This window comes from Streptomyces sp. NPDC040432, from assembly GCF_055595445.1.
Genome location: NZ_JBVIVP010000002.1, coordinates 678599 through 761952 on the forward strand (window position 1 = coordinate 678599; position 83354 = coordinate 761952).

General features: G+C 69.4%; 88 protein-coding genes, 4 tRNA genes and 1 pseudogene (1 of these 93 cut by a window edge). 13 read left to right on the top strand and 80 right to left on the bottom strand.

What is annotated here, in order from left to right:
* From alr to ACZ58N_RS06830, 5 genes are all read right to left on the bottom strand, one after another.
* On the bottom strand, window positions 1–455 hold the beginning of the coding sequence (alr, locus tag ACZ58N_RS06810) for an alanine racemase (RefSeq protein WP_471156407.1). It extends 694 nt beyond the left edge of the window; only the first 455 of its 1149 coding nucleotides appear in the window; the start codon lies at window positions 453–455; the stop codon falls past the left edge of the window.
* 103 nt (window positions 456–558) lie between these two features.
* Window positions 559–1971: an NAD(P)H-hydrate dehydratase gene (locus ACZ58N_RS06815; RefSeq protein WP_471156408.1), complete on the bottom strand. Its 1413-nt coding sequence runs from the start codon at window positions 1969–1971 to the stop codon at window positions 559–561.
* A 66-nt stretch (window positions 1972–2037) separates the two neighbouring features.
* On the bottom strand, window positions 2038–2406 hold the full coding sequence (locus ACZ58N_RS06820; RefSeq protein WP_471156409.1) for a holo-ACP synthase: 369 nt from the start codon (window positions 2404–2406) through the stop codon (window positions 2038–2040).
* A gap of 26 nt (window positions 2407–2432) precedes the next feature.
* Window positions 2433–4280 carry a glutamine--fructose-6-phosphate transaminase (isomerizing) gene (gene glmS, locus ACZ58N_RS06825; protein WP_471156411.1) on the bottom strand — a complete coding sequence of 616 codons (1848 nt, stop codon included), beginning with the start codon at window positions 4278–4280 and terminating at the stop codon, window positions 2433–2435.
* Window positions 4281–4411: 131 nt separating this feature from the next.
* Entirely contained in the window at window positions 4412–5185 is a 774-nt protein-coding gene (locus ACZ58N_RS06830) for a hypothetical protein (protein WP_471156414.1), read from the bottom strand.
* Between the two features lie 311 nt (window positions 5186–5496).
* Between ACZ58N_RS06830 and coaA the strand changes: the two genes are divergently transcribed.
* Both coaA and ACZ58N_RS06840 read left to right on the top strand, forming a co-directional pair.
* On the top strand, window positions 5497–6516 hold the full coding sequence (coaA, locus tag ACZ58N_RS06835) for a type I pantothenate kinase (RefSeq protein WP_471156416.1): 1020 nt from the start codon (window positions 5497–5499) through the stop codon (window positions 6514–6516).
* Between the two features lie 44 nt (window positions 6517–6560).
* Window positions 6561–7529 (top strand): DUF389 domain-containing protein, encoded by a 969-nt coding sequence (locus ACZ58N_RS06840; protein WP_471156418.1) that lies wholly within the window; start codon window positions 6561–6563, stop codon window positions 7527–7529.
* Between the two features lie 55 nt (window positions 7530–7584).
* On the opposite strand, the gene glmM is transcribed toward ACZ58N_RS06840, so the two are convergent.
* The 41 genes from glmM to rpsL all read right to left on the bottom strand — a co-directional run bounded on the left by glmM (window position 7585) and on the right by rpsL (window position 36699).
* A complete protein-coding gene (gene glmM / locus ACZ58N_RS06845; protein WP_471156419.1) occupies window positions 7585–8943 on the bottom strand; it encodes a phosphoglucosamine mutase in 1359 nt (452 codons plus the stop codon).
* A gap of 135 nt (window positions 8944–9078) precedes the next feature.
* On the bottom strand, window positions 9079–9594 hold the full coding sequence (rpsI, locus tag ACZ58N_RS06850; RefSeq protein WP_281204242.1) for a 30S ribosomal protein S9: 516 nt from the start codon (window positions 9592–9594) through the stop codon (window positions 9079–9081).
* 42 nt (window positions 9595–9636) lie between these two features.
* Window positions 9637–10080, bottom strand: a complete 444-nt coding sequence (gene rplM / locus ACZ58N_RS06855; RefSeq protein ID WP_471156423.1) for a 50S ribosomal protein L13 — start codon at window positions 10078–10080, stop codon at window positions 9637–9639.
* Window positions 10081–10312: 232 nt separating this feature from the next.
* The gene (locus ACZ58N_RS06860) at window positions 10313–11590 is read right to left on the bottom strand and encodes a glycosyltransferase family 87 protein (RefSeq protein WP_471156424.1); all 1278 of its coding nucleotides are present in this window, start codon (window positions 11588–11590) and stop codon (window positions 10313–10315) included.
* A 108-nt stretch (window positions 11591–11698) separates the two neighbouring features.
* Window positions 11699–13327 carry an ABC-F family ATP-binding cassette domain-containing protein gene (locus ACZ58N_RS06865; RefSeq protein ID WP_471156427.1) on the bottom strand — a complete coding sequence of 543 codons (1629 nt, stop codon included), beginning with the start codon at window positions 13325–13327 and terminating at the stop codon, window positions 11699–11701.
* A gap of 43 nt (window positions 13328–13370) precedes the next feature.
* Entirely contained in the window at window positions 13371–14222 is an 852-nt protein-coding gene (truA, locus tag ACZ58N_RS06870; protein ID WP_471156430.1) for a tRNA pseudouridine(38-40) synthase TruA, read from the bottom strand.
* A gap of 129 nt (window positions 14223–14351) precedes the next feature.
* On the bottom strand, window positions 14352–14816 hold the full coding sequence (gene rplQ, locus ACZ58N_RS06875; protein ID WP_281204238.1) for a 50S ribosomal protein L17: 465 nt from the start codon (window positions 14814–14816) through the stop codon (window positions 14352–14354).
* 97 nt (window positions 14817–14913) lie between these two features.
* Complete coding sequence (locus ACZ58N_RS06880; protein ID WP_008739666.1) at window positions 14914–15936, bottom strand: DNA-directed RNA polymerase subunit alpha; 1023 nt, start codon at window positions 15934–15936, stop codon at window positions 14914–14916.
* Between the two features lie 150 nt (window positions 15937–16086).
* Window positions 16087–16491, bottom strand: coding sequence for a 30S ribosomal protein S11 (gene rpsK, locus ACZ58N_RS06885; protein ID WP_003956432.1), 405 nt, complete (start codon window positions 16489–16491; stop codon window positions 16087–16089).
* A 54-nt stretch (window positions 16492–16545) separates the two neighbouring features.
* Entirely contained in the window at window positions 16546–16926 is a 381-nt protein-coding gene (rpsM, locus tag ACZ58N_RS06890; protein ID WP_150518306.1) for a 30S ribosomal protein S13, read from the bottom strand.
* Window positions 16927–17125: 199 nt separating this feature from the next.
* A complete protein-coding gene (gene rpmJ, locus ACZ58N_RS06895; RefSeq protein WP_003956441.1) occupies window positions 17126–17239 on the bottom strand; it encodes a 50S ribosomal protein L36 in 114 nt (37 codons plus the stop codon).
* A gap of 74 nt (window positions 17240–17313) precedes the next feature.
* On the bottom strand, window positions 17314–17535 hold the full coding sequence (infA, locus tag ACZ58N_RS06900; protein ID WP_003956442.1) for a translation initiation factor IF-1: 222 nt from the start codon (window positions 17533–17535) through the stop codon (window positions 17314–17316).
* Window positions 17536–17693: 158 nt separating this feature from the next.
* Window positions 17694–18545: a type I methionyl aminopeptidase gene (map, locus tag ACZ58N_RS06905; protein WP_471156433.1), complete on the bottom strand. Its 852-nt coding sequence runs from the start codon at window positions 18543–18545 to the stop codon at window positions 17694–17696.
* Window positions 18546–18641: 96 nt separating this feature from the next.
* Window positions 18642–19289: an adenylate kinase gene (locus ACZ58N_RS06910; protein ID WP_389704582.1), complete on the bottom strand. Its 648-nt coding sequence runs from the start codon at window positions 19287–19289 to the stop codon at window positions 18642–18644.
* Window positions 19289–20605, bottom strand: a complete 1317-nt coding sequence (gene secY / locus ACZ58N_RS06915) for a preprotein translocase subunit SecY (protein WP_281204235.1) — start codon at window positions 20603–20605, stop codon at window positions 19289–19291. Before secY ends, ACZ58N_RS06910 begins: the two co-directional genes overlap by 1 nt.
* Window positions 20606–20792: 187 nt before the next feature.
* Complete coding sequence (rplO, locus tag ACZ58N_RS06920; protein WP_008739693.1) at window positions 20793–21248, bottom strand: 50S ribosomal protein L15; 456 nt, start codon at window positions 21246–21248, stop codon at window positions 20793–20795.
* A gap of 1 nt (window position 21249) precedes the next feature.
* Window positions 21250–21432 (bottom strand): 50S ribosomal protein L30, encoded by a 183-nt coding sequence (rpmD, locus tag ACZ58N_RS06925; protein ID WP_053682614.1) that lies wholly within the window; start codon window positions 21430–21432, stop codon window positions 21250–21252.
* Entirely contained in the window at window positions 21432–22034 is a 603-nt protein-coding gene (gene rpsE, locus ACZ58N_RS06930; protein WP_073912880.1) for a 30S ribosomal protein S5, read from the bottom strand. The genes rpmD and rpsE overlap by 1 nt, the downstream gene beginning before the upstream one ends.
* 45 nt (window positions 22035–22079) lie before the next feature.
* Complete coding sequence (gene rplR / locus ACZ58N_RS06935) at window positions 22080–22463, bottom strand: 50S ribosomal protein L18 (protein WP_008739696.1); 384 nt, start codon at window positions 22461–22463, stop codon at window positions 22080–22082.
* A 2-nt stretch (window positions 22464–22465) separates the two neighbouring features.
* On the bottom strand, window positions 22466–23005 hold the full coding sequence (gene rplF / locus ACZ58N_RS06940) for a 50S ribosomal protein L6 (protein ID WP_281204234.1): 540 nt from the start codon (window positions 23003–23005) through the stop codon (window positions 22466–22468).
* Window positions 23006–23025: 20 nt separating this feature from the next.
* A complete protein-coding gene (gene rpsH, locus ACZ58N_RS06945) occupies window positions 23026–23424 on the bottom strand; it encodes a 30S ribosomal protein S8 (RefSeq protein WP_007265911.1) in 399 nt (132 codons plus the stop codon).
* Window positions 23425–23647: 223 nt separating this feature from the next.
* Window positions 23648–23833 carry a type Z 30S ribosomal protein S14 gene (locus ACZ58N_RS06950; protein ID WP_003956452.1) on the bottom strand — a complete coding sequence of 62 codons (186 nt, stop codon included), beginning with the start codon at window positions 23831–23833 and terminating at the stop codon, window positions 23648–23650.
* A gap of 5 nt (window positions 23834–23838) precedes the next feature.
* Complete coding sequence (gene rplE / locus ACZ58N_RS06955; RefSeq protein ID WP_030008469.1) at window positions 23839–24390, bottom strand: 50S ribosomal protein L5; 552 nt, start codon at window positions 24388–24390, stop codon at window positions 23839–23841.
* A complete protein-coding gene (rplX, locus tag ACZ58N_RS06960) occupies window positions 24390–24701 on the bottom strand; it encodes a 50S ribosomal protein L24 (RefSeq protein WP_030008468.1) in 312 nt (103 codons plus the stop codon). The genes rplE and rplX overlap by 1 nt, the downstream gene beginning before the upstream one ends.
* Before the next feature lie 2 nt (window positions 24702–24703).
* On the bottom strand, window positions 24704–25072 hold the full coding sequence (gene rplN, locus ACZ58N_RS06965) for a 50S ribosomal protein L14 (protein ID WP_053682618.1): 369 nt from the start codon (window positions 25070–25072) through the stop codon (window positions 24704–24706).
* Between the two features lie 109 nt (window positions 25073–25181).
* Entirely contained in the window at window positions 25182–25466 is a 285-nt protein-coding gene (rpsQ, locus tag ACZ58N_RS06970; protein ID WP_008739702.1) for a 30S ribosomal protein S17, read from the bottom strand.
* The gene (rpmC, locus tag ACZ58N_RS06975; RefSeq protein WP_008739703.1) at window positions 25466–25690 is read right to left on the bottom strand and encodes a 50S ribosomal protein L29; all 225 of its coding nucleotides are present in this window, start codon (window positions 25688–25690) and stop codon (window positions 25466–25468) included. The genes rpsQ and rpmC overlap by 1 nt, the downstream gene beginning before the upstream one ends.
* The gene (gene rplP / locus ACZ58N_RS06980) at window positions 25690–26109 is read right to left on the bottom strand and encodes a 50S ribosomal protein L16 (protein WP_030026326.1); all 420 of its coding nucleotides are present in this window, start codon (window positions 26107–26109) and stop codon (window positions 25690–25692) included. The genes rpmC and rplP overlap by 1 nt, the downstream gene beginning before the upstream one ends.
* Window positions 26110–26114: 5 nt before the next feature.
* A complete protein-coding gene (gene rpsC / locus ACZ58N_RS06985) occupies window positions 26115–26957 on the bottom strand; it encodes a 30S ribosomal protein S3 (protein WP_008739710.1) in 843 nt (280 codons plus the stop codon).
* Window positions 26957–27304 carry a 50S ribosomal protein L22 gene (gene rplV / locus ACZ58N_RS06990; RefSeq protein WP_007265904.1) on the bottom strand — a complete coding sequence of 116 codons (348 nt, stop codon included), beginning with the start codon at window positions 27302–27304 and terminating at the stop codon, window positions 26957–26959. Before rplV ends, rpsC begins: the two co-directional genes overlap by 1 nt.
* 43 nt (window positions 27305–27347) lie before the next feature.
* Window positions 27348–27629, bottom strand: coding sequence for a 30S ribosomal protein S19 (gene rpsS, locus ACZ58N_RS06995; protein ID WP_008739713.1), 282 nt, complete (start codon window positions 27627–27629; stop codon window positions 27348–27350).
* A gap of 12 nt (window positions 27630–27641) precedes the next feature.
* A complete protein-coding gene (rplB, locus tag ACZ58N_RS07000) occupies window positions 27642–28478 on the bottom strand; it encodes a 50S ribosomal protein L2 (protein WP_030388860.1) in 837 nt (278 codons plus the stop codon).
* A 39-nt stretch (window positions 28479–28517) separates the two neighbouring features.
* Window positions 28518–28841 (bottom strand): 50S ribosomal protein L23, encoded by a 324-nt coding sequence (rplW, locus tag ACZ58N_RS07005; RefSeq protein WP_030154694.1) that lies wholly within the window; start codon window positions 28839–28841, stop codon window positions 28518–28520.
* The gene (gene rplD, locus ACZ58N_RS07010; RefSeq protein ID WP_471156440.1) at window positions 28841–29491 is read right to left on the bottom strand and encodes a 50S ribosomal protein L4; all 651 of its coding nucleotides are present in this window, start codon (window positions 29489–29491) and stop codon (window positions 28841–28843) included. Before rplD ends, rplW begins: the two co-directional genes overlap by 1 nt.
* Window positions 29492–29495: 4 nt before the next feature.
* Window positions 29496–30140: a 50S ribosomal protein L3 gene (gene rplC, locus ACZ58N_RS07015; protein ID WP_281204232.1), complete on the bottom strand. Its 645-nt coding sequence runs from the start codon at window positions 30138–30140 to the stop codon at window positions 29496–29498.
* Between the two features lie 14 nt (window positions 30141–30154).
* On the bottom strand, window positions 30155–30463 hold the full coding sequence (gene rpsJ / locus ACZ58N_RS07020) for a 30S ribosomal protein S10 (RefSeq protein ID WP_003948644.1): 309 nt from the start codon (window positions 30461–30463) through the stop codon (window positions 30155–30157).
* A gap of 465 nt (window positions 30464–30928) precedes the next feature.
* The gene (locus tag ACZ58N_RS07025; protein WP_471156442.1) at window positions 30929–32116 is read right to left on the bottom strand and encodes a hypothetical protein; all 1188 of its coding nucleotides are present in this window, start codon (window positions 32114–32116) and stop codon (window positions 30929–30931) included.
* 222 nt (window positions 32117–32338) lie between these two features.
* The gene (gene tuf, locus ACZ58N_RS07030; RefSeq protein ID WP_281204230.1) at window positions 32339–33532 is read right to left on the bottom strand and encodes an elongation factor Tu; all 1194 of its coding nucleotides are present in this window, start codon (window positions 33530–33532) and stop codon (window positions 32339–32341) included.
* Window positions 33533–33682: 150 nt separating this feature from the next.
* Window positions 33683–35815 carry an elongation factor G gene (gene fusA, locus ACZ58N_RS07035; protein ID WP_471156445.1) on the bottom strand — a complete coding sequence of 711 codons (2133 nt, stop codon included), beginning with the start codon at window positions 35813–35815 and terminating at the stop codon, window positions 33683–33685.
* Between the two features lie 39 nt (window positions 35816–35854).
* Window positions 35855–36325: a 30S ribosomal protein S7 gene (gene rpsG / locus ACZ58N_RS07040; protein WP_266626462.1), complete on the bottom strand. Its 471-nt coding sequence runs from the start codon at window positions 36323–36325 to the stop codon at window positions 35855–35857.
* A 2-nt stretch (window positions 36326–36327) separates the two neighbouring features.
* On the bottom strand, window positions 36328–36699 hold the full coding sequence (gene rpsL / locus ACZ58N_RS07045) for a 30S ribosomal protein S12 (protein ID WP_007265893.1): 372 nt from the start codon (window positions 36697–36699) through the stop codon (window positions 36328–36330).
* A gap of 400 nt (window positions 36700–37099) precedes the next feature.
* On the opposite strand from rpsL, the gene ACZ58N_RS07050 reads away from it, so the two are divergent.
* Window positions 37100–39586 carry a YfhO family protein gene (locus ACZ58N_RS07050; RefSeq protein WP_471156448.1) on the top strand — a complete coding sequence of 829 codons (2487 nt, stop codon included), beginning with the start codon at window positions 37100–37102 and terminating at the stop codon, window positions 39584–39586.
* Window positions 39587–39835: 249 nt separating this feature from the next.
* Here ACZ58N_RS07050 and ACZ58N_RS07055 read toward each other — a convergent pair whose 3' ends face one another.
* From ACZ58N_RS07055 to ACZ58N_RS07100, 10 genes are all read right to left on the bottom strand, one after another.
* The gene (locus ACZ58N_RS07055) at window positions 39836–43750 is read right to left on the bottom strand and encodes a DNA-directed RNA polymerase subunit beta' (RefSeq protein ID WP_471156451.1); all 3915 of its coding nucleotides are present in this window, start codon (window positions 43748–43750) and stop codon (window positions 39836–39838) included.
* A 97-nt stretch (window positions 43751–43847) separates the two neighbouring features.
* Window positions 43848–47330 carry a DNA-directed RNA polymerase subunit beta gene (rpoB, locus tag ACZ58N_RS07060; protein ID WP_281204226.1) on the bottom strand — a complete coding sequence of 1161 codons (3483 nt, stop codon included), beginning with the start codon at window positions 47328–47330 and terminating at the stop codon, window positions 43848–43850.
* 567 nt (window positions 47331–47897) lie between these two features.
* Entirely contained in the window at window positions 47898–48284 is a 387-nt protein-coding gene (gene rplL, locus ACZ58N_RS07065; protein WP_471156455.1) for a 50S ribosomal protein L7/L12, read from the bottom strand.
* A gap of 110 nt (window positions 48285–48394) precedes the next feature.
* Complete coding sequence (rplJ, locus tag ACZ58N_RS07070) at window positions 48395–48925, bottom strand: 50S ribosomal protein L10 (protein WP_215144029.1); 531 nt, start codon at window positions 48923–48925, stop codon at window positions 48395–48397.
* Window positions 48926–49276: 351 nt separating this feature from the next.
* Entirely contained in the window at window positions 49277–50143 is an 867-nt protein-coding gene (locus ACZ58N_RS07075) for an SCO4651 family lipoprotein (protein WP_471156606.1), read from the bottom strand.
* 190 nt (window positions 50144–50333) lie between these two features.
* Window positions 50334–51062 carry a 50S ribosomal protein L1 gene (gene rplA / locus ACZ58N_RS07080; protein ID WP_471156458.1) on the bottom strand — a complete coding sequence of 243 codons (729 nt, stop codon included), beginning with the start codon at window positions 51060–51062 and terminating at the stop codon, window positions 50334–50336.
* Window positions 51063–51147: 85 nt separating this feature from the next.
* Window positions 51148–51582, bottom strand: coding sequence for a 50S ribosomal protein L11 (gene rplK / locus ACZ58N_RS07085; protein WP_351821568.1), 435 nt, complete (start codon window positions 51580–51582; stop codon window positions 51148–51150).
* A 184-nt stretch (window positions 51583–51766) separates the two neighbouring features.
* Window positions 51767–52702 (bottom strand): transcription termination/antitermination protein NusG, encoded by a 936-nt coding sequence (nusG, locus tag ACZ58N_RS07090; protein WP_471156460.1) that lies wholly within the window; start codon window positions 52700–52702, stop codon window positions 51767–51769.
* A gap of 84 nt (window positions 52703–52786) precedes the next feature.
* Window positions 52787–53068 carry a preprotein translocase subunit SecE gene (gene secE / locus ACZ58N_RS07095; RefSeq protein WP_281204219.1) on the bottom strand — a complete coding sequence of 94 codons (282 nt, stop codon included), beginning with the start codon at window positions 53066–53068 and terminating at the stop codon, window positions 52787–52789.
* Window positions 53069–53173: 105 nt separating this feature from the next.
* Window positions 53174–53246: transfer RNA gene (locus ACZ58N_RS07100), tRNA-Trp, on the bottom strand.
* Between the two features lie 191 nt (window positions 53247–53437).
* Between ACZ58N_RS07100 and ACZ58N_RS07105 the strand changes: the two genes are divergently transcribed.
* Together ACZ58N_RS07105 and ACZ58N_RS07110 are read left to right on the top strand one after the other, a co-directional pair.
* Window positions 53438–54664 carry a pyridoxal phosphate-dependent aminotransferase gene (locus ACZ58N_RS07105; RefSeq protein WP_471156463.1) on the top strand — a complete coding sequence of 409 codons (1227 nt, stop codon included), beginning with the start codon at window positions 53438–53440 and terminating at the stop codon, window positions 54662–54664.
* 179 nt (window positions 54665–54843) lie between these two features.
* Window positions 54844–55863: an adenosine deaminase gene (locus tag ACZ58N_RS07110; protein WP_471156465.1), complete on the top strand. Its 1020-nt coding sequence runs from the start codon at window positions 54844–54846 to the stop codon at window positions 55861–55863.
* On the opposite strand, the gene ACZ58N_RS07115 is transcribed toward ACZ58N_RS07110, so the two are convergent.
* The 10 genes from ACZ58N_RS07115 to ACZ58N_RS07160 form a co-directional block, all read right to left on the bottom strand.
* On the bottom strand, window positions 55853–56269 hold the full coding sequence (locus ACZ58N_RS07115) for a hypothetical protein (RefSeq protein ID WP_281204216.1): 417 nt from the start codon (window positions 56267–56269) through the stop codon (window positions 55853–55855). The two genes, ACZ58N_RS07110 and ACZ58N_RS07115, sit on opposite strands and share 11 nt — an antisense overlap.
* Before the next feature lies 1 nt (window position 56270).
* The gene (locus ACZ58N_RS07120; RefSeq protein ID WP_471156466.1) at window positions 56271–57326 is read right to left on the bottom strand and encodes a UDP-N-acetylmuramate dehydrogenase; all 1056 of its coding nucleotides are present in this window, start codon (window positions 57324–57326) and stop codon (window positions 56271–56273) included.
* Between the two features lie 45 nt (window positions 57327–57371).
* Window positions 57372–57770: a DUF3291 domain-containing protein gene (locus tag ACZ58N_RS07125; protein ID WP_471156467.1), complete on the bottom strand. Its 399-nt coding sequence runs from the start codon at window positions 57768–57770 to the stop codon at window positions 57372–57374.
* Window positions 57771–57922: 152 nt separating this feature from the next.
* Window positions 57923–59419 carry a DHA2 family efflux MFS transporter permease subunit gene (locus tag ACZ58N_RS07130; RefSeq protein WP_471156470.1) on the bottom strand — a complete coding sequence of 499 codons (1497 nt, stop codon included), beginning with the start codon at window positions 59417–59419 and terminating at the stop codon, window positions 57923–57925.
* Between the two features lie 152 nt (window positions 59420–59571).
* Window positions 59572–60228 carry a TetR/AcrR family transcriptional regulator gene (locus tag ACZ58N_RS07135; protein WP_471156473.1) on the bottom strand — a complete coding sequence of 219 codons (657 nt, stop codon included), beginning with the start codon at window positions 60226–60228 and terminating at the stop codon, window positions 59572–59574.
* Window positions 60229–60345: 117 nt separating this feature from the next.
* Window positions 60346–60774 (bottom strand): MaoC family dehydratase, encoded by a 429-nt coding sequence (locus ACZ58N_RS07140; RefSeq protein ID WP_471156476.1) that lies wholly within the window; start codon window positions 60772–60774, stop codon window positions 60346–60348.
* A 1-nt stretch (window position 60775) separates the two neighbouring features.
* Complete coding sequence (locus ACZ58N_RS07145) at window positions 60776–61228, bottom strand: FAS1-like dehydratase domain-containing protein (RefSeq protein ID WP_471156479.1); 453 nt, start codon at window positions 61226–61228, stop codon at window positions 60776–60778.
* Window positions 61229–61346: 118 nt separating this feature from the next.
* Window positions 61347–61511 (bottom strand): 50S ribosomal protein L33, encoded by a 165-nt coding sequence (rpmG, locus tag ACZ58N_RS07150; RefSeq protein ID WP_007265873.1) that lies wholly within the window; start codon window positions 61509–61511, stop codon window positions 61347–61349.
* Window positions 61512–61599: 88 nt separating this feature from the next.
* Window positions 61600–61672 (bottom strand) — tRNA-Met (locus ACZ58N_RS07155).
* A 48-nt stretch (window positions 61673–61720) separates the two neighbouring features.
* Window positions 61721–61793, bottom strand: a tRNA-Thr gene (locus ACZ58N_RS07160).
* A 421-nt stretch (window positions 61794–62214) separates the two neighbouring features.
* Here ACZ58N_RS07160 and ACZ58N_RS07165 point away from each other — a divergent pair.
* A complete protein-coding gene (locus ACZ58N_RS07165; protein WP_471156482.1) occupies window positions 62215–63504 on the top strand; it encodes an amidohydrolase family protein in 1290 nt (429 codons plus the stop codon).
* 55 nt (window positions 63505–63559) lie between these two features.
* Window positions 63560–64216, top strand: a complete 657-nt coding sequence (locus tag ACZ58N_RS07170) for an SDR family oxidoreductase (protein ID WP_471156484.1) — start codon at window positions 63560–63562, stop codon at window positions 64214–64216.
* A 34-nt stretch (window positions 64217–64250) separates the two neighbouring features.
* Here ACZ58N_RS07170 and ACZ58N_RS07175 read toward each other — a convergent pair whose 3' ends face one another.
* A complete protein-coding gene (locus tag ACZ58N_RS07175) occupies window positions 64251–64691 on the bottom strand; it encodes a DUF3574 domain-containing protein (RefSeq protein WP_389704540.1) in 441 nt (146 codons plus the stop codon).
* Window positions 64692–64796: 105 nt separating this feature from the next.
* Between ACZ58N_RS07175 and ACZ58N_RS07180 the strand changes: the two genes are divergently transcribed.
* Complete coding sequence (locus tag ACZ58N_RS07180) at window positions 64797–65303, top strand: hypothetical protein (RefSeq protein WP_471156486.1); 507 nt, start codon at window positions 64797–64799, stop codon at window positions 65301–65303.
* A 123-nt stretch (window positions 65304–65426) separates the two neighbouring features.
* Here ACZ58N_RS07180 and ACZ58N_RS07185 read toward each other — a convergent pair.
* Window positions 65427–65508: transfer RNA gene (locus tag ACZ58N_RS07185), tRNA-Tyr, on the bottom strand.
* A gap of 198 nt (window positions 65509–65706) precedes the next feature.
* On the opposite strand from ACZ58N_RS07185, the gene ACZ58N_RS07190 reads away from it, so the two are divergent.
* A complete protein-coding gene (locus ACZ58N_RS07190; protein ID WP_471156488.1) occupies window positions 65707–66195 on the top strand; it encodes a YajQ family cyclic di-GMP-binding protein in 489 nt (162 codons plus the stop codon).
* 951 nt (window positions 66196–67146) lie between these two features.
* Here the strand turns inward: ACZ58N_RS07190 and ACZ58N_RS07195 are convergent.
* From ACZ58N_RS07195 to ACZ58N_RS07250, 12 genes are all read right to left on the bottom strand, one after another.
* The gene (locus ACZ58N_RS07195; RefSeq protein WP_471156490.1) at window positions 67147–67539 is read right to left on the bottom strand and encodes a YccF domain-containing protein; all 393 of its coding nucleotides are present in this window, start codon (window positions 67537–67539) and stop codon (window positions 67147–67149) included.
* Window positions 67536–68399, bottom strand: coding sequence for a zinc metalloprotease HtpX (gene htpX, locus ACZ58N_RS07200; RefSeq protein ID WP_389704536.1), 864 nt, complete (start codon window positions 68397–68399; stop codon window positions 67536–67538). Before htpX ends, ACZ58N_RS07195 begins: the two co-directional genes overlap by 4 nt.
* 227 nt (window positions 68400–68626) lie before the next feature.
* Entirely contained in the window at window positions 68627–70165 is a 1539-nt protein-coding gene (locus tag ACZ58N_RS07205; RefSeq protein WP_471156492.1) for an NADH-quinone oxidoreductase subunit N, read from the bottom strand.
* A complete protein-coding gene (locus ACZ58N_RS07210) occupies window positions 70162–71715 on the bottom strand; it encodes a complex I subunit 4 family protein (RefSeq protein ID WP_471156609.1) in 1554 nt (517 codons plus the stop codon). Before ACZ58N_RS07210 ends, ACZ58N_RS07205 begins: the two co-directional genes overlap by 4 nt.
* A 38-nt stretch (window positions 71716–71753) precedes the next feature.
* Window positions 71754–73802, bottom strand: coding sequence for an NADH-quinone oxidoreductase subunit 5 family protein (locus ACZ58N_RS07215; protein WP_471156495.1), 2049 nt, complete (start codon window positions 73800–73802; stop codon window positions 71754–71756).
* Window positions 73799–74158 (bottom strand): NADH-quinone oxidoreductase subunit NuoK, encoded by a 360-nt coding sequence (gene nuoK / locus ACZ58N_RS07220; RefSeq protein WP_471156498.1) that lies wholly within the window; start codon window positions 74156–74158, stop codon window positions 73799–73801. The genes ACZ58N_RS07215 and nuoK overlap by 4 nt, the downstream gene beginning before the upstream one ends.
* Complete coding sequence (locus ACZ58N_RS07225; RefSeq protein WP_471156500.1) at window positions 74158–74814, bottom strand: NADH-quinone oxidoreductase subunit J family protein; 657 nt, start codon at window positions 74812–74814, stop codon at window positions 74158–74160. The genes nuoK and ACZ58N_RS07225 overlap by 1 nt, the downstream gene beginning before the upstream one ends.
* Complete coding sequence (locus tag ACZ58N_RS07230) at window positions 74811–75392, bottom strand: NuoI/complex I 23 kDa subunit family protein (RefSeq protein WP_471156502.1); 582 nt, start codon at window positions 75390–75392, stop codon at window positions 74811–74813. The genes ACZ58N_RS07225 and ACZ58N_RS07230 overlap by 4 nt, the downstream gene beginning before the upstream one ends.
* Entirely contained in the window at window positions 75392–76360 is a 969-nt protein-coding gene (locus tag ACZ58N_RS07235) for a complex I subunit 1/NuoH family protein (protein WP_471156505.1), read from the bottom strand. The genes ACZ58N_RS07230 and ACZ58N_RS07235 overlap by 1 nt, the downstream gene beginning before the upstream one ends.
* Complete coding sequence (locus ACZ58N_RS07240) at window positions 76357–77796, bottom strand: NADH-quinone oxidoreductase subunit C (RefSeq protein ID WP_471156507.1); 1440 nt, start codon at window positions 77794–77796, stop codon at window positions 76357–76359. Before ACZ58N_RS07240 ends, ACZ58N_RS07235 begins: the two co-directional genes overlap by 4 nt.
* Window positions 77793–78410, bottom strand: coding sequence for an NADH-quinone oxidoreductase subunit B (locus ACZ58N_RS07245; RefSeq protein WP_471156510.1), 618 nt, complete (start codon window positions 78408–78410; stop codon window positions 77793–77795). Before ACZ58N_RS07245 ends, ACZ58N_RS07240 begins: the two co-directional genes overlap by 4 nt.
* The gene (locus ACZ58N_RS07250; protein WP_030298105.1) at window positions 78401–78808 is read right to left on the bottom strand and encodes an NADH-quinone oxidoreductase subunit A; all 408 of its coding nucleotides are present in this window, start codon (window positions 78806–78808) and stop codon (window positions 78401–78403) included. Before ACZ58N_RS07250 ends, ACZ58N_RS07245 begins: the two co-directional genes overlap by 10 nt.
* 156 nt (window positions 78809–78964) lie before the next feature.
* Here ACZ58N_RS07250 and ACZ58N_RS07255 point away from each other — a divergent pair, with 156 nt between their 5' ends.
* From ACZ58N_RS07255 to ACZ58N_RS07270, 4 genes and pseudogenes are all read left to right on the top strand, one after another.
* Window positions 78965–80122 (top strand): sensor histidine kinase, encoded by a 1158-nt coding sequence (locus tag ACZ58N_RS07255; RefSeq protein WP_471156514.1) that lies wholly within the window; start codon window positions 78965–78967, stop codon window positions 80120–80122.
* A gap of 553 nt (window positions 80123–80675) precedes the next feature.
* A complete protein-coding gene (locus tag ACZ58N_RS07260; RefSeq protein ID WP_471156516.1) occupies window positions 80676–81977 on the top strand; it encodes a sensor histidine kinase in 1302 nt (433 codons plus the stop codon).
* A gap of 256 nt (window positions 81978–82233) precedes the next feature.
* On the top strand, window positions 82234–82893 hold the full coding sequence (locus ACZ58N_RS07265) for a response regulator transcription factor (RefSeq protein ID WP_281210401.1): 660 nt from the start codon (window positions 82234–82236) through the stop codon (window positions 82891–82893).
* Window positions 82894–83136: 243 nt separating this feature from the next.
* Window positions 83137–83354 (top strand): annotated as a pseudogene (locus ACZ58N_RS07270) (2-oxoacid:acceptor oxidoreductase subunit alpha); the annotation flags it as partial.

The window sequence follows — 83354 nt, forward strand, 5'->3', positions numbered from 1 at the left end:
ACGGCGGCTCCGACCAGTTCCGCCCAGTCGGCCGGCTGGCAGCCGGCCCGGCCGAGGCCGGTGTCGGCCTTGAGCTGGACGCGGGCGGTGCGGCCGGCGGCGCGGGCCGCGGCGCGGACCTCGTCCAGGGCCCACAGCGCGCTGACGGACACGTCGATGTCGGCCTCGATGGCCTCCCGCCAGGGGCCGCCGGGGGTCCACAGCCAGCACAGCACCGGTCCCCCGATGCCGGCGGCCCGCAGTTCGAGCGCTTCCTCGGGGGTCGCGGTCCCGAGCCAGTCGGCGCCGGCCTCACGGGCCGCCCGGGCGCAGGGGACGGCCCCGTGCCCGTAGGCGTTCGCCTTGACGACGGCCATCAGCCGGGAACGGGGGGCCCGCGCGCGCAGGGCGCGTACGTTCTCCCGTACTGCGTCAAGGTCGATCTCGGCGTACACGCGCGTCGGAGTCTCGTTCATCGGGGCCAGTCTCTCAGAACCGCCCCCTACCGCCCGCCCCGCACCGGTCGCGGGGCGGGGCCAATCCGGCCCTCCGGGACAAATCCCCCGCACGGGCGGCGCGTCAGCGCAGGACGTCGCGCCACGCGTCGGGCAGGGCCCGCGCGACCTCGTGGGCCGTCACCGGGGCCCCGGCCGAGGCGCGGCGGGCGGCCAGGCCGTGCAGGTACGCCGCCACCGATCCGGCGTCGGGCCCGCCGAGCCCGGCCGCGAGCAGTGATCCGGCCAGCCCTGACAGCACGTCACCGCTCCCGGCGGTCGCCAGCCACGGGGTTCCGGTCGGGTTGACCCGGACGGGGGCGGTGCCGGAGGCCACCAGCGTCGTCGACCCCTTCAGCAGGACCGTCGCCCCGTACCGCACGGCCAGGGCCCGGACGGAGGCCAGCCGGCCCGCCTCGACCGCCGACCGGTCCACCCCGAGCAGGGCCGCCGCCTCTCCCGCGTGCGGGGTCAGCAGGGTCGCCGCCCGGCGTGCGCGCACCACGGCCGGGTCCAGTCCGCGCAGCCCGTCGGCGTCCACGAGCACCGCCGCGTCCCGGTCGGCCAGCGCCTCGGCGACCTCGGCGCCACGACCGTCGCCGATGCCCGGCCCGACCACCCACGCCTGCACCCGGCCGCGCCCGATCAGGGTCTCCGGGTACCGCGCGAGCACGGCCTCCGCGACGGCCGGGGGGCCCACGTACCGGACGGCGCCGGCGCCGCCGCGCAGGGCTCCGGCGACGGCCAGGACCGCCGCGCCCGGGTAGCGGTCGGACCCGGCGACGATGCCGACGACGCCGCGCCGGTACTTGTCGCTCGACGCCGTCGGGGCGGGCAGCAGCCGGGCCGCGTCGGCGTGTTGGAGGGCTTCCAGGTCGGGGGCGGGCAGCTCCAGCCCGATGTCCACGAGCCGGACGGCGCCGGCCAGCGACGCCCCCGGGTCGATGAGCAACCCGGGCTTGTACGCCCCGAAGGTCACCGTCACCCCGGCGGTGACGGCCGGGCCCGCCGTCTCCCCGGTGTCCGCGTCGACCCCGCTCGGCAGGTCCGCGGCGACGACGAGCGCGCCGTCGGGCACGCGTTCCGCGAGCGCCGCCGCCGCGGGGCGCAGCCCGCCATGGCCGCCGATGCCGAGCAGCCCGTCCACGACGAGGTCCGCCCGCGCCGGGACGGCGCCCGCGAGTCGACCTCCGGCGGCGCGCAGCGCGGCGAGCCCGCCCGGGTGCATCCGCTCGGGGTCCAGCGGTACCGCCGTCACCCCGGCGCCGCGCCGGGCCAGGCGGGCGCCGGCGTACAGGGCGTCGCCGCCGTTGTCGCCGGGTCCGACGAGCAGCACCACCTTCGCCCCGTAGACCCGGCCGCGGCGCCTCGTGAGCAGACCGGCGCAGACGACGGCCAGTCCGGCCGCCGCCCGGGCCATGAGGGTGCCTTCGGGCAATCGGGCGATCAGCTCGCGCTCGGCGGCCCGTACGGTCTCCACGCTGTAAGCAGTACGCATGCCCCCAGCGTGCCCGAAGGGGCCGCTGGGGGCCCGGGGACGACGGACCGGAGGACGGCCCGGCCCTCAGCCCTCGGCGATCACCACGGCCGACGCGACTCCGGCGTCGTGGCTCAGCGAGATGTGCCAGGACGTCACCCCGAGGGCCGCGGCCCGCGCGGCGACCGTCCCGGAGACGCGCAGCCGGGGCCGACCGCTGTCCTCGACGTACACCTCGGCGTCGGTCCACAGCAGCCCGGCGGGCGCGCCGAGGGCCTTGGCGAGGGCTTCCTTGGCGGCGAAGCGGGCGGCGAGCGAGGCGGTTCCGCGTCGCTCGCCGCTCGGCAGCGTCAGTTCGGATTCGAGGAAGAGGCGGTGCGCCATGTTCGGCGTGCGCTCCAGCGCGGCGCCGAACCGCTCGATCTCGGCAACGTCAATCCCCACACCGACAATCACAGCAACGAACCAGCCCTACTGATCGCTCACTCCACGGTCACCGACTTGGCGAGGTTACGCGGCTGGTCGACCTCGTTGCCCCGCGCGGTCGCCAGTTCGCAGGCGAAGACCTGGAGCGGCACGGTCGCCACCAGCGGCTGGAGCAGGGTGGGCGTCGCGGGGATCCGGATCAGGTGGTCGGCGTAGGGGACGACGGCCTCGTCGCCCTCCTCCGCGATCACGATGGTCCGCGCCCCGCGGGCCCGAATCTCCTGGATGTTCGACACGATCTTGTCGTGGAGCACGGACCGGCCGCGCGGCGACGGCACGACGACGACCACCGGCAGGTCGTGCTCGATCAGGGCGATCGGCCCGTGCTTGAGCTCGCCCGCCGCGAAGCCCTCGGCGTGCATGTACGCGAGTTCCTTGAGCTTGAGCGCGCCCTCCAACGCCACCGGGTAGCCGACGTGTCGGCCGAGGAACAGCACCGTGTCCTTGTCGGCGAGGGACCGCGCGAGGGCCCGTACGGGCTCCATCGTCTCCAGCACGGTGTCCACGGCGGCGGCGATGTCCGACAGTTCCCGGATCACGGCCTGGATCTCGTCGCCCCACTTGGTGCCGCGGACCTGACCGAGGTAGAGCGCGACGAGGTAGCAGGCCACCAGCTGCGTCAGGAACGCCTTCGTGGAGGCGACGGCGACCTCGGGGCCGGCGTGCGTGTAGAGCACGGCGTCCGATTCGCGCGGGATGGTGGAGCCGTTCGTGTTGCAGACGGCCAGCACCTTGGCGCCCTGCTCGCGGGCGTGCCGCAACGCCATCAGGGTGTCCATGGTCTCGCCGGACTGCGAGATCGCGATGACGAGCGTCCGCTGGTCGAGGATCGGGTCGCGGTAGCGGAACTCGCTGGCCAGCTCGGTCTCGCAGGGGATGCGGGTCCAGTGCTCGATGGCCAGCTTCGCGATCATGCCGGCGTGGTAGGCCGTGCCGCAGGCCACGATGACGACCTTGTCGACCTCGCGGAGCACCGAGGTGGGGATGCGGACCTCGTCGAGGGTCAGCAGCCCGCTGCCGTCGATCCGGCCGAGGAGGGTGTCCGCGACGGCCTTCGGCTGCTCGGCGATCTCCTTGAGCATGAAGTAGTCGTAGCCGCCCTTCTCGGCGGCGGAGGCGTCCCAGTCGACGTGGTAGGCCCGCACCTCGGCGGGCGCCCCGTCGAAGTCGGTGACCACGACCCCGTCGCGGCGCAGTTCGACGACCTGGTCCTGGCCCAGTTCGATCGCGGAGCGGGTGTGCGCGATGAAGGCGGCGACGTCCGAGGCGAGGAAGTTCTCGCCCTCGCCCACGCCCACCACCAGCGGGGAGTTGCGGCGTGCGCCGATGACGACGTCCGGCTGGTCGGCGTGCACCGCGACCAGGGTGAAGGCGCCCTGGAGCCGCCGGCAGACCCGGCGCATGGATTCGGCGAGGTCCCCCCACACCGCGAACTGCTCGGCGAGCAGGTGCGCGACGACCTCGGTGTCGGTCTCGGACTCCAGCCGGTGCCCGCGCTCGGCCAGTTCGCCGCGCAGTTCCGCGAAGTTCTCGATGATGCCGTTGTGGACGACGGCCACCCGGCCGGAGTTGTCCAGATGGGGATGGGCGTTGACGTCGGTGGGCCCTCCGTGGGTGGCCCAACGGGTGTGCCCGAGGCCGGTGGAGCCGGCCGGCAGGGGCTGCCCGACGAGTTCCTTCTCCAGGTTGACCAGCTTGCCGGCCTTCTTGACGTTGGCGAGTTCCCCGTCGGCGAGCACGGCGATGCCCGCCGAGTCGTAGCCGCGGTACTCCAGCCGCTTCAGTCCGGCGATGACCACATCGAGCGCCGATTGCGCTCCTACGTAACCCACAATTCCGCACATAGGCGGCAGCGTACGCCGATGTGCGCCCCGTGCCCCGTACCCGAACAGGACGAAAACCCCGCTCCGGGAAATCCGCCGGAACGGGGTCGACGACCTGTTCGAACACGTGCGCCCCATCGGGCGCACGCGGCTCAGCCCAGCTTCTTGACCTGCGCGTCGACGACGGTCTTCGGCTGCTCGGCCTTCACGCCCCACGAGTAGAAGGCGGCCAGCGTGTTGCCCTTGCGCACCACCACGAAGTGGGTGGCGGACTTGTCGCCGTCCTCCAGGTCCATGGGCGCGGTCCAGGACACGGCCTCGTCCCCACCGGTGACGGCGGCGCCCGGGGTGACGGCGCCGAACTTCACCTTCTCGCCGTCCGAGGTGAGGGTGAAGCCGGCTGCGCAGGCGGTGGCCGCGGTCTTCACGGCGGCGAGGGCCTCCTCGGCGCCCTTGCCGTCGTACGAGGTGACGGTGACCAGGGTCTGGGACCCACCGATCGCCTTCAGCGTGGCCTCGACCTTCTCCTCGGTGGTGGCGTTCGCCGGCAGTTCCTTGGGCTTGTCCTTGGAGCCGGTGCGGCCGAGGCCGGTGGCCGCACCGGGCTTCTGCGACGCCATGATCTGGACGAGCGGCTTGCAGGCGGCGTTCTCGGCCTCGGCCGGCATGGCGACGACCTTGGCGGCGCTCTCGGCCGAGACGACCTGGTCCGCGAGGTCGGCCTGGGTGACGACCAGCGCCGCCACCTCCGCGTCCGTCTTCCCCTTGGCGCCCGGCGCCGCCGAGGACGCAGCGCCACTTGCGGCGGCCGACGGCTTGGCGTCCGTCCCGGCGTCGGAGTCACCCGAACCGCAGGCGGTGACCAGCAGGCCCAGGGACACCGCGGAAGCGGTCAGGACGGTACGACGGACGAGTGCGGTACGCACGATGGATCTCCCCCATGAGTCACGACGAGCGGCAGGGCAGCCCGAGCGGCGCCCCGCTCGACGGGGCGCGCATCGAAGGCCGCGATGACGATCAATGTACGGCCGCCGATCGATCGGACGATCGGGATCACCGACCGCCCCGACAATCGTGATGCTGACGAGACGTCCCGGGATTCCGATCGATACCTGCTCGCGCACAACCCTGCGCACTTGTACCGAAACCATGTCTGACCTGCCCCGATCCGTCCCGGACCGGGCGACGTGACCGACCCCACCACCCACGGACGGCCCCGAGCCCCGACAATGGCCGTGTGATCACATCGCCGACGCGTGGCACGCCGGACCGCGCAACGGAGCGCACCGGCCCCCGCCGGGCCCCCGACGCCTCCCCGTACGTCGACCTCACCCGGGCGGAGTGGAGCGCGCTGCGCGAGCGCACCCCACTGCCCCTCACCGCGGACGAGGTGGAGCAGCTGCGCGGTCTGGGGGACGTCATCGACCTCGACGAGGTGCGGGACGTCTACCTGCCGCTGTCCCGGCTCCTGAACCTGTACGTCGGGGCGACCAGCAACCTGCGCGGCACCCTGAACACCTTCCTCGGTGACGCGGGCAACGGGCACGGCGCCCAGCAGGGCACCCCGTTCGTCATAGGCGTCGCCGGTTCGGTCGCCGTGGGCAAGTCCACCGTGGCCCGTCTGCTCCAGGCGCTGCTGGCCCGCTGGCCGGAGCACCCGCGGGTGGAGCTGGTCACCACGGACGGCTTCCTGTACCCGATGAAGGAGCTCCAGCGGCGCGGGCTGACCTCCCGCAAGGGCTTCCCGGAGTCCTACGACCGGCGCGCGCTGACCCGTTTCGTCGCCGACATCAAGGCCGGCAAGGACGAGGTGACGGCGCCCGTCTACTCCCACCTGATCTACGACATCGTCCCGGACGAGCGGCTCGTGGTGCGGCGCCCGGACATCCTCATCGTCGAGGGCCTCAACGTCCTCCAGCCGGCGCTGCCCGGCAAGGACGGCCGGACCCGCGTCGGGCTCGCCGACTACTTCGACTTCAGCGTGTACGTCGACGCCCGCCCGGAGGACATCGAGCGCTGGTACCTGGGCCGGTTCCGCAAGCTGCGCGCGACGGCGTTCCAGAACCCGTTCTCGTACTTCCGCAAGTACACGCAGGTCTCCGAGGAGGAGGCGCTGGAGTACGCGCAGACGATGTGGCGGACCGTCAACAAGCCGAACCTGATGGAGAACGTGGCCCCCACCCGCGGTCGCGCCACCCTCGTGGTGCGCAAGGGTCCGGACCACAAGGTGCAGAAGCTGAGCCTGCGCAAGCTGTAGCGGCGCGACGCCCGCGTCGGGACCGCTTCGCTAGGGTGCGGGGCATGTTGCACCTGCGGATGATCACCCCGCCGGACCGGACGGACGCGGCGGTGGCGATCGTCGAGAAGACGGTCGGAACCACCCATCTGGTCGTGCTGAAGGGCGCGGCCCGGATCCCGCCCGGCGACCTCGTGCTGTGCGACGTCGCCCGCGAGGCCGGTGACGAGCTGCTCCAGGAGCTCCAGGGGCTGGGCGTCGACGCGGACGGTTCGATCGCCGTGGAGCACATCGACCTGTCGCTGTCGCGGCGGGCCGACGCGGCCGAGGAGGAGGCTCCCGGAGAGGCCGCCGACGCCGTGCTGTGGAAGCAGCTGACGGAGGCCACCCACGAGGAGTCGACGCTCAGCATCACCTACTGCGCGTTCATGATCCTGGCGACGATGATCGCGGCCTGCGGCGTCGTCCTCGACAACGCGGTCCTGATCGTGGGCGCCATGGCGGTCGGCCCGGAGTTCGGGCCGCTCGCCGGGGTGTGCGTCGGGATCGTACGGCGCGAGCCCCGGTCGGCGCTGCGGTCCCTGTCCGCGCTGTTGATCGGCTTCGCGGCGGCGATGGCCGCCACCACCCTGTTCACCCTGGGCATGGACGCGATCGGCCAGTTCGAGCCGGGGATGCTGGACCGGCCCCGCCCCAACACCGGGTTCATCTGGCAGCCCGACCCGTTCTCCTTCGTGGTCTCGCTGCTGGCGGGCGTCGCCGGGGTGCTGTCCCTGACCTCCGCGAAGTCGGGGGCGCTGGTCGGCGTGGCCATCTCGGTGACGACCGTCCCGGCCGCCGCGAACGCGGCCGTGGCCCTCGCCTACGCCGAGTTCGCCCAGATGTGGGGCTCGGTGGAACAGCTCCTGCTGAACCTGGCCGGGATCATGCTGGCGGGCGTCCTGACCCTGTACGGGCAGAAGGCGCTGTGGCGGACCCAGCGGGGACGCTGGACCCGCCGGCCCAAGGGCGGGGCCGGCGCCCCGGTCAGCTGACGCGACCGGGCCGGCCCGACGTACGGACCGGCCCGGTCGTGCGGGGAGGGAGCGGCTAGCCGAGCGCCGATTTCACGACGTCCGCGAGCCGACCGGCGACGGCGCGGGCCTGCTCGATGTCGGCGGCCTCCACCATCACCCGTACGAGCGGCTCCGTGCCGGACGGACGGAGCAGCACCCGGCCGGTCGTACCGAGCTCGCGCTCGGCCTCGGTGACCGCCGCGGCCAGTTCGCCCGAGGTCGTCACCCGGGACTTGTCCACGTCGGGCACGTTGATCAGGATCTGCGGCAGCCGCGTCATCACGCCGGCCAGCTCGGCCAGGGACCGGCCGGTGGCCGCGATCCGCGCCGCGAGCAGCAGGCCCGTCAGGGTGCCGTCGCCCGTCGTCGCGTGGTCGAGGATGATCACGTGGCCGGACTGCTCGCCGCCCAGCGCGTAGCCGTGTTCCTTCATCGACTCCAGCACGTAGCGGTCGCCGACCCCGGTCTGCACGACCTGGATGCCCTCGGCCTCCATCGCCAGTTTGAAGCCCAGGTTCGACATGACGGTGCCGACCACGGTGTTCCCGCGCAGCTGGCCCGCCTCGCGCATGGCGAGGGCGAGCACCGCGAGGATCTGGTCGCCGTCGACCTCCGCGCCCGTGTGGTCCACGGCCAGGCAGCGGTCGGCGTCGCCGTCGTGGGCGACGCCGAAGTCGGCGCCGTGCTCCACGACGGCCTGCTTCAGCAGGTCGAGGTGGGTGGATCCGCAGCCGTCGTTGATGTTCAGCCCGTCGGGCTCGGCGCCGATGGTGACGATCTCCGCGCCGGCGCGGGCGAAGGCCTCCGGGGACACGTACGCCGCCGCGCCGTGCGCCTCGTCGAGGACGACCTTGAGGCCTTCGAGACGGTTGGGCAGGACGCCGATCAGGTGGGCGACGTACTTGTCGAAGCCCTCCGTGTAGTCGGAGACCCGGCCGACGCCGGAGCCGGTGGGCCGGTCCCAGGGCGCGCCCGTGCGGTGCTCCTCGTAGACCGACTCGATCCGGTCCTCCAGGTCGTCGGCGAGCTTGTGCCCACCGCGCGCGAAGAACTTGATGCCGTTGTCGGGCATGGCGTTGTGGCTGGCGGAGAGCATCACGCCGAGGTCGGCGCCCAGCGCACCGGTGAGATACGCCACCGCCGGGGTGGGCAGCACACCGACGCGCAGGACGTCCACGCCGGCGCTCGCGAGGCCCGCGACGACCGCGGCCTCCAGGAACTCGCCCGACGCACGCGGGTCGCGGCCCACGACCGCGGTGGCCCGGTGGCCCGCGAAGGTGCCCGCCTCGGCCAGTACGTGCGCCGCCGCCACGGAGAGGCCGAGCGCGAGCTCGGCCGTCAGATCCGCGTTGGCGACGCCTCGTACACCGTCCGTCCCGAAGAGTCGTCCCACTGTTGTCCTCCCGAGTTCACGCATCGCTTGTGACCACTTGTGACATCTATTTGCCGCTTATGGCGGTAAACGAACCGCCCCGGCAGCACAGAGAGTGCTGCCGGGGCGGTTTCGTTGCAGAACAGCAGGCGCAGATTAACGCTTGCTGTACTGCGGAGCCTTGCGGGCCTTCTTGAGACCGGCCTTCTTGCGCTCGACCGCACGGTCGTCGCGGGAAAGGAAGCCGGCCTTCTTCAGCGCCGGGCGGTTGTTGTCCACGTCCGCCTCGTTCAGCGCACGGGCGACACCGAGGCGCAGGGCACCGGCCTGGCCGGAGACGCCGCCACCCGAGATGCGGGCGATGACGTCGTAACGGCCGTCGAGCTCCAGGAGCTTGAAGGGCTCGTTGACTTCCTGCTGGTGCACCTTGTTGGGGAAGTAGTCCTCAAGGGTGCGACCGTTGATCTTCCACTTGCCGGTGCCCGGAACGATCCGGACGCGGGCGATGGCGTTCTTGCGACGGCCCAGGCCGGCGGCCGGCTGGGGGTCACCGAAGCGACCGGCAAGCGACTCGGAGGTGTAGTCGCCCTCGGCGACAACCTCGGACTCGGTGGTGTACTCCTCGACGCCCTCGAACTCTTCGACGGGGGTCTCGGCGGTGGTCTCGGCCACGATGCTCCTCAGAATTTTCTTGCGTCTAGGGGGTGGCCGGAACTACTGCGCGACCTGGGTGATCTCGAACGGCACCGGCTGCTGGGCAGCGTGAGGGTGCTGGTCGCCCGAGTAGACCTTCAGCTTCGAGAGCATCTGACGGCCCAGGGTGTTCTTGGGGAGCATGCCCTTGATGGCCTTCTCGACGGCCTTCTCCGGGTTGTTCGCCAGGAGGTCGTCGTAGCGCACCGAACGCAGACCGCCCGGGAAGCCCGAGTGGCGGTAGGCCATCTTCTGGGTCGCCTTGTTGCCGGACAGGTGAACCTTGTCGGCGTTGACGATGATGACGAAGTCGCCCATGTCCATGTGGGGGGCGTAGGTCGGCTTGTGCTTGCCCTTCAGGAGGGCAGCGGCCTGGGTCGCCAGACGGCCGAGGACAACGTCCTGGGCGTCGATGACGAGCCACTGGCGCGAAATGTCGCCGGGCTTGGGGCTGAACGTACGCACGCGTATGCCTTCGCTTCTTCAGTGGTGGTATCCCAAGGGCGCAAGCCCCACGGGAAGGTCCTGACAGGGTCACCACGGACGATCACGACAGCCCTCGTTCGCATCGGGGACGCAACCCGTGCGCGAACTGCTGGTCATCGGTCCGGTGGACCGGCGCAAGGCCTTTCACGTGAGAATGAGAAAGCCAATACGCATAACAAACCAGCAGGATACCCAGCAGACCCGAGAGGGGTCAAAACGCGGTCCGCGATGCCGATTCTGCTGGCGTCGCGGCGCACTCCGGTTCGGTCCTGGGTGGGGACCCCGCAGTTGTTACAGGGACCAGGGTAACCCGACCCGGGCGCAGCGCACGACGCGCCAGCAGGAACGCGAGCCCGCACAGGGTCACCGCGTCCCGGAACGCCCGCCGCTTGCGCTCCACCTCGGAGGGCCACGGGATGCCCGCCGTCTGCGGCACCAGGGCCACCCAGAACCAAGGGGTGCGCGGCATCGAGCCCTCCCGCACCCCCGACGCCAGCAGCAGCGGCAGCACCACGAGCAGGTAGTGGTCGAAGGACGGACGCGACACCAGGAATGCGGCGAGCATCACCATGCAGGCCGTCTCCACCAGCCGCATCTCCCCCGCGTCCGTGTCGGTCGCGCGCCACCGCGTCCACGCCGCCCACAGCCCGGCCCCGGCCCCCGCGAAGGCCAGCAGAACCGCCACCGGGACCGGGACCCCCAGCCTCGGCAGCACCGCGATCGGCGAGGCGTCCCACGGCAGGGCGTAGGAGTCCTGCCCCTGGAAGAGGAAGGGCAGCGTCTTGGTGAAGAACAGCGTCGGGCTGGGCATCATCAGCGCCCCGACCAGGGACATCCCCACCGGCACCAGGACCGCCGCGGCCAGCCCCCGCCACTGCCGGGCCAGGACGAAGAGCAGCCCGATCGGCACCAGCATGGGCTTGCAGGCGATCGCCAGCCCCACCACCAGCCCGGCCGCGCCCCACGAACGCCGGTGCGCCAGCAGCAGGGCCACCGGCAGGGCCGCCGCCGAGATCGCCGTCCAGTTGCCGATCAGCACGAGGTTCGCGTACGGCTTGTGGGCCAGCGCCAACAGACCGAGGCCGCCCACCGCGAAGCGGGAGCACAGCGGCACCGAGAACAGCCTCAGCGCCGCCCACCACCCCACCCCGACCAGCCCCGAGACGCCCACCGGCAGCAGCCATCGCAGCACCCCGGTCGGCACCAGCGCCTCCGGCACCGCCATGATCACCGCGCTGGGCAGGTAGAGGAAGCGTTTGTCCTCGTACGGGGAGATCCCCGCCATCAGGGCGTCGGCGGCCTTGACGACGAAGGCGTTGTCCGACCCCCAGTTGGAGCGCAGGCTCGACGACACGGCGACGGTCAGGAGCACCACCAGGGAGGCGACCCGCAGGGACCGCGGCGCCGGCCTCAGCAGCCAGGCGGTCAGCCGGTCCCCCGACTGCGGCCGGTCCCACTTCACGAGCCAGGTGCTAGGCCGCAGCCCCACGACGCCTCCCCCTCGACCGGCGCGGAGGGTGGTCGACCCCCCGGCGCACGCACTCAACCCGACGTTCGTCCCGGACGGGACACCGTCCGTCGAACGCGCGGGTGCCCCTCAGCGCTTGCGCTCAACCCGACGTTCGTCCCAGACGGGTTCCTGAGTCTCCCTCACAACACCGTCCGAACCGAAGACCAGATAGCGGTCAAATGTGCGCGCGAACCAGCGGTCGTGCGTGACGCACAACACAGTTCCGTCGTAGGACTCCAGACCGTCCTGCAACGCCTCCGCGGACTCCAGGTCGAGGTTGTCCGTCGGCTCGTCCAGGAGCAGCGCCGTGGTTCCGGCCAGTTCCAGCAGCAGGATCTGGAAACGCGCCTGCTGGCCGCCCGAGAGCTTCTCGAAGGGCTGGTCGCCCTGGCGCTCCAGCTCGTAGCGGCGCAGGGCGCCCATCGCCTGGCCGAGCGGCTTGGCCGCCTCCGTCCACAGGATGTCGACGAGCGTGCGCCCGAACAGCTCCGGGTGCGCGTGGGTCTGCGCGAAGTGCCCCGGCACCACTCGGGCGCCCAGCTTCCACGTACCGGTGTGCTTGACGTCCTCGCCCGCCATCAGCCGCAGGAAGTGCGACTTCCCGGAGCCGTTCGAGCCGAGGACCGCGACCCGCTCCCCGTAGAACACCTCCAGCGAGAAGGGCTTCATCAGCCCGGTGAGCTCCAGGTTCTCCACGGTCAGCGCGCGCACGCCGGTGCGACCGCCCTTGAGGCGCATCCGGATGTCCTGCTCCCGCGGCGGCTCCGGCGGCGGCCCTGCCTCCTCGAACTTCTGGAAGCGGGTCTGCATCGCCCGGTACCGCGAGGCCATGTCCGGGCTGCTCGCCGCCTGGTTGCGCAGCCGCAGCACCAGGGCCTTCAGCCGGGCGTGCTCCTCGTCCCAGCGCCGCTTGAGCTCCTCGAAGCGGGCGAAGCGTTCCTTGCGGGCGTCGTGGTACGTGCCGAAGCCCGCGCCGTGCACCCACACGTCGGAGCCGGTCGGGCTCGCCTCCAGGCTGATGATCTTCTCCGCGGCCTGCGTCAGCAGCTCCCGGTCGTGCGAGACGAAGAGCACGGTCTTGCGGGTGGCCCTCAGCTGCTCCTCCAGCCACCGCTTGCCCGGGACGTCCAGGTAGTTGTCCGGCTCGTCGAGCAGCAGGACCTCGTCGGGTCCGCGCAGCAGCGCCTCCAGGACGAGCCGCTTCTGCTCACCGCCCGACAGCGTGCGCACCTCGCGGTACTGGGCGCTGTCGTACGGGATGGCCAGCGCGGCCATCGTGCAGACGTCCCACAGGGTCTCCGCCTCGTAGCCCTGGACGTCGGCCCAGTCGCTGAGGGCCTGCGCGTAGGCCATCTGCGCGGCCTCGTCGTCGACGGTGAGGATCAGGTGCTCGGCCCGGTCGACGGCCTTGGCCGCCTCCCGGATCCGCGGCTGGGACACCGAGACCAGCAGGTCACGTACGGTCGTCTCGTCCCGGACCGAGCCCACGAACTGCGACATCACGCCGAGCCCGCCGCTGATGGCGACGCCACCGCCGTGCGGCTGGAGCTCGCCGGAGATCAGCTTGAGCAGGGTGGTCTTGCCGGCGCCGTTCGCCCCCACCAGGGCGACCACCGAGCCCTCCCCCACGCGGAAGGAGACGTCGGGGAGCAGGACCCGCCCGTCGGGAAGGTAGTACTCCAGGTGGTTGGCTTCGAGATGTCCCATGCCGGGCATTGTCCCGGTCCCCCCGCGATCCGCCCAAACGCATAAGCGGATCTCAGCAGCAACCGGCTCCCGGCAGGGTCCGCAGGTTGCGGGCTTCCTTGCTGCGGGCGGCCAGCAGTTCGTCGGCGGGGTAGCCGACCTCCTCCAGGGTGAGCCCGTGCGGCTTCACCACGTGGACCGAGGAGTCCCGTACGCCGGCGGCCAGCACCTCGCCGGGCCAGGTGACCGGCCGATGTCCGTCGCCGACGTGCAGCAGGGCGCCGACCAGCGAGCGGACCATGTTGTGGCAGAAGGCGTCGGCGCGGACGGTCGCGGTGACGACGCCGTCGTCGGCCCGCTCCCAGCCGAGCTGCTGGAGCGTACGGATCGTCGTGGCGCCCTCGCGCTTCTTGCAGTACGCGGCGAAGTCGTGCTCGCCGAGCAGCGCGGCGGCGGCCTCGTTCATGGCGTCGACGTCCAGCGGCCACTGGTGCCACAGCACGTGTCCGCGGCGCAACGGGTCCACGCCGGCCCGGTGGTCGCCGACGCGGTAGGCGTAGCGGCGCCAGATGGCCGAGAACCGGGCGTTGAAGCCCTCGGGGGCCTCGGCGGCACGCCAGACCCGTACGTCCTGTGGCAGGCGTCCCGCGAGGCGGCGCAGCAGCTTGTCGTGGTGCTCGGCCCACACCTCCTCGGCGAGGTCGAACTGGGCGACCTGCCCGCGGGCGTGGACGCCGGCGTCCGTACGGCCGGCGACGGTCAGCTCGACGGGGTCCGGCAGCCGCATCACGGTCTGCAGGGCGGACTCCAGCTCGCCCTGCACGGTCCGCAGCACGCGCTGCTTCGCCCAGCCGGAGAAGTCCTTGCCGTCGTACGACAGGTCCAGCCGCACCCGGACGTGCCCGGGCTCCACCTCGTCACTCACGTGACCGATCCTCTCAGGGGTTCCAGGGCTGTGCTCCCGGGTCGTGTTCCCGGGAAAACGCGGGAACGGGCCCGCCCCGGGAAGGGGGCGGGCCCGTTCAGAGCCGTTCGGCGTGATCCCGGAAGGGGATCAGGCCTCCTTGGTCTCCTCGGCGGCGGGAGCCTCGGTGGCCTCCGCCTCCTTCACGGCGCGCTTGGTGGCGGCCTCGGCCTCACCGGTGGCCTGCTGGGCGACCGTCAGGGCCTCGACCAGCTCGATGACCGCCATCGGGGCGTTGTCGCCACGACGGTTGCCGATCTTGGTGATGCGCGTGTAACCACCGGGGCGGTTCTCGTAGCGCGGGGCGATCTCGGTGAACAGCGTGTGCACGATGCTCTTGTCCGTGATCGTCTGCAGCACCAGGCGACGGTTGTGGATGTCGCCCTTCTTGGCCTTGGTGACCAGACGCTCGGCGTAGGGACGCAGGCGACGGGCCTTGGCCTCGGTGGTGGTGATGCGGCCGTGCTCGAAGAGCGACTTCGCGAGGTTCGCGAGGAGGTGCTTCTCGTGCGCGGCGCTGCCGCCCAGACGGGCACCCTTTGCGGGACGCGGCATGGTGTTACTCCTTCATATCTGCACCGGCCGTGTCAGGTACCGGTGTCAGTTCCCCCGAGGCGGACGCCGCGGGAAAGTCTGTTCTGCGAGCCGAGGCTCAGTACTGCTCGGTCTCGACGAAACCGGCGTCCGCGTCGTCGTCGGCGCCGAAGGCGTCGGCGGCGGCGGTCGGGTCGAATCCGGGCGGGCTGTCCTTGAGGGCCAGGCCCATGCCGGCGAGCTTCGCCTTGACCTCGTCGATCGACTTCGCACCGAAGTTGCGGATGTCGAGCAGGTCGGCCTCGGAACGCGCCACGAGCTCACCCACGGAGTGGATGCCCTCGCGCTTGAGGCAGTTGTACGAGCGGACCGTGAGCTCCAGCTCCTCGATCGGCAGCGCCAGATCGGCGGCCAGGGCCGCGTCCGTCGGCGAGGGGCCCATGTCGATGCCCTCGGCGTCGATGTTGAGCTCGCGCGCCAGACCGAACAGCTCGACCAGGGTCTTACCGGCGGACGCCATGGCGTCGCGCGGGCGCATGGCCTGCTTCGTCTCGACGTCGACGATCAGCTTGTCGAAGTCGGTGCGCTGCTCGACTCGGGTCGCCTCGACCTTGTAGGTGACCTTGAGGACCGGGCTGTAGATGGAGTCGATCGGGATGCGACCGATCTCCTGGCCCAGCTGCTTGTTCTGGACGGCGGAGACGTAGCCGCGACCGCGCTCGACGGTCAGCTCCATCTCCAGCTTGCCCTTGCCGTTGAGCGTGGCGAGGACGAGGTCCGGGTTGTGCACCTCGACACCGGCCGGGGGCGCGATGTCGGCAGCGGTGACCAGGCCGGGACCCTGCTTGCGCAGGTACATCACGACCGGCTCGTCGTGCTCCGAGGAGACGACCAGCTGCTTGATGTTGAGGATGATGTCGGTGACGTCTTCCTTGACACCGGGCACGGTGGTGAACTCGTGCAGCACGCCGTCCACGCGGATGCTGGTGACGGCGGCACCCGGGATCGAGGAGAGCAGGGTGCGGCGCAGGGAGTTGCCGAGGGTGTAGCCGAAGCCCGGCTCCAGCGGCTCGATCACGAACCGCGAGCGGTACTCGTCGACGACCTCTTCGGTCAGCGAAGGACGCTGAGCGATAAGCATGTCTGTGTTCCTTCAGTCGTGGACGCCCACTATTTGACGCCCGACGGTGTGCAGCATGGCGCTGCGGACTACAAGGGTACGGGCGGTACGTCCCCCGCGAGGGGTTCGTACCGCCCGAACACTCAAAGACGCACAAGTGCGTCCGCTGCGTCAGACGCGGCGGCGCTTCGGCGGACGGCAGCCGTTGTGCGGGGTGGGGGTGACGTCCTGGATCGAGCCGACCTCAAGGCCGGTGGCCTGGAGGGAGCGGATCGCGGTCTCACGGCCGGAGCCGGGACCCTTGACGAAGACGTCGACCTTGCGCATGCCGTGCTCCTGCGCGCGGCGGGCGGCCGACTCGGCGGCCATCTGCGCGGCGAAGGGGGTGGACTTGCGCGAGCCCTTGAAGCCGACGTGGCCGGCGGAGGCCCAGGAGATCACGTTGCCCGAGGGGTCCGTGATCGAGACGATCGTGTTGTTGAACGTGCTCTTGATGTGGGCGTGCCCGTGAGCGACGTTCTTCTTTTCCTTGCGGCGCACCTTCTTGGCAGCGCCCTGACGACCCTTGGGGGGCATCTAAATCTCCTACGGGAGGTGGTCGGTCCTACAGCGCAAGACCGCTGAACAGGACTACTTCTTGCCCGGCTTCTTCTTACCGGCGATCGCGCGACGCGGACCCTTGCGGGTACGGGCGTTCGTGCTGGTGCGCTGACCGTGCACCGGGAGGCCACGACGGTGGCGAATACCCTGGTAGCACTGGATCTCGACCTTGCGGCGGATGTCGGCCTGGATCTCGCGGCGGAGGTCACCCTCGGTGCGGAGGTTGGCGTCCACGTACTCGCGGATCTTGACCAGGTCCTCTTCGGCCAGGTCACGAACGCGGGTGTTCGGGTTCACACCGGTGGCCGCAAGGATTTCCTTGGACCGGGTGCGACCGACACCGAAGACGTAGGTGAGTGCGATCTCCACGCGCTTTTCGCGCGGGATGTCAACACCGGAAACGCGTGCCATTCAATGGCTCCTGTGTGTTCGGGGGTCTTCAGCAGAATCAACCCCGACCGCCGACCACACCTGATGGGTGGTGGTACGTCCGGGTCCCCGGCCCCCGCCGGAGGTGCCGCCGGCTCCTGTCGGAGCTGGGCGGATTCTGCGTATGTACGTTTTCTTACGTCGCGCGAAGAACTGCGGAAGGCAGGTCGGTCGGCGTGCGTCAGCCCTGGCGCTGCTTGTGGCGCAGGTTGTCGCAGATGACCATGACCCGACCGTGACGGCGGATCACCTTGCACTTGTCGCAGATCTTCTTGACGCTCGGCTTGACCTTCATGTGGGTGAGGTTCTCCGGGTCAGTGCCACCACCCGCGCCGGACGTGAGTGCCCGGTCGGGAGTGAGGACAAGATCTACTTGTATCGGTAGACGATCCGGCCACGCGTCAGGTCGTACGGGGAGAGCTCCACGACGACCCGGTCATCAGGGAGGATGCGGATGTAGTGCATGCGCATCTTGCCGCTGATGTGCGCGAGGACCTTGTGACCGTTCTGGAGTTCCACCTTGAACATCGCGTTCGGGAGGGACTCGATCACGGTGCCCTCGATTTCGATGGCACCTTGCTTCTTGGCCACGCTTCGCCTTTCGAATCGGCTACCTTGATCGGCTTGCGCACTCGCGATGTTTGCGGATGTTGCTTGCAGACATGGAAGTGCACGAGAGCCGACGAGTCAGTCTACGTCAGGGCACCCAGAAAGACGAATCCGGAAAGTTTGCCCCAGAGTCTAGATCATTAACCGAGGGGGTCCGGCGCCGTGGTGACGCCGTACTCCGCCAGCTTCGCCTTGCCGCAGTCGGGGCTGGTCAGGACGATCGGCCCCGCCTCGGTCAGCGCGATGGAGTGCTCCCAGTGCGAGGACCAGGTGCCGTCCGTCGTGATGACCGTCCAGTCGTCCGCGAGTACCTCCGTCTGGGCAGTGCCCAGGGAGACCATCGGCTCGATCGCCAGGCACAGGCCCGGGACGAGCTTGATGCCCTTGCCCCGCTTGCGCGAGACGTAGTTCAGCAGGTGCGGGTCCATGTGCATCTCGGACCCGATGCCGTGGCCGCCGTAGTCCTCGATGATCCCGAACTTGCCGAGGCTGTGCTCACCGGTCGTGGGACGCGGCTGGCGCTTGATGTACGTCTCGATCGCCTTCGAGATGTCCACCAGCCGGTTGCCGAGCCGCATCGCCGCGATGCCCGCCCACATCGACTCCTCGGTGACCCGGGACAGCTCGATCAGCTCCGGGGCGTGACCGGTGCCCACGAAGGCCGTGTAGGCGGCGTCGCCGTGCCAGCCGTCGATGATGGCACCCGCGTCGATGGAGATGATGTCCCCGTCCTTGAGGACCGTCTTGTCGTCCGGGATGCCGTGGACGACGACCTCGTTGACCGAGGTGCAGATCGTCGCGGGGAAGCCGCCGTAGCCGAGGAAGTTCGACTTGGCGCCGGCGTCCGCGATGACCTTGCGGGCCACCATGTCCAGATCCCTCGTCGTGGAGCCCGGCACCGCGGCCTCACGTGTCGCCGCGTGGATCGCGGCGACGACCAGCCCTGCCTCGCGCATCTTCGCGATCTGCTCGGGGGTCTTGATCTGAACCATGAACGGGCCTTCCACCTTCGAAACCGGGTCTTCTCAACAGTACGGCCGCGATGCCCCAAGGACACCGCGGCCGTACCCGCACGACGAACAGCAGGACTACTTCTTCAGGGCTTCCATCGCACGCTTCGTGACGTCGGCGACCTCACCGAGGGCCGGGATCGTCACCAGCAGGCCCTGGGCCTTGTAGTAGTCGATGATCGGCTCGGTCTGCGTGTGGTAGACCTCCAGCCGGTTGCGGACCGTGGCCTCGGAGTCGTCCTCACGCTGGTACAGCTCGCCACCGCAGGTGTCGCAGACACCCTCGGTCTTCGGCGCCGCGTACGTGACGTGGAAGACGTGCGCGGACTCCTTGCGGCAGATGCGCCGACCGGCGATCCGCTTCACGACCTCGTCCTCCTCGACCTCCAGGTCGAGGACGGCGTCCAGCTTCATGCCCTCGGACTGCAGCATGACGTCGAGCGCCTCGGCCTGCGAGACGTTGCGCGGGAATCCGTCGAGCAGGAAGCCGTTCACGGCGTCCGGCTGCTCCATGCGGTCCTTGGCCATACCGATGGTGATCTCGTCGGGGACGAGGTCACCGGCGTCCATGAACGCCTTCGCACGCCGGCCGAGCTCCGTGCCCTGGCTGATGTTGGCCCGGAACAGGTCACCCGTGGAGATGTGCGGGATGGACAGGTTCTTGGCAAGGAACGCGGCCTGCGTACCCTTGCCTGCACCGGGCGGTCCGACGAGGACGATTCGCATCAGCGGAGGAACCCTTCGTAATTGCGCTGCTGGAGCTGGCTCTCGATCTGCTTCACGGTTTCCAGACCCACACCCACGATGATCAGGATGCTCGTCCCGCCGAACGGGAAGTTCTGGTTCGCCCCGAAGCCCGCCAACGCCATTGTCGGCACAAGAGCGATCAGACCCAGGTACAGCGAGCCGGGCCAGGTGATCCGGTTGAGTACGTAGCTCAGGTACTCGGCGGTCGGTCGGCCGGCGCGGATGCCCGGGATGAAGCCACCATACTTCTTCATGTTGTCGGCAACTTCCTCGGGGTTGAACGAGATCGCCACGTAGAAGAACGCGAAGAAGACGATCAGGAGGAAGTAGACGGCGATGTAGTACGGGTGGTCGCCCTTGACGAAGTGCTTCTGGATCCAGTTGGCCCAGCCCGCGGTCGAACCGCTGAACTGCACCACCAGGGCCGGGATGTACAGCAGCGACGAGGCGAAGATGACGGGGATGATGCCCGCCTGGTTCACCTTGAGCGGGATGTAGGTCGAGGTACCGCCGTAGGCACGGCGGCCGATCATGCGCTTCGCGTACTGAACCGGAATGCGGCGCTGCGCCTGCTCGACGAAGACGACCAGGCCGACCATCGCGAGACCGACCAACATGACCACGCCGAATTCGACCCAGCCTCCAGCGATCTTGCCCTGGAGCTTGATCGTCCAGAGGGAACCGACGAACCCGGCGGCGATCGAGATGAACATCAGGATCGACATGCCGTTGCCGATGCCGCGGTCGGTGATGAGCTCACCGAGCCACATGACGACACACGTACCGGCGGTCATGGTGAGCACCATGACGACGGTCGTGAAGATCGAACGGTTGGGAACGATCTGCGAGGCGACCGAGCAGTTCCCGAAGAGGGCTCCGGTGCGGGCGGTGGCGACGAGACCGGTGCCCTGAAGGATCGCGAGCGCGACCGTCAAATAGCGCGTGTACTGAGTGATCTTCGCCGTGCCGGACTGGCCCTCTTTCTTGAGGGTCTCCAGCTTCGGGATGACCACGGTCAGCAGCTGCAGGATGATGCTCGCCGTGATGTAGGGCATGATGCCGAGCGCGAAGATCGTGATCTGCAGCAGCGCACCGCCACTGAACATGTTGACCAGACCGAAGAGGCTGTTGCTGCCATTCCCCATCTGGTCAAGACAGATCTGAACGTTCTTGTAGCTCACGCCGGGTACCGGGATGTGGGACCCGAGCCGATACAGCACGATGATGCCGAGCGTGAAGAGCAGCTTCTTGCGCAGGTCGGGCGTCTTGAACGCCCGGGCGAACGCGGTGAGCACGGTGCCTCCTGCGACCCCCGCGCTACTGCGTCAGAGGTGACGGTCTGAGGGATCGACGAATACGTACAAGCAAAGGTGCAGGCCACCTTACCGGCGACTGCGCCCCCCGTGGAACGACCAACCGGGGATGCCCCATATGTGAGGCATCCCCGGTCGGGTTTCTAGCTATTTGTCACTGAGTTTTGTCTTAGACGAGCTCGGTGACGGTGCCGCCGGCAGCGGCGATCTTCTCCTTGGCGGAGGCGGAGACGGCGTCAACCGAAACCTGCAGCGCCACGGAGAGCTCGCCCTGGCCCAGGACCTTGACGAGGCTGTTCTTGCGAACCGCGCCCTTGGCGACCAGGTCGGCCACCGTGACTTCTCCACCCTCGGGGTAGAGAGCGCCGAGCTTGTCCAGGTTCACGACCTGGAACTCGGTGCGGAACGGGTTCTTGAAGCCCTTGAGCTTCGGCAGACGCATGTGGAGGGGCATCTGCCCACCCTCGAAGCGCTGCGGGATCTGGTAACGGGCCTTCTGGCCCTTCGTACCACGACCGGCCGTCTTACCCTTCGACGCCTCACCACGACCGACACGGGTCTTCGCGGTCTTGGCGCCGGGGGCGGGACGGAGGTTGTGGGCCTTCAGCGGGCTGTTCTCAGCCATGTTAGTCAACCTCCTCAACCGTCACGAGGTGGCGGACGGTCTGCACCATTCCGCGGAACTCGGGGCGGTCCTCCTTGACGACCACGTCGTTCAGGCGCTTGAGCCCGAGCGAACGCAGAGTGTCGCGGTGGTTCTGCTTGCTGCCGATGTACGACTTCGTCTGCGTGATCTTGAGGCGAGCCATTACGCACCCGCCCCGGCACGTGCACGAAGCAGAGCCGCGGGGGCGACGTCCTCAAGGGGCAGACCGCGGCGAGCCGCGATCTCCTCGGGACGCTGCAGGCCCTTGAGGGCCGCCACGGTCGCGTGCACGATGTTGATCGCGTTCGAAGAGCCGAGCGACTTCGACAGGATGTCGTGAACGCCGGCGCACTCCAGAACGGCGCGCACCGGGCCACCGGCGATAACACCGGTACCGGGGGAAGCCGGCTTCAGGAGCACGACGCCCGCAGCACGCTCGCCCGTGATCGGGTGAGGAATGGTGCCCTGGATGCGCGGAACCTTGAAGAAGGACTTCTTGGCTTCCTCGACACCCTTGGCGATGGCCGCGGGAACTTCCTTGGCCTTGCCGTAACCGACACCTACAGTGCCGTCACCGTCGCCCACCACGACCAGCGCGGTGAAGCTGAAGCGGCGACCACCCTTGACAACCTTGGCGACGCGGTTGATCGCGACAACGCGCTCAACGTAAGCGGTCTTCTCGGCGGCAGGGCCACCGTCGCGACCCTTCCGGTCCCGCCGCTCGCCGCCACCGGCACCGCTTCCGCGGCGCTGGGGTCCAGCCATTGGATTACCTCTCTCTGTTACGTCCGTGAGTCCCGGAACCGGGGCTTAGAACTTCAGCCCGGCTTCGCGGGCGGCGTCAGCCAGAGCGGCAATGCGCCCGGCGTATCGGTTGCCACCGCGGTCGAAGACAACGGTCTCCACGCCGGCAGCCTTCGCACGCTCGGCCACGAGCGCGCCGACGGCCTGGGCCTGGGCGCTCTTGTCGCCTTCGCCACCGCGGATCGAGGTGTCCAGGGTCGACGCGGACGCCAGGGTGTGACCCTGGAGGTCGTCGATGACCTGAGCAACGATGTTGCGGTTGGAACGCGTCACGACGAGGCGCGGACGCTCCGCCGTACCCGACACGTTCTTGCGAATGCGGATGTGGCGGCGAGCCTTGGCAGCGCGCTTGTACGCGTCGCCCTTGGCGATCTTCACACCGTATGCCATGGCTACTTACCAGCCTTTCCGACCTTGCGGCGGATGACCTCGCCGGCGTACTTGACACCCTTGGCCTTGTACGGGTCGGGCTTCCGCAGCTTGCGGATGTTGGCGGCGACCTCGCCGACCTTCTGCTTGTCGATGCCCTCGACCGAGAACTTGGTGGGCGACTCGACCTTGAAGGAGATGCCCTCGGGCGCCTCGATCAGGATCGGGTGGCTGTAGCCAAGCTGGAACTCCAGGTTGGAGCCCTTCGCGGCGACGCGGTAACCGACACCGCTGATTTCGAGAGCCTTGACGTATCCCGTGGTCACGCCGGTGATCATGTTCGCCACCAGCGTGCGGGACAGGCCGTGCAGGGCCTTGTTCTGACGCTCGTCGTTCGGGCGGGTGACGTTCAGAACGCCGTCCTCACCCTTGACGATCTCGATCGGCGCCTTGACGGTGTGCGCGAGGGTGCCCTTGGGGCCCTTCACTGCGACCGTCTGGCCGTCGATGGTGACGTCCACACCGGCGGGAACCTGGATGGGGAGCTTGCCGATTCGCGACATTGCTTTTCCTCCGTTCCCGACTACCAGACGTAGGCGAGGACTTCCCCACCTACGCCCTTCTTGCCTGCCTGCTGGCCGGTGAGGAGACCGTGGGACGTGGAGATGATCGCCACGCCCAGGCCGCCGAGCACCTTGGGCAGGTTGGTGGACTTCGCGTACACGCGCAGACCGGGCTTCGAGATCCGCTTGATGCCCGCAATGGAGCGCTCGCGGTTCGGCCCGAACTTCAGCTCAAGGACGAGGTTCTTGCCGACCTCGGCGTCCTCGACCTTCCAGCCGGTGATGAAACCCTCCTGCTTGAGGATCTCTGCGATGTGCGACTTGATCTTGCTGTGCGGCATCACGACGGTGTCGTGGTACGCCGAGTTAGCGTTACGCAGACGCGTGAGCATGTCTGCGATCGGGTCAGTCATGGTCATGAAGTGGCCTTCGGCCTCTCTCGCCGGGGTTTCCTGTATGCGCCATCCCTCTCCCCACTCAGAGGCGGGACGGGTGCGGTGCGGGGACCTACGGCGTAGTAAGTCGTTATGGGCGGCGGACGCCCAACCACACAAGCCTAAGGCATGCGCGGCCGGGCATCCGCCGACCAGATGCTTACCGAGAGTGCCTGGTACTCCTCAAGTCCTTACGGACGAGAGGGAGTTACCAGGAGCTCTTGGTCACGCCCGGCAGCTCGCCACGGTGAGCCATCTCACGAAGGCACACGCGGCACAGGCCGAACTTGCGGTACACGGAGTGGGGGCGACCGCAGCGCTGGCAGCGGGTGTACGCACGCACACCGAACTTGGGCTTGCGGGCAGCCTTCGCGATGAGAGCCTTCTTCGCCATCTCGCTTACGCCTCCTTGAAGGGGAAGCCGAGGTGACGAAGGAGCGCGCGGCCCTCAGCGTCGTTGGTCGCCGTGGTGACCACGGTGATGTCCATACCCCGGGTACGGTCGATCTTGTCCTGGTCGATCTCGTGGAACATGACCTGCTCCGTGAGACCGAAGGTGTAGTTGCCACGGCCGTCGAACTGCTTCGGCGACAGACCACGGAAGTCACGGATACGCGGCAGCGCGAGCGACAGCGTACGGTCCAGGAACTCCCACATGCGGTCACCACGGAGGGTGACGTGGCAGCCGATCGGCTGACCCTCACGCAGCTTGAACTGCGCAATGGACTTCCGGGCCTTCGTGACGGCCGGCTTCTGACCGGTGATCGTCGTCAGGTCCTTGATGGCGCCGTCGATCAGCTTGGAGTCGCGGGCGGCGTCGCCCACACCCATGTTGACCACGATCTTCACGAGGCCGGGAATCTGCATGACGTTCTCGTAGGAGAACTCCTCACGCAGCTTGCCCGCGATGTCCTCGCGGTACTTCGTCTTGAGACGCGGAGTGGTAGCCATCAGATGTCCTCACCCGTCCGCTTGGCAACGCGGATCTTGTTGCCCTCGTCGTCGAAGCGGTAGCCGACGCGGGTGACGACCTTCTTGCCGTCCTTCTCCACAACCAGCTGAACGTTGCTCACGTGGACCGGGGCCTCGGTGATGACGATGCCGCCGGCCTGGTTCTGCGCAGCCTTGGTGTGCTTCTTGACCCGGTTGACACCCTCGACCAGGACGCGGTTGTCAGCGGGGAAGGCGACGATGACCTTGCCCTGCTTGCCCTTGTCCTTACCGGTGATGACCTGTACCAGGTCGCCCTTCTTGATCTTCATGCTTACAGCACCTCCGGCGCGAGCGAGATGATCTTCATGAACTTCTTCTCGCGCAGCTCACGACCCACCGGGCCGAAGATACGGGTGCCGCGAGGGTCGCCGTCGTTCTTCAGAATGACAGCGGCGTTCTCGTCGAAGCGGATGTACGAGCCGTCCTGGCGGCGGCGCTCCTTGACGGTGCGAACGATGACAGCCTTGACGACGTCACCCTTCTTCACGTTGCCGCCGGGGATCGCGTCCTTGACGGTGGCGACGATGACGTCACCGACGCCCGCGTAGCGGCGACCGGAGCCACCGAGAACACGGATGCAAAGGATCTCCTTGGCACCAGTGTTGTCGGCGACACGCAGTCGCGACTCCTGCTGGATCACGTGTATCTCCTGTTTGTCTGCCGGTTCCCGGCGGGGGCTTCACGCTCCGAAGAGCGCTCGCCCCCACCGAGCCTGGCGGAACGAATCCGGGGGAAACCCCCCGGACTGATTACTTGGCCTTTTCGAGGATCTCGACGATGCGCCAGCGCTTGCTCGCCGACAGCGGACGCGTCTCCATGATGAGGACGCGGTCGCCGACGCCGGCAGCGTTCTGCTCGTCGTGAGCCTTGAGCTTGTTCGTACGGCGGATGACCTTGCCGTACAGCGCGTGCTTGACGCGGTCCTCGACAGCGACGACGACGGTCTTGTCCATCTTGTCGCTGACGACCAGACCCTCACGGGTCTTGCGGAAACCGCGCTGCTCGGTGGTCTCAGTCACGTTCTTCTCGCTCATCAGGCGCTCTCCACCGTCTCGATACCGAGCTCACGCTCGTGCATCAGGGTGTAGATGCGAGCGATGTCCTTACGGACGGACTTGAGCCGGCCGTTGTTCTCCAGCTGACCCGTGGCCGCCTGGAAGCGGAGCTTGAACAGCTCCTCCTTGGCCTCGCGCAGCTTGCCAACGAGCTCCTCGTTGCCGAGCTCACGCAGCTCGGACGCCTTGGTTCCCGTCGCCATCACGACTCACCTGCCTCGCGCCGAACAATCCGGCACTTCATCGGAAGCTTGTGAGCAGCGCGGGTGAGCGCCTCACGAGCAATCTTCTCGTTCGGGTAGGACAGCTCGAACATGACCCGGCCCGGGTGCACGTTCGCGATCCACCACTCGGGAGAACCCTTACCGGAACCCATGCGGGTCTCGGCAGGCTTCTTGGTGAGCGGGCGGTCCGGGTAGATGTTGATCCAGACCTTGCCGCCACGCTTGATGTGGCGGGTCATCGCGATACGAGCCGCCTCGATCTGGCGGTTCGTCACGTACGCCGGGGTCAGCGCCTGGATGCCGTACTCGCCGAACGAGACCTCAGTACCGCCCTTGGCCATACCGCGGCGCTTCGGGTGGTGCTGCTTGCGGTGCTTGACCCTACGAGGGATCAGCATGTCGGTCAGGCCTCCGTTCCGGTGCTCTCAGCCGGAGCGGCGGCGGGAGCGTCGGCCTTGGGGGCCTCGGCACCAGCAGCCTGCTGCGGCTTGCGGCCACCACGGCCGCCGCGCTCGCCACCACGGCCACCACGGCCGGCGGGACGGTCGCCAGCGCCCTGAGCACCACGGGCCGGGCGGTTACCCGCACGGGCCGCAGCGTTCTCGGCGCGAACCTCGGCGATGTTCTTGACGTCGCCCTTGTAGATCCAGACCTTCACACCGATACGGCCGAAGGTGGTCTTGGCCTCGAAGAAGCCGTAGTCCACGTTCGCGCGCAGCGTGTGCAGCGGCACACGACCCTCGCGGTAGAACTCGGAGCGGGACATCTCGGCGCCGCCGAGACGACCGCCACACTGGATCTTGATGCCCTTGGCGCCGGCCTTCATCGTGCCCTGCATGCTCTTACGCATGGCGCGACGGAAGGAGACGCGGGAGGAGAGCTGCTCGGCAACGGCCTGAGCAACCAGCTGGGCATCGAGCTCGGGGTTCTTGACCTCAAGGATGTTCAGCTGGACCTGCTTGCCCGTGAGCTTTTCGAGGTCACCGCGGATGCGGTCGGCCTCGGCGCCACGGCGACCGATGACGATGCCCGGACGAGCGGTGTGGATGTCCACACGCACGCGGTCACGGGTGCGCTCGATCTCAACCTTCGAGATGCCGGCGCGCTCCATGCCGGACGTCATCATCCTGCGGATGGCGACGTCTTCCTTGACGTAGTCCTTGTACAGCTTGTCGGCGTACCAACGCGACTTGAAGTCGGTGGTGATGCCGAGCCGGAACCCGTGCGGGTTTACCTTCTGGCCCATTACCGGGAACCTTCCTTGCTGCTGACGACCACGGTGATGTGGCTGGTCCGCTTGCGGATCCGGTAGGCACGGCCCTGGGCACGCGGACGGAACCGCTTCAGGGTCGGGCCCTCGTCCACGTACGCCTCGCTGATGACCAGCGTGGAGGCGTCCGGGTGGTTGTAGTTGTGTGCGGCGTTGGCGATGGCGCTGTCGAGCACCTTGCCAACCGGCACGCTCGCGGCCTGCGGGGCGAAACGCAGGACCGCCTGAGCCTCCGTGGCATCCATGCCACGGATAAGGTCCACCACTCGGCGGGCCTTCATGGGCGTGACGCGGATGTACCGCGCCTGGGCCCTGGCTTCCATGGTTGTCCCTTCGGTGTAAGTCATAGTCGTAACCACCCCGCCTTTAGCGGCGCTTCGACTTCCGGTCGTCCTTGACGTGGCCGCGGAAGGTGCGAGTCGGCGAGAACTCGCCGAGCTTGTGGCCGACCATCGACTCGGTGACGAACACCGGGACGTGGGTCTTGCCGTTGTGCACCGCGATGGTGTGACCCAGCATGCTGGGGATGATCATCGAGCGACGGGACCAGGTCTTGATGACGTTCTTGGTGCCGGCTTCGTTCTGGACGTCCACCTTCTTTACGAGGTGGTCGTCGACGAAGGGCCCCTTCTTGAGACTGCGCGGCATCTAAACCCGCTCCTAGCGCTTCTTGTTCGTCTTGCGGCGGCGGACGATGTACTTGCTCGAAGCCTTCTTCGGCGAGCGAGTACGACCCTCCTTCTGACCCCACGGGGAGACCGGGTGGCGACCACCACTGGTCTTGCCCTCACCACCACCGTGCGGGTGGTCAACCGGGTTCATCGCGACACCGCGGACGGACGGGCGAACGCCCTTCCAGCGCATACGGCCGGCCTTGCCCCAGTTGATGTTCGACTGCTCGGCGTTGCCGACCTCGCCGACCGTGGCGCGGCAGCGGGCGTCGACGAGACGGATCTCGCCGGACGGCATGCGGAGGTGGGCCATGACGCCCTCCTTCGCGAGCAGCTGCACGGACGCACCGGCGGAGCGGGCGAACTTCGCACCGCCGCCGGGACGCAGCTCGATGGCGTGGATGGTCGTACCAACCGGGATGTTGCGCAGAGCCAGGTTGTTGCCCGGCTTGATGTCGGCCGTGGGGCCGTTCTCAATCCGGTCACCCTGCTGCAGACCGCGCGGCGCGATGATGTAGCGCTTCTCGCCGTCGGCGTAGTGCAGCAGCGCGATGCGCGCGGTGCGGTTGGGGTCGTACTCGATGTGCGCGACCTTGGCCGGCACGCCGTCCTTGTCGTGACGACGGAAGTCGATCACGCGGTAGGCGCGCTTGTGACCGCCACCCTGGTGGCGAACAGTGATCCGACCGGTGTTGTTACGGCCGCCCTTGCTGTGCAGAGGGCGAACCAGCGACTTCTCCGGCGTGGACCGCGTGATCTCGACAAAGTCGGCGACGCTGGAGCCACGACGGCCCGGGGTCGTCGGCTTGTACTTGCGGATACCCATTTCTCAGTCCTCGTCCGATTCCGGACGACTAGACCTCCGTTAGGAGGCCTGGCCGCCGAAGATGTCGATTCGGTCGCCCTCAGCGAGGGTCACGATGGCGCGCTTGGTGTCAGCGCGCTTGCCGAAACCGGTCTTGGTGCGCTTGCGCTTACCCTGACGGTTGATCGTGTTGACCCCGGTGACCTTGACCCCGAAGACCGCTTCCACGGCCTGCTTGATCTGGGTCTTGTTGGAGCCGGGCGCGACGATGAACGTGTACTTGTTCTCGTCCAGCAGCGCGTAGCTCTTCTCCGACACGACCGGCTTGATCAGCAGGTCGCGCGGGTCGGTGAAGGTCTTGCTGGTAACGGTCGCCTCGGACATCAGGCGTCGCTCCCTTCGGTCTCATCGGCCTTGGGGCCAGACACGAAGGACTCGAAGGCGGTCTTGGTGAAGACCACGTCGTCAGAGACGATCACGTCGTACGTGTTCAGCTGGCCCGGCTCCAGGATGTGAACCTGGGGCAGGTTGCGGGCGGACAGCCACGCGGCCTCTTCGGAGCGGTCGACGACCAGGAGCAGGTTCTTGCGCTCCGAGATCTTGCCGAACAGCGTCTTGGCGGCCTTCGTGGAGGCGGCACCCTCGACCACGTCGGTGACGACGTGGATGCGGGAGTGACGCGCACGGTCCGAGAGGGCACCGCGGAGGGCGGCGGCCTTCATCTTCTTCGGGGTCCGCTGGGAGTAGTCACGCGGCTGAGGGCCGTGGACGACGCCACCGCCGACGAACTGCGGAGCGCGGGTGGAACCCTGGCGAGCGCGGCCGGTGCCCTTCTGGCGGTAAGGCTTGCGGCCACCACCACGGACTTCGCCACGACGCTTGGTCTTGTGCGTGCCCTGACGGGCAGCAGCCAGCTGAGCGACAACGACCTGGTGGATCAGCGGAACGCTGGTCTTCGCGTCGAAGATCTCCGCGGGGAGCTCGACGGTACCGGCCTTGTCGCCTGCCGGCGAAAGGATGTCAATGGTGCTCATTACCTCAAGCCCCCTTGGCCGCGGTACGGACCAGGACGAGGCCGCCGTTCGGACCGGGGACCGCGCCCTTGATGAGGAGCAGACCCTTCTCCGCGTCAACCGCGTGGATGGTCAGGTTCTGGGTGGTGACGCGCTCGTTACCCATACGACCGGCCATGCGCATGCCCTTGAAGACACGCCCAGGGGTGGCGCAGCCACCGATCGAACCGGGGGAGCGGTGCTTGCGCTGGACGCCGTGACCGGCACCGAGGCCCTTGAAGTTGTGACGCTTCATGACACCGGCGAAGCCCTTGCCCTTGCTGTTGCCCGTGACGTCAACCTTGACGCCGGACTCGAACACCTCAGCAGTGATCTCCTGGCCGAGCGTGTACTCGCTGGCGTCGGAGGTGCGGAGCTCCACCAGGTGGCGGCGGGGGGTGACGTCGGCCTTGGCGAAGTGACCCTTGAGGGGCTTGTTCACCTTGCGCGGGTCGATCTCGCCGAAGGCGATCTGGACCGACTCGTAGCCGTCGATGTCGTTCGTACGGACCTGGGTAACGACGCAGGGTCCGGCCTTGACCACGGTGACCGGGACGACACGGTTGTTCTCGTCCCAGACCTGGGTCATGCCGAGCTTCTCGCCCAGGACGCCCTTGATCTGCTTTGCCATCTTCTCGACGCCTCTCAGAGCTTGATCTCGATGTCAACGCCGGCCGGAAGGTCCAGGCGCATCAGCGAGTCAACGGTCTTGGGGGTCGGGTCGAGGATGTCGATCAGGCGCTTGTGCGTGCGCATCTCGAAGTGCTCGCGCGAGTCCTTGTACTTGTGCGGCGACTTGATGACGCAGTACACGTTCTTCTCAGTGGGCAGCGGCACCGGGCCTGCGACCGACGCACCAGTGCGGGTCACCGTCTCGACGATCTTCTTCGCCGAGGAGTCGATGACCTCGTGGTCGTAGGCCTTGAGCCGGATGCGGATCTTCTGTCCCGCCATGGCTACTCCGTAGTCCTGTCTGTATGTGGAACGCTCTGGCTCCCGGTTGGCCGCGGGATGACTCCCGCAGTCCTTCCTCCGACCCACGCGGTCGGGCGTGTCGCACACCCTCCACAGAAAATTCCCATACGGAAATTCCCTCATCCAAGGGGATGCGGTCCCGGACCGCGCATCGGGGGAAAGACACCCACCGAGTGCCTGGTGGGCACCTTGCTGACGCTTCCCAGAAGATTCCCGTACGTCCGTCCCCATTGCTGCCCCGAGGGGCAGATTAAGGACGACGAGTACTGTGGGACTCGCTTCCGGTCCTCCCGGCGGGAGGCGCGCAACATCGGCACTCAACCGAGCAACTTGAGTAGTCTGCCATACGAGACACGTACCTGGCCAATCGGGCGGAAGACAATACCCCGCCGCGGGGACACGTCAAACTACGGCGCGCATTTGCCCGACGGGGTGTCCGCCTGGTCAGGAGCGGGAGAGCGTGCCGCACTTCTCGCTACCGGGGGTGTCGATGCCCCGACTGCGGTCGTACGGGTCCACCAGCTCCCCGGAAGGCTCCGGTCCGTTCGCGCCCGGGTCCGAGAAGAAGGACGGGTGCAGGTAGCCGTCGTACCGGTCGCACGAGGTGTTGCCGACGCTCAGCAGGTTCTCCCGGAGCCACAGCTTCCCGGGCGTCGACTCCCACTTCTCCGCGTCGACGACCTCGAACGTGAGCTCGCGCCGCACGATGCTCCGGGCCACGTCCTCGGGGTTACCGTTGACCCGCACGAAGGGGTGGACGAAGGAGTAGTCCATCTTGATCGAGGCCTGCCCGGCCTCCGCCCCCGCCTCCAGCCACATCCGTCCGCGCACCTTCACCACGTCGCCGACGGGCCGCAGCTCCGCCGGGTCGTACCGGGTGAAGAGGTCCAGCGGGTCCGCCTCCTTGGACGGCTTCTCGTAGGCCGTCCGCATCCGCTGGTGCGTCGTGCCGTCCTTCGGGTCGAGCAGCGCCAGCGCCGCCACCGGACGCTCCCCCCGTAGCACCGCCGGGTCCAGGTTGGCCGCCACCAGGAACTGCTTCGCCTTCGCGATGCCGTCGGCGACCCGCTCCTTGTCGACTCCGTTGACGGCCTCGGCCTGCGGAACCTCGATGCCGGCGGCGCCGTCCGCCCACTGCAGGGCCGGCGAGCCGCGGAAGGGGTCCTTCGGGGTCGGCCGGTCCGGGTACTGGCTCTCCGGCGCCGCGCTCGGCCGGACGGACTCCGCCGACAGCGGCCCCGCCTGCTCCGCCGCCGCCCGGGACTCGGCCTTCCCCGTGATCCGGTCGATCAACAGCTCGGGCCGCAGGGCGATCAACGCCAGTCCGGCCACGAGCACGATCGCCCCCGCGGCCTTGAGCCGGCGCCTGCCCCTCCCCCGCCGCTCCATCTCCTGCCACGCGGGCCCGGTGCGCCAACCGGGCGGCTCCGCCGCGGCCGCCTTGCGCTTGCGCCCGAACCGCCCCGCCGCCTTCTGCCGCTCCTCGTCCTCGCGCCGCAGCCGCTCGGTCACCATCCGCGCCCGCGCGGACGGCTCCTGGGGCGCGTCCGCGTTCCCCTGCCCCACCTGCTCGCCGAACCGCCGCCATTCCTCGTCGGATATGCCCGGTCGGTCGTCGTCCCGCTGTGCCATGCCTGTTCCCCACCCCATGAAACGTTCCTGCTGCGCCCTTACGACGCCCCCACACATCGGGAGCGTCTCATACACCGCCGACAGCGCGTCCCCGGGCCCTCCCGGGTCGCCCGGGGCACCCTGCACGCGGAAGGGCCCCTCCCCGCCGCCGGAGCGGTGGGAAGGGGCCCTTCCGTCAAACATGGTGTCCGCTCGCGCGGACGACCGGGTCAGAGCACGAAATTACTTCGTGATCTTGGTGACCTGGCCGGCGCCCACGGTACGACCACCCTCACGGATGGCGAACTTCAGGCCCTCTTCCATCGCGACGGGCTGGATGAGGTTGACCGTCATGTCGGTGTTGTCACCGGGCATGACCATCTCGGTGCCCTCGGGGAGGGTCACAACGCCCGTCACGTCCGTGGTACGGAAGTAGAACTGCGGGCGGTAGTTGTTGAAGAACGGGGTGTGACGGCCACCCTCGTCCTTCGACAGGATGTACGCGGCGGCCTCGAACTCGGTGTGCGGCGTGACCGAACCGGGCTTGATGATGACCTGGCCGCGCTCGACGTCCTCGCGCTTGATGCCACGGAGGAGCAGACCGACGTTCTCGCCCGCCTGGCCCTCGTCGAGCAGCTTGCGGAACATCTCGATGCCGGTGACCGTGGTGGTGGTCTTCTCCTGCTTGATGCCGATGATGTCAACGGTCTCGTTGACCTTCAGGACACCACGCTCGATGCGACCGGTGACGACGGTGCCACGACCGGTGATCGTGAAGACGTCCTCGACGGGCATGAGGAAGGGCTTCTCGGTGTCACGCGGCGGGGTCGGGATCGCCTCGTCGACGGCGTCCATCAGGCCGAGGAGCTTGTCGCCCCACTCCTTGTCGCCCTCAAGCGCCTTCAGCGCGGAGACCTGGACGACCGGGAGGTCGTCGCCCGGGAAGTCGTACTCGGAGAGCAGCTCGCGGACCTCAAGCTCGACGAGCTCCAGGATCTCCTCGTCGTCCACCATGTCGGCCTTGTTCAGGGCGACGACGATGTACGGAACGCCGACCTGGCGGGCCAGGAGCACGTGCTCCTTGGTCTGCGGCATCGGGCCGTCGGTGGCGGCGACCACGAGGATGGCACCGTCCATCTGCGCGGCACCGGTGATCATGTTCTTGATGTAGTCCGCGTGACCCGGGCAGTCGACGTGGGCGTAGTGACGCGCCTCGGTCTGGTACTCGACGTGCGCGATCGAGATGGTGATACCGCGCTGACGCTCCTCAGGAGCCTTGTCGATCTGATCGAAGGCCGAAGCCGCGTTCAGGTCCGGGTACTTGTCGTGCAGCACCTTGGTAATGGCGGCCGTGAGGGTCGTCTTACCGTGGTCAATGTGACCGATGGTGCCGATGTTGACGTGCGGCTTAGTCCGCTCGAACTTCGCCTTCGCCACGGGGGTCCTCCTGAGAGTGGTTCTGTACGCCTTGAATGGTCGGCGCCAGGTGATCTTTGCTGGATAGCCGGCTCCCCCGGGGCAGCGGGAGGGTTGCTCCTGTTGCCCCAGAGGCTCCGGTGACAAGCCTAAAGCGTGTACTCCGAAGAGTTACTCGCCCTTGGCCTTCGCGATGATCTCCTCAGCGACGTTCCGGGGAACCTCGGCGTAGGAGTCGAACTGCATCGAGTAGCTGGCGCGACCCGAGGTCTTGCTGCGGAGGTCTCCGACGTAGCCGAACATCTCCGAAAGCGGCACGAGGCCCTTCACGAGACGAGCGCCGTGACGCTCCTCCATGGCCTGGATCTGGCCACGGCGGGAGTTGATGTCACCGATGACGTCGCCCATGGACTCCTCGGGCGTGGTGACCTCAACGGACATCATCGGTTCGAGCAGGACGGGAGACGCCTTGCGGGCGGCCTCCTTGAAGGCCTGCGAACCGGCGATCTTGAAGGCGAGCTCCGAGGAGTCCACCTCGTGGTAGCCACCGTCGAGAAGAATGACGCGGACGCCGGTCATCTCGTAGCCGGCCAGGATGCCGAACTGCATGGCTTCCTGCGCACCGGCGTCGACCGAGGGGATGTACTCCCTCGGGATGCGGCCACCGGTGACCTTGTTGACGAACTCGTACGCCGGACCATCGGCTTCGAGGATGGGCTCGATCGCGATCTGCACCTTGGCGAACTGACCGGTACCACCGGTCTGCTTCTTGTGGGTGTAGTCGTGACGCTCGACGGTCTTGCGGATCGTCTCGCGGTAGGCCACCTGCGGCTTGCCGACGTTGGCCTCGACCTTGAACTCGCGCTTCATACGGTCGACCAGCACCTCAAGGTGCAGCTCGCCCATACCGCCGAGGATGGTCTGGCCGGTCTCCTCGTCCGAGTGGACATGGAAGGAGGGGTCCTCCTCCGCCAGGGACTGGATGGCGACACCCAGCTTCTCCTGGTCGCCCTTGGACTTGGGCTCGATGGCGACCTGGATGACCGGAGCCGGGAAGTCCATGGACTCCAGGATCACGGGGGCCTTGTCGTCACACAGCGTCTCACCGGTGGTGGTCTGCTTCAGACCCATGACGGCGACGATGTCACCGGCGCCCACCGAGGCGATCTCCTCACGCTTGTTCGCGTGCATGCGGTAGATCTTGCCGATGCGCTCCTTCTTGCCCTTGACGGAGTTCAGCACCGCGGTGCCGGCCTCCAGGCGGCCCGAGTAAACCCGGACGAAGGTGAGCTTGCCGAGGTGCGGGTCACGCATGATCTTGAACGCGAGCGCCGCGAGGGGCTCCTCGTCCGAGGGCTTGCGCTTCACGACGACCTCGGCGTCGCGGACGTCGTGGCCTTCGATGGCCTCGATGTCCAGCGGCGACGGGAGGTAGCGGATGACGGCGTCGAGCAGGGGCTGAACACCCTTGTTCTTGAACGCCGTGCCACAGAACACCGCGGTGATCGTCGGCTCGCCCTTGCCCTTGCCGGAGCCCAGGATGATGCGACGGACGGCGGCGTGCAGCTGCTCGACGGAGGGCTCGTTGCCCTCCAGGAACAGCTCCATGATCTCGTCGTCGTTCTCGGCGACGGTCTCGACCAGCTTGCCGCGCCACTCTTCAGCAGCCTCGGTGTGCGTGGCCGGGATGTCGACGATGTCGTACATCTCGCCCTTGGTCGCCTCGGCGGACCAGACGAACGCCTTCATCGTGACGAGGTCGACGACGCCCTGGAAGTCGGCCTCGGCACCGATGGGGAGCTGCATGACGATCGGAACCGCACCGAGGCGGTCCTTGATCATGTCGACGCAGCGGTGGAACTCGGCGCCGGTGCGGTCGAGCTTGTTGACGAAGCAGATGCGCGGGACGCCGTAGCGGTCCGCCTGACGCCAGACGGTCTCGGACTGCGGCTCAACACCGGCGACACCGTCGAACACGGTGACGGCGCCGTCGAGGACGCGGAGCGAACGCTCCACCTCGACGGTGAAGTCCACGTGACCCGGGGTGTCGATGATGTTGATGGTGTGGTCGACGTCGTCGAGCGGCCAGTGACAGGTGGTGGCGGCAGACGTGATGGTGATACCACGCTCCTGCTCCTGCTCCATCCAGTCCATCGTGGCGGCGCCGTCGTGAACCTCACCGATCTTGTAAGACACACCGGTGTAGAACAGGATGCGCTCGGTGGTGGTCGTCTTGCCCGCGTCGATGTGGGCCATGATCCCGATGTTGCGGACCTTGGCCAGGTCAAGCGAAGTGGTAGCCATAAGGCTTCGGTCTTCTCTCGGTCTCGATGTGGGGTGGGACTACCAGCGGTAGTGCGCGAAGGCCTTGTTGGACTCGGCCATCTTGTGCGTGTCCTCACGCTTCTTGACGGCCGCACCGAGGCCGTTCGAGGCGTCGAGGAGCTCGTTCATGAGGCGCTCGGTCATGGTCTTCTCGCGACGGGCGCGGGAGTAACCCACGATCCAGCGCAGCGAGAGGGTCGACGCGCGACCGGGCTTGACCTCGATCGGCACCTGGTAGGTCGCGCCACCGACACGGCGGGACTTGACCTCAAGCGACGGCTTGACGTTCTCCAGCGCGCGCTTCAGCGTGATGACCGGGTCGGCGCCGGTCTTCTCGCGGAGGCCTTCCATGGCGCCGTAAACGATGCGCTCGGCGGTGGAGCGCTTGCCGTTCAGGAGGATCTTGTTGATGAGCGACGTCACCAGAGGAGATGCGTAGACCGGGTCGATGATGACCGGGCGCTTCGGGGCGGGGCCCTTACGAGGCATTCTTACTTCTCCTTCTTGGCGCCGTAGCGGCTGCGGGCCTGCTTGCGGTTCTTGACAGCCTGGGTGTCAAGCGCACCGCGGATGATCTTGTAACGAACACCCGGCAGGTCCTTCACACGGCCACCACGCACGAGCACGATCGAGTGCTCCTGCAGGTTGTGTCCCTCACCCGGAATGTAAGCGGTGACCTCGATGCCGGAGGTCAGACGCACACGCGCGACCTTACGGAGCGCCGAGTTCGGCTTCTTCGGGGTGGTCGTGAACACACGCGTGCAGACGCCACGACGCTGGGGCGAAGCCTCAAGCGCGGGGGTCTTTGTCTTCTCGACCTTGTCCTGCCGGCCCTTCCGGACCAGCTGCTGGATCGTAGGCACTACTTCTCCGGTTTCTGTGTGCCGTGTAGTGAAGCTAACCTGGAACTTTGCCGACCCACGCGGTCGGGTGTGTCGGATCCGGCGGACCTCCGCGCAAGCACGGAAACGCATGGATCGCGGTGGCCGATGCGGGCTCACGTGCGGTTGATGGACACGCGCGGGAGCCCAGGCACACCCCAGGCACAAGGTCTGAGCGTACCTACCGCATCCACTCCGGTCAAAACATAAGCCGGGCCACCGCGGTCGCCGAACCCCCACAGGTCAGGCGCCGCACGGGCGTACGCCCTCCGGGCAGGCCGGCCGCGCGCTGTGCGAACCGGCGTGATAGGGCGGGCCAACTACACTTCCAGCGAATCCCAGCGAGTCAGTCCAAAAACGTACGAGCGCCAGGAGCAGGACATTGGGGACGGTCACCTCGGAGCCGAAGACGGCCGGAAGCCCGCCTCCCGACGGCGATCGGAGCCCCACCGCGCCCCGGCGCACCCGCCCGAGGGGCCTGTACGGCCCGCTCCTCGCGTTCCTCGTCACCTCGGGCGCCTTCTGCGCGGCCTGGGTGGCGCGCGGCACCTTCCCCTTCGGCAACACCGGCCGGGCCCTCAACGACCAGGCCAACCAGTACATCCCGTTCCACCGCGCGCTCTGGGACCTGGTCCACGGCCAGGCCGCCGGCGACGTCCTGTTCACCTGGCGCGGGGGCTTCGGCCAGCAGTTCCTGTCCGACTACTACACGTACCTCGGCAACCCGTTCTCCTGGCTGGCCGTCCTCGTTCCGCGCGACCACGTCGACCTGGCCGTCTTCGCGATCACCCCCCTCACCATGGGCACCGCCGCCGCCCTGATGACCGTCTACCTCGGCAAGCTCCAGCCCGGCCCGTGGTGGCAGCGCGGGGTGCTCGGGGCGACGTACGGGTTGTGCGGCTGGGCCCTGAGCGACGCCTCGTACATCCCGATGTGGCTGTGGGGCCTGGTGGCGCTGCCGCTGCTGGGCATCGCCGTCGAGTGGTGCCTTGAGGGCCGCCGGTGGCCGGGGGTGGCCCTGTTCGTCGCCCTCGCCTGGTTCGGCAACTTCTACACCGCGATGATGGCCACGATGGCCGCCTGCGTACTGCTCGCCATCCGCCTGATCACCCTCGACATGACGGGCGCCCAACGGTTGCGGGCCCTCGCCCGGGCGGCGACCGCGGCGGCGACGGGCATCCTGCTGACGCTGCCCCTGTTGCTGCCGTCGTTCCTGTCCAGCGGCTCGGCGCAGCCCACGACGGCGGGCGCCTTCGACCCGGTACGGATCGAGGTGTTCCTCGCCGGGATGCTGCCGGCCACGCACCTGTGGGGCGGCCGGCCACGGCTCTACGTCGCCTCCCTGGGCCTGATCCTGGCCGCGACCTTCCTCTTCAACACGGCCATCGCGAAGCGGACCAGGCTGGTGTGGGCGGCGGCGACGCTGCTCGTGGTCGTCTCCTTCCAGTTCCCGCCCACCCAGTACCTGTGGCACGGGCTGGCCGTGCCCAACGGCAACCCGTACCGCGAGACGTTCGTCTTCAGCGGCATGGTCGTGGTGTTGGCCTGGCTGGCCCTGGCGAACCGGCCCCGGCCGCTCCACCTGGCGCTCGCCGCGACGCTGCTGGTCGTGGCCACCTTCGTCCTGCGCCGCACCGACGACTTCGGCGGCTGGACCTGGCCCGCCGTCCTCGGCGGCGGCGCGCTCTCACTGCTGGCCCTGGTGCTGCCGACGCTGGGCGAGAAGCGCCGGTTCCTGGTCCCGGTGGCCGCCGCCCTGATGGTCGCCGTCGTCTTCGCCGAGTCCACGGCCGCCGCGGCGAACGCCGACGCCCGGCGCGCGCGCGAACGCTGGGCGAAACCGGCCGCGACCTCCAACCAGTCGATCACCCACCACTTCGACGCCGTCCGGGGCGTGGACGGTTGGCCCGCGTACCGGACGGACTCGGGTGCGCCGCAGACCTCGTACAACGACGCCCTCGCCCTGCGGGCCGAGGGCCCGCAGTACTACAGCAGCTACCTCCCCGAGGCCACGTACCGGGCCCTGGAACCGCTGGGCTACGGCTACAAGAACGACGGCCGGACCTTCTTCGGCGCCGACAACCCGGTGCTCGACGCGATCTTCTCGATCGGTGCCCGGGTCCGCCCCGGCACCGCCCCCGACTCCTGGACGGGCACCACCTTCCCGGCGCCGCCCCTGGTCACGCTCCGCTCGACCCCGTACACCTCCCCCAACCCGGCGGCCGGCGTCTGGGCCCGCCAGGAGAACGTCCTGGGCGCCACGGTGTACCGCGTCCCCGAGGTCCGCCGCGGCGGCACCGCCACCGCACAGACGTACGCCGCGCAGTGCACCCCCGGCTCCGAGGCCTTCTGGTACTCCCCCGAGCTGTACGGGACCCTCACGCACGGCGCCGCCCGCCTCCCCCTGGAGGACCGGATGAGCGGGGTCCTCCCCCTGGGCCGCGTCCCCGCCTCGGGCGCCGTCGAGGTCACCGTCGACACCCGGACCGCGAACGCCACGGCCGGCCCCCACCCCGTCGGCTGCCTGGACCGCGCCGCCCTGGACACCCGGATCCGCGACCTGACCGCCACCGGCGCCACCTCCGTGGAGGCGGGCGGCCACAGCATCGAGGCCACCCTCCCCCGCGGCGCCTCGGGCACCGCCGTCATCGCCATGACGAACGTCCCGGGCTGGCAGTGCTCGGCCCCGATCCGGCCCTTCCACGGCCTGGTGGCCCTGGACGTCGCACCGGGCACCTCGAAGGTCTCCTGCACCTTCACCCCGAAGGGCCTCACCCCGGGCCTGGCAGCCGCCGCCCTGGCGCTCCTCACCCTCATCTCGGTCACCACCACCACGTACGTCCGCCGCCGGCGGGAGAAGAACGCGTAGGCACGACCCCCACGGGTGAGCCCCCCGGCCGGAGGACGGCCGGGGGGCTCACCCGTACCCGGGCAGGACGGGCAGGACGGGCGGGAAGCGGACGGAACGGTCCTCACGGGACGACATCCCGCGAGGACCGGGGGCACCGCCGGACACCACCGGACACCACCCAACCCCCGTCGTTGGTCGGCCCCGGGAAACGCCGCAGGGCGGCCACCCTCTCGGGTGACCGCCCTGCGCTTACCGCTCTGTTGCGACTCAGCCGTTGTACGGGCCGTAGTCGTAGTCCTCCAGCGGGACCGCCTGGCCGGAGCCGGTGCCGAAGGGCGAGTAGTCGATGTCGTCGTAACCGACGGCCGAGTACATCGCTGCCTTGGCTTCCTCGGTCGGCTCCACCCGGATGTTGCGGTAGCGGGCGAGACCCGTACCGGCCGGGATGAGCTTACCGATGATGACGTTCTCCTTGAGGCCGATGAGGCTGTCGGACTTGGCGTTGATCGCCGCATCCGTCAGGACTCGGGTCGTCTCCTGGAAGGAGGCGGCCGACAGCCAGGATTCCGTCGCCAGCGAGGCCTTGGTGATACCCATCAGCTGCGGACGACCGGAGGCGGGGTGACCGCCCTCGGTGACCACACGACGGTTCTCGGTCTCGAACTTCGAGCGCTCGACGAGCTCGCCCGGCAGGAGCTCCGCGTCGCCGGACTCGATGATCGTCACACGGCGCAGCATCTGCCGGATGATGATCTCGATGTGCTTGTCGTGGATCGACACGCCCTGCGAGTTGTAGACCTTCTGGACTTCGCCGACCAGGTGGACCTGGACGGCACGCTGGCCGAGGATGCGCAGCACGTCGTGCGGGTTGGTGGCACCCATGGTGAGCTTCTGGCCCACCTCGACGTGGTCGCCCTCGTGCACGATGACCTTGGCGCGCTTGGAGATCGGGAACGCCGTCTCCTCGCTGCCGTCGTCGGGCGTGATGACGATCTTCTTCGTCTTCTCGGTCTCCTCGATCCGCACGCGGCCGGCGGCCTCGGAGATCGGGGCGACACCCTTCGGGGTACGGGCCTCGAAGAGCTCGACGACACGCGGCAGACCCTGCGTGATGTCGTCACCGGCCACACCACCGGTGTGGAAGGTACGCATCGTCAGCTGGGTACCGGGCTCACCGATGGACTGGGCGGCGATGATGCCGACCGCCTCACCGATGTCGACCAGCTTGCCGGTGGCCAGCGAGCGGCCGTAGCAGAAGGCACAGGTGCCGACCGCGGACTCGCAGGTCAGGACCGAGCGGGTCTTGACCTCCTCGACGCCGTTCGCGATGAGGGCGTCGATGAGCACGTCACCGAGGTCCACGTTCGCCGGCGCGATGACCTTGCCGTCGATGACGACGTCCTCGGCCAGCATGCGGGCGTACACGGAGGTCTCGACGTCGTCCGCCTTGCGGAGGACACCCGCCTCGTCCTTGACACCGATCTTGAGCTTGAGGCCGCGCTCGGTGCCGCAGTCCTCCTCGCGGATGATGACGTCCTGCGAGACGTCCACCAGACGACGGGTGAGGTAACCCGAGTCGGCGGTACGCAGGGCGGTGTCCGCCAGACCCTTACGGGCACCGTGCGTGGAGATGAAGTACTCCAGAACGGTGAGGCCCTCACGGAAGGACGCCTTGATCGGACGCGGGATGGTCTCGTTCTTCGCGTTCGACACCAGACCACGCATACCGGCGATCTGTCGCATCTGCATCATGTTTCCTCGGGCACCCGAGTCAACCATCATGAAGATGGGGTTCGTCTTGGGGAAGTTCGCGTTCATCGCCTCGGCGACCTCGTTGGTCGCCTGCGTCCAGATCTGGATGAGCTCCTGAGTGCGCTCCTCCTTGGTGATCAGACCGCGCTCGTACTGCTTCTGGACCTTCTCGTCCTTGGCCTCGTAGCCCGCGACGATTTCCTTCTTCGCCTCGGGAACGACGACGTCGGAGATGGCCACGGTGACACCCGAACGGGTCGCCCAGTGGAAGCCGGCCGCCTTCAGGTTGTCGAGCGTCGCCGCCACGATGACCTTGGGGTAGCGCTCCGCCAGGTCGTTGACGATCTCGGAGAGCTGCTTCTTGCCCACCGAGTAGTCGACGAACGGGTAGTCCTCGGGCAGCAGCTCGTTGAAGAGCGCGCGACCCAGGGTCGTCTTCAGACGGAAGCTGTCGCCCGGCTGGAACTCGCGTTCCCCGACGACGTCGTCCCCGGCCTCGACGACCGGCGGCACCCAACCGCGCGGCGGGATGGTGCCCACCGGGAAGCGGATGTCGACGGCCGACTGGAGCGCGAGCTCGCCGCCGTCGAACGCCATGGTCGCCTCGGCGGTGGAGCCGAACGCGCGGCCCTCACCCTTGACGTCACGGAGCTCACCGTCGGTGGTCAGGAAGAACAGACCGAGGACCATGTCCTGGGTCGGCATCGTGACCGGACGGCCGTCGGCCGGCTTCAGGATGTTGTTCGAGGACAGCATCAGGATGCGGGCCTCGGCCTGCGCCTCCGCGGAGAGCGGCAGGTGCACGGCCATCTGGTCACCGTCGAAGTCCGCGTTGAACGCGGTGCAGACGAGCGGGTGGATCTGGATGGCCTTGCCTTCGACCAGCTGGGGCTCGAAGGCCTGGATGCCGAGGCGGTGCAGCGTGGGCGCACGGTTCAGGAGGACCGGGTGCTCGGCGATGACCTCTTCGAGGACGTCGTAGACGACCGTGCGGCCGCGCTCGACCATCCGCTTCGCCGACTTGATGTTCTGCGCGTGGTTCAGGTCGACCAGGCGCTTCATCACGAACGGCTTGAAGAGCTCCAGCGCCATGGCCTTGGGCAGACCACACTGGTGCAGCTTCAGCTGCGGACCGACGACGATCACGGAACGCGCGGAGTAGTCCACGCGCTTGCCGAGGAGGTTCTGACGGAATCGACCCTGCTTGCCCTTCAGCATGTCGCTGAGGGACTTCAGGGGACGGTTACCGGGACCGGTCACCGGACGACCACGACGACCGTTGTCGAAGAGGGCGTCGACGGCCTCCTGGAGCATGCGCTTCTCGTTGTTCACGATGATCTCGGGGGCACCGAGGTCGAGAAGGCGCTTCAGGCGGTTGTTGCGGTTGATCACGCGGCGGTACAGGTCGTTCAGGTCGGAGGTCGCGAAGCGGCCACCGTCCAGCTGCACCATCGGACGCAGGTCCGGCGGGATCACCGGCACGCAGTCCAGAACCATGCCCTTGGGGCTGTTGCTGGTCTGCAGGAACGCGGAGACGACCTTGAGGCGCTTGAGCGCACGGGTCTTCTTCTGGCCCTTGCCGGTACGGATGATCTCGCGGAGGCGCTCGGCCTCCTCCTCCAGGTCGAAGGACTCCAGGCGCTTCTGCAGCGCCGCGGCACCCATCGATCCGTCGAAGTACGTACCGAAGCGGTCGCGCAGCTCGCGGTAGAGCAGCTCGTCGCCCTCAAGGTCCTGGACCTTGAGGTTCTTGAAGCGGTTCCACACCTCGTCGAGGCGGTCGATCTCGCGCTGGGCGCGGTCACGGAGCTGCTTCATCTCGCGCTCGGCGCCTTCGCGCACCTTGCGGCGCACGTCGGCCTTGGCGCCCTCGGCCTCAAGCTCGGCCAGGTCGGTCTCAAGCTTCTTGGCGCGGCCTTCGAGGTCCGAGTCGCGACGGTTCTCGATCTGCTGGCGCTCGACGGAGACGTGGGCCTCCAGCGACGGGAGGTCGCGGGTGCGGCGCTCGTCGTCCACGAACGTGATCATGTACGCGGCGAAGTAGATGACCTTCTCAAGGTCCTTCGGCGCGAGGTCCAGCAGGTATCCGAGGCGCGACGGGACGCCCTTGAAGTACCAGATGTGGGTGACGGGAGCGGCAAGCTCGATGTGGCCCATCCGCTCACGACGCACCTTGGCGCGCGTGACCTCGACGCCACAGCGCTCACAGATGATGCCCTTGAAGCGGACACGCTTGTACTTGCCGCAGTAGCACTCCCAGTCCCGGGTCGGACCGAAGATCTTCTCGCAGAAGAGTCCGTCCTTCTCGGGCTTGAGCGTGCGGTAGTTGATGGTCTCCGGCTTCTTGACCTCGCCGTGGGACCAGGTTCGGATGTCGTCCGCGGTGGCAAGGCCGATCCGCAGCTCGTCGAAGAAGTTGACGTCGAGCACTGTGCGTCAATCCCTCTTTCGGGGTCGAGTCTCAATCATGGTCTGAACGGTCCCGGGGATGACGGGGGGCTCTTGAGCGAGCCCCCCGTCAGGCCCGTCAGACCTCTTCGACGCTGCTCGGCTCACGCCGGGACAGGTCGATACCGAGCTCCTCCGCCGCGCGGAAGACGTCCTCGTCGGTGTCGCGCATCTCGATGGACATGCCGTCCGAGGACAGCACCTCCACGTTGAGGCAGAGCGACTGCATTTCCTTGATGAGCACCTTGAAGGACTCGGGAATGCCCGGCTCGGGGATGTTCTCGCCCTTGACGATGGCCTCGTAGACCTTCACGCGGCCGGTGACGTCATCGGACTTGATGGTCAGCAGCTCCTGGAGGGCGTAAGCGGCGCCATAAGCCTCAAGCGCCCACACCTCCATCTCACCGAAGCGCTGGCCACCGAACTGCGCCTTACCACCCAGCGGCTGCTGCGTGATCATCGAGTACGGACCGGTCGACCGCGCGTGGAGCTTGTCGTCGACCAGGTGGTGGAGCTTGAGGATGTACATGTACCCGATGGAGATCGGGTCCGGGAACGGCTCGCCGGAGCGGCCGTCGAACAGACGCGCCTTGCCGGACGGCAGGACCAGGCGGTCACCGTCGCGGTTCGGGATGGTGTGCTCGAACAGGCCCGTGAGCTCGTCCTCGCGGGCACCGTCGAACACCGGGGTGGCGACGTTGGTGCCGGGCTCGACGCGGTCGGCGCCGATGACCTTGAGGCGCTCGGCCCACTCCTCGCCGAGACCGGAGACGTCCCAGCCGCGGCTGGCGAGCCAGCCGAGGTGGATCTCCAGGACCTGGCCCGGGTTCATTCGGGACGGGACACCCAGCGGGTTCAGGATGATGTCGACCGGCGTGCCGTCCTCAAGGAAGGGCATGTCCTCGATCGGAAGGATCTTGGAGATGACACCCTTGTTGCCGTGACGGCCGGCGAGCTTGTCACCATCGGTGATCTTGCGCTTCTGGGCGACGTAGACGCGGACCAGCTGGTTCACGCCCGGAGGAAGCTCGTCGCCCTCCTCGCGGTCGAAGACGCGGACACCGATGACCTTGCCGATCTCACCGTGAGGAACCTTGAGCGAGGTGTCGCGCACCTCGCGGGCCTTCTCACCGAAGATCGCGCGGAGCAGACGCTCCTCGGGGGTCAGCTCGGTCTCACCCTTGGGCGTGACCTTGCCGACCAGGATGTCGCCGGCGACGACGTCCGCACCGATGCGGATGATGCCGCGCTCGTCGAGGTCGGCGAGGACCTCCTCGGAGACGTTCGGGATGTCCCGGGTGATCTCCTCGGGGCCCAGCTTGGTGTCACGGGCGTCGACCTCGTGCTCCTCGATGTGGATCGAGGAGAGGACGTCGTCCTGCACGAGGCGCTGCGACAGGATGATCGCGTCCTCGTAGTTGTGACCTTCCCAGGGCATGAACGCCACGAGCAGGTTCTTGCCGAGGGCCATTTCGCCCTCTTCGGTCGCGGGACCGTCGGCGAGGACCTGGGACTCGATGATCCGGTCACCCTCGTTGACGATGACCTTCTGGTTGACCGAGGTGCCCTGGTTCGAGCGGGAGAACTTGGCGACGCGGTACGTGGTGTACGTGCCGTCGTCGTTGGCGACGGTGATGTAGTCGGCCGAGACCTCCTGGACGACACCGTCCTTCTCCGCGCGGATCGAGTCACCGGCGTCGACCGCACAGCGGTACTCCATGCCGGTGCCGACGAGCGGCGCTTCCGCCTTGATGAGCGGAACGGCCTGGCGCATCATGTTCGCGCCCATGAGGGCACGGTTGGCGTCGTCGTGCTCCAGGAAGGGGATCATCGCGGTCGCGACGGACACCATCTGGCGCGGGGAGACGTCCATGTAGTCGACGTCGTCGCCGGCGATGTAGTCGATCTCGCCGCCACGACGACGAACCAGCACGCGGTTCTCGGTGAAGCGCATCTCGTCGTTCAGGCCGGCGTTGGCCTGGGCGATGACGAAGCGGTCTTCCTCGTCGGCCGTCAGGTAGTCGACGTCGTCGGTGACGACACCCTCGATGACCTTGCGGTACGGGGTCTCGACGAAACCGAACGCGTTGACGCGACCGTAGGACGCGAGCGAGCCGATCAGACCGATGTTCGGGCCTTCGGGGGTCTCGATCGGGCACATGCGGCCGTAGTGCGACGGGTGGACGTCTCGGACCTCGAAGCCGGCCCGCTCACGGGACAGACCACCGGGGCCCAGCGCCGACAGACGGCGCTTGTGGGTCAGGCCCGACAGCGGGTTGTTCTGGTCCATGAACTGCGACAGCTGGCTGGTGCCGAAGAACTCCTTGATGGAGGCGACGACCGGCCGGATGTTGATCAGGGTCTGCGGCGTGATCGCCTCGACGTCCTGGGTCGTCATCCGCTCGCGGACGACGCGCTCCATACGAGCCAGACCCGTGCGGACCTGGTTCTGGATGAGCTCGCCGACGTTGCGCAGACGACGGTTGCCGAAGTGGTCGATGTCGTCGGTCTCGACGACGATCGAACGGCCGGACTCGCCGGTCGTCTCGGTCTCACCGGCGTGCAGCTTGACCAGGTACTTGATCGTCGCGATCACGTCGTCGGTGGTGAGCACACCGGCGTCGAGCGGCTCGTCGGCGCCGAGCTTCTTGTTCACCTTGTAGCGGCCGACCTTCGCGAGGTCGTAGCGCTTCGGGTTGAAGTAGAGGTTCTCAAGCAGCGTCTGAGCGGCCTCGCGGGTCGGCGGTTCGCCCGGGCGCAGCTTGCGGTAGATGTCGAGCAGTGCGTCGTCCTGGCCCTGGGTGTGGTCCTTCTCCAGGGTGGCGCGCATGGACTCGTACTCGCCGAACTCTTCGAGGATCTGCTCGGTGGTCCAGCCGAGAGCCTTGAGGAGGACGGTGACGGACTGCTTGCGCTTGCGGTCGATGCGGACACCGACCATGTCGCGCTTGTCGACCTCCATCTCCAGCCAGGCACCCCGGGAAGGGATGATCTTGGCGGAGAAGATGTCCTTGTCGGACGTCTTGTCGATGGAGGAGTCGAAGTAGACACCGGGGGAACGGACGAGCTGCGACACGACGACACGCTCGGTGCCGTTGATGACGAAGGTGCCCTTGTTGGTCATGAGCGGGAAGTCGCCCATGAAGACCGTCTGAGACTTGATCTCTCCGGTCTCGTTGTTCGTGAACTCGGCGGTGACGAACAGCGGAGCCGCGTACGTGAAGTCGCGCTCCTTGCACTCGTCGACAGAGTTCTTCGCCGGCTCGAAACGGTGGTCGCGGAAGGTCAGCGACATCGACCCGGAGAAGTCCTCGATCGGCGAGATCTCCTCGAAGATCTCTTCCAGACCGGACTTGGTGGGGACGTCCTGTCCACTCTCAAGCGCCGACTCGACGCGAGACTTCCAGGCGGCGTTGCCGAGCAGCCAGTCAAAGCTCTCGGTCTGCAGCGCCAGGAGGTTCGGAACCTCAAGAGGCTCCTTGATCTTTGCAAAGGAGATGCGCAGCGGGGCGGTGCTGGCACCGTTGTTCGTATTGGTCGAGGCGTTGCGCGAGGCGGCCAAGAGGGGGTCCTTCCGAGGGCTCGGACTCACTACGCGCGTACCGGTCCCAGCCGACACGGAAGACGGACGTTCTCGATCCGGCAGAAAAGACCAGGTCGGAGACGATCAATCAGTGTGCTCAAGCGTGGGCATGCCCCTGGCGACGGGCAGGGGGCAGCTAACAGGCAGCGCAAAGGGTCAGTGTAGCCACTCGGCTCACTGATGTCCAGACCAGGTTTCCGGAAACCGGCAACAGGCCTTCCCCATGTCGTTTGAACTACCCCTGCCAACGCTCGGCATCGCACACAGAGCGCGTATCAGTACTGCCCTCTTCGTAACCGATCCATGCCTGGTATCTCGAATCCCCACCGGGCGGAGTCGGCGACGGGACTGAGAATTGCGCGCCGCCGGCCGTTCGTCAAGGCCCCGTGCTCCGAGCGGATCATCTTCGGACCCTGCTCCGGGGCAACGATGATCACCCTACTCCCCAACGAGACCAGGGCAAGTCAGGCACTGCGGGTACGCCAAAGGGCGACCACCCTTACGGGTGATCGCCCTTGGAAGAGGCTCCGGAGAGCCTCAGAGGTGTTACTTGACCTCGACAGCCGCGCCGGCAGCCTTGAGGGACTCGGCGGCCTTGTCAGCGGCCTCCTTGGCGACCTTCTCAAGGACGGGCTTCGGGGCGCCGTCAACGAGGTCCTTGGCTTCCTTCAGACCCAGGGAGGTCAGCTCGCGCACGACCTTGATGACCTGGATCTTCTTGTCGCCGGCACCGGTGAGGATGACGTCGAACTCGTCCTGCTCCTCGACCTGGGCAGCGGCGTCGCCGCCACCCTGGCCCGGGGCGGCAACGGCGACGGCCGCGGCGGCGGTGACGTCGAACTTCTCCTCGAACGCCTTAACGAACTCGGAGAGCTCGATGAGGGTGAGCTCCTCGAACTGGGCGAGGAGTTCGTCCTGGGTGAGCTTCGCCATGATGGGCGATCCTTCCACTAAATCGGCAGGTGCCGGATGTATATAGAGGCGGGCGTAACGGCCCGCTACGACCCACGCACTAGGCGGCGTGGATCAGTGCGCGAGCCGAATTACTCGGCACCGCCCTGCTCGGCGAGCTTGACGCGAAGCGCTTCCGCGGTGCGGACGAACTTCGACGGCAGCGCCTGGAAGAGCGAGGCAGCCTGGGACTGCTTGCCCTTGAACGCGCCGGCCAGCTTGCTGAGCAGAACCTCGCGGGACTCAAGGTCCGCAAGCTTCTTGATCTCATCGGCGGTGAGCGCCTTACCATCAAGGACACCCGCCTTGATGATGAGGTTGGGGTTTTCCTTGGCGAAGTCACGCAGGCTCTTCGCCGACTCCACCGGGTCACCGGTGATGAAGGCGACCGCGGTCGGACCAGCGAAGTGCTCGTCCAGCGCGGTGATCCCGGCCTGGTTGGCCGCAATCTTGGTCAGCGTGTTCTTCACCACGGCGTACTGGGCGTTCTCACCGAGCGAACGACGCAGCGTCTTGAGCTGCGCGACGGTGAGACCCCGGTACTCGGTCAGCACGGCGGCGTTCGAGCTCTGGAACTGGTCCGTGAGCTCGGCTACCGCGGCAGCCTTGTCGGGCCTTGCCATAGAGCGTCGGCCTCCTTCCGGGTGATGAGGACCGCTCAGAAGGGGCTGAACAAAACGAAACGCCCCGGCGCATGCGCACGGGGCGTAAGCTCGACCGAATCACTCCGGGAGCTTCTCCACGAACACCTGCGCAGGACGTCCGCACTCAGCGGATCCTTCGGTCGCCAGACTCTTTCGAGCAGGGCAACGACCAGCGGTCTTTGGCTTCTGGTGAAGCGTACGTGAAGCGGTCCAGTCGAGGCAAATCGCCTCAGGAACGCTGGGGGCCGCCCGGTCGGTCAAGGGTCCGGGCAGCCCTGTTCACGCGCTCCCCCGTCATCGGGACGGGCACCTCGGTGCCGGTGACGGCACTCAGGCGGTGCCGCCCGTGTCGCCCTTCATCATCTCCGCGAGGTCCATGACCTGGTCGGCCGGCGGCGCGGTGATCTCGACGGGCTTGTTCACGTCGTGGAACTTGACCGTGACGTCCATCGGGCCCTCGGTGCCCTGGCCGCGGGTGCGGAACTGCTTGGTCTGGTCGGACCCGTCGATCCAGATGTCCATCGTCAGTTCCTTGATGCCCTGGGCCTCCAGCATCTTCAGGTTCTTCTCCTGGCGGGCCTTGGCCTCGGGCGTGGTGGCCGCGCTCGTGTCCCTCAGCCGGTCCACGCCGATGGTGCCCGTCAGGTGGGTGGTCTTCTGGCCGTCGATGGTCTCCTCGCCGACGGTCTTCAGGTCCTGGGACAGGCTCAGGTCGTTGGCCTTGTCGCCCGGGTTCTCGCCCTGCTGGCTGCCGCCCAGGGCGTCCAGCTTCTTGGCCTGCTCCGGAGCCATCGACTTCAGGTCGAACTTCATCCACTTGCCCTCGCTGCCCAGGTAGAGGGCGCCGTCGAGGAGGCGGATGCCGACGTCCTGTCCGGGCGTCTCGGGCGAGGCCATCGTCATGGACATCGCGACGTCGGGCTTGAGGCGCATGGAGGCCTCACCGGAGATCGTGTTGCCCGCGGCGGTGCCGGACATGCTGTACCGCAGCGACGTGATCTCCGCGGACTTCTTCTTCGTCTTCTCCAGGAACGCGGCCGGCGCCATCGCGGGCGTCACCGGGGCCGACGTGGAGGCTGCCGGCGCGGCGGCGCCGTCCTTCTTCTCGCCCTTGCCGTCCTGGCACGCCGTGGCCCCGCCCACGAGCAGTACGGCGGCCAGCGCGGCGCCGATGGTCTTCCTGCGGTATGCAGACATGAAGGTCCCCACCCCTTGTGTGATCGTCATTTGGTTTCGACTTTACGTTCCCGTCACGTACGAACGCGCGGCCATTACGGGTTCCGGGCCCTTCCGTGACGGGGAACACGCGGAACGGGCCCCCCACCGCCCGTGAAGGGTGGTGGGGGGCCCGCTCGGTGGTGCAGGGGAGCCGTCAGGCTCGGCCCGATCAAACAGCGGCCGGGTCTTCCTCGACGAGGAGGTTCCGGGTGCGGTTCGAGTCCAGGGCGATGCCGGGACCCATGGTGGTGCTCAGGGCGGCCTTCTTGATGTAGCGGCCCTTCGCGGCGGACGGCTTCAGACGGATGATCTCGTCCAGGGCCGCCGCGTAGTTCTCGACCAGCTGCTCATCGGAGAAGGAGACCTTGCCGATGATGAAGTGCAGGTTCGAGTGCTTGTCGACGCGGAACTCGATCTTGCCACCCTTGATCTCGGTGACAGCCTTGGCGACGTCCATCGTGACGGTGCCGGTCTTCGGGTTCGGCATGAGGCCACGGGGACCGAGCACGCGGCCGAGGCGGCCGACCTTGCCCATGAGGTCCGGCGTGGCGACAACGGCGTCGAACTCGTTGAGGCGGTTGCCCTTGGCGATCTCGTTGATCAGCTCGTCATCGCCGACGATGTCGGCGCCGGCGGCTTCCGCGGCCGCTGCACGGTCACCGGTCGCGAAGACCAGGACCCGGGCGGTCTTGCCGGTGCCGTGCGGGAGGTTCACGGTGCCACGGACCATCTGGTCGGCCTTGCGCGGGTCGACACCCAGGCGGAAGGCGACCTCGACGGTGCTGTCGAACTTGGTCGCGGAGGTCTCCTTGGCGAGACGGACGGCTTCGAGCGGGGCGTAGAACTTGTCCCGGTCGACCTTGGCGTCCGCAGCGCGGAGAGTCTTGCTGCGCTTCACTTCTGCTCCTGTGTAGTGACTTCAGGCGTGGAGTCGTGGTGCGGACCAGCGCTTGGCCCTACCACTGTCGTGCTGGGTGGCTGAATCAGCCTTCGACCGTGATGCCCATCGAACGCGCGGTGCCGGCGATGATCTTCTCGGCGGCGTCGATGTCGTTCGCGTTGAGGTCGGGCATCTTGATCGTGGCGATCTCGCGGACCTGGTCACGCGTGAGCTTCGCGACCTTGGTCTTGTGCGGCTCGCCGGAGCCCTTCTCCACGCCCGCGCTCTTCAGGATGAGGCGCGCGGCCGGCGGAGTCTTGGTGATGAAGGTGAAGGAACGGTCGTCGTAGACCGTGATCTCCACCGGCACGACCATGCCACGCTGCGACTCGGTCGCGGCGTTGTAGGCCTTGCAGAACTCCATGATGTTGACGCCGTGCTGACCGAGCGCGGGGCCGACCGGCGGAGCCGGGTTGGCCGCACCGGCCTTGATCTGGAGCTTGATAAGCCCCGTGATCTTCTTCTTCTTGGGAGGCATTGCTCTCTCCGGGTCCTAGTGAGAGTTTTCAGCCGCCAACCGGTCATCCGGATGGAGGCATACCGCACCACGATAACGGGTACAGGTGCGGGGCTAAAAACCGAGCAGGTCAGACCCCCCTTCACGGGGCGATCTGACCTGCTTCGGAAGCGTCGTTCAGAAGGTCCGGATCAGCGGATCCGGGTCAGTTCTTCTGGATCTGGTCGAAGCTCAGCTCGACCGGGGTCTCACGGCCGAAGATCTCGACGAGGCCCTTGACCTTCTTCGAGTCCGGGTTGATCTCGTTGATCGTCGCCTGCAGCGTCGCGAACGGGCCGTCGGTGACGGTGACCGAGTCGCCGACCTCGAAGTCCAGGACCTCGATGGTGCGCTTGACGGCGGGAGCCGGCAGGCCCGCGGCCTCGGCGGCGGCCTTGTCGGCCTTCTCCTTCGCCTCCGGCGCGAGCATCTTGACGATCTCGTCCAGGGTCAGCGGGTACGGGTCGTAGGCGTTGCCCACGAAGCCGGTGACACCGGGAGTGTTGCGGACGACGCCCCAGGACTCGTTCGTCAGATCCATGCGGACGAGAACGTAACCGGGCAGCTTGTTCTGCCGGACGTTCTTGCGCTCGCCGTTCTTGATCTGGACGATCTCTTCCTCGGGCACCTCGGCCTGGTAGATGAACTCCTCGACGTTCAGCGAGACGGCACGCTGTTCGAGGTTCGCCTTCACGCGCTTCTCGTAGCCCGCGTAGGTGTGGATCACGTACCACTCGCCGGGCAGCAGACGGAGCTCGTCGCGCAGGGCCTGGGTGGGGTCGACGGGCTCGGCGGGCTCGACCTCGGCGGCCTCCTCGGCCTCCTCGTCGTCGCTCTCGTCCGCGGCTTCGACGTCGCCCTCGGCGGTGTCGTCGTCGGCATCGTCGGTGTCGTCGGATTCGTCCGCGTCTTCGACCTCGGCGTCGACCTCATCCTCGACGTGCAGCGCGGCCTCTTCGGCGGCGGTGCCCGCGTCGGCGTCGGCGAGCTCGGCCTCGTCGGGGTCCACAGCGTCGGCAGCCTCGACGATGTCGAGCTGGTCCTCAACGGACTCGACGGACTCGACGGACTCGTCGCTCACGTTCAGGTTCGGGTCAGACACGGTGGCTGCTTCTTCCTGGATACAAAAGGTGGTGGAACATGCGAAAACGGGCGGCACCCATCAAGGCGCCGCCCTCCGCGGGGATCAGCCGAAGACGAACTTGATGGCTTCCTGGAACCCATAGTCAATCACGGTCACCAGACCGATCATGATGACGACGAAGACAATCACCACGGAGGTGTACGTCGTGAGTTGGTTACGGGTGGGCCAAACGACCTTGCGGAGTTCCGCGACGATCTGACGGTAGAAGAGCGCGAGCCGGCCGAGAGGGCCCTTCTTGCCGCGCTTACCGCCCTTGCGGGACTTCTTCTCGCGAGTGTCGTCCTCGGCGTCAGGCATGTCGATGGAGCCCAGGGCGTCCGTCACGTCTCTCACCTGAATCCGGGTCGTGGCCGTAGCCGCGCCCGGTTGCGCCGCACGGCGTTGCATCGAAGTACGTACCTGCGCACACATCCGAGAAGGAGTGTGGAGCAGGGCCGGAGGGACTCGAACCCCCAACCGCTGGTTTTGGAGACCAGTGCTCTACCAATTGAGCTACGACCCTTTGCGTTCCCCAACCTACCGCATCCGAGCGAGTGCACGGAGTGCTCACGTTCCGGGCGGTTGATGAGGACCAACGACAGGTGAGTGTACGTGGTCCGGGCCCTGACGTCGAACAGAAGGGCTCCGAACCTGCTCCGTCCGGTACCTGAAACGGTGTGCGGGCCTTCTGGGCCGTCTGGGACGATTGGCCGCATGACCTCTGCAACGCCTTCCTCCGAGCGCCGGGTGTCCGCCCGTATCGGCGCCATTTCCGAGTCCGCCACCCTCGCCGTCGACGCCAAGGCCAAGGCCCTCAAGGCCGCCGGGCGCCCGGTGATCGGCTTCGGCGCGGGCGAGCCCGACTTCCCGACCCCCGACTACATCGTCGAGGCGGCGGTCGAGGCCTGCCGCAACCCGAAGTACCACCGCTACACGCCGGCCGGCGGTCTCCCCGAGCTGAAGGCCGCCATCGCCGCGAAGACGCTGCGCGACTCCGGCTACGAGGTGGACGCGTCCCAGGTACTGGTGACCAACGGCGGCAAGCAGGCGATCTACGAGGCGTTCGCGGCCATCCTCGACCCGGGCGACGAGGTCATCGTCCCGGCGCCGTACTGGACCACCTACCCGGAGTCGATCCGCCTCGCGGGCGGCGTTCCGGTCGAGGTCGTCGCCGACGAGACCACCGGGTACCGGGTCTCCGTCGAGCAGCTGGAGGCCGCGCGCACCGAGCGCACGAAGGTCGTCCTCTTCGTCTCCCCGTCCAACCCGACGGGCGCCGTCTACAGCGAGGCCGACGCCGAGGCCATCGGCCGCTGGGCCGCCGACAAGGGCCTGTGGGTCCTGACGGACGAGATCTACGAGCACCTGGTCTACGGCGACGCCAAGTTCGTCTCGCTCCCGGCGATCGTCCCCGAGCTCGCCGACAAGTGCATCATCGTCAACGGCGTCGCCAAGACGTACGCGATGACCGGCTGGCGCGTGGGCTGGATCATCGGCCCGAAGGACGTGGTGAAGGCCGCGACGAACCTCCAGTCGCACGCCACCTCCAACGTCTCCAACGTGGCCCAGGTCGCGGCGCTCGCCGCCGTCTCCGGCAACCTGGACGCCGTCCACGAGATGCGCACCGCCTTCGACCGCCGCCGCCAGACCATCGTGCGGATGCTGAACGAGATCGACGGCGTCTTCTGCCCGACGCCCGAGGGCGCGTTCTACGCGTACCCGTCGGTCAAGGAGCTGCTGGGCAAGGAGATCCGCGGCAAGCGCCCGCAGACCTCCGCCGAGCTCGCCTCGCTGATCCTGGACGAGGCCGAGGTCGCGGTCGTCCCGGGCGAGGCCTTCGGCACCCCCGGCTACCTGCGCCTCTCGTACGCCCTGGGCGACCAGGACCTGGTCGAGGGCGTGTCCCGGCTGCAGAAGCTCCTCGGCGAGGCCAAGGCCTGATCGTCGGTGCGCGGCGGGCGGCGCCACCCCGGCGGGGTGGCGCCGCTCCGTCGTTTCCGCGCCCGGCCGCCGCGCCGCGGCCCGTCCCAGGGCGCCGGCGGCTCATATTTACGTTCGGGCAAGGTCCCGTTCAGGGAAAGCGGCTGCCGATCGGGTGACGAGTACGGCAGGATCACCTGATGGAGCACGTACGCGATCTCACGCTTCTGCCGAAAGCACACCTCCACCTGCACTTCACCGGGTCGATGCGCCCCTCGACGCTGCTGGAGCTGGCCGACAAGTACGGCGTTCGCCTGCCCGAGGCCCTGACCAGCGGCGAACCGCCCAAACTACGGGCCACGGACGAACGCGGCTGGTTCCGCTTCCAGCGGCTCTACGACACCGCCCGGTCCTGCCTGCGCGAGCCCGACGACATCCGACGGCTGGTCCGCGAGGCCGCCGAGGAGGACGTCCGGGACGGCAGTGGCTGGCTGGAGATCCAGGTCGACCCCACCTCCTACGCCCCTCTGCTGGGCGGCATGATCCCGGCGGTCGAGATCATCCTGGACGCCGTCGACGCCGCCTCCCGGGAGACCGGCCTCGGCATGCGCGTCGTCATCGCCGCCAACCGCATGAAGCACCCCCTCGACGCCCGCACCCTGGCCCGCCTCGCCGTCCGGTACGCCGACCGCGGCATCGTCGGGTTCGGGCTCTCCAACGACGAACGCCGCGGCATGGCCCGGGACTTCGACCGGGCCTTCGCCATCGCCCGCGAGGGCGGCCTGCTCGCGGCCCCGCACGGCGGCGAGCTGAGCGGGCCCTCCTCCGTCCGGGACTGCCTCGACGACCTGCACGCCGCCCGCATCGGGCACGGCGTCCGGGCCGCCGAGGATCCCCGGCTGCTCAAGCGGCTGGCCGACCGCCGGATCACCTGCGAGGTCTGTCCCGCGTCCAATGTCGCCCTCGGCGTGTACCAGCGGCCGGAGGACGTGCCGCTGCGCACCCTCTTCGAGGCCGGCGTGCCGATGGCATTGGGCGCGGACGACCCGCTGCTGTTCGGTTCGCGGCTCGCGGCCCAGTACGAGATCGCCCGCCGCCACCACGGCTTCACGGACGCGGAGCTGGCCGAGCTGGCCCGGCAGTCGGTGCGCGGTTCGGCCGCGCCGGACGAGGTCCAGGCCAAGCTGCTGGACGGGATCGACCACTGGCTCAGCGGGTGAGCCGCAGGTCCCCCTCGTAGCAGTCGGCCCGTACCCGGTGGCCGCCGGGGAACCCGATCTCCAGGTGGGTGCGGCCCTGTTCGGGCAGCGCGAACTCGGCGACCGAGGCGATCGTCCGCCCGACGTGGGGCAGGAACGGGTGGTCACCGAGGTCCTCACCGACCTCGATGCGGCCCCACTCGCCCAGGTCGTAGGGCTCGTGCGGGGTCGCGGACTCGACGATGAGGCACTGGTCGGAACCGGTGGTGATCCGCGTGGAGTCGCCGACGCTGTCGATCAGCCACACGTCGAGCGGTGCCTCGGAGCGTTCGCCCTCGCAGACGTGCCAGGACGCGACGACCCGGCTGATCTCGCGGCCCACCAGACGCGTGGGGTCCGTGCCGGCCCCGTGCTGGGGGCAGTTCATGTCAGATGCGGACGCCGACCGTCACCGGCTCGTTGACGAGCGTGACGCCGAAGGCCTCGTGGACGCCCGCGACGACCTCGCGGGCCAGCGCGAGGAGGTCCTCGGTGGTGGCCTCGCCGCGGTTGGTCAGGGCCAGGGTGTGCTTGGTGGAGATCCTGGCGGGGCCGGTGCCGTAGCCCTTGGTGAAGCCGGCCTTGTCGATCAGCCAGGCCGCGCTGGTCTTCGTACGTCCTTCGCCGGCCGGGTAGGCGGGCGGCGCCGTGTCGGGGCCGAGCCGGTCCTGGGCGCGGGTGAGGAACGCGGCGTACGCCTCGTCGGTCAGGATCGGGTTGTGGAAGAAGGAGCCCGCCGACCAGGTGTCGTGGTCGGTGGGGTCGAGGACCATGCCCTTGCCCGCGCGCAGGCGCAGCACCGTCTCGCGGGCGGTTGCGGCCGGGACCCGGTCGCCGGCGCCGACACCGAGGGCGCGGGCCGTTTCCGGGTACTTGATCGGGGCGGAGAGGCCGCCCGCGTCCTCCAGGGCGAAGCGCACGCGCAGGACGACGTAGCGGTCGGGCTGGTCCTTGAAGGTGCTGTTGCGGTAGCGGAAGTCGCACTCGGCGGCGGTCAGGGTGACCGTTTCGCCGCCGGCGCGGTCGTAGGCGACGACCTCGGTGATGGTGTCGCAGACCTCCTGGCCGTACGCACCGACGTTCTGGATCGGGGTCGCGCCGGCCGATCCGGGAATTCCGGCGAGGCACTCGATGCCCGCGAGTCCGGCGTCGACGGTGCGGGCGACGGCGTCGCTCCAGTTCTCGCCCGCGGCGAGCTCCAGGCGGGTGCCGTCGAGGACGAACCCGGTCGTCGCGATGCGCAGGGCGGTGCCGTCGAAGCCCTGGTCACCGATGACCAGGTTGCTGCCGCCGCCGATGACCAGCAGCGGAGTGCCGGTGGCGTCCGCGGCACGGACGGCGGCGACGACCTCGGCGTCGGTGGTCGCGGTCACCAGCCGGGCCGCGGGGCCGCCGAGGCGGAAGGTGGTCAACGGGGCGAGGGGGGCGTCGTGGAGTTCCTGCACGAGCACAAGAGTACGGTCCGTGCCCCTCGCATCCCGGCGGGGCACTCAGTGGGCCCGCTTCCGCTCGGCCAGACGGCGCTCGGCCTCGTCCCAACCGATGGGGAGTTCCGAGGCCCGCACGCTCCAGAAGGTGAACTCGGCCTCCTTCGTGAAGGCGGCCGCGGCGCGGGAGCTGGAACGGTGCGGCTCACTGCCCGCGAAGCGGTACAGGGCGTCCCGGTCCTCCCAGGCGGACAGGGTGAGGAAGGTCCGGCGCAGGACCCGGGCCCGGAGGGCGACTCCGTGCGCGCCGGGAGCCTTGCGGATCTGCGCGATGATCCCGGGCGCCTTGAGGAAGAACCTGAGGGAGCCGAGGAGGGTGACGGTCTCGAAGCGGGAGGCCATGACGTAAACCTCGGCGTCGGGGGCGGGGCGGACCGGCGTGGACCAGGGGATGTCGGGCATGACGGGTGCTCCTTCGCAATGCGTCGTCGTACGGAGTACGGAGGTACGGAACTTCGCGTGCGGGCGGTGCTGCGCTCCTCACGGCCGGGCCCGACCTCGGGCCCGGCCGGCGAGCGGTGCCGGTGGGGTGCGGAACCGGTGTGTCGGTGCGTTCAGCCGGCGACGGGCACCTTCCGGGCCTCGGCGGTCGGCCGGGACCCGGTGCGGGTCGAGCGGCCCCGGCGCGGGACGAGCAGCGCGAACCCGGCGGCGACGGCGACGGCCACGGCCCCGATCCACAGCGCGGGGACGGTCCCGTCGGTGAAGGCCTGCGGGGTCTCGTAGCCGCCCTGGGCGGAGAAGACGGAGGCGAGGACGGCCACACCGAGGGCGCCGCCGACCTCGCGGAGGGCGGTGTTGGTCCCGGAGGCCTTGCCCTGGTCGGCGGGGCGCACCGTGGACATGAGCACGTTGGCGGCCGGGGCGAAGTAGAGGGCCATGCCGATGCCGCTGAGGATCAGCGGCGGGAGCTGGGCGGCGTAGGAGACGTCCGCGCTCAGGATCACCGCGAACCAGCCGAGCCCGATGGCCTGGAACGCCAGCCCGGCGGCGACGACGGGTCGGCCGCCGATCCGGTCGGAGAGGATCCCGGCGAGCGGGGCCACGATCATCGGCATGCCGGTCCAGGGGAGCATGCGCAGTCCGGCTTCGGTGGGCGAGTAGCCGACGACCCCTTGGAGGAACTGGCTGAGCAGGAAGATCGAGCCGAACATGCCGAGGAACATGAGCAGGCCGGCGACGTTGATCCCGAGGAACCCGCGGTCCCGGAAGAGCCGCATGGGGAGGACGGGGTTGGCGGCGCGCAGGCCGTGGCGGACGAAGGCGGCGAGGAGCGCGCCACCGGCGATGAGGGCGGTGAGGACGGGGCCGCTGGTCCAGCCGTGGGCGTTGGCGTTGACCAGTCCGTAGACGATCCCGAAGAGGCCGCCGCTGATCAGCAGGGTGCCGGGGACGTCGAGCCGGGCGTCCGGCGCGGTGGACTCGGCGAGGCGCAGGCGGGCGAGGGGGATCAGGGCGAGGCCGATCGGCACGTTCAGCCAGAAGATCCACTGCCAGGAGATGTGCTCGGTGAGGGTGCCGCCGATGAGGGGGCCGCTGGCCACGGCGAGACCGGTCACGGCCCCGTAGATCCCGAGGGCCATGCCCCTGCGGGCGGCCGGGACGGCGACGGTGAGCAGCGTGAGGGTGAGCGGCATCATGATCGCCGCTCCGACGCCCTGGACGGCGCGGGCGGCGATGAGCGCGTCGATGCCGGGCGAGAGCGCGGCAGCGGCGGAGGAGGCCGTGAATATCCCGAGCCCGATGATGAAGAGCCGCCGCCGGCCGAACCGGTCCCCGAGGGCGGAGCCGAACATGAGCAGGACGGCGAAGGTCAGCGTGTAGGCGTTCACCGTCCACTCCAGGTCCTCCAGCTTCCCGCCGAGGTCGGAGCGGATCGCGGGGAGGGCGGTGGTGACGACGAGGTTGTCGAGGGCGGCCATGAAGCTGGCGGCGCCGGTGATGACGAGGGCCCAGACGGCGGCCGCCCCGAGGGCGGGCGCCTTGGTGTCGGGCGATTGCGTACCGGGCGACTCGGCGCCGGGTGACTGGGCGGCTGGTTGGGCGCTCATGGTGTTTCCCCCTGGTTGCTGCGTTGCGTGGGCAGTGGTGCAGGTAGTGACTGATTACTAACTTTTGCGGCCAGACCGCATCCGCCGGCGGGGCGGAGTCGGGTGGCGGAGTTTGAGGGTGGGGATCGGTGGGTGTGCGGTCGGGTGCGGGCTCAGGCCTGCGGGGGCTCGGGGGTGCCGGTGCGGCCGTCGGGACCCGATGGGCCTGCGGGGCCCGAAGGGCTGTCCGCGTCCGAAGGGCTGTCCGCGTCCGAGGGACTTCCGGGGCCGGAGAGGCGGCACCCCTCCCATACGCGGTGCCCGGGCGGGAACCCGAGGGCCGCGAGGGTGTTGATCAGCATTCCGTAGGCCATGAAGGAAGCCGCCTCCCCGCTGTCCCCGCCGAGGGGCAGCCGGACGGTGTCCCAGAGATCCATCCATCCGGCGCGCACCAACTCGCCGAACTCCCGCTCCCCGGCGGCTTCGGCGGCCGCCACGGTCACGTACACCTGGAGCTGCATCTGCAGTTTGTCGGGCTGCTCGGCGATCAACGCCAGGTAGGCCGCCCCCATGGCATCCAGGGCCTCTTCACCGCTGAGCCCCTCGGCGGCTCCCTCGAAGACCAGCCTGATCTCCTCCATGCACCGGGTGGTGGCGGCGAGGAACATGGCCTGCTTGTTGGGAAAGAGCCGGAACAGGTACGGCTGCGAGACACCGACGCGCTTGGCGATCGCCTCGGTGGACGTCCCGTAGTAGCCGCCGCGCGCGAACTCGCACATGGCCGCCCGCACGACGCTCTCGCGCCGCTCTTCCGCACTCATCCTTGCCATGTCCTTAAGTTAGTGCTCAATCACTAACTTGGTCAAGGGGGTGGCGCCGGGACTCACTGTTCCGTCGGGTGCAGCCGGGGCCGGGGACGGGCGGGGTGTCCGCCCGTCCCACCGGGCTCAGGCGAGTTGGACCACCGCGCGGGACATACCGAGGACCTTCTGGCCCGCGCTCATCGCCGTCAGGTCGACCCGGACACGGTTGTCGTCCAGCTTGACGGCCACCTTCGCGGTGACCTCGATCAGTGCGCCCTCGTCGTCGTTCGGAACCACGACCGGCTTGGTGAAGCGGACTCCGTACTCGATCACCGCGCCGGGGTCGCCCGTCCAGTCGGTCACCACCCGGATCGCCTCGGCCATGGTGAACATCCCGTGGGCGATCACGTCCGGGAGTCCGACCTCCTTGGCGAACTTCTCGTTCCAGTGGATCGGGTTGAAGTCCCCGGAGGCCCCGGCGTAGCGGACGAGGGTCGCGCGCGAGACGGGGAAGGACGCCGCCGGCAGTTCGGTGCCGACCTCGACGTCCGCGTACTGGATTCGGGCAGTCATCTCAGGCCTCCTCGGGGGCGCGGGACACGAGCTTGGTCCATGCCGTCACCACGTGCTCGCCGGAGGCGTCGTGGACCTCGCCGCGGATGTCGATGATGTCGTTGCCGGCCATCGACTTCACGGCCTCGATCGTCGAGGTCACGGAGAGCCGGTCGCCCGCGCGCACGGGACGGACGTAGGAGAACTTCTGGTCCCCGTGCACGACGCGGCTGTAGTCGAGACCCAGCTGGGGGTCCTCGACGACCTGCCCCGCCGCCGCGAACGTGATGGCGAACACAAAGGTCGGGGGTGCGATCACGTCGGGGTGACCGAACGCCTTGGCCGCTTCCGGGTCGGTGTAGACGGGATTCTCATCACCCACCGCGACCGCGAATTCGCGGATCTTCTCCCGGCCGACCTCGTACGGCTCGGTGGGCGGGTAGGTCCGCCCGACGAAGGTCTGGTCGAGGGCCATGGCTCACTACCTCCTGTGAAAGGACACGGATCGTGGATCCGTGCGGAAACGACACAAGGCCGCCCCCTGTGACGGGGACGACCTCATGACGGTGCCTGTATTCGAGACTTCGCCAGGATCAGCGGGTCTCGCGGTGCGCGGTGTGCGAGTTGCAACGCGGGCAGTGCTTCTTCATCTCCATGCGGTCCGGGTTGTTACGCCGGTTCTTCTTGGTGATGTAGTTCCGCTCCTTGCACTCCACGCAGGCCAGCGTGATCTTCGGGCGGACGTCGGTGGCAGCCACGTGAGTGCTCCTTGACGGACTATGGGACGGATGAACGCATAAAAGAGTAGCCGATCGGGAGACCGACCCCGCAATCGGCTACTAGTTGTAGCGGCGACCGGACTTGAACCGGTGACACAGCGATTATGAGCCGCTTGCTCTACCGACTGAGCTACGCCGCTTTGATGAGATCCGCTCCCCACCCGAGGGTGGGGAACCTCTCTCACCAGAGCCCCAATGCGGAATCGAACCGCAGACCTTCTCCTTACCATGGAGACGCTCTACCGACTGAGCTATTGGGGCGAGCGATGAAGACATTACACGGTTGCCCGCCGATCGCCCAAATCCTTTGCGGCGACTGGGCTCGGGGCGAGGGCGGTCGGGATTTTCGATCACCTCGCGGGCGGGCATCCGGCAGTTTTCAGGCCGATTGTGCGGGAGGTCACATCGAGAGGCGCAGCTCTCGCCGCCCCGGATGCTCACGCACGCGTCGCGCGCCCTCGGCGACCACGCGCGCTCACCCACCGCTGCCCGCTCCCCCGCCCCACCCCGCGCCGGCGCGGCCCGGGGCGCCGGGGCGCGCGGGGGCACCACACCGGTACGACTATTGCGCTCTTCCGCGAAGCGGGCAGTCGGGCGCCCTAGGCTCTGACCACGCTGCGTGATCTTGGGCCGCGGGCTGTGGCCACGGCGCAGGAACCGCCCGAGCCCCCGCAGGAGCGCGATGTCCGACAGCCAGCCGCAGCAGCCCTCCCACTCCTCGCGGAATCCGGCGGACGGCCCTTCCCGCGCCCCCGCCGGCGGGGGCGCCCCGGAGGTCGGCGGTCTCCTCCTCGCCGGGGCGCGGCTCACCGACGGTCGGACCGTCGACGTCCGGCTCGGCGGCGGACGCATCCAGGCCGTCGGGACGGCGGGCAGTCTGACCGTCCCGACCCTGTCCCGGGTCGACCTGCGCGGCTACCTGCTGCTCCCCGCCCCCGCCGAACCGCACGCGCACGGGGACACCGCCCTGACCGCCGACGGGGACGGACCCGTCTCGTACGGGCCGGACGAGGTGCAGCGCCGGGCCACGGAGGCGGCCCTGCTCCAGCTGGGTCATGGTGCGACCGCCGTCCGCTCCCACGTGCGGATCGGCGACGTGCACGGGCTCGGCCCCATGGAGGCCGTCCTCCAGGCGCGCCGGTCCTTGCGGGGGCTGGCCGACCTGACGGCCGTGGCCGTGCCGCGGCTGCTGACGGGGGCTGCCGGCGCGGACGGGTTGGCCATGCTGCGGGACGCCGTCAAGATGGGCGCCGCCGTGATCGGGGGGTGCCCGGATCTGGATCCCGATCCGACGGGCTTCGTCGAAGCGGTCCTGGAGCTGGCCGCGGAGCACGGTTGCCCCGTGGACCTGCACACGGACGGTGACGACCCGGGGCGCCTCGCCCGGCTCGCGGCGATGGCCGGCGGGCTGCGCCCCGGGGTGAGCATCGGCCCCTGCGGGGGCCTGTCGCGGCTCCCGCTGGACGTGGCCTCGCGCGCCGCCGATCAGCTCGCGGCGGCGGGGGTGCGGGTGACCTGCCTGCCCCAGGGCGACTGTGCGGCCCTGGAGCGGCGCGGCCTGCGGACCGCTCCCGTACGTCTGCTGCGGGCGGCCGGGGTGCGGGTGACGGCGGGGAGCGGGGCGCTGCGGGACGCCGGGAACCCGGTCGGGCGCGGGGATCCGCTCGAAGCCGCGTACCTGCTGGCCTCCCAGGGCGGGCTGCGTGCGGCGGAGGCCTACGAGACCGTCAGTGGTGCGGCCCGGGAGGCGATGGGGCTGCCCGAGGTGCGGGTGGAGGCCGGCTTCCCGGCGGAGCTGCTCGCCGTGCGCGGGGACAGGATCGCCGGGGTGCTGTCGTTGGCGTACAGCCGGATCGTGATCCACCGGGGGCGGGTCGTAGCCCGTACGAGTGCCGTACGGGAGTACTGCGACTCGGCGGTCGCGGTGGCCCTGGACCTGCCCAGGCAGGGGCGCACGGAGGCGGGTCCCTGAGGCGTCCGACGGGCGTTCGCGGGCGCCCGCGCCCGGCTCGACGTACGGTCGGGACATGCGCATCGTCATCGCGGGTGGACACGGTCGGATCGCGCTGCGGCTGGAGCGTCTGCTCGCCGCGCGCGGGTACGAGGTCGCGGGCATCATCCGCGACCCGGCGCAGGGCGACGACCTCAGGCGGGTCGGCGCCGAACCGGTGCTGTGCGATCTGGAGTCGGCGTCCGTCGAGCACGTCGCGGGTGTCCTGCAGGGCGCGGACGTCGCCGTGTTCGCCGCCGGTGCCGGTCCGGGCAGTGGGGCGGAGCGCAAGGAGACCGTGGACCGGGGCGCGGCGACGTTGTTCGCCGACGCGGCCGAACGGGCGCGCGTACGACGCTTCCTGATGGTGTCTTCGATGGGTGCGGACCCGCGGCACGGGGGTGACGAGGTCTTCGACGTCTACCTGCGGGCGAAGGGCGAGGCCGACGCGTACGTGCGCACCCGGCTGGGTCTGGAGTGGACGGTCCTGCGGCCGGGTTCGCTGACCGACGAGGCGGGGACGGGCGAGGTCCGCCTGGAGGCGGACACGGGTCGTGGGTCCGTCCCGCGCGACGACGTCGCGGCGGTGCTCGCCGAGCTGGTGGAGACGCCGGCGACGGCGGGCCTGACCCTGGAGTTGGTCGCGGGCTCCACCCCGGTGTCGGTGGCCGTCAAGAACATGGCGGGCACCTGATCGGGAGCGTGCCCGGCCCGCCGCCGAGTGCGCGTCAGAAGTCGGCGTCGAGCTTGTCGTCCGAGCGGCCGACGGAGTCCTGCTGGAACTGCTTCTCGTAGGCCTGCCGGATGCGTTCGACGCGTACCGTGCGCTCCTCGGCCTCCTTCTCGGGGTAGAGCAGGATGACTTCGTAGGAGGTCTCGCGGACGGTCGTGCCGTCCGGGTCGCGCCACTGGCCGCGGCCGTCCTGGAGGGTGAGCCCCTCGGGGAAGGCCGGGGTGATGTCGTGGTCCACGAACCGGAGGAACTCCGCCTCGCCCACGGGCTCCCGGCCGTCGGGGCGCTGTGTGCCGAAGTACAGCCGGGTCTCCCGGTACGGCTCTCCGACCGGGGTGTGCAGTGCGGCTCCGACCAGGGCGGGGATGCCGGCGCCGAGCAGGGCGAGCAGGACGCCGCCCCCGACCTTTCCGCGTGTGTCCGTTGTCCATGTCACGGCCGGTGAACGACCGGCCGCCCCCATCGGTGCGGCGGAGGCGCCCGATAGGGTCACCCGGATGTCGACCGCAGGGGGTGGTCGCGTGAGGTACCGGGGTTGGGCATGGGCGACGGCGATTGGAACGTCGGTGCGGCCGAGGGCGGCCGGTTGGCGGCCCGGTGGTGGAAGTGGGCGCTGTCCGCTCCGGACGACCGGAGTCCGGTGAGCGATACGACGGGGGCGTACGCCGACTGGCGGCAGCCCGAGGACCTCTGGTTCCTGGCGGGGACGTACGGCGGCAGGGTGGTGCGGCGCTGCACCGTTCCGGCGGGCCGTCGGTTGTTCTTCCCGGTCCTGAACACGCAGCGTCCGGCGATCCCGCTGGTCACCAAGGCGTGGCGGATGGAAGTGACCCGGGCGTCGGCGGCGGTGAACAGCTTCCCGCTGGAGGTCCGCGAGTTCACGTCCGGGACGTTCCGGTCCATGGGGATACCGCGGGTCGCGTGGGGCCTGTGGTGCGCGCTCGAACCGCTTCCGGCGGGTCAGTTCGTGTTGGAGATCGAGGCCTCGGCGACGAACGGCTTCTGGGTGGACACCACCTACCACCTGACGGTGGCGCCTTCCTCCTGAGCTCACCGGGGGTACCCGCGGGAGCATCCCCGTGGGCGTTCGGCGGGGCCCTGCCCGGTGCGAGGTGTACGAAGAAACCCCCGCCCACCGCATTTCTACGGATGGACGAGGGTTTCACTCGCGTGGCGGCGCCAGGGTTCGAACCTGGGTAGGCTGAGCCGGCAGATTTACAGTCTGCTCCCTTTGGCCACTCGGGCACACCGCCATGATCGCTGCCGTCTTTCCGCCTTGCGGCGGCGCTCCGTGGCAACGACGTAAACAATACCCGATGTGCGGGGGTGGTCCGCCACCGGATTGATCAGCCCCCCACCTGGGCGCGATGGCTAGGCTTTGCCGAGCGGACCGGGGATGTCCGGCCGCGCCCTTCGGGGCCGTCACTACCGACTTCAAGGAGCCACAGCACATGGCCGACTCCAGTTTCGACATCGTCTCGAAGGTCGAGCGGCAGGAGGTCGACAACGCCCTCAACCAGTCCGCCAAGGAGCTCTCGCAGCGCTACGACTTCAAGGGCACGGGCGCCACGATCGCCTGGTCCGGCGAGAAGATCCTGATGGAGGCGAACTCCGAGGAGCGCGTCAAGGCCGTCCTGGACGTCTTCGAGACCAAGCTGGTCAAGCGCGGGATCTCGCTGAAGGCGTTGGACGCCGGCGAGCCGCAGCTGTCCGGCAAGGAGTACAAGATCTTCGCGACGATCGAGGAAGGCATCTCCCAGGAGAACGCCAAGAAGGTCGCGAAGATCATCCGTGACGAGGGCCCCAAGGGCGTCAAGGCCCAGGTCCAGGGCGAGGAACTGCGCGTCAGCTCCAAGAGCCGTGACGACCTCCAGGCCATTCAGGCGCTGCTCAAGGGCAAGGACCTGGACTTCGCGATCCAGTTCGTGAACTACCGCTGATCGGCGGGTCCGGTGCTTCCGGGCCCGTGTGCGCAGCACTGAACGAACCCCGAGGGCACGACGGGGGTGTACGCCGGGGAGGTCGCGGTGGGCGCCCGTGTCGTGCCCTTGGTCGTCGGTGCTCGGAGGGTGGGTGCGGCGGGTGTGGGCGGCGGGTGAGCGCGGGGGTGAGCGGTGTGCGCTTCTTGGCGCCCCCTCCGTGATCACCGGGTGCGGGCCGGTGCGGGTGTCGGCTCCGGCCCTCCTCCGGGTGCCGGGCTCCTACGCGATCGCGAATGATTCGCGGGCTCTCGATTCAGCTGTCAAGGAGCGGACCGTCGTCGCGGTGGGCGGGGCGTCGCGGTGGGCGGGGCGTCCCGCCGAGCGGTGCAGGCCGGTGAGCCGCCCGCGCGTGAGCGGTGACGAGGCGTGGCGGGGGCCGTGGGTGCGCGGCGTGGGCGCGAGCCGCCGGCGCGCGGGCCGTGGGGCGCCGGCACGCGGCATACGGAGGCAGCGCGGCTCGGGGTGCGACGTCGGGGCGGGACGGGGCTCCGGGAGGCGCTCGGGAAGGTGGCGTACCGGGTGGGGGCGGGCTCCCACGGGTGCGGGGCACCCGGTGGGCCACGGGTGGGGCGAGGCCGCCCGGCATGGGGGCGGCGGGCCCGGTCCGGCGACGACGGGCACGCACAGGCGCGGTGGCCGACGGAAGCGGGTGCCGCGGAAGCGGCAGGGGGCAGCGGGCGGAGCCGGGCACGGCGCCGGCAGGGCAGGGTGGGCCGCCGGGCGCGGGCCCGGCGCGGGCTGTTTGCCGGGGGTCGGGCCGCGCGGGCAGACGTTCGTGCCGCCTGCCCGCGCGGCCGCGCGGCCGGCGGGTGACTTGCTCCAGCAACTGCTCGGGTTCGTTCATGCGTTCATGGTGACGCACGTCCCCGACATCCGTCGGGGCCTGTGGATAACCTCGGAACGCCGAGGTCAGCGCGAGGCGAAGGGGGCGTCCGTCGGGACGATCTCGCGGCCGAGCGGGAGCAGGGAGAGCGGCACCATCTTGAAGTTGGCGATGCCGAACGGGATGCCGATGATCGTGATGCACAGCGCGATGCCGGTGACGATGTGGCCGAGGGCCAGCCACCAGCCGGCCAGGATCAGCCACAGGACGTTGCCCACGCAGGAGCCGGCGCCGGAGTCACGGCGTTCGACCGTGGTGTAGCCGAACGGCCAGAGGGCGTACACGGCGATGCGGAACGCCGCTATGCCGAAGGGAATGCCGATGATCGTGATGCAGAGGATCACGCCGGCCAGGCAGTAGCCCAGGAACAGCCAGATCCCGCTGAGCACGAGCCAAATGATGTTGAGGATGGTCTTCACTGACTGCGGCCTGCCATCTGTTCGAGCCGGGCGATGCGCTCGGCCATCGGAGGGTGTGTCGAGAACATCTTGGACAGTCCTTCGCCCGGCCGGAAGGGGTTGGCGATCATCATGTGACTCGCCGTCTCGATGCGCGGTTCGGCGGGCAGCGGGAGCTGCTTGGTGCCCGCGTCGAGCTTGCGCAGGGCGCTGGCCAGGGCGAGCGGGTCGCCGGTGAGTTGGGCTCCGGAGGCGTCCGCCTCGTATTCGCGCGAGCGGCTGATGGCGAGCTGGATCACGGACGCGGCCAGCGGGCCGAGGATCATGATCAGCAGCATGCCGAGGAGCCCGGGGCCCTCGTCGTCGTTGGACCGGCCGATCGGGATCAGCCAGGCGAAGTTCACCAGGAACATGATCACGGAGGCCAGTGCGCCGGCGACCGAGGAGATCAGGATGTCCCGGTTGTAGACGTGGCTCAGCTCGTGGCCGATCACCCCGCGCAGCTCGCGTTCGTCGAGGATGCGCAGGATGCCCTCGGTGCAGCAGACCGCGGCGTTGCGCGGGTTGCGGCCGGTCGCGAAGGCGTTGGGTGCTTCGGTCGGTGAGATGTAGAGCCGTGGCATGGGTTGGCGCGCGGAGGTGGAGAGTTCGCGCACCATGCGGTACAGCTCGGGGGCCTCGAACTCGCTGACGGGCCGGGCGCGCATCGCGCGTAGAGCCAGCTTGTCGCTGTTCCAGTACGCGTAGGCGTTCGTCCCGAGGGCGACGACGACGGCCACGATCAGGCCGGTCCGCCCGAAGAGGCTTCCGATGACGATGATGAGTGCGGACAGCCCGCCGAGGAGTACGGCGGTCTTGAGCCCGTTGTGCCGGCGGTGCACGGTACGCCCTCCAAGTGGTGCGGCAGGGGGGACCCCGTCCAAGGTCTGAGGGTCTACGGTCCAGTGGACCCTCCCTTCCTGGTCAACGCCAGATGGGGCCGTACGGTTCCCGGGGCGCGGCGGGCCCGGCGCCCCGGCGGGACCGGCCGGGGGGTGCCGGCGGGCGTTGGGCCGTGCGGGTGAATGTGCTCCGACCTGCGGGTCCTGCCGCGGCCCGGTACCGCGTCCTACTGCGGGAAGAGGCTGCCCGAGGCGAACCGGAGGACGAGCTGGGGGGCTCCGGAGAGGACGACGGCGGTGGCCGCGGTGAGCACGATCGCGGCGGTGACCGGCCAGGGGACCTTCGTGGCGGCGGGCCGTCCGGCGGGGGCCTCCTCCTCGGGCGTGCGGAAGAGCAGCGCCGTCCAGCGCAGGTAGTAGTAGAGGGCGACGACGACGTTGGCGGCCATGACCACGGCGAGCCAGCCGAGCCCGGCGTCGACGGCGGACCGGAAGACGGTGACCTTCGCGAAGAGGCCGATGATGCCCGGCGGCAGGCCGGCGAGGCACAGCAGGAAGAAGGCCAGGGCGAGGGCGGCGAACGGGCGCTCGGCGTAGAGGCCGCGGTAGTCCGCGATCCGGTGGAGGGGCTTGGTGCGGGCCACGAGCGCGGCGACGGCGAAGGCTCCGAGGTTCACGGCCCCGTACATGAGGGCGTAGGCGACGGTGGAGCCGATCTGGTCGCGTTCGGAGTACGCGGCCGCGGCGATCGGGACCAGCAGGTAGCCGGCCTGGCCCACGGAGGACCAGGCGAGGAGCCGTACGGCGCTGTGGGGGCGGTCCGTGGACTGGCGCAGGGCGGCGGCGTTGCCGAGGGTCATGGTCAGCGCGGCGAGGACGGCCAGGGCGGGGCCCCAGATGTCGGAGTACGCGGGGAAGGCGATGACGGTGACGAGGATCAGGCCGGTGAAGCCGACGGCCTTGCCGATGACGGAGAGGTAGCCGGCGATGGGCAGCGGGGCGCCGACGTAGGTGTCGGGGACCCAGAAGTGGAAGGGGACGGCCGCGGTCTTGAAGGCGAAGCCGACGAGGGTCAGGGCGACGCCGACCATGGCGAGGGTGTCGAACTGCGCGGGGACGTCTTCGAGGCGGTCCGCGACCTGGTCGAGGTGGAGGGATCCGGTGGCGGCGTAGACGAAGGCGACGCCGAGGAGGGACACGGCCGTGGCGGTCACCGAGGACAGGAAGAACTTGAGGGCGGCCTCGGAGGACAGCCGGTCGCCGCGGCGCATGCCGACGAGCGCGAACGCGGGCAGCGAGGCCACTTCGAGGGCGACGATCAGCGTGGCGAGGTCGCGGGCGGCGGGCAGCAGGGCGGCGCCGGCGGCGGAGGAGAGCAGCAGGAACCAGTACTCGCCGGCGGGCATGCGGGTCTCGCGGACGGCGGTGACCGACATGAGGGCGGTGACGAGGGCGCCGGCGAGGACCAGGAACTGCACGACGAGCGCGAAGTGGTCGGCGGTGTAGGAGCAGGCGGCCGGGTCGCCGGTGAGGCAGAAGGTGGTGCGGTCGCCGGCGCGCAGGGGCAGCAGGGAGGCCGTGGCGGCGGCGAGGCCGGCGACGGAGATCCAGCCGAGGAGCGGCTTGCGTCGTTCGGGCAGGAACAGATCGGCGACGAGCACGAGCAGGGCGACGGCGGCGGGCACCACGACGGGGGTGATCGCGAGCCAGTCGACGGACTGGACGAGGCTGGGGGTGTCGGCGGCGAGGACCGTCGGGGCCGTCATGAGTTGCCTCCTGCGAGGAGCTTCTGGACGGCCGGGTCGGTGAGGCCGAGGAGGACCGCGGGCCACAGGCCCGCGAGGACGGTGAGGGCGACGAGCGGGGTCCAGGCGGCGAACTCGTGGCGTTGGACGTCCGCGACGGTGATCCCGGGTTCGGCCTTCGGGTCGCCCATGCAGACGCGCCGTACGACGATCAGCAGGTAGGCGGCGGTGAGCAGGGTGCCGAACGCTCCGACGGCCGTGTAGGTGAGGAAGGCCGGCCGGGACAGGCCCGCGGCGGGGTCGAACGACCCGAACAGGGCCAGCATCTCGCCCCAGAAACCGGCGAGGCCGGGCAGGCCGAGGGAGGCCACGGCGGCGAAGGCGAGGAGCGCGCCGAGGCGGGGGGCGCGGCCGTACAGGGCTGCGCCGGTCGCGCCGGCGAGGGTGTCGAGGTCGGCGGTGCCGTAGCGGTCCTTGAGGGCGCCGACCAGGAAGAAGAGGAGGCCGGTGATCAGGCCGTGGGCGATGTTCGCGAAGAGGGCGCCGTTGACCCCGGTCGGGGTCATGGAGGCGATCCCGAGGAGGACGAAGCCCATGTGGCCGACGGAGGAGTAGGCGATGAGGCGCTTCAGGTCGCCCTTGTTGCCCTTGCGGGCCAGCGCGAGGCAGGCGAGGGATCCGTAGACGATGCCGACGACGGCGAAGGCGCCGAGGTACGGGGCGAAGGTGTGCATGCCGTCGGGGGTGACGGGGAGCAGGATCCGGACGAAGCCGTAGGTGCCCATCTTCAGCATGACGCCCGCGAGGAGGACGGAGCCGACGGTGGGGGCGGCGGTGTGGGCGTCGGGCAGCCAGCTGTGGAGCGGCCACATGGGGGTTTTTACGGCGAGTCCGATGCCGATGGCGAGGACCGCCAGGAGCTGCGTGGTGTGCGTCAGTTCGCGGCCGTTGTCGGAGGCGAGTGCCACCATGTCGAAGGTGCCGCCGTTCAGTCCGATCAGCAGCAGACCGAGCAGCATGACGACGGATCCGAGGAGGGTGTACAGGATGAACTTCCAGGCGGCGGCCTGCCGCTGGGCGCCGCCCCAGCGGGCGATGAGGAAGTACATCGGGATGAGGACCATCTCGAAGGCGAGGAAGAAGAGCAGCAGGTCGAGGACGGCGAACGTCGCGAGCGTCCCCGATTCGAGGACGAGGAGCAGCGCGACGAAGGCCTTCGCCGAGGGGCCGTCGGGGAGCTTGTGGTAGCTGTACACCGCGCAGAGGAAGAACAGCAGCGCGGTCATCAGGAGGAGGGGGAGCGAGATGCCGTCGACGCCGAGGTGGATCCGGATGTTCAGCGCCTGGATCCAGCTGATGTCCGTCGTCGCCTGGAAACGGGACGGGGCGTCGTGGTCGAAGCCCGCGGTGAGGGCGATGGCCGCGGCGAGGATGACGCCGGTGACGGTCACGCCGTGGCGCAGGACCGCCTGTTCGGGGCTCCTGCCCTTGAGTCCGGGCGGGGCCGGCAGGAGGGCGGCGACGGCCCCGAGGAGCGGTGCGGCCACGATGAACGCCAGGAGGAACTGCATCACGGACGGGCTGATATCAATCACGGCTGACTCACGGCTCACGATCCGGCGTTGACGTTGGCGAGGACGGCGGTGGCGATCGCCAGGACCACGGCGCCGGCGAGCAGGGCGCTCAGGTAGGTCTGCACGTTGCCGGTCTGGGCGCGGCGTACGAGGCTGCCGAGCAGCCTGGTGCCGGTGCCCGCGCCACGGACGTACGTGTCCACGACCTCCCGGTCGAGGAAGCGCACCAGGCTCGCGGCGCCGCGGACGGGGCGGACGAACAGGCGGTCGTAAACGGCGTCGAGGTGAAAGCCGTCGGCGGCGTGGCGGTGCAGGGGGCCGAGGAGGGCGCGTCCGGGGTCGGGGGCGGGTCCCGCCGGGACGGCGGGGTGTTCGTGGGTGACCTCCGCGACCTCGGGGGCCTCGGCGGCGGACTCGGCGGCGGCGGTGGCCGCGGACACGGTGGCGGTGACGGCGGGGGCGTCCGTCGCGGCGGCCGCCGCGGCGGGGCCGACGGGGGCGGGTGCCGTCGCGAGGCGGGCCGTGGCGCGCTGCCAGAGGCCGAGGGTGAGGAGTACGCCGATGAGGGCGGCGCCCGTGCCGACGAGCGAGGTGGTGACGGTCGGGGTGAGCGACACGCCGCCGAACCAGTCGCCGAGGGGGCCGGCTGCGAGGCCGAGGCCGACCGTGGGAACGGCCAGCAGCCACAGCACGCCGGTCATGGCGACGGGCTCCTTGCCGTGGTCGGGTGCGGCGGCGCCCCGACCGCGGAACGCCATCAGCCACAGCCGGGTGGCGTAGCCGGCGGTGAGCAGTGCGGTCAGGACTCCGGCGACCAGCACCAGCCAGCCGGCGGAGGAGGGCGCGGACCCGGTGTGTCCGAGGGCGGCCTGCTCGGCGGCGACGAGGACGGCTTCCTTGGAGAAGAAGCCGGCGAAGGGCGGGATCGCGGCGAGCGCGAGCAGGGCGAGCGTCATCGTCCAGAACGCGTCGGGGATGCGCTTGGCGAGGCCGTCCATGCGGGACATCGCGGCGAGCGAGTTGGTGCCGGCGGCGTGGATGATCACGCCGGCGCCGAGGAAGAGGAGTGCCTTGAAGGCGCCGTGGGACAGGAGGTGGAAGACGGCGGCACCGCGGTCGGCGACGGCGAGGGCTCCGGTCATGTAGCCGAGCTGGCCGACGGTCGAGTAGGCGAGGACCCGCTTGATGTCGTCCTGGGCCAGCGCGGCGAGGGCCGAGCCGATCATGGTGACGGCCGCCATGACGGCCATGACCACCAGCGCGGCGCCGGACGCCGTGAAGACGGGCAGGAGCCGGGCGATGAAGTAGACGCCGGCGGCGACCATCGTCGCGGCGTGGATCAGCGCGGAGACCGGGGTGGGGCCGGCCATGGCATCGGGCAGCCAGGTGTGCAGCGGGAACTGCGCGGACTTGCCGGCGACTCCGGCGAGGAGGAGCAGCGCGATCAGGGTCGGGTGGTCGAGTCCGCCCGCGGCGACGGTGTCCAGGATCTTGGTGATCCGGAAGGAGCCGGCGTCGGTGGCGAGCGCGAACAGGCCGATGAGGAAGGGGACGTCGCCGAGCTTGGTGACGAGGAACGCCTTGAGGGAGGCGGAGCGTGCGGCTTCGGTCTCCCAGTAGTGGCCGACGAGGAAGTACGAGCAGATGCCCATGACCTCCCAGCCGACCAGCAGCACCATCAGGTCGCCGGAGTAGACGACGAGCAGCATCGCGGAGGTGAACAGGGAGACGAGCGCGGCGTAGGACGGGTAGCGGGGGTCCTCGCGGAGGTACGCCGTCGAGTAGAGCTGCACGCAGGTGGCGACGACGCCGACGAGGACGGCGACGAGCACGGCGAAGCCGTCGATGTGCAGGGACAGCTCGATCGGCACGGAGCCGGTCGGGGTGAGTTCGGTGGCCGTGTCGATGGTGCCGCCGGGGCCCAGGCGGACGGCGACGAGGACGGCCAGGACGGCGGCGGCCAGGGTCGGCAGTACGGCGAGCGGCCGGACGAACCCGGGGGCGGCACGGCCGAGGAGGAGTCCCGCGACCGCGCCCAGGAACGGCAGGACGGGGACGAGGACCGCGAGGGTCGTGGTGCTCACGCGGCGACCTCCGGCCGGGCGGTGGTGTCGTCGGTCCGGGCCGGTGCGTGGCCTTCCGCGGTGTCGCGGAGCCTGTCGACGTCCGAGGTGCCGCGGTTGCGGTACACCATGAGCACGATCGCGAGGCCGATGCCGATCTCGGCGGTGGCGATGGCGATCGTGAAGAGGGTGAGGGCCTGGCCGGCGTGCAGGGCGTCGCGCAGCCAGACGTCGAAGGCCACCAGGTTGAGGTTGACGGCGTTGAGCATGAGCTCGACGGACATCAGGACCAGGATGGCGTTGCGGCGCGCGAGGACTCCGTAGAGGCCGATGGCGAAGAGGAGCGAGGCCAGGACGGCGGGGTAGACGAGGTGCATCAGCGCTGCCCCTTCCGGTCGCCGGTGTCGGAGTCGGCGCCGGTGTCGTCACCGGTATCGGCGGGAGCCGTGGCCGCCGCCGCGTCGGCGGCGTCCTCGGCGGGGGTGTTCCTGCGGGAGAGCACGATGGCACCGATCAGGGCTGCGAGGAGGAGCACGGAGAGCGCCTCGAAGGGCAGCACCCAGTGCTGGAAGAGGATCTCGCCGGTCACCTCGGTGGAGCCCTGGGCGGGTCCGTCGAGGTCGATCCAGGTGGTGCGGAAGGCGTCGACGACCACCCAGACGAGTGCGGCGCCCGCGGTGACGGCGACGGCGAGCGCGACCGGACGGTTGCCGGAGTCGGCGTCCGGGGAGCGGCCGATGGGGGCCTTCGTGAGCATCAGCCCGAAGAGCAGGAGGACGACCACGGAGCCGAGGTAGATCAGGACCTGGACCCAGGCGATGAACTCGGCGGTCAGCAGCAGGTACTCGACGGCGATGCCGCCGAGCGCGACGACCAGCCAGAGGGCGGCGTGCACGAGTTGCTTGGTGGTGACCGTGATGACGGCCGCGCCGAGGGTGGCGAGGCCGACGAGGAGGAAGGCGATCTCGACGCCGGTCGGCGAGAGGAAGCCGGGGCCGGTCGTGGTGGCGGCCAGGGTGGCGGCGGGGCTCACGCGTCTCCCTCCGGGGTGGTCGGGGGTTCGGGGGCGGCCGCGGCGGCGGCCGCTGCCGCGGCTTCGGCCTTCTCCACGGCCTTGCGGGCGGCGGCGATCTCCTTGGGCTCCTCGGCGGCCGGGTCGAGCGCGGGCGGCGCCGGGACCGTCCACATCCACTCGCGGAGCTTGTCCCGCTCGTGGACGAGGTCCTGGATGTCGGTCTCCGCGTACTCGAACTCCGGCGACCAGAAGAGGGCGTCGAAGGGGCACACCTCGATGCAGATGCCGCAGTACATGCAGAGCGAGAAGTCGATGGCGAACCGGTCGAGGACGTTGCGGCTGCGTTCGCGTCCACCGGGGGTGGCGGCCGGGACCGTCTCCTTGTGGGAGTCGATGTAGATGCACCAGTCGGGGCACTCGCGGGCGCACAGCATGCAGACCGTGCAGTTCTCCTCGAACAGTCCGATGACACCGCGGCTGCGGGGCGGCAGCTCGGGCTGGACCTCGGGGTACTGGGCGGTGTGCGCACGCCTGGTCATCGTGCGCAGGGTGACGGCCAGGCCCTTGGCGAGGCCGGATCCGGGAACCGGGGACATTACTGGATCGCCACCTTCACGATGCCGGTGAGCGCGATCTGGGCGAGCGCGAGGGGGATGAGTACGGTCCAGGCGAGCTTCTGGAGCTGGTCCTCGCGCAGGCGGGGGTAGCTCACGCGGAGCCAGATCACGACGAAGGCGAGGACGGCCACCTTGAGGAGGGTCCAGACCCAGCCGAGGTCGTCGCCGCCGAAGGGGCCGTGCCAGCCGCCGAGGAAGAGGACGGTGGTGAGGGCGCAGAGCACGACGATGCCCGCGTACTCGGCGAGCAGGAACAGCGCGAAGCGCAGGCCGGTGTACTCGGTGTACGCGCCGAAGATGATCTCGGAGTCGGCGACGGGCATGTCGAAGGGCGGACGCTGGAGTTCGGCGAGGCCGGCGACGAAGAAGACGAGCGCGCCGGTGATCTGCCAGGGCAGCCACCACCACTCGAAGCCCTCGACGATGCCGGGCAGGGACACCGTCCCGGCGGCCATCGCGACGGAGGCGGCGGCGAGCAGCATGGGCAGCTCGTACGCGAGCAGCTGTGCGGCGGTGCGGAGGCCTCCGAGGAGGGAGAACTTGTTGGCGGAGGCCCAACCGGCCATGAGGGAACCGAGCACTCCGACGCCCATGACGGCGAGCGCGAAGAAGACACCGGCGTCGATGACCTGCCCGACGGCGCCCTCGCCCGGTCCCACCGGGACGGCGAGGAGGACCAGGAGGTACGGGAGCAGCGCGACGGCGGGGGCGAGCTGGAAGATCCGTCGGTCGGCGTTGGCCGGGACGATGTCCTCCTTCTGCGCGAACTTCACGCCGTCGGCGACGAGCTGCGCCCAGCCGTGGAAGCCGCCGGCGTACATGGGGCCGAGGCGACCCTGCATGTGCGCCATCACCTTGTGCTCGGCCTGCCCGACGACGAGCGGGAGCACGAGGAAGACGGCGAAGACGACGATCAGTCGCAGGGCGACGTCGAGGACGTCGTTCACGCGTCGCCTCCGGTGGTGTCGTGGTCGGGATGGCCGTTGCCCTGGCCGGGCTTCGGTTCGGGCTCGGGGTCCGGGTCCGAGCCGGGGCCCCGGCCGGGCTTCGGTTCAGCGTCGGGCTCGGGGGCCGGCTTCGGCTCGGGAGCCGGAGCGGGTTCCGAGCCCGGCGCGGGCTCGGGAGCCGGAGCGGCCTCGGGGGCCGGAGCGGCCTCGGGGGCCGGAGCGGCCTCGGGGGCCGGAGCGGGATCCGTGCCCGGCTCGGGCTCGGGCGCGCCCTTCGGCTCGGGTGCGGCGGGGGTGGGTGCGGCGCCGGTGGCGGTGGCGGGTGCCGCGGCGTCCTCGAAGGCGGGCTTCGGGTTGTGCCAGGGCGCGTCCGCGCTGCGCGGGGCGGTGCGTCGGGCTGGCTCCGCCCCCGGCGGGGCGGCCTGGCCGCTCGAACCGTCCGCGCCGGAACGGGTCCGACGCGGCGGGCGGGTCGGGGTCCCGGTGTCCGGGGCGGACGCGCCCTCGGGCGCGGAGCCGGACGGGGCTTCGGGGTCCGGCGCCGGCGCGGCATCCGCCGCCTGGCTCGCCGAACCGTCCGCCACCGAACGCGTACGACGTGCCGGCCGGACCGGGGCGTCCGACTCCGGGGACACGACGGCATCCGCCGCCTGGCTCGCCGAACCCTCCGTCACCGAACGCGTACGACGCACCGGGCGCACCGGGGCGTCCGACTCCGGGGACGCGGGGGTTGCCGGGGTTTCGGGGGGCGTGCCCTCCGCGCCCGGGCGGGGGCGTCGGGTCGGGGCGCCCTCGCGCGGGGTGCGGGTCGGGGCGCCGGCGCGGGGGGTGCGGGCCGGGCGGGCGGGGGCCGGGGGCAGTTGGCCCTTGAGGGGGCCCCAGTCGTTCGGGTCGGGGACGCCGGGCGGGAGCATCTGGCGGCGCTTGGGGGCGTCGGGGTCGTGGCCCTCGCCGGGCTCCTTGGCGCCGGGCCAGGCCTTGGCGACGCGCGCCGCGAGGACGAAGTCCTTGCGCAACGGGTGTCCCTCGAAGTTCTCGGGGAGCAGCAGCGGCACCAGGTGGGGGTGGTCGGTGAAGGTCACCCCGAACATCTCGAAGGTCTCCCGCTCGTGCCATTCGGCGCCGGCGTAGACGGCGACGGCGGAGGGCAGGGAGGGGGCGCCGTGCGGGACGGTGGTGCGCAGCAGGAGCCGGCGTACGCGGTGGTTCTCCAGGGAGACGAGGTGCGCGCAGATCCGGAAGCCGGTGCCGGGTTCGTCGACGGCGCTCAGCCAGTCGAAGTAGGTGCAGCCCAGCTTGTCGCGGGCGATTTCGAGCGAGGGGACCCAGGAGCCGACGGGGACGTCCACGGTGAGGACCTCGTACGCGAACGAGGCGACGGCCTCGGCGCCGAAGACGGCCGGGGCGGCGTCGGGCAGGGAGTCGTAGAGGTTCACGCGCCGGCTCCGGGGGTGGCGGGCGGTGGTGTGACCAGGCCGCTGGTGAGCTGGGAGACGGAGGGGCCCGCGGCATAGCGTTCCGCGAGGGACTCTCTGGCGATCTTCTCCTGGAGCTTCAGGATGCCTTGGAGGAGGGCTTCGGGGCGCGGCGGGCAGCCGGGTACGTACACGTCGACGGGGATGATCTGGTCGACGCCCTTGGTCACGGAGTACGAGTCCCAGTAGGGGCCGCCGCAGTTGGAGCAGGCGCCGAAGGAGATGACGTACTTCGGCTCCGGCATCTGCTCGTAGAGCCGCTTGACGGCCGGCGCCATCTTGTCCGTCACCGTGCCCGAGACGATCATCAGGTCGGCCTGGCGGGGGCCGGGCGCGAAGGGGATCACGCCCAGACGGATGAAGTCGTGCCGGGCCATGGACGCGGCGATGAACTCGATGGCGCAGCAGGCGAGGCCGAAGTTGAAGACCCAGAGGCTGTAGCGGCGTCCCCAGTTGAGGACCACCTTCATCGGTTCCGGGGCGAGGCGGGAGAGGACTCCCAGGCGCTTGGGTTCCGGGAGCAGCTGGGGCTCGGCGGGGCTCGCGGCCGCTGCGGGGGCCGGTGTCACGTCCATTCGAGGACGCCCTTCTTGTACGCGTAGAGCAGGCCGACGGCCAGGAACCCGAGGAAGACGAACATCTCGACGAGGGTCGTGGCGCCGTAGCCGGCGGCGGCGAACACCGTCGCCCAGGGGAACAGGAAGATGGAGTCGACGGCGAAGATGACGTAGAGGAACGCGTAGACGTAGTAGCGGACCTGGGTGTGGGCCCAGCCCTCGCCGACGGGGTCCACGCCGCACTCGTAGGTCAGCAGCTTCTCGGGCGTCGGGACGACGGGCCGCAGCAGGCGGCCGGCGCCGAAGGCCACGGCGACGAACAGCACGCCGAGGACGGCGAGGAGCCCGACGACCGAATAGCTCCGGAAATAGTCCGCGGCGAGCACGGTCACGGTCGATACCGTTGGGTCGGGCACGTCCGTTCCTCGCTTCTCGGCCACTGTCGACGATGTTGTTGATCCGGTACGGACGGGAGTCTAGGGCCTGGGCCCCGCAGGGTGGGGTTATCCCCCGTTCACCGGCCCCTGGCCACCCCATGGCACCGGCGCCCGCGAATTGGCAGGCTGTGGCCCATGACAGTGAACGATCAAGCCTCCCCTCCCCCGGTGCGTCCGGCCTTCGACGTGGTGACGTGGAAGGAGATCGCCTACCTGTTGAGCAACCTTCCGGTGGCGCTGGTCGGCTTCGTTTACACGGTTGTCATGATTTCGACGGCGGGTGGTCTGTCGGTGACCGCGATCGGTCTGCCGCTGCTCGCATGCGTGCTCTACGGGTCACGGCAGCTCGGGAAGCTCGATCGCGCGCGGGCGCGGGGGCTGCTGGGCGTACGGGTCGACGAGCCGACGCCGCTGCCCGGTCCGAAGCGGTCGGGCGGGTTCTTCCCCTGGCTGTGGGCGGCCGTCAAGGACCCGGTGGCCTGGCGGACCGTGCTGTACGAGCTGGTCAGGCTGCCGTGGGGGGTGCTGACCTTCACCGTCGCGCTGACCGGGCTGTTCGTGCTGTGGCCCGTACTGCCGTACTTGGTGCGGGGCATGGCGAACGTGGACCGCGCGATGGTGCGGGGGTTGCTGTCACCCTCGGACGAATTGGAGCGGCGCATCGCGGCGTTGGAGTCGGGCCGGGGGGTGGTCGTGGACACGGCGGCGGCGGACCTGCGGCGCATCGAACGGGACCTGCACGACGGGGCCCAGGCGCGGTTGGTGGCGCTGGCGATGGGGTTGGGTCTGGCGAAGGAGAAGCTGCTGGAGGACCCGGAGGGGGCGGCGGCGATGGTCGACGAGGCGCACGGTGAGGTGAAGCTGGCGTTGCAGGAGCTGCGCGACCTCGCCCGGGGCATCCATCCTGCGGTGCTGACGGACCGTGGGCTGGACGCGGCGCTGTCGTCGGTGGCGTCCCGGTGCGTGGTTCCGGTGAAGGTGTCGGTGGACCTGCCGGGTCGGCCGGCGGAGGCGATCGAGGGGATCGCGTACTTCGTGGTGTCGGAGTTGCTCCAGAACGTCAGCAAGCACGCGCGGGCGCGGGGGGCGAGCGTCGAGGTGTGGCGGTCGCAGCAGCGGCTGCTGATCCGCGTGTCGGACGACGGGCGGGGCGGGGCACGGCTGTCCGGCGGCACCGGCATGGCCGGTCTCGCCGAGCGGCTGGGGGCGGTGGACGGGGTCTTCGTCCTGGACTCCCCCGAGGGCGGGGGCACGGTCGTGACGGCGGAGCTGCCGTGGCGCGACCGCGCGTAGGCGCTGCCGCGCACCGAAACCCGGACCCCCGTCCGCGCACCGCACCCGGGACCCCCGTCCACGCGCCGAGCCCCGGGGCCCCTTCCACTTCCGCGCACCGAACCCCGGCCCCCTCTTCCGCGCACCGAACCCGGGACCCCCGTCCGCACGCCGGCCGGGGGTCCCCGCCGTCCCGGGCACCCCGCTCTCCCGGGCACCCGCGCCGTCCCCGGCACCCCGCCTGCCCGAATCCGGGCGGGGAGCCCGCTGCGGATCCGGGGGCAGGGCCTCGCCCGCACCGGGCGGGGACACGGACCGCACCGGATCGGGGCGGGGTCGGGTCCGCACCACGGACCTGCCGTCGGCGGCCCCGGCGGGATCGCGTCCGCATCGGGGTCCCGGCCGGGGTGCGCGTCCGCTTCCCGGACACCCGGCGGGGCCCGCACCGGGCGGCGGGGTGGGGATAACCCCCCGGCGCGGACGCCCACCTGCCGCATGGTCGGGACCGGGACCGCGGCGGCAGGGTGGAGGCATACCGGGACACCGGGCATGACGTGAGAGGGCGGGTCGGGACATGGGCAACGGCGAGGACAGCGGTCGGGTGGCCGTCGAGGTACTGCGGGCGCCCCTGGCGGCGCGGACCTGGCGGGAGTTCGGATACCTGCTGATCGGGCTGCCGCTGAGCACCCTGTACTTCTCGCTGGCCATCACCGGCGTGAGCCTCGGGGCCGGGCTGCTGGTGACCTTCGTCGGCGTGCCGGTGCTGGCGGGCGTGCTGGCGATGTGCCGGGGGTTCGGGCAGGTGGAGCGGGCCCGGGTGCGGGGCCTGCTGCGGGTGCCGCTCGCCGACCCGGCTCCGATCCGGGCGGCCAGGAGCGGGCTGCTGCCGACCGTGGGGGCGCTGCTGAAGAGCGGTAGCGCCTGGCGGCACCTGCTGTACTCGGTGCTCCACTTCCCGTGGGCGCTGTTCGCGTTCGTCCTGTCGCTGACGCTGTGGTCGGCCGGGTGGGTCTACCTGCTGTACCCGCTGTGGTTCTGGGTGTTCCCCGCCTTCACCGACCAGCCCGGCCTCCAGGTGTTCCAGAACGACGACTACTCCTTCTACCTCGACTCGCCGCTCGCCATCGTGGTCACCAGCCTGGTCGGGCTCGTCGTCACCCTGGCCACGCCCTGGGTCATCCGCGCGCTGGCCACCGTCGACCGGGTCCTCGTCGTCGGGCTGCTGGGCCCGTCCCGCCTGGACAGCCGGGTCACGGAGCTGGAGGCCGACCGCGGGGTGGTCGTGGACACGGCGGCCGCGGACCTGCGGCGCATCGAGCGCGATCTGCACGACGGGGCCCAGGCCCGACTGGTCGCGCTGGCCATGGACCTGGGGCTGGCCAAGGAGAAGCTGACCGAGGACCCGCGGGCCGCCGCCCGCATGGTCGACGAGGCACACGGAGAGGTGAAGGTCGCCCTCCAGGAGCTGCGCGACCTCGCCCGCGGCATCCACCCCGCCGTCCTGACCGACCGCGGACTGGACGCGGCCCTGTCGTCGGTGGCCTCGCGGTGCGCGGTTCCCGTCCGGGTGGCGGTGGACCTGCCGGCCCGCCCGGCGGCCGCGATCGAGGGGATCACCTACTTCACCGTCTCCGAGCTGCTGCAGAACGTCAGCAAGCACGCACGGGCCGGTTCTGCCTCCGTCGACGTGTGGAAGTCCGGGGAGCGCCTGCTGATCCAGGTCTCGGACGACGGGCGGGGCGGGGCGGGTGTCGGCGCCGGGAGCGGGCTGGCGGGGCTGACCGAGCGGCTGGAGGCCGTGGACGGCGTCCTGGTCGTCGATTCCGCCGCCGGACACGGGACGACGGTGACGGCGGAACTTCCCTGGCGTCCCTGACCCCGGGCTCGCGACGCTGCCCGCCCCGCACGGCACGACCGCACCACCGCACCACCTGCTCAGGGCCCCGCGCGCCGCGCCGCCGGGGCCCTTCGCGTGCGCGGAAACTCCCTCCGTCTGCGGACGTGTTGGCCGGACCGGGCCGTTCCGCGCCACCGGGCTGGGATGCTTGGCCATGCCGGGCACGCCCGGTGACGGATGCGGGTGTGCGGACGACGAGTGACGATGCGGGAGCTGCTGAAACGTGGACGACAGGGTGCGGGTGGTCATCGCCGAGGATTCAGTGCTGCTGCGTGAGGGCCTGACCCGGCTGCTGACCGACCGGGGGCATGACGTCGTGGCAGGCGTCGGGGACGCGGAAGCCCTGATCAAGACGGTGGCGGAGCTGGCGGCGGAGGACGCGCTGCCGGACGTGGTGGTGGCCGACGTGCGGATGCCGCCGACGCACACCGACGAAGGTGTGCGGGCGGCCGTGCGGCTGCGCCGCGAGTACCCGGGGATCGGGGTGCTCGTGCTGTCGCAGTACGTGGAGGAGCAGTACGCCACCGAACTGCTGGCCGGTTCCACCACCGGTGTGGGCTACCTGCTGAAGGACCGGGTGGCCGAGGTGCGGGAGTTCCTGGACGCGGTGGTGCGGGTGGCTCGGGGCGGTACGGCCCTGGACCCCGAGGTCGTCGCCCAGCTGCTGGGCCGCAGCCGCAAGCAGGACGTGTTGGCCGGGTTGACCCCCCGCGAGCGCGAGGTGCTGGGGCTGATGGCGGAAGGACGGACCAATTCCGCCGTCGCGAAACAGCTGGTGGTGAGCGACGGGGCGGTGGAGAAGCACGTCAGCAATATCTTCATGAAGCTCGGGTTGTCCCCGAGTGACGGGGATCACCGGCGCGTTCTGGCGGTGCTCACCTATCTGAAATCTTGATCGACTGACACTCTGTCAGGTACGAACGGTCGAGGAAGAACGGTGGCGGTATCGGCGGGTCGCGCAGGTCGGCCGCCGATGCCGCCCCCGGGGGGTTAGGAATATCCGTGTAGAGCACGACGTCCGCTGGACACATGGTCCAGCGAGATGTTCCACGATGTGGGAAACCCAGGGTCGGACATCCCCACGGACGTAGGGTTGGCCTTGGGAACGAACGCCCAGCCTCGAAGGAGGTCCAGTTCAGTGACCAGCCAGGTCAGTAGCCCGGCCGAGCAGGCCGACGGGGCCGGAGGAGCCATCGCGGGGCAGCGCACAGCGCCCCTGACGGATGGATCCGGCAAGGAAATCCGCCGTGTCGATCGTGTGATCATCCGTTTCGCGGGTGATTCGGGTGACGGTATGCAGCTGACGGGTGACCGTTTCACTTCGGAGACGGCGTCCTTCGGTAACGACCTTTCGAC

What these genes read in the sequence shown, in the direction of transcription:
- ACZ58N_RS06815 (WP_471156408.1), bottom strand. Translation starts at nt 1,971, where the DNA reads ATGCGTACTGCTTACAGCGTGGAGACCGTACGGGCCGCCGAGCGCGAG.
- glmS (WP_471156411.1), bottom strand. Translation starts at nt 4,280, where the DNA reads ATGTGCGGAATTGTGGGTTACGTAGGAGCGCAATCGGCGCTCGATGTG.
- ACZ58N_RS06840 (WP_471156418.1), top strand. Translation starts at nt 6,561, where the DNA reads ATGTTGCACCTGCGGATGATCACCCCGCCGGACCGGACGGACGCGGCG.
- ACZ58N_RS06865 (WP_471156427.1), bottom strand. Translation starts at nt 13,327, where the DNA reads ATGCCCGGCATGGGACATCTCGAAGCCAACCACCTGGAGTACTACCTT.
- rplQ (WP_281204238.1), bottom strand. Translation starts at nt 14,816, where the DNA reads ATGCCGCGTCCCGCAAAGGGTGCCCGTCTGGGCGGCAGCGCCGCGCAC.
- ACZ58N_RS06880 (WP_008739666.1), bottom strand. Translation starts at nt 15,936, where the DNA reads ATGCTTATCGCTCAGCGTCCTTCGCTGACCGAAGAGGTCGTCGACGAG.
- rpsK (WP_003956432.1), bottom strand. Translation starts at nt 16,491, where the DNA reads ATGCCCCCCAAGGGTCGTCAGGGCGCTGCCAAGAAGGTGCGCCGCAAG.
- rpsM (WP_150518306.1), bottom strand. Translation starts at nt 16,926, where the DNA reads ATGGCACGCGTTTCCGGTGTTGACATCCCGCGCGAAAAGCGCGTGGAG.
- rpmJ (WP_003956441.1), bottom strand. Translation starts at nt 17,239, where the DNA reads ATGAAGGTCAAGCCGAGCGTCAAGAAGATCTGCGACAAGTGCAAGGTG.
- map (WP_471156433.1), bottom strand. Translation starts at nt 18,545, where the DNA reads ATGGTTCAGATCAAGACCCCCGAGCAGATCGCGAAGATGCGCGAGGCA.
- ACZ58N_RS06910 (WP_389704582.1), bottom strand. Translation starts at nt 19,289, where the DNA reads ATGCGAATCGTCCTCGTCGGACCGCCCGGTGCAGGCAAGGGTACGCAG.
- rplO (WP_008739693.1), bottom strand. Translation starts at nt 21,248, where the DNA reads ATGGCTGAGAACAGCCCGCTGAAGGCCCACAACCTCCGTCCCGCCCCC.
- rpmD (WP_053682614.1), bottom strand. Translation starts at nt 21,432, where the DNA reads ATGGCTCGCCTCAAGATCACGCAGACGAAGTCGTACATCGGCAGCAAG.
- rpsE (WP_073912880.1), bottom strand. Translation starts at nt 22,034, where the DNA reads ATGGCTGGACCCCAGCGCCGCGGAAGCGGTGCCGGTGGCGGCGAGCGG.
- rplR (WP_008739696.1), bottom strand. Translation starts at nt 22,463, where the DNA reads ATGGCATACGGTGTGAAGATCGCCAAGGGCGACGCGTACAAGCGCGCT.
- rplF (WP_281204234.1), bottom strand. Translation starts at nt 23,005, where the DNA reads ATGTCGCGAATCGGCAAGCTCCCCATCCAGGTTCCCGCCGGTGTGGAC.
- rpsH (WP_007265911.1), bottom strand. Translation starts at nt 23,424, where the DNA reads ATGACCATGACTGACCCGATCGCAGACATGCTCACGCGTCTGCGTAAC.
- ACZ58N_RS06950 (WP_003956452.1), bottom strand. Translation starts at nt 23,833, where the DNA reads ATGGCGAAGAAGGCTCTCATCGCGAAGGCTGCCCGCAAGCCCAAGTTC.
- rplE (WP_030008469.1), bottom strand. Translation starts at nt 24,390, where the DNA reads ATGGCTACCACTCCGCGTCTCAAGACGAAGTACCGCGAGGACATCGCG.
- rplX (WP_030008468.1), bottom strand. Translation starts at nt 24,701, where the DNA reads ATGAAGATCAAGAAGGGCGACCTGGTACAGGTCATCACCGGTAAGGAC.
- rpsQ (WP_008739702.1), bottom strand. Translation starts at nt 25,466, where the DNA reads ATGAGCGAGAAGAACGTGACTGAGACCACCGAGCAGCGCGGTTTCCGC.
- rpmC (WP_008739703.1), bottom strand. Translation starts at nt 25,690, where the DNA reads ATGGCGACGGGAACCAAGGCGTCCGAGCTGCGTGAGCTCGGCAACGAG.
- rplP (WP_030026326.1), bottom strand. Translation starts at nt 26,109, where the DNA reads ATGCTGATCCCTCGTAGGGTCAAGCACCGCAAGCAGCACCACCCGAAG.
- rpsC (WP_008739710.1), bottom strand. Translation starts at nt 26,957, where the DNA reads ATGGGCCAGAAGGTAAACCCGCACGGGTTCCGGCTCGGCATCACCACC.
- rplV (WP_007265904.1), bottom strand. Translation starts at nt 27,304, where the DNA reads ATGGAAGCCAGGGCCCAGGCGCGGTACATCCGCGTCACGCCCATGAAG.
- rpsS (WP_008739713.1), bottom strand. Translation starts at nt 27,629, where the DNA reads ATGCCGCGCAGTCTCAAGAAGGGGCCCTTCGTCGACGACCACCTCGTA.
- rplB (WP_030388860.1), bottom strand. Translation starts at nt 28,478, where the DNA reads ATGGGTATCCGCAAGTACAAGCCGACGACCCCGGGCCGTCGTGGCTCC.
- rplW (WP_030154694.1), bottom strand. Translation starts at nt 28,841, where the DNA reads ATGTCCGAGGCGACCGTTACCAGCAAGACCTTCACCGACCCGCGCGAC.
- rplD (WP_471156440.1), bottom strand. Translation starts at nt 29,491, where the DNA reads ATGAGCACCATTGACATCCTTTCGCCGGCAGGCGACAAGGCCGGTACC.
- rplC (WP_281204232.1), bottom strand. Translation starts at nt 30,140, where the DNA reads ATGGCAAAGCAGATCAAGGGCGTCCTGGGCGAGAAGCTCGGCATGACC.
- rpsJ (WP_003948644.1), bottom strand. Translation starts at nt 30,463, where the DNA reads ATGGCGGGACAGAAGATCCGCATCCGGCTCAAGGCCTACGACCACGAG.
- ACZ58N_RS07025 (WP_471156442.1), bottom strand. Translation starts at nt 32,116, where the DNA reads ATGGCACAGCGGGACGACGACCGACCGGGCATATCCGACGAGGAATGG.
- fusA (WP_471156445.1), bottom strand. Translation starts at nt 35,815, where the DNA reads ATGGCTACCACTTCGCTTGACCTGGCCAAGGTCCGCAACATCGGGATC.
- rpsG (WP_266626462.1), bottom strand. Translation starts at nt 36,325, where the DNA reads ATGCCTCGTAAGGGCCCCGCCCCGAAGCGCCCGGTCATCATCGACCCG.
- rplL (WP_471156455.1), bottom strand. Translation starts at nt 48,284, where the DNA reads ATGGCGAAGCTCACCCAGGACGAACTCCTCGCCCAGTTCGAGGAGCTC.
- rplJ (WP_215144029.1), bottom strand. Translation starts at nt 48,925, where the DNA reads ATGGCAAGGCCCGACAAGGCTGCCGCGGTAGCCGAGCTCACGGACCAG.
- ACZ58N_RS07075 (WP_471156606.1), bottom strand. Translation starts at nt 50,143, where the DNA reads ATGTCTGCATACCGCAGGAAGACCATCGGCGCCGCGCTGGCCGCCGTA.
- rplK (WP_351821568.1), bottom strand. Translation starts at nt 51,582, where the DNA reads ATGCCTCCCAAGAAGAAGAAGATCACGGGGCTTATCAAGCTCCAGATC.
- ACZ58N_RS07105 (WP_471156463.1), top strand. Translation starts at nt 53,438, where the DNA reads ATGACCTCTGCAACGCCTTCCTCCGAGCGCCGGGTGTCCGCCCGTATC.
- ACZ58N_RS07110 (WP_471156465.1), top strand. Translation starts at nt 54,844, where the DNA reads ATGGAGCACGTACGCGATCTCACGCTTCTGCCGAAAGCACACCTCCAC.
- ACZ58N_RS07115 (WP_281204216.1), bottom strand. Translation starts at nt 56,269, where the DNA reads ATGAACTGCCCCCAGCACGGGGCCGGCACGGACCCCACGCGTCTGGTG.
- ACZ58N_RS07125 (WP_471156467.1), bottom strand. Translation starts at nt 57,770, where the DNA reads ATGCCCGACATCCCCTGGTCCACGCCGGTCCGCCCCGCCCCCGACGCC.
- ACZ58N_RS07130 (WP_471156470.1), bottom strand. Translation starts at nt 59,419, where the DNA reads ATGAGCGCCCAACCAGCCGCCCAGTCACCCGGCGCCGAGTCGCCCGGT.
- ACZ58N_RS07135 (WP_471156473.1), bottom strand. Translation starts at nt 60,228, where the DNA reads ATGGCAAGGATGAGTGCGGAAGAGCGGCGCGAGAGCGTCGTGCGGGCG.
- ACZ58N_RS07140 (WP_471156476.1), bottom strand. Translation starts at nt 60,774, where the DNA reads ATGACTGCCCGAATCCAGTACGCGGACGTCGAGGTCGGCACCGAACTG.
- ACZ58N_RS07145 (WP_471156479.1), bottom strand. Translation starts at nt 61,228, where the DNA reads ATGGCCCTCGACCAGACCTTCGTCGGGCGGACCTACCCGCCCACCGAG.
- ACZ58N_RS07165 (WP_471156482.1), top strand. Translation starts at nt 62,215, where the DNA reads ATGTCCGACAGCCAGCCGCAGCAGCCCTCCCACTCCTCGCGGAATCCG.
- ACZ58N_RS07170 (WP_471156484.1), top strand. Translation starts at nt 63,560, where the DNA reads ATGCGCATCGTCATCGCGGGTGGACACGGTCGGATCGCGCTGCGGCTG.
- ACZ58N_RS07180 (WP_471156486.1), top strand. Translation starts at nt 64,797, where the DNA reads ATGGGCGACGGCGATTGGAACGTCGGTGCGGCCGAGGGCGGCCGGTTG.
- ACZ58N_RS07190 (WP_471156488.1), top strand. Translation starts at nt 65,707, where the DNA reads ATGGCCGACTCCAGTTTCGACATCGTCTCGAAGGTCGAGCGGCAGGAG.
- ACZ58N_RS07205 (WP_471156492.1), bottom strand. Translation starts at nt 70,165, where the DNA reads ATGACGGCCCCGACGGTCCTCGCCGCCGACACCCCCAGCCTCGTCCAG.
- ACZ58N_RS07210 (WP_471156609.1), bottom strand. Translation starts at nt 71,715, where the DNA reads ATGCAGTTCCTCCTGGCGTTCATCGTGGCCGCACCGCTCCTCGGGGCC.
- nuoK (WP_471156498.1), bottom strand. Translation starts at nt 74,158, where the DNA reads ATGCACCTCGTCTACCCCGCCGTCCTGGCCTCGCTCCTCTTCGCCATC.
- ACZ58N_RS07230 (WP_471156502.1), bottom strand. Translation starts at nt 75,392, where the DNA reads ATGTCCCCGGTTCCCGGATCCGGCCTCGCCAAGGGCCTGGCCGTCACC.
- ACZ58N_RS07245 (WP_471156510.1), bottom strand. Translation starts at nt 78,410, where the DNA reads ATGGACGTGACACCGGCCCCCGCAGCGGCCGCGAGCCCCGCCGAGCCC.
- ACZ58N_RS07255 (WP_471156514.1), top strand. Translation starts at nt 78,965, where the DNA reads ATGACAGTGAACGATCAAGCCTCCCCTCCCCCGGTGCGTCCGGCCTTC.
- ACZ58N_RS07260 (WP_471156516.1), top strand. Translation starts at nt 80,676, where the DNA reads ATGGGCAACGGCGAGGACAGCGGTCGGGTGGCCGTCGAGGTACTGCGG.